The 114,669-nt window shown below is 70.4% G+C and carries 93 protein-coding genes (2 of these 93 cut by a window edge); 59 read left to right on the top strand and 34 right to left on the bottom strand.

Annotated elements, in window-relative coordinates; translation table 11 throughout:
• Positions 1–302, top strand: partial view of a DEAD/DEAH box helicase gene (locus tag EV685_RS04560; RefSeq protein WP_130480751.1) — the final stretch only. The gene continues 4,018 nt to the left of window position 1, outside the view; the window shows 302 of its 4,320 coding nt (coding positions 4,019–4,320); the start codon falls outside the window, past its left edge; it ends in the stop codon at positions 300–302.
• Positions 303–315: 13 nt separating this feature from the next.
• On the opposite strand, the gene ppsR (EV685_RS04555) is transcribed toward EV685_RS04560, so the two are convergent.
• Positions 316–1,137: a posphoenolpyruvate synthetase regulatory kinase/phosphorylase PpsR gene (gene ppsR / locus EV685_RS04555; protein ID WP_130480750.1), complete on the bottom strand. Its 822-nt coding sequence runs from the start codon at positions 1,135–1,137 to the stop codon at positions 316–318.
• Positions 1,138–1,418: 281 nt separating this feature from the next.
• On the opposite strand from ppsR (EV685_RS04555), the gene ppsA reads away from it, so the two are divergent.
• From ppsA to dnaB, 8 genes are all read left to right on the top strand, one after another.
• A complete protein-coding gene (ppsA, locus tag EV685_RS04550) occupies positions 1,419–3,830 on the top strand; it encodes a phosphoenolpyruvate synthase (protein ID WP_130480749.1) in 2,412 nt (803 codons plus the stop codon).
• 128 nt (positions 3,831–3,958) lie between these two features.
• Positions 3,959–4,291, top strand: coding sequence for a DUF4212 domain-containing protein (locus EV685_RS04545; protein WP_130480748.1), 333 nt, complete (start codon positions 3,959–3,961; stop codon positions 4,289–4,291).
• 4 nt (positions 4,292–4,295) lie between these two features.
• Complete coding sequence (locus EV685_RS04540; protein WP_130480747.1) at positions 4,296–6,458, top strand: VC_2705 family sodium/solute symporter; 2,163 nt, start codon at positions 4,296–4,298, stop codon at positions 6,456–6,458.
• A 116-nt stretch (positions 6,459–6,574) separates the two neighbouring features.
• Positions 6,575–6,943: a 30S ribosomal protein S6 gene (gene rpsF / locus EV685_RS04535; RefSeq protein WP_130480746.1), complete on the top strand. Its 369-nt coding sequence runs from the start codon at positions 6,575–6,577 to the stop codon at positions 6,941–6,943.
• Between the two features lie 53 nt (positions 6,944–6,996).
• Entirely contained in the window at positions 6,997–7,305 is a 309-nt protein-coding gene (gene priB / locus EV685_RS04530) for a primosomal replication protein N (RefSeq protein WP_130480745.1), read from the top strand.
• A gap of 10 nt (positions 7,306–7,315) precedes the next feature.
• Entirely contained in the window at positions 7,316–7,600 is a 285-nt protein-coding gene (gene rpsR / locus EV685_RS04525; protein WP_130480744.1) for a 30S ribosomal protein S18, read from the top strand.
• Positions 7,601–7,611: 11 nt separating this feature from the next.
• Complete coding sequence (gene rplI / locus EV685_RS04520) at positions 7,612–8,064, top strand: 50S ribosomal protein L9 (RefSeq protein WP_130480743.1); 453 nt, start codon at positions 7,612–7,614, stop codon at positions 8,062–8,064.
• A 176-nt stretch (positions 8,065–8,240) separates the two neighbouring features.
• On the top strand, positions 8,241–9,662 hold the full coding sequence (gene dnaB / locus EV685_RS04515; RefSeq protein ID WP_130480742.1) for a replicative DNA helicase: 1,422 nt from the start codon (positions 8,241–8,243) through the stop codon (positions 9,660–9,662).
• Between the two features lie 77 nt (positions 9,663–9,739).
• On the opposite strand, the gene EV685_RS04510 is transcribed toward dnaB, so the two are convergent.
• Positions 9,740–10,435 (bottom strand): Bax inhibitor-1/YccA family protein, encoded by a 696-nt coding sequence (locus EV685_RS04510; protein ID WP_130480741.1) that lies wholly within the window; start codon positions 10,433–10,435, stop codon positions 9,740–9,742.
• 169 nt (positions 10,436–10,604) lie between these two features.
• Between EV685_RS04510 and EV685_RS04505 the strand changes: the two genes are divergently transcribed.
• The 5 genes from EV685_RS04505 to EV685_RS04485 all read left to right on the top strand — a co-directional run bounded on the left by EV685_RS04505 (position 10,605) and on the right by EV685_RS04485 (position 16,883).
• The gene (locus EV685_RS04505) at positions 10,605–11,012 is read left to right on the top strand and encodes a GlcG/HbpS family heme-binding protein (protein WP_130480740.1); all 408 of its coding nucleotides are present in this window, start codon (positions 10,605–10,607) and stop codon (positions 11,010–11,012) included.
• 320 nt (positions 11,013–11,332) lie between these two features.
• On the top strand, positions 11,333–12,523 hold the full coding sequence (gene carA, locus EV685_RS04500) for a glutamine-hydrolyzing carbamoyl-phosphate synthase small subunit (protein ID WP_130480739.1): 1,191 nt from the start codon (positions 11,333–11,335) through the stop codon (positions 12,521–12,523).
• Positions 12,516–15,803 (top strand): carbamoyl-phosphate synthase large subunit, encoded by a 3,288-nt coding sequence (carB, locus tag EV685_RS04495; protein ID WP_130480738.1) that lies wholly within the window; start codon positions 12,516–12,518, stop codon positions 15,801–15,803. The genes carA and carB overlap by 8 nt, the downstream gene beginning before the upstream one ends.
• Positions 15,804–15,948: 145 nt before the next feature.
• Positions 15,949–16,425 (top strand): transcription elongation factor GreA, encoded by a 477-nt coding sequence (greA, locus tag EV685_RS04490; RefSeq protein WP_130480737.1) that lies wholly within the window; start codon positions 15,949–15,951, stop codon positions 16,423–16,425.
• Between the two features lie 5 nt (positions 16,426–16,430).
• Positions 16,431–16,883 (top strand): DUF4149 domain-containing protein, encoded by a 453-nt coding sequence (locus tag EV685_RS04485; protein WP_130480736.1) that lies wholly within the window; start codon positions 16,431–16,433, stop codon positions 16,881–16,883.
• A 32-nt stretch (positions 16,884–16,915) separates the two neighbouring features.
• Here the strand turns inward: EV685_RS04485 and EV685_RS04480 are convergent, their stop codons facing one another.
• Positions 16,916–17,398: a YhbY family RNA-binding protein gene (locus EV685_RS04480; protein ID WP_130480735.1), complete on the bottom strand. Its 483-nt coding sequence runs from the start codon at positions 17,396–17,398 to the stop codon at positions 16,916–16,918.
• 20 nt (positions 17,399–17,418) lie between these two features.
• On the opposite strand from EV685_RS04480, the gene EV685_RS04475 reads away from it, so the two are divergent.
• Entirely contained in the window at positions 17,419–18,093 is a 675-nt protein-coding gene (locus tag EV685_RS04475) for an RlmE family RNA methyltransferase (protein ID WP_130480734.1), read from the top strand.
• A 199-nt stretch (positions 18,094–18,292) separates the two neighbouring features.
• Positions 18,293–20,197: an ATP-dependent zinc metalloprotease FtsH gene (ftsH, locus tag EV685_RS04470; protein ID WP_130480733.1), complete on the top strand. Its 1,905-nt coding sequence runs from the start codon at positions 18,293–18,295 to the stop codon at positions 20,195–20,197.
• Positions 20,198–20,298: 101 nt separating this feature from the next.
• On the opposite strand, the gene EV685_RS04465 is transcribed toward ftsH, so the two are convergent.
• A complete protein-coding gene (locus EV685_RS04465) occupies positions 20,299–21,024 on the bottom strand; it encodes an anti-sigma factor (protein ID WP_130480732.1) in 726 nt (241 codons plus the stop codon).
• Between the two features lie 3 nt (positions 21,025–21,027).
• A complete protein-coding gene (locus EV685_RS04460) occupies positions 21,028–21,669 on the bottom strand; it encodes an RNA polymerase sigma factor (protein WP_130480731.1) in 642 nt (213 codons plus the stop codon).
• A gap of 67 nt (positions 21,670–21,736) precedes the next feature.
• On the opposite strand from EV685_RS04460, the gene purU reads away from it, so the two are divergent.
• Genes purU through EV685_RS04440 form a run of 4 tightly spaced genes read left to right on the top strand, consistent with a single transcriptional unit; the run spans position 21,737 to position 24,653 of the window.
• A complete protein-coding gene (purU, locus tag EV685_RS04455; protein ID WP_130480730.1) occupies positions 21,737–22,627 on the top strand; it encodes a formyltetrahydrofolate deformylase in 891 nt (296 codons plus the stop codon).
• A gap of 36 nt (positions 22,628–22,663) precedes the next feature.
• The gene (locus EV685_RS04450) at positions 22,664–23,113 is read left to right on the top strand and encodes a YybH family protein (protein WP_130480729.1); all 450 of its coding nucleotides are present in this window, start codon (positions 22,664–22,666) and stop codon (positions 23,111–23,113) included.
• Positions 23,110–24,102, top strand: a complete 993-nt coding sequence (locus EV685_RS04445) for a YheT family hydrolase (protein WP_130480728.1) — start codon at positions 23,110–23,112, stop codon at positions 24,100–24,102. Before EV685_RS04450 ends, EV685_RS04445 begins: the two co-directional genes overlap by 4 nt.
• Positions 24,103–24,116: 14 nt before the next feature.
• A complete protein-coding gene (locus tag EV685_RS04440; protein ID WP_130480727.1) occupies positions 24,117–24,653 on the top strand; it encodes a DUF2946 family protein in 537 nt (178 codons plus the stop codon).
• Between the two features lie 38 nt (positions 24,654–24,691).
• Here EV685_RS04440 and EV685_RS04435 read toward each other — a convergent pair whose 3' ends face one another.
• The 3 genes from EV685_RS04435 to EV685_RS04425 are packed head-to-tail and all read right to left on the bottom strand — an operon-like array spanning position 24,692 to position 39,144.
• Positions 24,692–27,865, bottom strand: coding sequence for a phospholipase D-like domain-containing protein (locus tag EV685_RS04435; protein WP_130480726.1), 3,174 nt, complete (start codon positions 27,863–27,865; stop codon positions 24,692–24,694).
• 16 nt (positions 27,866–27,881) lie between these two features.
• Positions 27,882–31,679, bottom strand: a complete 3,798-nt coding sequence (locus EV685_RS04430; RefSeq protein WP_130480725.1) for a hypothetical protein — start codon at positions 31,677–31,679, stop codon at positions 27,882–27,884.
• A gap of 4 nt (positions 31,680–31,683) precedes the next feature.
• The gene (locus EV685_RS04425) at positions 31,684–39,144 is read right to left on the bottom strand and encodes a hypothetical protein (protein WP_130480724.1); all 7,461 of its coding nucleotides are present in this window, start codon (positions 39,142–39,144) and stop codon (positions 31,684–31,686) included.
• A 197-nt stretch (positions 39,145–39,341) separates the two neighbouring features.
• Here EV685_RS04425 and EV685_RS04420 point away from each other — a divergent pair, with 197 nt between their 5' ends.
• From EV685_RS04420 to EV685_RS04410, 3 genes are read left to right on the top strand one after another with little or no spacing between them, the layout of a single operon-like run.
• Complete coding sequence (locus EV685_RS04420) at positions 39,342–39,740, top strand: PAS domain-containing protein (protein WP_242615412.1); 399 nt, start codon at positions 39,342–39,344, stop codon at positions 39,738–39,740.
• A gap of 27 nt (positions 39,741–39,767) precedes the next feature.
• A complete protein-coding gene (locus EV685_RS04415) occupies positions 39,768–41,093 on the top strand; it encodes a sensor domain-containing diguanylate cyclase (RefSeq protein ID WP_130480723.1) in 1,326 nt (441 codons plus the stop codon).
• On the top strand, positions 41,090–41,677 hold the full coding sequence (locus EV685_RS04410; protein WP_242615411.1) for an ABC transporter ATP-binding protein: 588 nt from the start codon (positions 41,090–41,092) through the stop codon (positions 41,675–41,677). The genes EV685_RS04415 and EV685_RS04410 overlap by 4 nt, the downstream gene beginning before the upstream one ends.
• A 46-nt stretch (positions 41,678–41,723) precedes the next feature.
• Here the strand turns inward: EV685_RS04410 and EV685_RS20555 are convergent, their stop codons facing one another.
• Positions 41,724–42,818, bottom strand: a complete 1,095-nt coding sequence (locus tag EV685_RS20555; protein ID WP_165396708.1) for a ComEC/Rec2 family competence protein — start codon at positions 42,816–42,818, stop codon at positions 41,724–41,726.
• A gap of 180 nt (positions 42,819–42,998) precedes the next feature.
• On the opposite strand from EV685_RS20555, the gene EV685_RS04400 reads away from it, so the two are divergent.
• From EV685_RS04400 to EV685_RS04390, 3 genes are all read left to right on the top strand, one after another.
• Positions 42,999–44,699, top strand: a complete 1,701-nt coding sequence (locus EV685_RS04400) for a phage tail sheath family protein (RefSeq protein ID WP_130480722.1) — start codon at positions 42,999–43,001, stop codon at positions 44,697–44,699.
• A 125-nt stretch (positions 44,700–44,824) separates the two neighbouring features.
• Positions 44,825–47,890, top strand: coding sequence for an alpha-mannosidase (locus EV685_RS04395; RefSeq protein ID WP_130480721.1), 3,066 nt, complete (start codon positions 44,825–44,827; stop codon positions 47,888–47,890).
• A 67-nt stretch (positions 47,891–47,957) separates the two neighbouring features.
• Positions 47,958–49,103, top strand: a complete 1,146-nt coding sequence (locus EV685_RS04390; RefSeq protein WP_130480720.1) for a hypothetical protein — start codon at positions 47,958–47,960, stop codon at positions 49,101–49,103.
• A gap of 72 nt (positions 49,104–49,175) precedes the next feature.
• Here the strand turns inward: EV685_RS04390 and EV685_RS04385 are convergent, their stop codons facing one another.
• From EV685_RS04385 to EV685_RS04375, 3 genes are read right to left on the bottom strand one after another with little or no spacing between them, the layout of a single operon-like run.
• Positions 49,176–50,087, bottom strand: coding sequence for a GGDEF domain-containing protein (locus tag EV685_RS04385; protein ID WP_130480719.1), 912 nt, complete (start codon positions 50,085–50,087; stop codon positions 49,176–49,178).
• Between the two features lie 45 nt (positions 50,088–50,132).
• The gene (locus EV685_RS04380; RefSeq protein WP_130480718.1) at positions 50,133–51,572 is read right to left on the bottom strand and encodes a glycoside hydrolase family 32 protein; all 1,440 of its coding nucleotides are present in this window, start codon (positions 51,570–51,572) and stop codon (positions 50,133–50,135) included.
• Positions 51,573–51,627: 55 nt separating this feature from the next.
• Complete coding sequence (locus EV685_RS04375) at positions 51,628–52,722, bottom strand: LacI family DNA-binding transcriptional regulator (RefSeq protein WP_130480717.1); 1,095 nt, start codon at positions 52,720–52,722, stop codon at positions 51,628–51,630.
• Positions 52,723–53,016: 294 nt separating this feature from the next.
• Here EV685_RS04375 and EV685_RS04370 point away from each other — a divergent pair, with 294 nt between their 5' ends.
• The 6 genes from EV685_RS04370 (at position 53,017) to EV685_RS04345 (ending at position 58,711) form a co-directional block, all read left to right on the top strand.
• Positions 53,017–54,282, top strand: coding sequence for an ABC transporter substrate-binding protein (locus tag EV685_RS04370; RefSeq protein ID WP_130480716.1), 1,266 nt, complete (start codon positions 53,017–53,019; stop codon positions 54,280–54,282).
• A gap of 52 nt (positions 54,283–54,334) precedes the next feature.
• Complete coding sequence (locus tag EV685_RS04365; RefSeq protein ID WP_130480715.1) at positions 54,335–55,459, top strand: carbohydrate ABC transporter permease; 1,125 nt, start codon at positions 54,335–54,337, stop codon at positions 55,457–55,459.
• A gap of 28 nt (positions 55,460–55,487) precedes the next feature.
• Complete coding sequence (locus tag EV685_RS04360) at positions 55,488–56,363, top strand: carbohydrate ABC transporter permease (protein WP_130480714.1); 876 nt, start codon at positions 55,488–55,490, stop codon at positions 56,361–56,363.
• A gap of 104 nt (positions 56,364–56,467) precedes the next feature.
• A complete protein-coding gene (locus EV685_RS04355) occupies positions 56,468–57,499 on the top strand; it encodes an ABC transporter ATP-binding protein (RefSeq protein ID WP_130480713.1) in 1,032 nt (343 codons plus the stop codon).
• A 120-nt stretch (positions 57,500–57,619) separates the two neighbouring features.
• Positions 57,620–58,141, top strand: a complete 522-nt coding sequence (locus EV685_RS04350; RefSeq protein ID WP_130480712.1) for an RrF2 family transcriptional regulator — start codon at positions 57,620–57,622, stop codon at positions 58,139–58,141.
• A 108-nt stretch (positions 58,142–58,249) separates the two neighbouring features.
• Positions 58,250–58,711 (top strand): H-NS histone family protein, encoded by a 462-nt coding sequence (locus EV685_RS04345; RefSeq protein WP_130480711.1) that lies wholly within the window; start codon positions 58,250–58,252, stop codon positions 58,709–58,711.
• 9 nt (positions 58,712–58,720) lie between these two features.
• On the opposite strand, the gene EV685_RS04340 is transcribed toward EV685_RS04345, so the two are convergent.
• From EV685_RS04340 to EV685_RS04330, 3 genes are read right to left on the bottom strand one after another with little or no spacing between them, the layout of a single operon-like run.
• Positions 58,721–59,740, bottom strand: a complete 1,020-nt coding sequence (locus tag EV685_RS04340) for a Bug family tripartite tricarboxylate transporter substrate binding protein (RefSeq protein ID WP_130480710.1) — start codon at positions 59,738–59,740, stop codon at positions 58,721–58,723.
• The gene (locus EV685_RS04335; protein ID WP_130480709.1) at positions 59,737–61,143 is read right to left on the bottom strand and encodes a sensor histidine kinase; all 1,407 of its coding nucleotides are present in this window, start codon (positions 61,141–61,143) and stop codon (positions 59,737–59,739) included. The genes EV685_RS04340 and EV685_RS04335 overlap by 4 nt, the downstream gene beginning before the upstream one ends.
• Positions 61,109–61,792 (bottom strand): response regulator, encoded by a 684-nt coding sequence (locus EV685_RS04330; protein ID WP_130480708.1) that lies wholly within the window; start codon positions 61,790–61,792, stop codon positions 61,109–61,111. Before EV685_RS04330 ends, EV685_RS04335 begins: the two co-directional genes overlap by 35 nt.
• A gap of 132 nt (positions 61,793–61,924) precedes the next feature.
• Here EV685_RS04330 and EV685_RS04325 point away from each other — a divergent pair, with 132 nt between their 5' ends.
• Complete coding sequence (locus EV685_RS04325; protein ID WP_130480707.1) at positions 61,925–62,926, top strand: Bug family tripartite tricarboxylate transporter substrate binding protein; 1,002 nt, start codon at positions 61,925–61,927, stop codon at positions 62,924–62,926.
• Between the two features lie 18 nt (positions 62,927–62,944).
• On the opposite strand, the gene EV685_RS04320 is transcribed toward EV685_RS04325, so the two are convergent.
• Genes EV685_RS04320 through EV685_RS04305 form a run of 4 tightly spaced genes read right to left on the bottom strand, consistent with a single transcriptional unit; the run spans position 62,945 to position 67,934 of the window.
• A complete protein-coding gene (locus EV685_RS04320) occupies positions 62,945–64,588 on the bottom strand; it encodes a sensor domain-containing protein (protein ID WP_130480706.1) in 1,644 nt (547 codons plus the stop codon).
• Between the two features lie 12 nt (positions 64,589–64,600).
• Positions 64,601–65,953 (bottom strand): NAD(P)H-dependent oxidoreductase, encoded by a 1,353-nt coding sequence (locus EV685_RS04315; protein WP_130480705.1) that lies wholly within the window; start codon positions 65,951–65,953, stop codon positions 64,601–64,603.
• Between the two features lie 35 nt (positions 65,954–65,988).
• Positions 65,989–67,356: a TolB family protein gene (locus tag EV685_RS04310; RefSeq protein ID WP_130480704.1), complete on the bottom strand. Its 1,368-nt coding sequence runs from the start codon at positions 67,354–67,356 to the stop codon at positions 65,989–65,991.
• Positions 67,353–67,934: a DsbA family protein gene (locus EV685_RS04305; RefSeq protein WP_130480703.1), complete on the bottom strand. Its 582-nt coding sequence runs from the start codon at positions 67,932–67,934 to the stop codon at positions 67,353–67,355. The genes EV685_RS04310 and EV685_RS04305 overlap by 4 nt, the downstream gene beginning before the upstream one ends.
• 292 nt (positions 67,935–68,226) lie before the next feature.
• Between EV685_RS04305 and EV685_RS04300 the strand changes: the two genes are divergently transcribed.
• From EV685_RS04300 to EV685_RS04265, 8 genes are all read left to right on the top strand, one after another.
• On the top strand, positions 68,227–69,141 hold the full coding sequence (locus EV685_RS04300; RefSeq protein WP_130480702.1) for a transporter substrate-binding domain-containing protein: 915 nt from the start codon (positions 68,227–68,229) through the stop codon (positions 69,139–69,141).
• A 72-nt stretch (positions 69,142–69,213) separates the two neighbouring features.
• Positions 69,214–70,287 (top strand): type II asparaginase, encoded by a 1,074-nt coding sequence (locus tag EV685_RS04295; RefSeq protein ID WP_130480701.1) that lies wholly within the window; start codon positions 69,214–69,216, stop codon positions 70,285–70,287.
• 105 nt (positions 70,288–70,392) lie between these two features.
• The gene (locus tag EV685_RS04290; RefSeq protein WP_130480700.1) at positions 70,393–71,289 is read left to right on the top strand and encodes an amino acid ABC transporter substrate-binding protein; all 897 of its coding nucleotides are present in this window, start codon (positions 70,393–70,395) and stop codon (positions 71,287–71,289) included.
• Positions 71,290–71,446: 157 nt separating this feature from the next.
• Positions 71,447–72,193, top strand: coding sequence for an amino acid ABC transporter permease (locus tag EV685_RS04285; RefSeq protein ID WP_130480699.1), 747 nt, complete (start codon positions 71,447–71,449; stop codon positions 72,191–72,193).
• Positions 72,190–72,855, top strand: coding sequence for an amino acid ABC transporter permease (locus EV685_RS04280; RefSeq protein WP_130480698.1), 666 nt, complete (start codon positions 72,190–72,192; stop codon positions 72,853–72,855). Before EV685_RS04285 ends, EV685_RS04280 begins: the two co-directional genes overlap by 4 nt.
• Before the next feature lie 97 nt (positions 72,856–72,952).
• On the top strand, positions 72,953–73,687 hold the full coding sequence (locus EV685_RS04275) for an amino acid ABC transporter ATP-binding protein (RefSeq protein ID WP_130480697.1): 735 nt from the start codon (positions 72,953–72,955) through the stop codon (positions 73,685–73,687).
• Positions 73,688–73,849: 162 nt separating this feature from the next.
• Complete coding sequence (locus EV685_RS04270; protein ID WP_207224757.1) at positions 73,850–75,820, top strand: sensor histidine kinase; 1,971 nt, start codon at positions 73,850–73,852, stop codon at positions 75,818–75,820.
• Positions 75,817–77,193, top strand: a complete 1,377-nt coding sequence (locus EV685_RS04265) for a sigma-54-dependent transcriptional regulator (RefSeq protein WP_130480696.1) — start codon at positions 75,817–75,819, stop codon at positions 77,191–77,193. The genes EV685_RS04270 and EV685_RS04265 overlap by 4 nt, the downstream gene beginning before the upstream one ends.
• Before the next feature lie 6 nt (positions 77,194–77,199).
• On the opposite strand, the gene puhE is transcribed toward EV685_RS04265, so the two are convergent.
• The 12 genes from puhE to bchF are packed head-to-tail and all read right to left on the bottom strand — an operon-like array spanning position 77,200 to position 91,506.
• Positions 77,200–77,976 carry a putative photosynthetic complex assembly protein PuhE gene (gene puhE / locus EV685_RS04260; protein WP_130480695.1) on the bottom strand — a complete coding sequence of 259 codons (777 nt, stop codon included), beginning with the start codon at positions 77,974–77,976 and terminating at the stop codon, positions 77,200–77,202.
• A 7-nt stretch (positions 77,977–77,983) separates the two neighbouring features.
• Positions 77,984–79,060 carry a magnesium-protoporphyrin IX monomethyl ester (oxidative) cyclase gene (gene acsF, locus EV685_RS04255; RefSeq protein WP_130480694.1) on the bottom strand — a complete coding sequence of 359 codons (1,077 nt, stop codon included), beginning with the start codon at positions 79,058–79,060 and terminating at the stop codon, positions 77,984–77,986.
• A 21-nt stretch (positions 79,061–79,081) separates the two neighbouring features.
• Positions 79,082–79,531, bottom strand: a complete 450-nt coding sequence (gene puhC / locus EV685_RS04250) for a photosynthetic complex assembly protein PuhC (protein WP_130480693.1) — start codon at positions 79,529–79,531, stop codon at positions 79,082–79,084.
• 34 nt (positions 79,532–79,565) lie between these two features.
• Positions 79,566–80,324, bottom strand: coding sequence for a photosynthetic complex putative assembly protein PuhB (puhB, locus tag EV685_RS04245; protein ID WP_130480692.1), 759 nt, complete (start codon positions 80,322–80,324; stop codon positions 79,566–79,568).
• Positions 80,321–81,076 (bottom strand): photosynthetic reaction center subunit H, encoded by a 756-nt coding sequence (gene puhA / locus EV685_RS04240; RefSeq protein ID WP_130480691.1) that lies wholly within the window; start codon positions 81,074–81,076, stop codon positions 80,321–80,323. The genes puhB and puhA overlap by 4 nt, the downstream gene beginning before the upstream one ends.
• 31 nt (positions 81,077–81,107) lie before the next feature.
• The gene (locus EV685_RS04235; RefSeq protein ID WP_130480690.1) at positions 81,108–82,619 is read right to left on the bottom strand and encodes a BCD family MFS transporter; all 1,512 of its coding nucleotides are present in this window, start codon (positions 82,617–82,619) and stop codon (positions 81,108–81,110) included.
• Positions 82,616–83,344 carry a magnesium protoporphyrin IX methyltransferase gene (bchM, locus tag EV685_RS04230; RefSeq protein WP_130480689.1) on the bottom strand — a complete coding sequence of 243 codons (729 nt, stop codon included), beginning with the start codon at positions 83,342–83,344 and terminating at the stop codon, positions 82,616–82,618. The genes EV685_RS04235 and bchM overlap by 4 nt, the downstream gene beginning before the upstream one ends.
• 1 nt (position 83,345) lies before the next feature.
• On the bottom strand, positions 83,346–84,248 hold the full coding sequence (gene bchL / locus EV685_RS04225; protein ID WP_130480688.1) for a ferredoxin:protochlorophyllide reductase (ATP-dependent) iron-sulfur ATP-binding protein: 903 nt from the start codon (positions 84,246–84,248) through the stop codon (positions 83,346–83,348).
• Positions 84,245–88,021, bottom strand: a complete 3,777-nt coding sequence (locus tag EV685_RS04220) for a magnesium chelatase subunit H (RefSeq protein WP_242615442.1) — start codon at positions 88,019–88,021, stop codon at positions 84,245–84,247. The genes bchL and EV685_RS04220 overlap by 4 nt, the downstream gene beginning before the upstream one ends.
• A gap of 13 nt (positions 88,022–88,034) precedes the next feature.
• Positions 88,035–89,672, bottom strand: a complete 1,638-nt coding sequence (gene bchB, locus EV685_RS04215) for a ferredoxin:protochlorophyllide reductase (ATP-dependent) subunit B (protein WP_130480686.1) — start codon at positions 89,670–89,672, stop codon at positions 88,035–88,037.
• A gap of 14 nt (positions 89,673–89,686) precedes the next feature.
• On the bottom strand, positions 89,687–90,979 hold the full coding sequence (locus tag EV685_RS04210; protein ID WP_130480685.1) for a ferredoxin:protochlorophyllide reductase (ATP-dependent) subunit N: 1,293 nt from the start codon (positions 90,977–90,979) through the stop codon (positions 89,687–89,689).
• The gene (gene bchF / locus EV685_RS04205) at positions 90,976–91,506 is read right to left on the bottom strand and encodes a 2-vinyl bacteriochlorophyllide hydratase (RefSeq protein ID WP_130480684.1); all 531 of its coding nucleotides are present in this window, start codon (positions 91,504–91,506) and stop codon (positions 90,976–90,978) included. Before bchF ends, EV685_RS04210 begins: the two co-directional genes overlap by 4 nt.
• Before the next feature lie 295 nt (positions 91,507–91,801).
• Between bchF and EV685_RS04200 the strand changes: the two genes are divergently transcribed.
• The 10 genes from EV685_RS04200 (at position 91,802) to EV685_RS04155 (ending at position 101,996) form a co-directional block, all read left to right on the top strand.
• Positions 91,802–92,803, top strand: a complete 1,002-nt coding sequence (locus EV685_RS04200) for a cobalamin B12-binding domain-containing protein (protein ID WP_130480683.1) — start codon at positions 91,802–91,804, stop codon at positions 92,801–92,803.
• 106 nt (positions 92,804–92,909) lie between these two features.
• Positions 92,910–94,415, top strand: a complete 1,506-nt coding sequence (gene ppsR, locus EV685_RS04195; RefSeq protein ID WP_130480682.1) for a transcriptional regulator PpsR — start codon at positions 92,910–92,912, stop codon at positions 94,413–94,415.
• A gap of 105 nt (positions 94,416–94,520) precedes the next feature.
• A complete protein-coding gene (gene chlG / locus EV685_RS04190; protein ID WP_130480681.1) occupies positions 94,521–95,411 on the top strand; it encodes a chlorophyll synthase ChlG in 891 nt (296 codons plus the stop codon).
• A complete protein-coding gene (locus tag EV685_RS04185) occupies positions 95,408–96,823 on the top strand; it encodes a BCD family MFS transporter (protein WP_130480680.1) in 1,416 nt (471 codons plus the stop codon). The genes chlG and EV685_RS04185 overlap by 4 nt, the downstream gene beginning before the upstream one ends.
• Positions 96,801–97,991, top strand: a complete 1,191-nt coding sequence (locus EV685_RS04180) for a geranylgeranyl diphosphate reductase (RefSeq protein WP_130480679.1) — start codon at positions 96,801–96,803, stop codon at positions 97,989–97,991. The genes EV685_RS04185 and EV685_RS04180 overlap by 23 nt, the downstream gene beginning before the upstream one ends.
• A gap of 44 nt (positions 97,992–98,035) precedes the next feature.
• On the top strand, positions 98,036–98,476 hold the full coding sequence (locus EV685_RS04175; protein WP_242615410.1) for a TspO/MBR family protein: 441 nt from the start codon (positions 98,036–98,038) through the stop codon (positions 98,474–98,476).
• 7 nt (positions 98,477–98,483) lie between these two features.
• On the top strand, positions 98,484–98,810 hold the full coding sequence (locus tag EV685_RS04170; RefSeq protein ID WP_130480678.1) for a hypothetical protein: 327 nt from the start codon (positions 98,484–98,486) through the stop codon (positions 98,808–98,810).
• Entirely contained in the window at positions 98,807–99,115 is a 309-nt protein-coding gene (locus tag EV685_RS04165; protein WP_130480677.1) for a high-potential iron-sulfur protein, read from the top strand. The genes EV685_RS04170 and EV685_RS04165 overlap by 4 nt, the downstream gene beginning before the upstream one ends.
• An 81-nt stretch (positions 99,116–99,196) precedes the next feature.
• Complete coding sequence (gene bchI, locus EV685_RS04160; protein ID WP_130480676.1) at positions 99,197–100,213, top strand: magnesium chelatase ATPase subunit I; 1,017 nt, start codon at positions 99,197–99,199, stop codon at positions 100,211–100,213.
• A gap of 13 nt (positions 100,214–100,226) precedes the next feature.
• Entirely contained in the window at positions 100,227–101,996 is a 1,770-nt protein-coding gene (locus EV685_RS04155; protein ID WP_130480675.1) for a magnesium chelatase subunit D, read from the top strand.
• Positions 101,997–102,639: 643 nt separating this feature from the next.
• On the opposite strand, the gene bchO is transcribed toward EV685_RS04155, so the two are convergent.
• Entirely contained in the window at positions 102,640–103,488 is an 849-nt protein-coding gene (bchO, locus tag EV685_RS04150) for an alpha/beta fold hydrolase BchO (protein WP_165396706.1), read from the bottom strand.
• 49 nt (positions 103,489–103,537) lie between these two features.
• Between bchO and EV685_RS04145 the strand changes: the two genes are divergently transcribed.
• Genes EV685_RS04145 through EV685_RS21160 form a run of 5 tightly spaced genes read left to right on the top strand, consistent with a single transcriptional unit; the run spans position 103,538 to position 108,819 of the window.
• Complete coding sequence (locus tag EV685_RS04145; RefSeq protein ID WP_130480673.1) at positions 103,538–105,157, top strand: phytoene desaturase; 1,620 nt, start codon at positions 103,538–103,540, stop codon at positions 105,155–105,157.
• Positions 105,129–106,205: a phytoene/squalene synthase family protein gene (locus EV685_RS04140; protein ID WP_130480672.1), complete on the top strand. Its 1,077-nt coding sequence runs from the start codon at positions 105,129–105,131 to the stop codon at positions 106,203–106,205. Before EV685_RS04145 ends, EV685_RS04140 begins: the two co-directional genes overlap by 29 nt.
• A 55-nt stretch (positions 106,206–106,260) precedes the next feature.
• Complete coding sequence (hemA, locus tag EV685_RS04135; RefSeq protein WP_130480671.1) at positions 106,261–107,592, top strand: glutamyl-tRNA reductase; 1,332 nt, start codon at positions 106,261–106,263, stop codon at positions 107,590–107,592.
• A 38-nt stretch (positions 107,593–107,630) separates the two neighbouring features.
• Positions 107,631–108,680: an NAD(P)H-binding protein gene (locus tag EV685_RS04130; protein ID WP_130480670.1), complete on the top strand. Its 1,050-nt coding sequence runs from the start codon at positions 107,631–107,633 to the stop codon at positions 108,678–108,680.
• A 13-nt stretch (positions 108,681–108,693) separates the two neighbouring features.
• Positions 108,694–108,819: a hypothetical protein gene (locus EV685_RS21160; RefSeq protein ID WP_275938336.1), complete on the top strand. Its 126-nt coding sequence runs from the start codon at positions 108,694–108,696 to the stop codon at positions 108,817–108,819.
• A gap of 120 nt (positions 108,820–108,939) precedes the next feature.
• Here the strand turns inward: EV685_RS21160 and EV685_RS04125 are convergent, their stop codons facing one another.
• Both EV685_RS04125 and crtD read right to left on the bottom strand, forming a co-directional pair.
• The gene (locus EV685_RS04125) at positions 108,940–109,638 is read right to left on the bottom strand and encodes a carotenoid 1,2-hydratase (protein WP_207224756.1); all 699 of its coding nucleotides are present in this window, start codon (positions 109,636–109,638) and stop codon (positions 108,940–108,942) included.
• Positions 109,639–109,832: 194 nt separating this feature from the next.
• Positions 109,833–111,368 carry a 1-hydroxycarotenoid 3,4-desaturase CrtD gene (gene crtD / locus EV685_RS04120; RefSeq protein ID WP_242615409.1) on the bottom strand — a complete coding sequence of 512 codons (1,536 nt, stop codon included), beginning with the start codon at positions 111,366–111,368 and terminating at the stop codon, positions 109,833–109,835.
• 179 nt (positions 111,369–111,547) lie between these two features.
• On the opposite strand from crtD, the gene EV685_RS04115 reads away from it, so the two are divergent.
• The 3 genes from EV685_RS04115 to bchC all read left to right on the top strand — a co-directional run.
• Positions 111,548–112,453 (top strand): polyprenyl synthetase family protein, encoded by a 906-nt coding sequence (locus tag EV685_RS04115; RefSeq protein ID WP_130480669.1) that lies wholly within the window; start codon positions 111,548–111,550, stop codon positions 112,451–112,453.
• 13 nt (positions 112,454–112,466) lie between these two features.
• Positions 112,467–113,606, top strand: a complete 1,140-nt coding sequence (locus tag EV685_RS04110) for a methyltransferase (RefSeq protein ID WP_130480668.1) — start codon at positions 112,467–112,469, stop codon at positions 113,604–113,606.
• Positions 113,607–113,757: 151 nt separating this feature from the next.
• A protein-coding gene (gene bchC / locus EV685_RS04105) for a chlorophyll synthesis pathway protein BchC (protein WP_130480667.1) crosses the window boundary here: on the top strand, positions 113,758–114,669 show its 5' portion. Its footprint extends 42 nt past the window's final position; 912 of the gene's 954 nt are visible here — the first part of the coding sequence; the start codon lies at positions 113,758–113,760; the stop codon falls past the right edge of the window.

Here is a 114,669-nt window from a genome sequence, read left to right as displayed (position 1 = left end):
TGGCCGACTACGTCGTCATCGCCGACCCGTGGTGGAACCCGGCCGCCGAAGACCAGGCCAGCGGCCGCGCCCACCGCATCGGCCAGCAGCGGCCGGTGACGGTCTACCGGCTGGTCAACGCCGGCACGCTGGAAGAGACCATCGTCTCGCTGCACGAACGCAAGCGCGAACTGGCCGACAGCGTGCTCGCCGCGCCCGACGAGGCCGAACTCGCGGCGCAGACCGAAGCGGCGCACGGCGCGCCGTTTAAGGTCGACGAGTTGATCGCGTTGATGCGGGCGGAGCCGCAGGGCGAGGACTGAAGGCGGGGCGCGTTCAGTAGATCAGGCGATCGGGGCGGATGTCGCTGAGGATGGTCGTGGCGATCTCCTCGATCGACTTGTGCGTCGACGACAGCCAGTGGATGCCCTCGCGCTTCATCAGCCGCTCGGCCTCGTTGATCTCGTAGCGGCAGTTGGCCAGCGCGGCGTATTTGCTGCCGGGGCGGCGCTCGTTGCGGATCTGGCTCAGGCGGTCGGCGTCGATGGTCAGGCCGAAGCACTTGCGCTTGTAGGGCAGCAGGCTCGACGGCAGCGCATCGCGCTCGAAGTCGTCCGGGATCAGCGGGTAGTTCGCCGCCTTGATGCCGTGCTGCATCGCCAGATACAGCGAGGTCGGCGTCTTGCCGCAGCGGCTGACGCCGACCAGGATCACGTCGGCCTCGGCAAGGTTGCGCGAGGACTGGCCGTCGTCGTGGGCGAGCGAGAAGTTGATCGCCTCGATCCGGTCGTGGTACTCCTGGCTCTTGGCGACGTCCGAGAAGCGGCCCACGCGGTGGTTGCTCTTGATGCCCAGCTCGGCCTCGATGGGCTCGACGAAGGTTCGGAACATGTCCATCACCAGCGCGTTGCAGCGGCTGGCGATGCGGTCGCGCACGGTGTCGTTGACCAGCGTGATGAAGACGATCGGCCGCTTGCCCTCGACCACGGCCGTGCCGTTGATCTCGGCGATCACCTGATCGGACTTCTCGGCCGTGTCGATGAAGGGACGGCGCACATGCCGGTGGCGACTCGAGAACTGCGCCAGGATCGAGTTGCCGAAGGTCTCGGCCGTGATGCCGGTGCCGTCGGAGACGAAGAAGACGGTGCGGTTGGGCATGGTGATGAGCGGCGGGCCGCGAGCGTGCGATCGGTCGGAAAAACGCTCCCGCGAGGCAGGAACAACAGCGTTACATGATAGGGGCGTGACCCTTAGAATCGTCCGCAATTCGCCCCCAAGCGAGGCCGTTGTCGCAGCGTCGCAGGCCTCGCTCCCACGCTGCCCACCATGCACCCCGCCACCCCGTCACGCCAAGAAAAACAGCCAGACATGCGCTGTGGCCGGGTCGCCGCGTGCGCGCCAGCAGGGGCTACCGGTTTCTTACTTCACGGAGCTTTCCCATGTCTTCCACCCATCTGGCGACCGCCCTGGTCGTTCCGTTCGAGCAGCTGAGAATGACCGACGTCGAGACCGTAGGCGGCAAGAACGCCTCGCTCGGCGAAATGATCAGCCAGCTCGCTGCCTCCGGCGTGCGTGTGCCCGGTGGCTTCGCCACCACTGCGGCGGCCTTCCGCGATTTCCTCGAAGCCGGCGGCCTGACCGCCAAGATCAACGCCCGCCTGGCCACGCTCGACACCGAAGACGTGCGTGCGCTGGCCGAGGCCGGCGCCGAGATCCGCCGCTGGGTCGAGGACGCACCGTTCCCGGCTGACCTCGAGGCCGCCATCCGCGCCGAGTTCATCGCGCTCACCGCCGACAACCCCGGCGCGTCGTTTGCCGTGCGGTCGTCGGCCACCGCCGAGGACATGCCCGACGCCTCGTTCGCCGGCCAGCAGGAGACCTTCCTGAACGTCGTCGGCATCGACGAGGTGCTGCACAAGATCAAGGAAGTTTTCGCCTCGCTCTACAACGACCGGGCCATCAGCTACCGCGTCCACAAGGGCTATGCCCACCATGACGTCGCCCTGTCGGCCGGCATCCAGCGCATGGTTCGCTCGGACCTGGGCGCAGCCGGCGTGATGTTCACCATCGACACCGAAAGCGGCTTCCAGGACGTCGTCTTCATCACCTCCAGCTACGGCCTGGGCGAGACGGTGGTGCAGGGCGCCGTCAACCCGGACGAGTTCTACGTGCACAAGCCGGCGCTGAAGAACGGCAAGTTCCCGGTGATCCGTCGCAACCTGGGCTCCAAGCTGATCCGCATGGAGTTCGCGACCGCCGCCGACCAGGTCGAGACGACGTCGTCGGGAGGCCGCAAGCTGGTCAAGACCACCGACACGCCGCCCGAGCTGCGCAACCGCTACTCGCTGGTCGATGAGGACGTGATCGAGCTGGCCCGCTATGCGCTGATCATCGAGCAGCACTACGGTCGCCCGATGGACATCGAGTGGGGCAAGGACGGCCGTGACGGCAAGCTCTACATCCTGCAGGCCCGCCCGGAGACGGTGAAGAGCCAGGCCGCCGGCCAGGTCGAACACCGCTACAAGCTCAAGGGCAGCTCGACCGTGCTGGCCGAGGGCCGCGCGATCGGCCAGAAGATCGGCACCGGCCCGGTCCGGCTGGTTCACTCGATCACCGAGATGGACCGCGTCCAGCCCGGCGACGTGCTGGTCACCGACATGACCGACCCGAACTGGGAGCCGGTGATGAAGCGCGCCAGCGCCATCGTCACCAACCGCGGCGGGCGAACCTGCCACGCGGCCATCATCGCCCGCGAGCTGGGCATCCCGGCGGTGGTGGGCTGCGGCGACGCGACCGAGCTGCTCAAGGACGGTCAGCTCGTCACCGTGGCCTGCTCGGAAGGCGACACCGGCTTCATCTACGACGGCCTGCTCGAGATGGAGGTCAGCGAGGTGCACAGCGGCGAGATGCCGTACTCGCCGGTCAAGATGATGATGAACGTCGGCAACCCGCAGCTGGCCTTCGACTTCGCTCAGATGCCCAACTCGGGCGTTGGCCTGGCGCGCCTCGAATTCATCATCAACAACAACATCGGCGTTCACCCGAAGGCGATCCTCGACTACCCGAACATCGACCCCGACCTGAAGAAGGCGGTCGAATCGGTGGCCCGTGGCCACGCCAGCCCGCGCGCCTTCTACGTCGACAAGCTGACCGAAGGCATCGCGACCATCGCGGCCGCCTTCTGGCCCAAGCCGGTGATCGTGCGGCTGTCGGACTTCAAGAGCAACGAGTACAAGAAGCTCATCGGTGGCTCACGGTATGAGCCCGAAGAAGAGAACCCGATGCTCGGCTTCCGCGGTGCCGCGCGCTACGTCAGCGAGGCCTTCGGCGAAGCCTTCGCGATGGAGTGCGAGGCGCTGCGCCGGGTGCGTCGTGACATGGGCCTCAACAACGTCGAGATCATGGTGCCCTTCGTGCGCACCCTCAAGCAGGCCGAACGCGTGGTCAACATGCTGGCAGACCAGGGCCTCAAGCGCGGTCAGGACGGCCTGCGCGTGATCATGATGTGCGAGATCCCGAGCAACGCGATCCTGGCCGACCAGTACCTCGAGTTCTTCGATGGCATGTCGATCGGCTCGAACGACCTGACGCAGCTGACGCTGGGCCTGGACCGCGACTCCGGCATGGAGCTGCTGGCGGCCGACTTCGACGAGCGTGATCCTGCCGTCAAGGCGCTGATCTCGCGGGCGATTGCAGCCTGCCGGGCACATGGCAAGTACATCGGCATCTGCGGTCAGGGCCCCAGCGATCACCCCGATTTCGCCGACTGGCTGGCGCAGGAGGGCATCGTGTCTATCTCCTTGAATCCCGACTCGGTCATCGCGACCTGGCAGCGCATCGCGAAACGCTGATCGGCCGCTTGGCCTCAGGCTCACGGGCCGGGACGCCGCAAGGGTCCCGGCCCTTGTTGTTTCCCGGCCTGTCGCAGGTCTGAAACTGGGTGACACCCCGATGGTGAGCGCACGCTGCCGAACGCAAAATGTTGCACATGCAGCATGAACCCGGCACCCCACACGACGCGCGCGCCAACCAGCGCCGTTACTGGCGTGGCGTGGTGCGCTGGACCTGGCTGGGACTGGCCGGCTGGCTGCTGGTGACCTGTGCCGTCAGCTGGTTTGCCGGCACCTTCAACCGCTGGACGGTGGCCGGTACGCCGGCCGGGTTCTGGCTGGCCGCCCAGGGCGCGATCGTGGCCTATCTGCTCATCATCGTGCTGCATGGCTGGGTCATGGATCGGCTGGAAGCGCGCCGGCAGGACAGCGAGTCGATCGGTCAGGGCCTGACGTCGCCCTCGACGTCGACGACGCCCTGAACCGATGGCCGGCGGCCTCGGTCTTCCCCCACGGCCCCAGCGGCCGGCCCGGCCATCCGAGGAGACCCGCGTCTTCACCCGGGTGCTGAACCGGCGCTACGCCTGGTACACGCTGGGCCTGTTGTGTTTCATCGCCCTGATGGCCGCGCTCGAACGCATGGGCTGGCCGCGCACCTGGATCGGTGGCACCTTCCTGATCGGCACCGTCGCGGTCTATGCGGCAATCGGGCTGATGTCGCGCACGACCGATGAGGCCGAGTACTACGTCGCCGGGCGGCGCGTGCCGGCGATCTACAACGGCATGGCCACCGCAGCCGACTGGATGTCGGCCGCTTCCTTCATCGGCACCGCCGGTGTGCTCTACCTGCAGGGTTTCGCCGGCCTGGCCTACATCCTCGGCTGGACCGGCGGTTATTGCCTGGTCGCTCTGCTGCTGGCGCCCTACCTGCGCCGGCTGGGCTACTTCACCGTGCCCGAGTTCCTCGGCGCGCGCTACGGCGGCGTGCTGCCCCGCGTGATCGGGGTGCTGGCCGTCGTGCTGGTGTCCTTTGTGTACGTCGTGGTGCAGATCTACGGCGTCGGCCTGATCACCTCGCACCTGACCGGCTTCAGCTTCGAGATCGGCATCTTCGTCGGCCTGGGCGGCGTGCTGGTCTGCTCCTTTCTGGGCGGCATGCGCGCAGTCACCTGGACCCAGGTGGCGCAGTACATCGTGCTGATCGTGGCCTACCTGACCCCCGTCTTCTGGCTGTCGATCAACCAGACCGGCAGCCCTTTCCCGCTGTTCTCCTATGGCCGCCAGCTTGAACAGGTCGCCCTGCGCGAGCAGAAGCTGCTCGACGACCCGCGCGAAGCCCTGGTGCGCCACCAGTTCGCGGTGCGCGCCGAGGACGCGCGGCGCAAGCTGGCCGACGTGCCGCAGGCGATGGTCGACGATGCCGAGACGATGTCGGCACAGGTGCGGGCGCTGCAGGCCGCCGATGCACCGCTGGCCAAGGTTCAGCAGGCCGAGCGGCGCTACCTGGATCGACCCCGGACCGTGGAGGACGCCGAGGTCCGATACCGGCGCGAGGCCGAGCTGTCCGAGGAGCGGGCCCGGCCGCTGGGCGGCATGCCGCGCCAGGCGCAGGCCTATCCACCCAAGCCGGGCGCATCGGCGGCTTCGGGGTCCGAGACGGGCGCGGGCTCGCCACCTCCCGTCGACCATGCCGCCCAACGCAACTTTCTTGCCCTGGTGCTGTGCCTGATGCTGGGCACTGCGGCGATGCCGCATGTGCTGACGCGCTACTACACGACGCCCTCGTCGACCGAGGCGCGCAAGTCGGTCGCCTGGTCGCTGTTCTTCATCGCCTTGCTCTATCTGGCCGCGCCGGCCTTGGCGGTGATGGTCAAGTACGAGGTCTTCACCAACCTGATCGGCACGCCCTTCGACCAGCTGCCGTCGTGGATCCGGCGCTGGTCCAAGCTGGATTCGTCGCTCGTCTCGGTCGAGGACATCAACGGTGACGGCATCCTGCAGCTGGCCGAGCTGAAGCTCGCCGGTGACGTCATCGTGCTGGCCGCGCCTGAGATCGGCGGGCTGCCGCTGGTGGTCACCTATCTGGTCGCCGCCGGAGGTCTCGCCGCCGCGCTGTCGACCGCCGACGGGCTGCTGCTGACGATCTCCAACGCGCTGTCGCACGACCTCTACTTCGGCCTGGTCAACCCGAGGGCGCCTGCCATGCGCCGGGTCATGCTGTCGAAGTTCCTGGTGCTGGTGATCGCGCTGGTGGCGGCCTTCATGGCCTCGATGCGCTTGACGGACATCTTGCAGTTCGTCACGGCGGCGTTCTCGCTGGCGGCGGCCGCCTTCTTCCCGGCCTTGGTCTTCGGCATCTTCTGGGGCCGCGCCAACCGCATCGGCGTGACGCTCGGGATGCTCGCCGGCCTGTCCACCTGCGCCGCCTACATGGTGCTGGCGCACCCGCTGCTGCGCGGCGTCTTCGGTGTCACGCTGCCGCTGGACCAGGCCCGCCTGTTCGACGTCGATGCGGTCGCCGCCGGCGTCTTCGGCGTGCCCGTCGGCGCGCTGGTGCTGGTCGTCGCCAGCCTGCTGACACGCCCGCCCGGGCCCGAGCAGCTGGCGCTGGTCGAACGGGCCCGCAACCCGGCGCTCGAGGGCGACTGACCCGTCCCATCGGGGCGCATTCGGCGTACCTGCTATAATTTTTGGCTTTCCCTTGCCGCACCTGTGTCCTGACGCGACGGGGCGGCTTCCTCAACTGGAATCCCCAAGGAGTACTGATGCGTCACTATGAAATCGTGCTGCTGGTCCATCCGGACCAGAGCGAACAGGTTCCGGCCATGCTGGAGCGCTACAAGACCCTCGTCACCAGCAATGGCGGCAAGGTGCACCGCGTTGAAGACTGGGGCCGCTTCCAGCTGGCCTACATGATCAACAAGCTGGCCAAGGCGCACTACCTGTGCGTCAACATCGAGTGCAGCAAGGAAACCCTGGCTGAAATCGAGACCGGCTTCCGCTTCAACGACGCCGTCCTGCGTCACCTGACGGTGAAGAAGGACAAGGCCGAGACCGCTCCGTCGTCGATGATGAAGCGTGTCGAGAAGGAAGAAGCGCGCAAGTCGCAGCAGCAGCAGGAGACGGCGGCCTGAGTGTCTGAACCCCCGCGTGCGCCCCGGCGCCCGGATGCAGCGACCTTGTTCCGATGAACGACGTCCAGCTCTCCGGCCGCATCGTGGAGCGCGCCGCCCTGCGCTACACCCCTGCCGGCTTGCCGGCACTCGACATCCGCCTGACCCATGCGTGCGAATTGATGCACGCCGGGGCGCCCCGCAAGGTCTCCCTGGAGATGCATGCGACGGCGATCGGCGATCTCGCCCTAGACCTGGCCCGCGTGCCGGTCGGCGACGAGATCGACATCCGCGGATTCCTGGGCAAACAGCGCAATGGCAAGGGGGTGATGCTGCACATCAGCGCCTTCGTCCCTTCGTCCCAGTCACCCAATTCGAATTGAAGAGGTCACTATGGCTCCGCCCCGTGGCAAGTTTTCCAAGGATCGCAAGACCAAGCGCAACCAGCAGTCGCTGCTGTTCAAGCGCAAGCGTTTCTGCCGTTTCACCGTCGCCGGTGTGCAAGAGATCGACTACAAGGATCTCGACGTGCTGCGCGATTTCGTCGGTGAGAACGGCAAGATCACGCCCGCTCGCCTGACCGGCACCCGTGCCTACTTCCAGCGCCAGCTGACCACCGCCATCAAGCGCGCCCGCTTCCTGGCCATGCTGCCGTACAGCGACCAGCACAAGGTCTGAGGAGTAGAAACATGCAAGTGATCCTGCTGGAAAAAGTGGCCAACCTCGGCGCCCTCGGCGACGTGGTCAAGGTCAAGGACGGCTACGCACGCAACTTCCTGATCCCGACCGGCGCTGCCCGTCGTGCGACCGAGAAGGCGATCGCCGAATTCGAAGCGCGTCGCGCTGAACTGGAAAAGGTCCAGGCCCAGAAGCTGGCCGGCGCCCAGGCGCAAGGCGACAAGCTCGGCGGCAAGACCGTCACCATCAGCCAGAAGGCCGGCGTGGATGGCCGCCTGTTCGGTTCGGTGACCAATGCCGACATCGCCGAAGGTCTCAAGGCCCAGGGCGTTGACGTCGCCAAGTCGCAGATCCGTCTGCCCAATGGCCCGCTCAAGCACGTCGGCGAGTTCCCGGTGTCCGTGGCCCTGCACCACGATGTCGTCGTTGACATCACGGTCGCGGTGGTCGGCGAGACCGACTGATCCTGACCTGGCAAACGGCGGCGCGGCCCTTGTGGTCGTGAACGCCTGCACCGCCCGAAGAGGCCGGCTCATGCCGGCCTCTTTTCATTGTGTCGCTCACTTTTCCCCCGTCTTTCAAGCGCTTGTCCCCAGCCCTGTCCACAGGCGCCGTCCGACCCCCGACCTATCATCGATCGATGTCTGCCCTGCTCTCCGGAACCACACCCCTGCCTCGCGGCACCGATGACGAAGTGGCGCGCCTGCGCGTGCCGCCGCACTCCGTCGAGGCCGAGCAGAGCGTGCTGGGCGGGCTCATGCTCGACAACAGCGCTTCGGACCGGGCCGGCGACCTGCTCACCGACAGCGACTTCTACCGCTACGAACACAAGCTCATCTACGCGGCCATCATGGCGCTGATCTCGACCAACAAGCCGGCCGACGTCATCACCGTGTTCGAGCAGCTGACCAGCCTGGGCAAGGCCGAGGAGGTTGGTGGCCTGGCCTACCTGAATGCGCTGGCACAGAGCGTGCCGAGCGCGGCGAACATGCGCCGCTATGCCGAGATCGTTCGCGAGCGGGCCATCCTGCGCAAGCTGGTGGCCGCGAGCGACGAGATCGCCACGAACGCCTTCAACCCGCAGGGGCGGGCTGTCTCCAGCATCCTCGACGAGGCCGAGGGCAAGATCTTCCGCATCGGCGAGGAGGGTTCGCGCAACAAGCAGGGCATGCACTCGATGGAGTCGCTGGTGGTCCAGCTGATCGACCGGGTGCAGGAACTGGCCGAGAACGGCGCCGGCGAGGTCACCGGCGTGCCGTCGGGCTTCGCTGACCTCGATCGCATGACCGCTGGCCTGCAACCGGGCGACCTGATCATCCTGGCGGCCCGTCCGTCCATGGGCAAGACCGCCTTCGCGCTCAACATCGGTGAGCATGTGGCGGTCAAGGAGCAATTGCCTGTCCTGGTGTTCTCGATGGAAATGGGTGCCTCGCAGCTGGCGCTGCGGATGGTGGGCTCGCTAGGCCGCATCGACCAGCAGCACCTGCGCACCGGCGCGCTGCGTGACGAGGAATGGGGGCGGCTGTCCGAGGCGGTCGACCAGCTGCGCAACATCAGCCTGCACATCGACGAGACCCCGGCGCTCAACCCGACCGAGCTGCGGGCCCGCTCGCGGCGCCTGGCGCGCCAATGCGGCAAGCTCGGGCTGATCATCGTGGACTACCTGCAGCTGATGAGCGGCTCGTCGGCCTCCAGCGGTGAGAACCGTGCCACCGAGATCAGCGAGATCTCGCGCGGCCTGAAGGCGCTGGCCAAGGAACTGCAGTGCCCGGTGATCGCGCTGTCGCAGCTCAACCGCTCGGTTGAGACCCGCACCGACAAGCGGCCGATGATGAGCGATCTGCGCGAGTCCGGTGCCATCGAGCAGGACGCCGACGTGATCATGTTCATCTACCGCGACGAGTACTACAACAAGGACTCGAAGGAGCCGGGCGTCGCCGAGATCATCATCGGCAAGCAGCGCAACGGGCCTGTCGGCACGGTCAAGCTGGCCTTCTTGCGTCCGCTGACCAAGTTCGAGAACCTTGCACCCGGCAGCTTTGGCGGGGGTAGCGAGTACTGACTTTTCTGCGGCGCCGTTGGCGTCCAGACATGAAAAAGGCCCGGCATGACCGGGCCTTTTTCTGGGGGGCAGGGTGCTTACTCGCGTTCGCCGCCGGCCAGCCCAAAGATCGCCAGCAGGCTCTGGAACACGTTGTAGATGTCCAGGTAGATCGCCAGCGTGGCGCTGATGTAGTTGGTCTCGCCGCCGTCCAGCACGCGCTTGATGTCGTAGAGCATGAAGGCCGAGAACAGGCCCACGCAGATCACCGACAGCGTCAGCATCAGGGCCGAGGACTGCACGAACACGTTGATCACACCCGCAATCAGCACGACCACCGCGCCGACGAACAGGAACTTGCCCATGCCCGACAGGTCACGCTTGATGACGGTCGCCAGGGTGGCCATGGCGAAGAACACGCCTGCCGTGCCGCCGAAGGCCATCATGATCAGCGAGCTGCCGTTCTTGAAGCCCAGGATCATCGCCAGCATGCGCGAGAGCATCAGGCCCATGAAGAAGGTGAAGGCCAGCAGCACGGCCACGCCGGTGCCCGATTCCTTGGTCTTCTCGATTGCGAACATGAAGCCGAACGCACCGACCAGGAACAGCACCATGGATAGCCCGTTGCCCATGGCCGCCATCACGCCGGTCGTGACGCCCACCCAGGCGCCCAGCACGGTCGGGATCATCGACAGGGCCAGCAGGGCGTAGGTGTTGCGCAGGACGCGTTGTTGCTGCAGGCCCAGCGCACCCGTGCCGGCGTGGGCCGTGTAGGTCGACAGGTCAGGGGTCATGAATCCTCCGGAATGTGGTTGAAGACGGTGCCTGTGACACCTCGAAACTCATTCTAGTTCCCGGCTTTCTTCAGGAAATCCACAGCTTCCCGACCCGCAGTGCGTCACGTGGCTTGCGGGGAGAATGCGCCTCCCGATCCACCGACACGGTCGCCCGACCGCCCTGAGCATGAAGACCCGTTCCGCCCTGACCCACGAAGACCTGCGCCGCATGGCCGCCGCCGCCGAAGCCGAGGCGGTCAAGAACAGTTGGGCCGTCACCTTCGCCATCGTCGACGACGGCGGCCACCTGCTGTGGCTGCAGCGCCTGGACGGCGCCGCTCCGCTGTCGTCGCACATCGCGCCGGCCAAGGCCCGCACAGCAGCGCTGGGGCGCCGCGAAAGCCGCATCTACGAGGAGATGATCAACCAGGGCCGCGTCTCCTTCGTGACCGCGCCCGAGGTCGATGCGCTGCTCGAAGGTGGCGTGCCCATCATCATCGACGGCGACTGCATCGGCGCAATCGGCGTCAGTGGCGTGAAGTCCACTGAGGATGCGCAGATCGCCAAGGCTGGCATCGCCGCCCTGACCGCCTGAGCCGCAGCGGGCCGCATGGCTTGATCGACCTGTCGTCCTGATCGGCACGCACGTTCCAGGGCATGCCGGCACCGCCAACATCCCTTCGACGCACCGGTTTCGGGCGGCGGGAAAACCCGCAGACGTTATACTTTCACGGTTTGTCTGCCAACAACGCCGCCCGGCCTGTCCGGGTCGCCGCGACGCCCTGAAGAAGGGGTGGCGCGGCCGGCCCGGATCGTGTTGCAACCCACCCCCAGTGCAGCCCCGAGACGTCCTTTGCCGGATGGGTCGAGCCGCACCGGCGCGCGTCGGGCGAGCGTCCACCCATCGGAGAACCCGTGCTGCCCGTCCTGCCCCCCGCTCTTCTCGCACTCGCAGACGGCACGGTCTTTCAAGGCACCTCGATCGGCGCTGCCGGTCAGACGGTGGGCGAGGTGGTGTTCAACACCGCGCTCACTGGCTATCAGGAAATCCTCACCGACCCGAGCTATTGCCGGCAGATCGTCACGCTGACGTATCCGCACATCGGCAACTACGGCGTCAACCTGCAGGATGTCGAGGCCTCGAAAGTCCATGCCGCCGGCCTGATCATCAAGGACCTGCCGGTTCGTTCGTCCAACTTCCGCCAGACGCTCACGCTGAGCGAGTACCTCGTCGCCGAAGGCACCGTGGCGATCGCTGACATCGACACCCGTCGACTCACCCGGCTGCTGCGCACCAACGGCGCCCAGAACGGCGCGATCGTCGCCTTCCCGGCCGGCACGGTGATCACCCAGGCCCAGCGCGACGCCGCCGTGGCCGCCGCCCGCTCGGCGCCCAGCATGGCTGGACTCGATCTGGCGCAGGTCGTCAGCCGCAGCGAGCCGGTCGAATGGACCGAGACCGAGTGGCGCCTGTTCGGCGAGGACGGCAAGCCCGGCTTTGGCCAGCAGACCGCGCCGCGCTTCCACGTCGTGGCTTATGACTTCGGCGTCAAGAACAACATCCTGCGCATGCTCGCCGAGCGTGGCTGTCGCGTCACCGTGGTGCCGGCCAAGACCCCGGCAGCTGCCGTGCTGGCGCATCAGCCCGACGGCATCTTCCTGTCCAACGGCCCGGGTGACCCGGAGCCCTGCGACTACGCGATCGAGGCGGCGCGCACGCTGATCGAGTCGGGCATCCCGACCTTCGGCATCTGCCTGGGCCACCAGATCATGGCGCTGGCCTCGGGCGCGAAGACCTTCAAGATGAAGTTCGGCCACCACGGCGCGAACCACCCGGTCAAGGACCTCGACGACGGCCGCGTCTCGATCACCAGCCAGAACCACGGCTTCGCGGTCGACGCGGCCAGCCTGCCGGCCAACCTGCGTCCGACCCACGTCAGCCTGTTCGACGGCACGCTGCAGGGCCTGGCCCGCACCGACCGGCCGGCATTCTGCTTCCAGGGACACCCGGAAGCCTCGCCGGGTCCCCACGACATCGCCTACCTGTTCGACCGCTTCACCGCGCTGATGGCAAAGAACGACAAGAAGGAGCCGAACCATGCCTAAGCGCAGTGACCTGAAGACCATCCTCATCATCGGCGCCGGCCCGATCATCATCGGCCAGGCCTGCGAGTTCGACTACTCCGGCGCCCAGGCCTGCAAGGCGCTGCGGGAAGAGGGCTACAAGGTCGTGCTGGTCAACAGCAACCCGGCGACGATCATGACCGATCCGGCCACGGCCGACGTCACCTACATCGAGCCCATCACCTGGCAGGTGGTCGAGAAGATCATCGCCAAGGAACGCCCTGACGCGATCCTGCCGACCATGGGCGGCCAGACGGCGCTGAACTGCGCGCTCGACCTGCACAAGCATGGCGTGCTTGCGAAGTACGGCGTCGAGATGATCGGTGCCAACGAGCATGCGATCGAGAAGGCCGAGGATCGCCTGAAGTTCAAGGACGCGATGACCAAGATCGGCCTGGGCTCGGCCAAGTCTGGCATCGCTCACTCGATGGACGACGCCTGGGCGGTGCAGAAGGCGATCCAGGCCGACATCGGTGGCAGCGGTTTCCCGATGGTGATCCGCCCGAGCTTCACGCTCGGCGGGACCGGCGGCGGCATCGCCTACAACCCCGAAGAATTCGAGGAGATCTGCAAGCGCGGCCTCGACCTCTCGCCGACCAACGAGCTGCTCATCGAGGAATCGCTGATCGGCTGGAAGGAGTACGAGATGGAAGTGGTCCGCGACAAGGCGGACAACTGCATCATCGTCTGCTCGATCGAGAACCTTGATCCGATGGGCATCCACACCGGCGACTCGATCACCGTCGCGCCGGCCCAGACGCTCACGGACCGCGAGTACCAGCTGCTGCGCAACGCCTCGATCGCGATCCTGCGCGAGATCGGCGTGGACACTGGCGGCTCGAACGTGCAGTTCTCGATCAACCCGAAGGACGGCCGCATGGTCGTCATCGAGATGAACCCGCGTGTCTCGCGCTCGTCGGCGCTGGCCTCCAAGGCGACCGGTTTCCCGATCGCCAAGATCGCCGCCAAGCTGGCGGTCGGCTACACGCTCGACGAACTGCGCAACGACATCACCGGTGGCGCGACGCCGGCGTCGTTCGAGCCGTCGATCGACTACGTCGTCACCAAGATTCCGCGCTTCGCCTTCGAGAAATTCCCGGCTGCCGACTCGCACCTGACCACGCAGATGAAGTCGGTCGGCGAGGTCATGGCGATGGGCCGCACCTTCCAGGAAAGCCTGCAAAAGGCGCTGCGCGGGCTGGAGACCGGCATCGACGGCCTGACCGAACGCACATCATGCAAACCGGCGGACCGCGACGAGATCATTGAGGAGATCGGCGAGGCCGGCCCCGAGCGCATCCTGTACGTGGGCGACGCCTTCCGCATCGGACTGACGCTTGACGAGATCTTCGAGGAGACCGCGATCGACCCGTGGTTCCTGGCCCAGATCGAGCAGATCGTCGCCACCGAAGGCCAGCTCAAGGGCCGCAGCGTCGAAAGCCTGTCGGCCGACGAGCTGCGCTACCTGAAGAAGAAGGGCTTCTCGGACCGCCGGCTCGCCAAGCTGATGGGCACGAACCAGCATGCCGTGCGCCAGGCCCGCCATGCGCTGGGCGTGCGTCCGGTCTACAAGCGTGTCGACACCTGCGCGGCCGAGTTCGCCACGCAGACCGCCTACATGTACTCGTGCTACGAGAACGTCGACGGCGAGTGCGAGGCAGCGCCGACTGGCCGCCGCAAGATCATGGTGCTGGGCGGTGGCCCGAACCGCATCGGCCAGGGCATCGAGTTCGACTACTGCTGCGTGCACGCCGCGCTCGCCATGCGCGAGGACGGCTACGAGACCATCATGGTCAACTGCAACCCCGAGACGGTCTCGACCGACTACGACACCAGCGACCGCCTCTACTTCGAGCCGGTGACGCTGGAGGACGTGCTCGAGATCGTCGCCAAGGAGCAGCCGGTCGGCGTGATCGTGCAGTACGGCGGCCAGACGCCGCTGAAGCTGGCGCTGGACCTCGAAGCCAACGGCGTGCCCATCATCGGCACGACGCCCGATTCCATCGACATTGCCGAGGATCGTGAGCGCTTCCAGCAACTGCTGCACACCCTCGGCCTGCGCCAGCCGCCCAACCGAACCGCCCGCACCGAGGATGCCGCGATCGCGCTGGCCAACGAGATCGGCTACCCGCTGGTGGTGCGCCCGAGCTATGTGCTCGGCGGCCGCGCGATGGAGATCGTGCACGGCGACAAGGACCTCGAGCGCTACATGCGCGAGGCCGTGCGCGTGTCCGAGAAGTCGCCGGTGCTGCTCGACCGCTTCCTCGATGACGCCGTGGAAGTCGACGTCGACTGCATCAGCGACGGCACCGACGTCATGATCGGCGGGATCATGGAACACATTGAGCAGGCCGGCGTGCATTCCGGTGACTCGGCCTGTTCGCTGCCGCCCTACACGCTGTCGGCCGCGCTGCAAGACGAGCTGCGTCGCCAGACCGCGCTGATGGCCAAGGCCCTCCAGGTGGTCGGCCTGATGAACGTGCAGTTCGCCATCCAGGGCGACGTGACCGCCGGGCTCGACGCCTGCACCGTCTATGTGCTGGAGGTCAACCCGCGCGCCTCGCGCACCGTGCCCTACGTCTCCAAGGCGACCGGCCAGCCGCTGGCCAAGATCGCCGCGCGCTGCATGGCCGGTCAACGTCTGGCTGACCAGAAGGGCCCGGACGGCCGCACCCCGCGCGAGGTGGTGCCGCCTTACTTCAGCGTCAAGGAAGCCGTTTTCCCGTTCAACAAGTTCCCAGGCGTGGACCCCATCCTCGGCCCGGAAATGCGTTCGACCGGCGAGGTCATGGGCGTGGGCACCACCTTTGGCGAGGCGATGCTCAAGAGCCAGCTCGGCGCCGGTTCGCGCCTGCCGACCAAGGGCACCGTGGTGATCTCGGTCAAGGCCAGCGAACACGCCCGTGCCGTCGGCGTGGCGCGTGACCTGCATGCGCTCGGCTACGCCATCGTCGCGACCAAGGGCACGGCCGCTGCGATCAGCGCCGGCGGCATCCCCGTCAAGGTGGTCAACAAGGTCAAGGACGGCCGGCCCCACATTGCGGACATGATCAAGGCCGGCGAGATCCAGCTGGTGTTCACGACCGTCGACGAGACCCGCACGGCGATCGCCGACTCGCGCTACATCCGCACCGCCGCGCTGGCCAACCGCGTGACCTACTACACCACGATGGCCGGCTGCGAAGCCGCCACCGAGGCACTCAAGCACCAGTCCGGCCTGAGCGTCATCTCGGTGCAGGAGATGCACGCCCAGCTGGCCTGAAGCCAACCGGAGCGGCGGCTGGACTAAACTGCCGCTCCACACGCCGCCGCGGCGCGTTCCCCTCGGGGACAGGTCGCGGCGGCGCGCTTTTTGGCCCTCCGAAAAACCGCAACGATCGACCTCGATCGCACCCGACCGACTCACCATGGCCACCATTCCCCTGACCAAGCGCGGCGCCGAACTGCTCAAGCAGGAACTGCATCGCCTGAAGACCATCGAGCGTCCGGCCGTCGTCAATGCCATCGCCGAAGCCCGCGCCCAGGGCGACCTGTCCGAGAACGCGGAATACGACGCGGCCAAGGACAAGCAAGGCTTCATCGAAGGCCGCATCCTCGAGATCGAGAGCAAGCTCGCGCAGGCGCAGATCATCGATCCGGCCGCGTTGAACGCCGGTGGCAAGGTGGTGTTCGGGTCGACCGTCGAGCTGGAGGAAGAGGACAGCGGCGATGCCGTCACCTACCAGATCGTGGGCGAGGACGAGGCCGACCTGAAGCAGGGTCGCATCTCGGTCGGCTCGCCGATCGCTCGCGCGCTGATCGGCAAGGAAGCCGGTGACGTCGCCGAGGTCCAGGCACCGGGCGGCCTGCGCCGCTACGAGGTCGTCGACGTGCGCTACATCTGAGCGCCATGCCGATCCGACTCGCAAAGCTGCTGGCCGCCCTCTGGCTCGGCCTGGTCCTGACGCTCGGCGGTGTTGCCGCGCCGATGGCGTTCCAGATCATGGACCGCACACTGGCCGGCCAGTTCGCCGGCGCCTGCTTCAGGCTCGAGGCCCAGCTTTCCCTGGGCGCGGCGATGTTGTTGTTCCTGTTGCACCGCAAGGTCGCGCAGCAGCAGGCCGAGGCCGGCCAGGGCTCGCGCGTGTCCACCGAGCTGCTGCTGGTGCTGGGCGCGCTGTTCTGCACGGTGCTGGGTTATTTCGCGCTGCAGCCCATGATGGAAGCGGCGCGTGCCGGCCAGGGCATGTACAGCTTCGGCACGCTGCACGGCGCCTCGAGCCTGTTGTTCCTGCTCAAGGGCGTGCTGCTGCTGGTGCTGGTCTGGCGCGGCACAGCGGGTTCGCCGCGGCGCGGCGGCTGAACCCGTTCTCGTCCGGTCTTCGGTGCGGCGGATCAGCCGCCGAGCGAACGCTTCTTGCTGCTCGTCGCGCGCTTCTTCGCGCGCTTGACCAGGCCACCGGCGGAGATGCGCTCGTTGCCCATCACGGTCAGCTTCTTGACCTGGGCGCGTTGCGTGCCGCTCTTGGAGAACTTCAGGATCTTGACGACGCGCGGGCCGGGGCGACGGCTCTCGTCGACGACAACCGGCGCGGCCTTGCCTTCGATCGGCTTCCAAAGCACCAGCAGCTTGCCGATGTGCTGGATCGGCGCGGCGTCGAGCTGGTCGGCCAGCGTGGCCAGCAAGGCCTCGCGGGCGACACGGTCGTCGCTGAAGACCCGGATCTTGATCAGGCCATGGGCCTTGAGGGCACCCTCGGCCTCCTTGAGGACGGCGGGCGTGAGACCCTCGCCACCGATCATGACGACCGGGTCGAGGTGGTGGGCCGCAGCGCGGTGTTCCTTGCGCTGGGCGGGAGTCAGTTGAATCGCGGGCATCTCTCTATTATCGGTGCGACATGAAGATCAACACGAAAAGCAAGAAGGTCAACAAGGCGTGGCTCAATGACCACGTCAACGATCCCTGGGTCCGGCTGGCGCAGAAGGAGGGCTATCGGGCCCGCGCAGCCTACAAACTCAAGGAGATCGACGAGACCCTTGGCCTCATCAAGCCCGGCCAGGTCGTGGTCGACCTCGGCTCGACACCGGGGGCCTGGAGCCAGTACGTGCGGCGCCGCTTCGCGCCCAAGGAAGTCGGTGCGGGCGGTGCGGCGGTCGGCTCGCTCAACGGCACCATCGTCGCGCTGGACCTGCTGCCGATGGATCCGATCGAGGGCGTGATCTTCCTGCAGGGCGACTTCCGCGAGGACGCCGTGCTGCAGCAACTGGTCGACCAGCTGGCCGGCCGGCCGGTCGACGTGGTGGTCTCGGACATGGCGCCCAACCTGTCGGGCATCGAGGTCTCGGACGCCGCGCGCATCGCCCACCTGGTCGAACTGGCGATCGAGTTCGCGCTGGCGCACCTGCGGCCTCAGGGCGCGCTGGTCTGCAAGGTCTTCCACGGCAGCGGCTACAGCCAGCTGGTCGACGCCTTCCGGCAGTCCTTCCGGGTGGTCAAGGCGATCAAGCCCAAGGCGTCGCGCGACAAGTCTTCTGAAACCTTTCTGGTGGGCATTGGTCTGAAGGCGGCTTGATGTGGTCGCACCCGAACATTCATGGTCGGTGCGACAGTGCACGAACCTTGAATTTGCCGGGTCTGCGCCAAGGTGTTTCGAGCCGGTTCACGTGTAGGGGCTGCACTAGAATCGTTTGAGCTACCGCGTCATACGCAGTCCGAGTCGGCCCCGGCCGCATGACCCAACTGGGTCTTCATGAACGTTAGAAGGAGCCGCGGTGAACAATCAATGGTTCTCCAAAGTCGCTGTGTGGTTGGTGATCGCCCTGGTGCTGTTCACCGTGTTCAAGCAGTTCGACCGCACGTCGACCGCGGGCAACCAGATCGGGTATTCGGAGTTCCTCGAAGAGGTTCGCGCCAAGCGGATCCGCGAGGTCGTGCTCCAGGAGAACCCCGGCGGTGCCGACATCGAGGCCCTGACCACCGACGACAAGCGCATCCGTACCACCGCGACCTACCTGGATCGTGGACTGGTCGGTGACCTGATCAACAACGGCGTCAAGTTCCGCGTCAAGCCGCGCGATGAACCGTCGCTGCTGACCAGCCTGCTGATCTCGTGGGGCCCGATGCTCCTGCTGATCGGCGTGTGGGTCTACTTCATGCGCCAGATGCAGGGCGGCGGCAAGGGCGGCGCCTTCAGCTTCGGCAAGAGCCGCGCCCGCATGCTCGACGAGAGCAACAACTCGGTCACCTTCGCCGATGTGGCTGGCTGCGACGAGGCCAAGGAAGAGGTCAAGGAACTGGTCGACTTCCTCAAGGACCCGCAGAAGTTCCAGAAGCTCGGCGGTCGCATCCCGCGCGGCGTGCTGATGGTTGGCCCTCCGGGCACCGGCAAGACGCTGCTGGCCAAGTCCATCGCGGGTGAGGCCAAGGTGCCTTTCTTCTCGATCTCGGGCTCGGACTTCGTCGAGATGTTCGTCGGCGTCGGTGCGGCCCGTGTGCGCGACATGTTCGAGCAGGCCAAGAAGAACTCGCCCTGCATCATCTTCGTCGACGAGATCGACGCGGTCGGCCGCCACCGCGGTGCCGGCCTGGGCGGTGGCAACGACGAGCGCGAGCAGACCCTCAACCAGATGCTGGTGGAGATGGACGGCTTCGAGACCAACCTCGGCGTCATCGTCGTGGCGGCCACCAACCGGCCTGACATCCTCGACCCCGCGCTGCTGCGCCCCGGCCGCTTCGACCGTCAGGTCTACGTGACCCTGCCCGACGTGCGGGGCCGCGAGCAGATCCTCAACGTGCACATGCGCAAGGTGCCGATCGGTCAGGACATCCGTGCCGACATCCTCGCGCGTGGCACGCCGGGCTTCTCCGGTGCCGATCTGGCCAACCTGGTCAACGAGGCCGCCCTGTTCGCCGCCCGCCGCAACGGTCGGGTCGTCGAGATGGTCGACTTCGAGAAGGCCAAGGACAAGATCATGATGGGCCCCGAGCGCAAGTCGATGATCATGCCGGAGGAGGAACGCAAGAACACCGCGTACCACGAGGCGGGTCATGCGCTGGTGGCTCGCCTGCTGCCCAAGACCGATCCGGTCCACAAGGTCACCATCATCCCGCGTGGTCGTGCGCTGGGCGTGACGATGCAGCTGCCCGAGGGTGATCGCTACAGCATGGACAAGGATCGCATGCTGTCGACGATCTCGGTGCTCTTCGGTGGCCGGATCGCCGAGGAGGTCTTCATGAACCAGATGACCACCGGCGCCAGCAACGACTTCGAGCGCGCAACCCAGATCGCCCGCGACATGGTCACCCGCTATGGCATGACCGAGGAGCTCGGTCCGATGGTCTACGCCGAGAACGAGGGCGAGGTCTTCCTGGGTCGTTCGATCACCAAGCAGGTCAACGTCTCGGAAGAGACGATGCAGAAGGTCGACAAGGAGATCCGCAAGATCATCGACACGCAGTACCAGATGGCGCGTCGGCTGATCGAGGATCATCAGGACAAGATGCACACGATGGCCCGCGCGCTGCTCGACTGGGAAACCATCGATGCCGACCAGATCGAGGACATCATGAACGGCCGCGACCCGCGTCCGCCCAAGGACTGGGTGCCGCCGGCCTCGCGTCCGCCGGGTGGCCCGAGCAACCCGACGGTGACGCCGAACGCCACCGCGACGGTCTGATCGCCGCCCACAGCGCGACGATCTGCCAGATGAACGAAAGGGCCCGCAAGGGCCCTTTCTGCTTTCTGGCTGGCGAGTTGGACGTGTCTGTGGCCGCGACCTCAGCTGTCGATCTTGCCGACCGACACCACCGGCCCGGTCGGGGCGCCCGTCGGCGAGCCACCCGGCGGTTCGATGCTGACGGCGAAGGCGGCGGTGTCCTTGAGCAGTTGGGCTCGCTGGACGGTCGTGCCGCCCTTGGCGGAGACCAGACCCAGCGAACGCGGCGCGCCACTCGGGGGCAGGGCCCACAGCTGGTAGGTCTGACTGGCGGTCAGCGTCACGCCGTCGATCGGCTTGAGGACAAGGCTGCGGCCGTCGGCGCTGACACTGGCCACGAAGCGTGTTTCGCTCTGGTTGGGCGACAGCACCACGACGATCGGCGGCTGGATCGGCTCGGGCAAGGTCAACATCACGCCAAGTCCGATGGCGGCCACGCTGGCCGCCGCGCTCAGGCCTTGCCACAAGCCCAGCCGTTCCCACCAGCGATGCACCGCCTGTGTCAGGTCGCTGGCCGGATGGGCGGCGCCAGGCATGACCGTGGCACTGCGGCGGGCGGCGCCGAACAGGTGCTGGTCGATCGACACCCAGACCCGCTGGGGCGGCGTGACCGGCGGCAGGGCCTGGGTCAGCGGCATCAGCCGTGTCTGCCAGGACCGGACCGCGCTGCGCAGCACCGGATGGGCCGGCAGCAGCGATTCGAAGCGGCGGCGGGCGCCTCCACGCAGCGTGCCGACGACATAGTCGGCGGCCAGGCGATCGGCGAGTTCCGGACGGCTGTAGTCCATCGATCAGCCCTCCACCGTCGCGCCGGAGCGCACGCCCAGCTTGTCCAGACAGCCCTTGAGCGCCTGCAGACCGCGCCGCAGCCAGCTCTTGACGGTGCCCAGCGGCTGGCTGAGGTGGTCGGCCACCTCGGCATGGCTCAGGCCCTGATAGAAGGCCAGCGCCAGGCTCTGCTGCTGCTCGGCACTGAGTTGGCCCATGCAGCCCTGGATGGACTGCGCCTGGGCGGCTTGCACCAGCAGTTGTTCGGGACCGGGCATGTCGCTCGGCATTCGTTCCAGCATGTCGTCGTTGTCCGGATCACCATCACCATGCCAGGTCTGGCTCGACACCGTGTCGGGCTCGGTCTGGCGCCGCCGCAAGCTGTCTATGGCCCGGTTGCGGGCCACGCTGGTCAGCCAGGTCATGGCCTGGGACCGATGTGTGTCGTAGCTGGAAGCACTGCGCCAGATGTTGACGTAGACCTCCTGGAGCACATCCTCGGCCAGCGCGCGGTTCCTCTGGATACGCAGGACGACCGCGAACAGATGCGGGCTGCTGCGCTCGTACAGGTCCTGGAAGGCGCGCCGGTCGCGCAGGGCGACCCGTGAGAGCAGGGCGGCGAGTTCCTCGGCGCGTGCGGTGGGATCGGTGGAGGTCTGCGGCATGTCTTTGCGGGGTGTCGGCCCATTCTAGGAGGGGGTCCCCGCAGGGGCGCTGCGTAGAATCTCGCGCATGTTGTCACCCGCGTCCTCCCAGTTCGTCCTCACCCTTTCCTGCCCCGACACCAAGGGCATCGTGCACGCGGTCTCGGGCCTGCTCTACCAGGTCGGCTGCAACATCATCGACTCGCAGCAGTTCGGCGACGTGCTCGGCGAAGATGCCACCGGCCTGTTCTTCATGCGGGTCCATGTCGAGGCCCCCGAACACCTCGCCGATGCGCTGACGCTCGAAAAGCTGTTTGGCCCGATGCGCGCGCAGTTCCGGATGGAGGCCCGCGTGCACAGCCTGGCACGCCGACCGCGTGTGCTGCTGATGGTCAGCCAGCACGGCCACTGCCTCAACGACCTGCTGTTTCGCTGGAAGAGCGGGCAACTGGCCATCGACATCCCGGCCATCGTCTCCAACCACCCGGACTTCGCCGCGCTGGCCGACAGCTACGGCGTGCCCTTCCACCACCTGCCGCTCAAGGCGGGCTCCAGTGCCGAGGTCAAGCGCGCCCAGGAACTGCAGGTCGAGGCCCTGTGTGAACGTGAGCAGGTCGACCTGCTCGTGCTGGCCCGCTACATGCAGATCCTCAGCGAGGACTTCTGCCGCTTCCTGGCGGGCCGGGCGATCAACATCCACCACAGCTTCCTGCCCAGCTTCAAGGGCGCCCGGCCGTATTTCCAGGCCCACCAGCGTGGCGTCAAGCTGATCGGTGCGACTGCGCACTACGTCACCGCCGATCTGGACGAAGGGCCCATCATTGAGCAGGACGTCGAACGTGTGGACCACACGCTCAGTCCCGAGGACTACACCGCCGTGGGCCGCGACGTCGAATGTGTCGTGCTGGCCCGCGCCGTGCGCTGGCATGTCGAGCACCGCGTGCTGCTCAACGGCCGCAAGACCGTCGTGTTCCGCTGAACCACATCCCTTCATCCACCGACCGACGAGGCCGCCATGAGCCAGACCAAGCCCCTGCAGGCCGCGTTGATGGCCACGCCCGATGACCTCGAGGTCTCGTTCTACGAGAGCTTGCAGCAGGGCGACCTCGAACGCCTGATGTCGCTCTGGTCGGACGAGGAGGACGTCGCCTGCGTGCACCCGGGCGGCCCGCGCCTGATCGGTGCGCCGGCCATCCGCGCCAGCTTCGAGGAGCTGTTCTCGCAGGGCGGCATCGATGCCCGGCCGGCCCAGGTCCGGCGCATCACCTTGGGCGGCACCGCCGTCCATCACGTGCTCGAAGAGGTCCGCGTGCAGACCGCCGAAGGCCCGCGCAGCGGCTATGCGCTGTGCACCAACGTCTACGTCAAGACGCCGCAGGGCTGGCGCATGCTGGTGCACCACGCCAGCCCGGGCACGCCGGTCGAGCTGCAGGAATACGTCGATTCGTCGACGACGCTGCATTGAGGCCTGCGCCCGTCTACCGCGCGCCGCGCTGGTTGCCCGGCGGCCACCTGCAGACCATCTGGTCGGCCCGCGTCGCCCGCCACCATGTCGACCCGGCGGTGCCGCCGCGTTTCCGGCGCGAGCGCTGGACCACGCCCGACGGTGACTTCGTCGATGCCGACTGGCGCGAGGACGCCACGCCGCTGCCGGGCGATGCGCCGCTGCTGGTGCTGTTCCATGGCCTCGAAGGCAACCGCGACAGCCAATATGTCCAGTCCTTTGCCGATCTGGCGCGGCGGCGTGGCTGGGGCTTTGTGTTGCCGCACTTCCGGGGTTGTTCGGGTGAGCTGAACCTCGCGCCGCGGGCCTATCACTCGGGCGATCACGCCGAGATCGGCTGGATGCTCGACCAGGTGCGCGCGCGTCATGCCGGTCCGCTGCATGCGGTGGGCGTCTCGCTGGGCGGCAATGCGCTGCTGCGCTGGGCCGAGGAACAGGGCGACGCGGCCGGCGCGGTGCTGCGCTCGCTGGCGGCGGTCTGTTCGCCGATCGACCTGGCGGCCGGCGGTCATGCACTTGGGCGCGGGCTGGCCCGGCGGATCTACACGCCGATGTTCCTGCGCACCATGAAGCCCAAGGCGCTGGCCAAGCTGGCCCAGCACCCGGGCCTGTTCGACCGCGAGCGGCTGCTGGCCGCCCAGACCCTGCATGCCTTCGACGACGTCTTCACCGCGCCGCTGCACGGTTTTCGCGATGCCGACGACTACTGGGCCCGCGCCTCGGCCAAGCCGGCGCTGGCCGACATCCGCCTGCCCAGCCTGCTGGTGCACGCCCTGAACGACCCCTTCGTGCCGGCCGCCAGCCTGCCGCGCACGCCACCGCCGGGCGGCCATGTCCGGCTTTGGCAGGCCGGCACCGGCGGCCATGTCGGCTTTGCCGATGGCGCCTTTCCCGGCCATGTGCTGACCCTGCCGGCGCAGGTGCTGGACTGGCTCGCGGCACCGGCCTGAGGCAGCATCGCGGCATGGATGACATCGTCAAGGCAGCGCTGCGCAAGTGGCCCGATGTGCCGGCCTGCCGGGGCTGGCTGGCGCTCGATGCGCGCGGCGACTGGTACATGCGCGACGACCGCACCCAGGCCGCCGGCCCCTTCCCGCAGGCCAAGGGCAGCCGGGTTGTGCACGACAAGCTGCGCGAATTCATCGGCCGCAACTACGAGGCCGATGCCGACGGCTGCTGGTACTTCCAGAACGGCCCGCAGCGGGTCTATGTCGAGCTGGAACGCACGCCGCTGGTGCTCGGCGTGCAGCGGCTCGACGGTGGCGTCTTTGCGGTGACTGAACACACCGGCGCGCCGGTCGAACGGGTCGACGCGGCCTGGCTGGACGAACATGGCCGGCTCTACCTGCAGACCCCGCGCGGCCTCGGCCTGATCCGCTCGGCCGACATGGATGCCGCCGCCGACGCGGTCCTGTCCGGCCTCTGGCAACCCGCCGAGATCGACAGCGCCAGCCTGCCGGCGCGCTTCGGCTACCGGCTCAGCCCGCAAGCCCAGGGCTGATCGAAGGCTTGAGCCCCGGCCTGAACGCATGCCTGCGTTCAGGCCGACCCCAGCAAGCCGACCAGGTCGCTGAACAGGCGGGTGCCGTCCGCGTCGACGCCGTCCGGATCTGCCCGGGCATCGGTCTGCGCGATCACGCGGGTGTCGCTCGGGCCGGCCCAGACGGGGCTGCAGCGTCCCAGACCGCCTTGCGCCAACAGGTCGGCCAGCAGGTCGAAGGCGGCTTCCGGTTCGGCCAGCCGGGTCCACAGCGCCGTGCTGTCGGCCGGACCGGCCGGCAGCGCGATGCCCAGCTTGGCGGCCATCAGCTCCTGGCGGAAGCGCACGATGCCGGTCGAGCGGCCGCGCGCGTCCAGTTGCCGGTCGATGCTGGCGATGTCGCAGCCGCCGTCGAAGGTCAGGCCACGGCGACGCCAGTGGCTGGTGCCGACCAGGGCGTAGACGTCGTCGACGATGACCACGGTCGAACGCAGCACGGCCGGCCGGCCCGGGAAGCCGATCGGGTGGAAGGCGGCGACCCGCTGGCGGTCCTGCGAGGTCAGCGTCTCGATGGCGGACTTGCGGTGGGCCAGCGCGGTGCGCACCCACGGCGCCAAGGCCGGGTCGACATCCGGCCAGCGCGGCACGCAGACCATCACCTTCAGGCGCGGATTGGCGGCCAGGCGAGCACGCAGCCGCTCGACCAGATCGACCTCATGGGCCAGCGGCGTGCCGCTCGGGCGGGCGGTGCGGGCGAAGGCCGGGCCTTCGAGGTAGACGAACTCGCGCGCCTGTTCGACCGCGCGCAGCAGCGACCACAGCGCATCGCGCTGGCCACGCCGGGCGGTGACCATCTCGCGCTGCAAGGCGCGCTTCAGGCGGGCCTCGTTGGCCAGGTTGAGCGTGGGGGCGCTCACGCCCAGCAGGCCGGCGAGCGCGTTGACCGCGCCCTGGATCGAGTCGGCCGGCTGCGGGATCGGAATGGCCGACAGGCCCAGCTCCGGGCTGTCGCAGAAGGCGGCGATGGTCTCCAGCATCACCGCCGAGACCGTGCCGCTGGCGTCGGCCGGTGCGTCGTTCCAGGTGGCGCCACCCATCGCGACCAGCCAGCCCGGCGTCGTCGCGCCCAGCGGGATGACCGGCTGGGCGCGCTTGAGCGCATGCAGGGCGAGGTCCTGCGCCAGCTGGCCGTCGACCCGCACGCCGGCCGCATGCAGATCCGGACCGGGCGGGTTGCCGGGGTCGGCCCGTTCGGGCCGGGCGCTGCGGCTTTCCTCGGTCCAGCGCGCACCGGTCAGCACCGCCTGCCAGGCCAGGGGCTGGCCGGCCGCCGGTGCCGCGCCGAGCGCCAGCACGGTGTCGAAACGGCCCTGGGTCGGCAGGTGCGGGCCGATGCGCGGCGCGCTGGTCTCGTTGGCCAGGCGCCGGATCAGGTCCAGGAAGTTGCCCGGCGCGCCACCGATTGGCGGCGTCGGCGGCGCGATGCCAAACAGCGAGGCCGGTGCGACGGCCGTGCTGCCGAAGGCCGCCAACAGCGCGGCAACCGCCGGCCGCTGCAACAGCGCCTCGCCGCCAAAGGCGGCCGGGTCGGGCGTGAACGAGGTGGTCGTGGCCGACACCGTCAGCTCGATGCCCGAATGCAGCCGGCGCTGGCCGTCGCGGCCCACCGCCACCACGTCGACCAGCAGCAGCGCGGGCGACGGCAGTGGCGCGGCGCTGGCCAGCGTGTAGGGGTTGCGCAGCAGCATGCGGCTGGGCTGGCCAGCCTGGGCGATGGCCGCGCCGCCGTCGGCCCGGATGAAGGACGGCTGCTCGCCGTCGATCGCGTCGATCTGCACGAAGCGGCGCGGGTAGACGCGCAGGTGCGTGCCGGCCGGCACCGCGTCGGCGGCGATGTCGACGACCACGTCCAGCCGGGCGTCGGGGGCGTCGCCCGGCGCTCGGAAGGCCGCTGCCAAGCCGGTGGTGGCATCGGCCGAGGCTGGTAGGCCAGCACCCGGGTTGGGCGCGGGGAAGGCCGGCCAACTGCCCGCCGCGCCCGGTCCGGGCGGCAAGGCCAGGGCCGGGTCGATGGCCGGCGAACACAACAGCGCCAACACATCAACACCAGCCGGCGGGAAGGCGGTGGCGGCCTGTGCGAAGGCGCCCAGCACGTCCATGCCGTCGCTCAGGTAGTCGAAGTTCGGCACCGCGTTGCGCACCACCGGCAGCGCGAAGTCGGGCACCGCGCCGTCGTCGCCAGGCACGTTGGCGATGACGCTGTCGCCCCGGTTGCCACGCAGGTGCCAGGCCAGGTCGACGGCGACCACGCGCAGGAACTGGCGCGGCAGGTTGACGCCGGCCGGCAAGGCGGGTGGGCTCAAGGCCGTGCGCGCCAGCGTGCTGTGGTGGCCCCAGCCCCAGTGCAGCGGGTGGGCGGCGGCGGTGTCGGCCGCCGCGTCCGCCGTCGCCCGACCCAGGCTCAGGCCGGTGGCCAGCGTGAGCAGGCCGCCGTCCGGCACCGGCTGGACCTCGACGCCGGTGCTGGCCACGACCTTCAGGCGCGCCTCCGGCCGGGTCGGCACGAAGACGCGGCCGTGCGGGTCGACCACATGCAGGCGCACCGCGGCCGGTGACGACGCGACGATGCCGTCGATCCCGCCTGACGCGCCGCGCGCCGGCATCGTGGCGTCGCCGTGGCCCAGCGCCGGGAAGGCGCTCAGCAGGTCGGCAAACAGGGCCGCCACCGCCAGCGGGCAGATCGGCAGGCCGCGGGCATCGTGGAAGCTGATCGCCAGCGAACCCGGCAGGCCCAGCGGCGCACCGGCCTCGAACAGGTCGACCGGTTGTGGCGCGGCCGGCGGGGCTGGCACGCCATGCACCAGCATGGCCACGGGCACTGGCCGGATCAGCGGTGCGCCCAACCGTTGCTCGACCAGCCGGGCCAGCCGCCTGGCCGATTCCGGATGCAGACGCAGTTCGCGCACCGGGCCGGCCAGTGGCGCGCCGCTGGCGTCGGCATAGAGCGGGGCAGCGGCCAGCGTGCGGCCGAGCGCGTTGAAGGGCGCGCGCGGGCCGTTCAGGGTCAGGCGCAGCGCGTCGGCGTCCAGGTCGGCGCCGGCCGGCGTGCTGGTGGCCCAGCCGGTTGCCAGCGCCGGTGCGACCAGGCCCAGCGCGTCCAGGCCGCGCGACTGCAACTGGCTGGCGGCATCGCCCGGGGTCAGCACGGTCTGGGGGGACATCAGGTCGGGCATGGCGGTCTCCGGCAACTCAACGCAGAGTGCGCGACAAGGTGGCGACGCGGCCGTCCGGCCCGCGCAGCGTCAGCGACAGCCGGCCGCCGTGGCGACCCCGCAGCGCCAGGCCGATGGCACCTTCGGCATCGCCTGCGTCGGCCAGGCGGCGCACCGGGATGGCGGCCGGATCGAGCATCAGATCCTCGCCCGGCGCGAGCCGGCGCAGGTCCGGCAAGGCGATGCTGAGGTGTGCGACGGGCCCGGTGCGGATCGGCCGGAACGGCGTCGGCCGAGGGGTCGGGAAGGGTGGCGGGAACGCTGGCAACAGCGGCAGCAACGTGGACAGCGGCGACAGCGACGGCACCCAGCGGATCGTCAGCACGAAGGGTCCGGCGCTGGTCGGCTCGAACAGCGCCGAGGTCAGGAACTGCGCCAGGATGCCCAGCGCGGGCCGGTGCCGGATCGAGAAGGCCAGGATGTCCGGCGCCGGCAGTGGCAGGCCGGCGGCGATCAGCAGCTCGCGTTCGCGGGCGCGGCCGAGCGGGTCGACCAGCAGGAAGCGCACGCGCAAGGCGCTGTCGGCGTCCGGACGCTGGCATTGCAGCCGCAGCCGGGTGGTCTTCGGCGCGCCGGCCGGTGCCTGCCAGACACCCGGCGTGCCGGGCGGCGGCGCCACGTCGGGGACGTGATCGAGCCGGTCGGCCCGGCCATCCGGGCCGGGCTCGACCGGGTGGCGGAACAGCACCCGGCTGCTGCCATCAGCCGCCTCGGCCAGCAGTTCGACACGCATGCGGTGCGGGCCCAGTGGCGTCTCGGCCACCGGGGCCAGCGTGGTGGCATCGACCTGCAGGGCCAGCAGGTCGGCACCGCCGGGCCAGCCGCCGGACAGGGTCGACAGGTCGGGCGGGCCGGCCGGCGGCACCACGACTTCGCGCAGCGCGCTGGGGCCGGATCGGCCGCCGAGCAGGCCGCGCGGCGGGTCGTCGGCACTCCAGGCCACGGCCCGGTACCAGACCTTTTTCCACGAGCCCTCGACCGCGTCGCGGCCGCTGATGCGGGCCAACGGCTGGTCCATGCCGGGTTCGGTCGACAGCTGCGGCGTGGCCACCCATGCGCCGGCCGAGCCGGTCAGCGTCACCGCTGGCGGACCCATCATGTCCAGCTCCAGCGTGGCGGTGGCCACCCGCACCCGGTGCAGGTCGATGCGGGTCACGCGTGGACCGGGCTTGCCGCGCACCGTCACGGCGGCATGGAAGGTGGGCGGGTCGGTGCTGTCGTCGCGGCCGCGCGAGACCTCCAGGTCCGGCGGCATCGGCACCACCACCTGCGGCGCGGCATAGGCGATCGGCCGCTGGCGCAGCAGCGGGTCGGCCAGCGTCGGCCAGGCCGATTCGACGTTGCCCGCGCTGCTGCCGATCACGAGGTAGAGGTGGATCTCCTTGCTGCCACGCGGCAGCGACACCTGGGTCGACAGGCCGGTGATCGGCGTGCTGTTGACCCGCGTGAAGGAGCGCCGGTCCGGGTCGGCCGCAAAGGCGTTGCGCAAGGCGGTCAGCCGCTCGGACAACGTCAGCGACTTGGCCGGTGATGCCAGACCTCGGTCCGCGCGCAGCTTTTCCTCGGTGCAGGTGTAGACGAAGTAGCCGGCTGCGCCCGCTGCCGCCGGCCAGCTCAGGCGGGCGTGGTGCAGGCCGCTGGCGTCGGCCAGGCTGGCGAGCAGCACGTCCTCGTGCGCGACGGCGATGACCGGCGGTCGCGGGTCGGCCGTGGACGCCACCGCCGGTTGGGCGCTCCAGTCGCCGACCCGCTGCGGCCAGCGGTGTTCGACGCCCCGGCCCCACAGCGCCAGGCCGATGCGCGGCGCGGCGTCGAAGTCCAGCCGCAGGCCCGACACGCTGAGGCGATAACGCCGCGGCCCGGCGCTGGCCGGCGGGGCGGCCACCAGCGTGCGGCCATCGAAGGCGACGTATTCGAGCGCCACCGTGGCCCCCGGCGGCACGGCGCCCACCAGCGCCGGTGCGCCGGACGCGCCACCGCCGAACTGCACACGCAACACGGGCCCGACGCCGCCGCCGGCCGCCATCGCCAGGCCGGCCGGCACGCTGGTGTCGGCCGGCGCATCGCCCAGGCGGGTCTGGGCATAGAGCCGGCCGACCAGCTCCAGCCGCTCCGGGCTGCGCGAGGACCAGTCCCAGCTGACCTCGATCTCCAGCGTGGCCGGGCAGGGGCCGCTGGCGCTGGGCGTCACCTCCAGCCGGGCCGACAGGATGGACAAGAGCCGCACCGGCGGTTCGGCCAGCGTCAGGCCGGCGGTCGACCAGTCACTCCACAGCCCCAGCAGATCCTGGTGGGCCAGACCGTAGAGCACACGGTTCGGATCGGGCGCGGTGGCGACCGCGCAGCGCTCGTCCAGCGCCGCCCAGCGGCTTGGCTCGGGCGACGAATCCGGCGCGCCGGAGGCCCCGATCGGCTGCAGCGCGACGTCGTTTGGGCGCTTGTCCATCAGCGCGACCAGCGGCGCAGCGGGTGCGATGCCCGCGCGCACGAAGGCGTAGCTGCCCACGCGCAGCGGCAGCAGGCCGGACGGCCGGTCCCAGTTGACCCGCACGACGCCGTGGTAGTCGGCGTCGATGCTTGCCGGCGTGCGCAGGCCGTCGAGCTGCGCGGCGACATTGGCCGGCGTCGGCGGTGGCACGGCGAACTTCGGCGCCATCAGCAGGGCGGCCAGCTCCAGGGGTTCGGACGCATGGTCCAGCCCGCGTGACCAGCGTGCGGTGACCATGTAGTCCCAGTCGCTGCGGCTGGCGTCGCCGAAGAACTGCCGGTCCGAGAAGCTGATCGGCGGCAGGTCGATGTCCTCCAGCGCCGTGCCATAGCCGGTCATCAGCGAGGCCAGCGGGTCGGTGCCGGCGCCGAACAGCAGCGTGCTCAGCGGCTTGAAGCGGGCCGTGGCGGACGGCCCACCGCTGGCCGAGGCGAGGCTTCGCACCAGCTCATGCGTGCGGTGCTGGGGCGGCAACAGGGTGGTCACCATGTCGCGGATGGGTTCGAGCATCTCGGCGCGGATCAGCTTGAGCATCGCCACCGGATCGGCCAGCTGCCACGGCGGCGCGGCCAGCGTGGGCGTGACCTGTGGCCACCAGCCATAGAAGGGCGCGCCGCGCCGGAAGCGGTCCAGCGCGGCGGCCATCGGGTCGCCCAGCGCGCCGGCCAGGCCTTGCGGCGCGGCCAGGTCGAAGACGCCGGAAAAGCGCTTGTCCACGGGCAGGCCCACCACCTCGACGAGCTGCCAGTGGCCGTCGTCCTGGATGCCGTCGGCGACACCCGCCAGGCCGCTGACCGTCACGCCGGGGCTGCACAGCAGACAGCTGATCTGCGGCGCGGCCAGGCGCGCGGTCGCCGAACCCGCCGCGTTCAGCACCTGCGAGCCGACGATGCCCGAGCCCAGCGGCGCGCCCGAGAAGGCGATCACGCTGCCGCCGGCCGGGTTGGTGGTGCTCATCTGGAAGCGCACCGTCAGGCGCGGCGCATCGAACACCCGCAGCGTCATGCCGAAAAAGGTGGTCGACGGCGGGTCGAAGGGCTTCTCGCCCTCGAAGGGCAAGGACGGCCGACGCCAGACCTGGAAGGGCTCGGTGGGCAGGCCCACGCCTTCGGCCGTCAGCCAGCGCAGCTGGACCAGCCGGGTGCCCTTGAGCTGGCGCTCGGCGGCGATGTCTTTCGGGCTGCGGGCCTTGAGCTTGTTGGCGGCCTGACGGCGGAACACGGCGGTCCAGTCGATCAGGCCGCCGGTCAGCAGCAGCCGGGTGGGGTCGACGATGCGGTGGGCCATGGTGTCAGTCCTCCTCCCACGGGGCGCGGGCCAGCCGCAGGTCGAGCACGGTGGTGCGCTGTTCGGCCGCGCCCAGGAAGGGCAGGCCTGGGAAGCCGATCGCCACCAGGTCCAGCCGCAACTGCCGGCCGCGACCGTGCGGTGCCAGCACGACCAGCGCGCGCTGCAGGCCCGGTGCCTTGACGATGCCGTCGACCGCCAGCACGCCGGCCGCGCTGGCGTCTTGCAGCTGCAGCCATTCGGTGTCCTGCAGGACCCAGCGGCTTGCGTCGACCGGGCCGCTGCTGTCGGTCACCTTGGCCGGGTAGGGGCGTGTGCGCCAGAGCGGCTCGGTGGCGTCGATCAGCACCGCCTCGGGCTGCGGCGGGCTGCTGCCGGCCTGCGACCAGAACACGACGATGCGCGGCTGCGTCGGCAGGCCCAGCGGCTCGATGCCCTTGGCGCGCAGTTGCTCGTCGATCTCGGCACCTTCGGGCACCCGGCCGGCAAACAGCGCCGGCAGTCCGGCGAAGGCCCCCACCGCGCAAGCGCGCGCGGTGGGCTGCACGCCCTGGATCGAGCCGGCCAGGCCGGCGCGGGTGGCGTAGCCGCCGGTCGAGAAGTGGCGGCGGTAGATGCTCGGCCCGCGCGCATCGGCCGCCGCGCCGGTCGGCAGCAGTTCGACATCGAGGATGTAGTCGGTGTAGGGCTCCAGCGGGATCGGGATGTCGATGACGCTGTGGCGGATGCGGTCCTCGTCGACCGGCACGCACGGCGCATCGCTGGCCAGCACCTCGGTGGCGGCCTCTTCCCAGGGCGACAGGATGGTGGCCTTGACCGGCGCCAGGAAGGGCGCGGTGATCGGCAGCGGATGCGGCACACCCGGCCGCGCGACCGGGTGGCGCGAGCTGGCGGCCTGGAAGCGCACCCGCAGCTCATGGCCGTAGGCCGCGAACAGGCGGTCGACGTCGTGGGTGTTGAAGACCAGCCGTGGCGCTTCCTCGTAGAAGGCCTGCGCCTCCTGGTCGGCCGGCAGCGTCACCAGCATCCACGGATCGAGCCGCACCGGCAGCGGCTCGGTCTGCTCGAACACGGGCTTGAGCGGATCGCCGTCGGCCCGGCCGATGCGGTCGGTGCGGAACCAGAAGTCCTGCGTGGCCGCCGCCGTCTTGGCATCGCTCGGGCGCACGCCTTCCCAGACCACCCGCAGCCGGTAGGTCGCGTCGGCGAACAGCAGGGCGCAGTCGCTGCTGGCCGGGCCAACCGCCTGGGTGATGACCGCCTGGTCGTGCGTGATCTGGCGGTCGTCCCAGTCCTGCCGGCCGACCTCGCCACCGCGCAAGGCCGAGAACGCGCCGACGAAGTAGGCCGGTTCCAGGTTCTTGGGCAGGTCTTGAGGCGGGTTCTGGCCCTCGCGCCGCAGGGTGCCGATCTCGATGCGGTCGGCGCGCTCGCTGCGGTTGTCCTTGCCGAGGTTGAGCAGCACCGCCATCAGCTTGCGCTGCATGCCCCAGCGCAGCAGCTCGGCGATGTCGTCGATCCACGGCCCGTCGGCCTGGGTCCAGCGCGCCGGCAACAGCTTGGGCGGCACGCGGTCGTTGGGGTCGACCACCTCGCGCGACAGCTCCACGCCCTGGGCGTCGAGCAGCCGCACGATCAGCGTCTGGTCGGTCGTGCGTTCGCGGTCGGCGAACAGCAGCAAATGGCCACGCACGAAGGCACCGCTGTGGACCACCACCACGTCATCGAGCTGGCCGTGTGTCACGCCGCGCTGCTTCAGTTGGCGGGCGATGGTCTCGGCCAGCGCCGGGTTGCCGATCGCCACCGGCCGGCCGTCGTCCAGCATCGGTGCCTGCAGCACGCGGACCTCGCAGCGCGCGCCGGTCGATCCGGTGGTGGCCGCGCGGCTGTTGCCGTCCTGCGCCGGGGCGGGCGCTGGCGGGTCGGTGCGTCCGGCATCGCCGGAAACGTTCCCCAGCGTGCGGGCCAGCGCGATCAGGCGGGCGGCGTCCAGGCCGTCGGCGCGGTCGAGCAGGTTCGTGACCGGATCGACCCGGGCCGCCTGCTCGAGCGCCAGCGTTGCCGCCACCTTGGCATGCAGCGCCGGGCTGATGCGCAGCGGCAGGGCCTCGGGCCGGCGCATGAAACGGGTCGCCACCGGATCGTCGGCCGCCAGCACCTGACCCCCTCCGGCGGTCGGCTCGGTCGTGACCGGGCCGAGGCCGCCCACCAGCAGGCGCGGGGCGTCCTGCTCCTGCGGGCGGATCAGCGGTCGGACCAGCTGACGCACACCGGTCGACAGGGTCGGGCCGACGGTGGCGCCCACGCCGGTCCCCGGCACCGTCGTGCCGCCGCCGTCCGCCGGCCCATGCCAGCACGCCACCAGGCCACCGATGACCAGGGCCGGGACGATGCCGCGCTGCATGTCCAGCGTCGCATCCCCGGAACGCCAGCGTTCGCTGACGTGCAGACCGGTGTCGGGCCGGCCGCTGCGGCGCGTGCCGGGCGGGTCGGGCCAGGCCACGCCTTCGAGGTCCCAGCCGCTGGCCGACGGGCCATACGGTTCCCAGCGGAAGGTCCACAGCACCTCGGCCGCCGGGGCGGCGGGCTCGCAGACGCGGCCCCAGCGCTCGCGGATGGTCTCGGTCAGGCGCTCGGTTTTTTCGATCGCCTTGGTGGCCGGCGTGGGCTCCCAGGTCAGCAGCGCGAGCTGGGCGTTGGCATTGGCCTCGGTGGCGTCGCGCAGCGTCCACCACAGCGCCGGGGCGCTGCTGCCGTCCACCGCCGGGCTGAGCACGCCACCGCTGACCGGGTCGATGCGTTCGAGGGCGACCGCCGTGATGCGGTACTGGTACTTCTCGCCACCGCGTTCGGACAGGCCGCTGCCACCGCCCGGGTCGGGCAAGAGGCCGGCCGGCGCGTTCAGGCTGGTGCCCAGGCCGGTGATGGCGAGGCCCGGCGCGACGTCCGGTGTCAGCGTCATCGAGACCACCGGCACCGCATCGATCGGCACGACGATGCCGGCGAGTTCCTCGCGCGTGGGCAGGCTGGCACGTGCCAGCGCGTCGCCCAGGCTGACGTCCAGGCCGCGGTCCACGCCGGTGCCCGCCAGCAGGGCCGGCGAGCGGCTCTTGAGCGACAGCTTCTCGACCAGCGTGGGCATCGGCGAGGACTTCTCCGGCCCCGACAGCGTGATCTCGACGCAGCCTTCGATGTCGAAGAACAGGAAGCTGACCTTGCCGCAGGCCTCGCCATGGACCCACAGCGCGAGGTGGCCGTCGTCCTCCTCGTTGACCTTGGCGGTCAGCTGCGCATAGGCGCCGATCGAGACGATGAACAGGCGCAGCTCGCCGCTGACGTAGACCGTGCCGGCGAGGATGAAGGGGTCGAAGCCGATCACCGCGTCCATGCCCCCGCCGATGCGCAGGTAGAGCCCGGCGTCGACGTCGCCCCAGGTGAAGGACGCCGCCACGCCCAGGCCGATGCCGAAGCCCTTGATGGCCGGCAGCGTCGCGCCCAGCACCGTGTAGGCGGGCAGGCCGTCGCCCTTGAACATCAGGTAGCCGGTGCCACGCACGATGCCCAGCACGTCGACCTCGACCGGCCGGGCGATGTCGGGCCGGGCGCCGAGGTAGATGTGCCACTTGTGCAGATGGGGCGAGAAGGGGAAGACCGCCTCGACCGGGATGACGATCTTGATCAGGTCCTCGACCTCCCATGAGATCAGAATGCCGATCAGGAAGTGTTCCGGCGTGATCTCGATGACCGCCAGGATGCCGCCGCTCATGCCCAGGCCGTCCATCGACGGCGGCGGCGAGACGATGCGCGCGTTCATCATGATCAGCACGCGCGGGCCGGGCAGTTCCAGGATCAGCGTGCCGTCCAGGTTCATCAGGACGCCGCCCTCCATCGTGCCGATCAGCATGCCCAGGCCGAAGGACCAGCGGTCGATGCGCGGCTTCCACAGGTCGACGCCGCCGTGGGTCAGCAGATGGGGCTGGCCGCCGGCCGCCTGCAGCCAGGCCAGCGCCGGCACGCCGGTGCCCGCGCCGATGCTGCTGTTGCGCTCGAAGTGCATGCCGAAGATGCCGCGGAAGCCGAAGATGCCGAGCCCCGAACTGCCCAGCGGCAGTCCGACCGGCAGCACCACGTTCAGGCCGACATAGACGCCGGTGGCCACCCGCGTCCCTTCGGTGATGGTTGCCACCGCGACGGCGGCGGCCACCCGCACCGACAGCGGACGCAGCGTCAGGTCCAGCTGGCCGGCAATGATCGACACCGGGTTGCCGCCCGCATCGGTGCCCGAGCGGATCTCCAGGTAGCCGGTGCCCACCAGCGCGCCGGGGATGTCGACGCCGGCCTGCAGCGCCGTCAGCTCGGGTGGCCGTGGCTCGTCCAGATAGGCCCGCACGCTGGCGCGTTCGACCGAGATCACGCCCAGGTCGACGCCCAGGCCGATGTCGATCTCGAAGGTCAGCGGGTTGCTGCGCGACAGCCGCGCACCGAGCACCCGCAGGATCTGGCCCAGCGGCTCGCCGATGCGCAGTGCGCCGCCGCTGGCGATGTCGATCGAATAGCCGCGGGCGCTGTCGAAGATCGGCTTGAAGACGAACTGCGGCGCGCCGCTCTCGGCGGTGTTGCCCAGGCGCAGGCCGATGGCCTTGTAGCGGATCGCCAGCGGGTGGTCGCGCGGCACCACGATCAGGCCGTCGAGGATGTTGACCGACCAGTCGATGCCGATGTCGAACAGCAGCTGGCCCTCGAATTCCTCGCCCCGGTTCTTCTGCTGGTACTCGGCGCCGTAGACGATCACACGCTCGACCTGGAACCACGGCAGCGCCGCGATCACGCCCGGCACCACCAGGGCGGCCACGCCCAGGGTCGCGTCGACCGTCTCGCCCCGACCGCCGTTGGCCGCCTCGACCAGCAGCGGCCAGAAGCTCAGGTAGGACCCCAGCAGCGTCAGCGGCAGGTCCTTGCTGGCGGGCATGGGCTGGCCGGGGATCCAGCCGGCGTAGAACAGGCCGTCCTTGTCGGCCGGGTCGGCGCCGACCGACAGCAGCGTCGTGACCCGGCCGGTGCCCGGGTCGGACTGGCACAGCACGCGCAGCCGGGTGATGCCATCGGCCGGGTTGTCGGCCCCGACCGGCGTGCCGTTCTCCAGCGTGTGCACGTCCGGCGGCGGGTTGCCGCCGAGCTGGCCGCTGCGCGAGAGCTGGCTCTCGGTGGCTGTCTGGATGTCGACCTCGGCCTCGATCTCGCCGGCGATCAGCTGGCTGCGCACCACCCGCAGCTTGAGCTTGGCCGAGCGGAACCAGTCGGGCGTCTGCGGCTCGGCCACCGGCGGGTCGACCACCTCGGGCTCGGTGGGCGGTGGCGGCGGCGCGGCCGGCCGCTGCACCGTGCCGCTGGCGTCGTCGGCGGCGCTGGACAGGCCAGGCGGCAGGATCACCTCGGCCTTCCACCAGCCCTCGCGGTCACTGCCGTGGCTGGCCCAGCCGGAGTCGGCCACCCAGGTGCTGACCTGCGTGGCCGTCGCGGCGGCGTCGGCCGGCTTGAGGTCCGAGAAGTTGAAGTGGCGGCTCGGGAAGGCCGCAGCGATGGCCTCGCGCGTGGCGATGGCGCGACGCCGCGCCAGCCGGTAGTTGTAGGTCGAGCGGCCCGGGTCGCTCTCGTAGCTGGCATGGCCGCGGATGCCGATGGCCGCGCCGTTGCCGGCCAGGTCGAACCAGCGGGCATGGGCCGTGGTCGGCGACTGGTGGCCGGGCCGGCGGCGGCGTTCGGTCTCGCTGACCGCGCGCACCGTCGAGAGGTTGTCGCCCACGCCGGCATGGCCGCGCAGCGCGCCGGTCTCGCCGGCATCCGGCACCGGTTCGGGCTCGTCGTAATAGAAGAAGACATCGAGCGTGCCCGGCGCCGTCGTGCCCGGCCGACGTGCCTGCACCTGACGGGTCTGGCCGGGCCCGAGCGTGACCGTCAGCGCCGGTTGCGCGGCGCTCCAGGCGCCGCCGTCGACGGCCCACAGCAGCGTGGGATCACGTGGCTCGGTGGCCAGCACCACCTCGGTGTCGGTCTGGCTGACCAGCACGATGACCGGCGTGTCGGCCGGTGCGCTCAGGGTGGCGACCAGCGACGGCGCGGGTGTGTCGCCCGGTGCCGGCAAGGTCGGCGTGGCGCTGCGGCGTTCGGCCTGGATCACCAGCGTGGCCGTCAGCGGCGTGCCGGCGGTGCCGTCGCTGACGCTCACCCGGATCTCCTGCTGCGGCGTCGTCGACAGGTCGACCACAAAGGCCATGCCAGCCGCCTCGGCGGCGCTGCCGATGCGGGCCCGGCGGGTGTAGGGCGCCCGTCCGCCGCGCACGTCGATGACCATGCGGGTGCGGGCCGGCAGGCGGGCGCGGGCCAAGGTGGTCGAGGCCTGCGGTGTGCCGCTGCTGCCGGTGCGCTCGATGCCGTGGGCGCGGCCCTGCTCGTCGACGAAGCGCACCGTCACCGCCAGCTCGCCCGAGCCCTGGTTGACCAGCATGGCCTCGAAGTCGCCCCAGAAGCCGTCCTGTTCGCCAAAGCCGATCAGCAGTTCCCGTGCGCCGGCCTCGAAGGCGAAGTCGCGCGCGCCGTTGGGCGAGAAGAACACACGCACCTCGGGCAGGTAAAGCCCGGTCCAGTCCTCGCCGACGCCGGCCTTGGCCAGGATGGCCGGCGGGGTCGATTCCGACGACAGGTCCAGCGTCGCGCTGCGAAAGCCGATGCCGAAGACCCGGTCACGTTCGCCACCGACGAATGCGTAGGGCGGGTTCATGGCGATCAGCTCGGCCACGCCGATGTCGGCCGGATCGTCCAGCGTCGTCGCGCCGGCCGAGACCAGCTCGAAGCGCAGCTGCGCGCCGACCGCGTTGCCGTGGCTGAGCCGAAAGCGCAGCTTGGGCAGCGTCAGGGCGACATCCTGGAAGGCGCTGTCGGGCTCCAGCAGGCCCAGGGCGTTGAGCTTGGCCGGGTGCAGGAAGGGCGGGCGCAGCGTGGGCGCAGCCAGGATCAGGTCCAGCGTCCAGCCGGTCGACGGGTAGTCGCTCGGCGCCGGGTCCAGCGGCAGCGTGTCCCACGCGTCCAGCACCGCGCGGGTGGGCACGAAGCCGCTGGCGGTGACCGTGCCGGCACCCTGCGCGATCAGGGCCGAGCCGGCGCGTGGCACGAACAGCTCGAAGTCGACCCGGGTTTCGCGGATGTCGAAAACCGGCGTGCGCCGGCTCGGGTCGTGGGCCGGCGCGGCCTCGTCGACGCCCGCCTGGATGCGCAGGCCACCGGCGCTCGGGTCGATGCTCAGGCGGCCGTTGAACTCGCAGCGCCCACGCAGCACGGCGCCGAAGTCGTCATCGGCACACGTGACGCTGACCACCCGCAACACCGACAGGGCGGCATGCTGCGCCCCCAGGTTCTCGCCCCGCAACAAATAGGGACGAACCAAGTCCAGCAGTGCGAGATTGGCCATGGGACACCTCTAACCCAAGCACGAAAAACCATCCTATGCCTGTCGACGGCGGTGGCGTGCATGTCCTTGCATCCGGACACAACCCCGATCAGCGGGGCTTTTCGGTCCAAGTCAGAGGCTTCGCTCGGGTTTCCTGCGTAGAGAATCCGCGCTGGCCTTGTCTGAACACCATGACCCAGCGACCTGACCCTGTTTCCGTGTCCATCCCCGACATGGGCTTCGACGCCGACGGCCTGCATGCCCGGCTGGAAGCGCTCGACGAAGCCGCCCTTGACCAGCTCGGTTTTGGGGTCATCGGCTTCGACGCCGACGGCGTGATCCGTCGCTACAACGCCTGGGAGAGCCGCGCCACCGGTCTGGACCCGGCGCGGGTGCTGGGCCAGCCGCTGTTCACCGTGGTGGCGCAATGCATGAACAACTACCTGGTGGCCCAGCGCTTCGAGGACACCGTCCAAGGTGACACGCCGTTGGACGTGGTGATGGACTATGTGCTGACCTGGAAGGTCCGCCCGGTGCCGGTCCAGTTGCGCTTGCTGGCACCCGTTGGCGCGCCGGGCCCGGCCTGTCGCTACGTGGTCATCCGACGCCTGGCCTGAGGCGGCCGCAGCGCCGGTCTTGCCACGATGAACCCATTGCCCGAGCCTGGCGACGCCGCCCTGCTGGAACTGCTCTATGCCGTGCCGGTCGGTCTGGTCCAGTTCGACGAGGACGGCCGCATCGCGCTGATCAACTCGATGGCTGCGCAGCTGCTGCTGCCCTTGTCCGACGGCGCCCGGCTGGACAATTTCTATGCCCTGCTCGACGGCCTGTTGCCCAGCCTGCGTGCCCAGGCGCTGACCCGCCAGTCGCCCGACGGCATGGTCTGCGACGGCCTGCGCATCGAGATCGAGGCCGACCCGCCGCGCCGTCCGCAGTCCCAGATCCTGACGCTGGCGATCAAGAAGATCAGCCAAGGCAGGCTGGTCGCGACGCTCAAGGACATCAGCGCCCAGGTCCGCCGCGAGCGCCAGCTGCAGCGCAACGAGGCCTGGTCCCACGCCATCCACCCGGGCACACGCGGCCGGGCGCTCGGTGGCATCGACGAGCGTGGTGTGGTGGTCGACTGGGACGGCGAACCGACGACGGGCAAGGGCCTGGGCCATGGCCGGGACACCGTGATCGGCCGTCCGCTGGCGCTGCTCTATGCCGACGGCGCGATCACCGAGGAGCGGGTGCTCGACCGCCTGCGCGAGGCCGACCTGAACGGCTGGAGCCTGGACGAAGGCTGGCTGCAGCGCGATGACGGCTCGCGGTACTGGGGCAGCGTGCTCCTGGTCCCGCTGCGGCTGCACGGGGCCGATGCCGAGGCCGATGCCGATCCAGTGCCCGGCGGTGACCCCGCCCCGGTGGCGCGCTACACCCTGGTGATCCGCGACATCAGCGATCAGCGCGCATCCCTGGAGGCCCACCGGCGCGAGAGCGCCTGCGACCACCTGACCGGCATCGCCAACCGCCGCACCTTCTTCGACGCCGCCGAGCTGGAACTGCTGCGCTGGCGCCGCGCGCCCCGGCCGCTGTCGCTGTTGATGATCGATGCCGACCGCTTCAAGCGCATCAATGACCGCCACGGCCATGCCGCCGGGGACGCCGTGCTGCGCCACCTCGCCGTCTTGCTGAGCCTGACCTTTCGCCAGGTCGACGTGGCCGCGCGCATCGGCGGCGAGGAATTCGCCGTGCTCCTGCCGTCGACCGCGCTGGGCCCGGCGCTGGGCGTGGCCGAACGCCTGCGCCAGGCCGTCGCCGATGCCGAGGTGGCCGTCGACGGCCTGCCGCTGCGCTACACGGTCAGCATCGGCGTGGCGACCATGGATGACACGATCGAGGACATCGGCGACCTGCTCAAGCGCGCCGACAAGGCCCTCTACGCCGCCAAGGCCGCCGGCCGCAACCTCGTCATGGGGCCGCTGTGATCCAGGCCCGCGCACTGGGCTGGGCCCATCCGGATGCGCCGTCCCGGCCTGTGTTCTCTGGCCTGGGTTTCACGCTGCGGCCCGGCCTGACGCTGGTTCGCGGCGGCGAAGGCCGGGGCAAGACCACGCTGCTGCGCCTGCTGGCTGGCGAGCTGCAGCCGAGCACCGGCACGCTGGTCCGCCCGGCCGGACGTGTCTGCCTGCCGCAACCGTCCGACCAGGCCTGCGACGCCCAGGTGGCGCGCGACTGGCTCGCGGCGCAGCTGGCCGGTGTCGACCTGCGGCAGGCCGCCCCGCTGATCGACGCCTTCGGCCTCGCCCCTCACATCGACAAGCCGATGTTCATGCTCTCCACCGGCAGCCGCCGCAAGGTTGGCCTGGTTGCCGCAGCCCTGGCCGGCGCCCCGCTGACCCTGCTGGACCAGCCCTATGCGGCGCTGGACGCCCGCTCCTGCCGCATCGTCTCGGAACTGCTGGCCGAAGCCGCCGAATCCCGCGAGCGCTGCTGGGTCGTGGCCGACCATGAGCGGCCGTCGTGGCTGGAGGGCGTCGCGCTGGCGGGGTTGGTGGATCTGGGGGATTGAGCGGGGGCGCGTCGCTCAGGCACGCCTTGTCTTTGCCCAGCCTGTCTCACCGGCCCGCCAGGCTCACGGTCACGCCCACCCCCGGCCCCGCCGGATAGACCGTCCGGTGCCCGTGCGCCGCCTTCAGGTCTGCGGCGTCCCAGCGGCGGTTGCGCGGCGTGTCGTGGTTGAACCAGAGCGTCAGCGGCTGGCCGCTGCGGGCGGTGATGACACGGGCCAGCGCTTCGTCGTCGGGGTGGCGGAACTGCTTGTTGTCGGTGCTGACGATGGCGTTCGGGCTGTCGAGCATCGCCAGCAGCGCGGCCGTCACGTTGGCGCGGCTGGCGTGGTGGCTGAGCTTGACGGCATCGACCGCCAGACGCGCCACGCCGCGCCGATCCAGCAAGGCCCGCAGCGCGGGCTCGAGCGTGCCCGGCACGGCGTCGGCGGCCAGCAGTACCGAGGCGCCGCGGTGTTCGAGCAGGAAGGCGATGCTCGACCCGTTGGGCAGCGAGGCGTCGTTGGCGCTGCGGCGCGCGGCCAGCGTCGCCAGGTCTTGCGGCAGGGCGGCGTCCGGCGCGGGCGGACCTGCTTTTGCGGCGGCCTCGGCCTCGCGTCGGGCGACCTTGGCCAGTTCGGTCGCCCAGGCCGGCCACAGGCGCGTCAGGCGGTCCGGTGACGGTGACAGCACGGTCAGCGTCGGCAAGCCCTTGCCGCCCATCTGCACGCCGCCGCCGATGGCCGGCGTCACCACCGGCTGGCCGGACCAGGCCCGGTTCCACGGCAGTCCCGGTCGCCCTGAACCCAGCAGCCTGGCCAGCGCAGCACCTTCGACGGCGCTGCGCGGCCGGGGCAGGTTGGGCGGGGCGTTGAACCAGACGTCGCCGAAGGTGAGCGCCAGCTCACGGTCGTCCAGCATCTTCGCGACGCTGCCGATGTGGTCGTGGTCGATGTGGCTGATCACCAGCAGGTCGATCCAGCGCGTGCCGTCGCGCCGCTTCGGCAACAGCAGCAAGCGCCGCCGCAAGGCCGGCCAGGTCTCGTCCGGCCCGGTGTCCATCAGCATCGTCCAGGTGCCCCGCCCGACCGGGCAGCGCAGCAGCAGCGCGTCGCCATAGCTGGCGGGGAGGACGTCGAGGGTGATGGCGGGGCGGGTACGCATCCGCTGATCGTATAAACCCAAGCGACAAAATCGTCCGGATCCTCGTGCAAGCACCGTCAAGACGGCGGCGAACGTGACGGTGTGCAGCTTGTGGACGACGTCAAGACCGCTCGCGGGCGACCTGCGGGCCGACGCGGGCAAGATCGCCACGCGCCTGTCCCGGCGCCCAGGAGATCGCCCATGCCCACCCGCGTTCCCGTTGCCGCCGGCAAGCCCGGCACGTCCTTCCTCGCCCCCGGCGTCTTCATCGAGGAGATCGCGAACCGGACGCCGGCCATCGTGGGCGTGCCCAGCACGGTCGCTGGCTTTGTCGGTCCGACACATGGCGGTCCGACACATGGCGGTCCGCTCGGCGGGGTGCCGGTGGCGCTGACCAGTCTGGGCGAGTTCGAGCGCCTGCACGGCGACGGCCGGCCGCTGGACTTCGGCGGGCAGGTGATGCCCCATCACCTCTGGCACGCGGCGCGAGCGTTCTTCGCCGACGGTGGCCGGCGCCTGCACATCGCCCGGGTCTTCCGGCCTGACCCGGCGGCCACGGCGGCCGGTGCCTCGCCCGATGGCATCGCCCGACAGGTCTGGGGCGGCGTGACCTGGCGCGCCCAACATCCCGGCCGCAGCGGCAACCTCGGCGTGCGCTTGACGCTGCGCAACGGCCTGCGCCAGCCCGACGGCCAGGTCCTGCCCGCAGCGTGGGCGCAGACCCGCGCCGACCTGCTCGTGACCGCTGCGGACGGTCAGGTCCTGGGCCACTGGACCGACCTGGGCGTGGACCCCGCCGCCGCGCCGGCCGATGGCAGGCGCTGGCTGTTCGAGCCCGCCGGTGCGCGGCCGGCGGCCGATGCCCTGCCGGTCGTCATCGGCTGGCATGGCCGTCCCGATGCCCAGGCGCTGCTGCGGGAGCTGGCGGCGCCGCTGGGCGTTGATCTGGCGGATGCCGCCCACTGGGCCAGTGGCGTGGTGGTGGACCTCGCGTTGACCGGCGGCCACGACGGCCTGCGCCCGGGACTGGCCGAATTCGCCGGCCCGGCCGGCATCGCCAGCCTGGACGCGATCGAGGACCTCACGCTGGTGGCCGCGCCCGGCTGCACCGCGCCGGTCTCGGGCGAGCCGTCTGCGCCGATGCCCGCCGACGCGCCGGCCGTGCTCGACCTGCTGGTGGCGCATGCCCAGCGGCACCGCTTCCGCGTCGCGCTGCTGGACGCCGCGCCGGCTGCGTCGACGGCCGAGGTGCAGGCACTGCGGGCCCGCTTCGATGCCCGCTGTGCGGCGCTCTACCACCCCTGGGTGCAGGTGGCCGACCCCAGGACCGGCCAGGCACTGCGCCTGCCGCCGTCCGGATTTGTTGCCGGCCTGATCGCCCGGGTCGACGCAGCCAGCGGCGTCTGGAAATCCCCGGCCGGCGCGCTGCCCGGCAGCGTCACGGGTCTGGCGCTGACCTTGTCCAAGGCCGAGCTGGAGCGGCTCAACGCCGCCGGCGTCAACACCTTGCGCGACCTGGGCATACGCGGCCGCCAGGTCTGGGGCGCCCGCACGCTCGCCTCAGACCCGCAGGACCGCTATCTCAGCGTCGTGCGCAGCATCGGCTGGCTGCAGCGCTCGATCGAGGCCAGCATCGGCTGGACCGTGTTCGAGACCCACGGCGACGCGCTCTGGTCCAGGGTCCGCGGAGCGCTGGAAGACTTCCTGCTGACCGTCTGGCGCCAGGGCATGTTGCAGGGCCTGCAGGCCGAGCAAGCCTTCTTTGTGCGCTGCGACCGCAGCACGATGACCCAGGCCGACCTCGACGCGGGTCGGCTGGTCTGCCTGATCGGGGTGGCGCCGATCCGGCCGGCGGAGTTCATGGTCTTCCAGGTCAGTGCCCGGACGGCAGGGACGGCTTGATCGGGCGGCCACGTCCTGTTCACCTCCCCACGTTGCCAAGCCCTCGGGTCTTCCCGGCCCTTGCGGCAGCGGGCGCTCGTGTCAACTGCGGACCATTCTTGGCTCCACCTCCGCAGGTCCGTCCGATGCTCCCGTCTTCCCCGCTGCTGCAACTGGTCCCCGCCCGTGCCCACGCCGTCCTCGCACGCCTGAGGGATCGCATCTGGCGGCCAGCTGGCACGGTGACGATCGAGGCCAGCCAGGCGCAAGCCGAACACCGGCCGTGGGCGCAGGCCCGGCATGAGGCGCTGGCGCCGGTCACCACCCTGCCCGAACACTGGGGTCGCCTGTGGGACCAGCGCTGGTTCCGCCTGACGCTGGACGCGGCCGCGCAGGCCCGTGATGACCTCTACCTGGCCTGGGACGACCAGGCCGAGGCAACGCTCTACGTGGACGGTCTGCCCTACTACGGCTTCGACCCGGTGCATCACCACGCGCCCTTGCCGGCCGGGCCGCACGAGGTCTGGATCGAGGCCGTGGCCTGCCAGACCGGCATCTGGATCGAGGGTGCGACCGGACTGGACGCGGCCGGCTCCAGGCTCGCGGGCGCGCGCCTGCTGCAACGCGACGACGCGACCTGGGCGCTGTTCCACGACCTGGCCGCCCTCGACGACCTGATGCGCCTGCTGCTGCGGCGTGAATACGGCGCCGACGGCGCGCAGAACTTCCAGGGCTTCGGCACCCGGCCGGTGCTGGGCCCGATCGACCCGCTGCTGCGCCGCCTGCTGCGCGAGATCGACGCCGTCATCGACGCCTATCAGGCCGACGGCGTCGACGCCGGCCGGGCGCGGGCCGCGCAGGCCTATGCCGGCCTGAAGGCCGGTCCGACCGCCCTGAACGCGGTGCTGACCGGCCATGCCCACCTGGATCTGGTCTGGCTCTGGCCGGAGGTGGTGGGCGAGTTCAAGGCGGTGCGCACCTTCGCCATCGCCAACCGGCTGATGGCGCGCTACCCCGAGTTCCGCTTCGGCTACAGCCAGCCGGCCAGCTACGAGGCGGTCGAACGCCGCTCGCCCGAGATCATGGCCGCCGTGCGCGAGCGCCTGGCCAGCGGCCAGTGGGATGCCACCGGCGCGACCGAGGTCGAGTCCGACACCGTGCTGGCCTGCGGCGAGGCGCTGGCGCGCAGCTTCCTGATCGGCCAACGCCGCTTCGAGGCCCTGCGCGGCAGCCCGGCGCGGGTGCTCTGGCTGCCCGACGTGTTCGGCTACACGCCCTGCCTGCCGCAGATCATGAAGCAGTGCGGCGTCGACTACTTCTACACGACCAAGCTGTCCTGGAGCGCCATCTCGGCCTTCCCGCACACCAGCTTCGTCTGGCGCGGCCACGACGGCTCGGAGGTCGTCACCCACCTGGGCTGCAAGCTCGGATACAACCAGACCGCCGAGGCGACCCACCTCGACACCAACGCCCGCGAGCACCGCCAGAGCGATGTGCACGACGAGTTCCTCGCGCCCACCGGCTACGGCGACGGCGGCGGCGGCACCACCGAGGCGATGCTCGAACGGGCCCGCCGCTACGCCGATCTGGCCGGCCTGCCGCGCGCCCGCTGGGGCAACATCGAACCGTTCTTCGACCGCCTCCAGGCACGCCGCGCCCAGCTGCCGACCTACCAGGGCGAGCTCTACCTCGAATACCACCGCGGCACCTACACGACCCATGCCGCCGTCAAGCTGGGTCTGCGCCAGGCCGAACGTGCGCTGCAGGTCCACGAGGCGGTGCGCTGCGCGACGGGCGCCGGCCCGATCGACGAGGCGGTCTGGCGGCGCGTCGTGTTCGCCCAGTTCCATGACTACATCCCGGGCAGCTCGATCCACGAGGTCTATGTCGAGGCGCGGGCCGAACTCGCCGCGATCACGCAACAGGCCGGCGTGGCGGCGCAGACCGAGCTGGCTGGCTCATCGCATGAGCCTGTCGGCGCCGACCGGGCCGCTGCGCTGTTCAACCCCTTGCCGCGCGCACGCCAGCATCGGATCGGCACAGACGCCGTCACCTTGCCGCCCTTGGCCGCCGCGACGCTGGCCGACCTGCCGCGCACGCCGCTGGCACCGGTCGTCGCCCGTCTGGATGCCATGGCCACGCTCGACAACGGCCGCGTCATCGCCCGCTTCGACCGCGCCGGCCGCATCGCCGCGCTGCGCGTCGACGGCGTCGATCTGGCCTTGCGCGCGCCGCTGTGCGAGCTGATCGCCTACCCCGACCAGCCCCATCTGTTCGAGGCCTGGGACATCGACCGCCAGACCCTGTCGCTGGGCGAGGCGGTGACCGGCGATGCCCGCATCACGCTGACCCAAGACAACGCCGGCGCGGCCACGCTGAGCTGCGCTCGCTCGCTCGGCGAGGACGGCGAGGCGACGCTGCACTACACGCTCGAGGCCGGCGCCAGCGCGCTGCGCCTGCGCATCGAACTGGACTGGCGCCGGCCCGAGCGCCTGCTCAAGCTGGTCTTCCCGACCGCCTACGCCGGCCGCCAGGCCCGCTATGCCGCGCCCTTCGGCAGCGTGCTGCGCAGCCAGGTGCCAGGCGAACAGGCCGACGAGGCCAAGTGGGAAGTGCCCGCCAGCCGCTGGGCGGCGGTGGCCGACGAGACCGAACACGAAGGCCTGTTCGTCGTCAGCCAGGCCAAGTTCGGCTGGACCTGCCGCGACGGCACGCTGGGCCTGAGCCTGGTGCGCAGCGCGGCCGTGACCTGCAGCGACGCGGTGATGGGCGGCACGCCGATCTCGCATCCGCAGGCCATGCGGCGCGACCCCGGCGCGTCGTATTCGGACCTGGGCGCACACGAGATCGAACTCGCCATCGGCCTGCACCGCGCCGACGCCCCGCGCAACGACCAGGCCGCCGCCTGGGCCGACCTGATCGACACGCCGCCCCTGCCGGTGGCCAACGGCAGCACGGCAGCCGCCGGTCTGCTCGGCCTCGACGGTGGCGAGACCTTGCAACCGGTCTGGGCCCAACCGCTGTCCCCCGGCCGCTGGGTCCTGCGCCTGAACGAAACGCTCGGCCGCCGTGGCAGCACCCGCCTGCAACTGGCCGAAGGCTGGCGCGCCAGCCTGGTCGACCTGCGCGGCCTGCCGGTGGACGGCGGGCAGGCAATCGATGCGGTGGCGTATGGGCCGTATGGGCTGGTGAGCGTGTTGATCGAGCGGTGAGCCTGTTCGTGGATCGGTGGCCACTCGGGGCCAGCCTGCGGACACCGCGGGTTCGGCCGATCGGTCATTGGATGTTGTTATCGTTTTTTTTGCGCCAGGCGCAAGCACTTCCAACGACCTACCCGGAGACCCCATGAATCGATGCCATTGGCAAGCCATTGCGACGACGTTCGCCGCCCTGACCCTCAGCGCCTGCGGGGGCGGGGGCGACAGCGGTGCGTCGACGCAGACGCCTGCTCCGACACCGACACCGACAACCCTCAGTGCGGACCAGTCGGTTTTCGAATCGCTGGTCCTCTCATCGACGCAACGCAGCTACCAGATGCGCTGGAACCTCAACCTGACGGGCGCGCAGGTTTCCGGCACGAACTACCTGGCGTCAGACCATTTCCTGCTGGCGGCATCGCCCTTGTCGAATGGTGCTCAGACCGCTCAGCAAAGTGCGTCGACGGACGTCACAAGCAACTTGGTCAATGTGTTGCCCACGCCGACGCGGGTGCTCAAGAACGGCCAGATCCTCGTGGTGCCAGGTCAATTGGGTTCTCTGCGCGTGAGCTATGTCGGCAACGACGTCCAGGTGGACACCTTGGCAGACGACGCCGTGACGGTCGCCTACAGCCAGCGTCGCCAGGGCTACAGCCGCGTCAACCTGACGGGAACGGTGGTGACATCGCCCACCGATCTGGCGCAATGGCACAACTCCTTGTTCGCGAACCCCGCTGTGCTCTCCGGGACGGCGACCTATCTGTCTGGCGCGGCGTACATCAAGTTCAGCGCCAGCAACGTGGGTGATCGCTACAACGCCTTCGATTGCACGACGGCGACCACCGGCGCCAGCATCACGCCCTGTCGCACCGCCACGACGCTCAATGCCGCCTTGACGACCGGACTGGTCTCCAACAGCGATGGTCGGACCTACCTGCTCGCGGATGGCGCGATCAGCACGGTTGGCGGGGTTCCGATCTGGGTCGCCACGGCGCCCCGGCCGGTGTCTGCCACGCTGAGTTCAACGCTGCAATACCGCATCTATTTCGAACTCAGCGGCAATGTCTACACGGGTGCACTGATTCGTGACGGTCAGGCCATCGGTGGGAGCTACCACGTGTCGAATCCGGCGGGTGCCACGGTGGCCGATCGGATCACCACCTTGCCGTTCCACATCCGGATGAACAAGGCCGCGCACGACAGCCTGGTCAACGCGCTGGCGATCTGACCACGGGCACGGGCGGATCCCTTCGCAGGCGTTCCGTTCGAGCGCTTGCGACGGGTCTTGCTTGCCCCCCGCTCACCCCCCACTCACGCACCGATCCCGACCCGCCCGCTTGGCGGCGTAGAGCGCCTCGTCGGCGCGTTGCAGGGCCTCGTCCAGGGTTTCGCCGGGACGTGCCTGGGTGATGCCGCAGGAGAAGGTGACGCCGCGGATGGGCTCGCGGGCGTCGTCCCAGCTGCGGGCCAGGTCGCGGCGCAGGCGTTGCATGACGGCGTAGCCGCGGGCGGCGCTCAGGCCACGCATGACGAGCAGGAATTCCTCGCCGCCCATGCGGCCGAAGGCATCGTCCGGGCGCAGCTTGTGGCGGCAGACCTCGGCGAACGCCCTGAGCACGCGGTCGCCTTCGAGGTGGCCGTGCTGGTCGTTGACCGACTTGAAGTGGTCGAGGTCGATGAGCGCCAGGCTGACCGGGGTGGTGGTGGCCGTGGCGTGGTCCAGCGCGGCCTGAGCGAGTTGCAGCACCCGGTTGCGGTTGCTCAGGCCCGTCAGGCCATCGGTCTGCGACGCCAGCACGGCCTGCTGGTGGCGGCGCGAGATGTCGGCCTCGGTCTGCTTGAGGGTGGAGATGTCGGTGCCGACGGTGAGCATCCAGCCGTCGTCCCGCAGGGTTTCGGTGAACATGATCCAGCGGCCGTCGACCAGATCGGTGGTGACCGAACGGATCGGCAGGCTGCGGCGGCGGCTCAGGATGTCGCTCAGGAAGGCCTCGACGTCGCCGCTGCTGATGCGCACCCCGATGCCGTGGCGGTGACCGTGGCGCAGCACGTCGCCGAAGGCCAGCGGCAGCGCCACGTCCGGCAGGAAGGTGGCGCGGTAGGTGGCGTTGGCGTGACGCAGCACGTCGTCCGGGTCGAACAGCGCGACCAGCAGGCCGCAGCCGTCGAGGGCGTCGAGCAGTCGGGTCCGCAGGTCGTCAGGCAGGTTCATCGTCCCAGGCTGGCCAGGCACCCGACCGGGTGCGAGGCGGGAGTGTCACCCGAGAGGCGCCTCCGGGATCGACGGGACAGCGGGAGATTCACCCCGCATCAGTTCGCGACGCTCGCCCTCAAAGATGCTGCCCATCGTCCACGCCTGCAGCGCCAGCGTGGCCGGGCCGTCGCTGAAGGCGCTGGCCGACACGCTGTCGGGCAGGGTCGGGTAGACGCGGGTGCTCAGGCAGATCCTGTCGTTGGCGTAGACCTCCAGCACGCTGTGGTCGAGCAGCACGCGCAGGTCCAGCGCCTCGTCCGGCGCGAGCGCCAGGTGGGCATGCACGTTCTGGCGCCGCACCGCGTGGCTGAGCGAGCTGCGCTCGCGCTCGATGCTCAAGCGCCGCGCGTCCTGCCAGTAGACGATGCGGGTGGTTTCGCGGCCGTCGGCCGAGGTCAGCAGGTTCAGGCCGACCTTGCCGCGGTCGCGCCCGGTCCAGCGGGCCTCGATGTCCAGCGTTGAGCCGCTGAAGCTGGCGTGCGTGCCGGTCTGGCGCTCGGTCGCGATGCGGGCGACAGCGTCGCGGCGCAGCTGGGAGATCTCGGCCACCGGGCGCAGGTTCAGGCGGCCATGGGCGTCGATGGACAGCTCACGCGGCACGGTCATAGCGCCGGCCCAGCCGTCGGCGTCGATGTCGGCCTGGTCGCGCTGCTCGTTCATCCAGGCCCATTGCAGGGCGCGGCCGTCCGGTGCGTGCATCGTCAGGTGGGCAAAGGCACCGGCGTCGACATCGAGCGGGCCGTCCCACTCGGGCACGAAACGTTCATGCTCGAAGCGTCCGACGAAGGCGTGCACGCCCAGGCCGAGCCAGAGCGAGACCGTCAGCACCCACCGGTCGCCGATGGGGAAGAAGTTCGGGCATTCCCACATGCGGCCGTAGCGGTCGCTGGGCGAGGTGAACAGCGCGCCACGGTGTTCCCAGGTGACGCCGTCGTCGCTGCGGTAGAGCAGGGCCTGGCCGTGTTCATGGTCCAGCGAGGCGCCGACCACCATGTACCAGCGGCCGTCGTGGCGGAACACGTAAGGGTCGCGGAAGTCGTGCGCCTCGACGCCGGCCGGCGGCGTGACGATGGTGCGCCCGGGCTGCTGGGTCCAGCGCTGCAGGTCGGGGCTGGTGGCCACGCACTGGACCTGCCGCTCGGCCGTGTAGCCGGTGTAGTAGATCGTCGGCTGGCCGTCGACCAGCGCGTAGCTGCCGGAGAAGCAGCCGCCCGCGTCATGGCCGGGCACGGGTGCCAGGCTGATCGGTTCGTCGCGCCAGGTCACCAGATCGGCGCTGCTGGCATGGCCCCAGTGGATGTCGCCCCACTTCGACGCGTTCGGGTTGTACTGGTAGTTCAGGTGGTAGCGGCCAGCGTGGAAGGCCAGGCCGTTGGGGTCGTTGATCCAGTTCGACGGGGCGGTGAAGTGGTAGGCAGGGCGGTGGTCGGGGACGGCTGGCATGGGCGTGGGGAGTGAGGGGGGGCGCATCAGGCCGAGGGGCGGCGGTCTGCTGCGGTCAGGCCGCCTGTCGGCGGGCGGCGGAAATCGGGGCAAGGCGCTGGGCGGAATCACGCATCACCACGTCGCCCGCGACGCGGTGCCAGGCGTCGGCAGCGGTGGCGCAGGTGGGGGTCTCGCCGGCCATCAGGGCCAGCAGGCGCTGGACCGCGATCTGGCCCATCTCGAAATAGGGCAGCACGACGGTGCTCAGACGCGGATGGGTGACCTCGCAGATGACCTCGTCGTTGTCATAGCCCATGACGGCCATGTCCTGCGGCACGCGGATGCCCTGCGCTTCGAGTTCGCGCATGCCGTGCAGCGCCATCACGTCGTTGCCAAAGCACAAGGCGGTCGGGCGCAAGGGCCGGCCCAGCACCTGCTGCAAGGCCGCCCGCAAGGGGATGAAGGGGTCCGTGTCCTGCAAGGCCGAGCCGACCGCCGTGGGGCAGTCCTGCGGGTCCAGGCCGTGGCGGGCGCAGGCCTCGACAAAGGCCGACTTGCGCAGCCGGCCGGCGACCATGTTCTCGTCGATGCCGATGTAGCCGATGCGGCGGTGGCCCAGGCCGACCAGGTGGTCGACCACGCGGGCCTGGCCCAGGCTGTCGTCGGGCACGACGGCGGGCGTGCGGTCCAGGTCGTAGCAGTTCACCAGCATCAGCGGCGTGTCGCTGGGCGGCGGCAGCAGCACCTGCTGGTGGTAGGGCGCGGCGTAGATCACGCCCTCGACGCGGTGCGAGGCAAAGGTCTTCAGCAGCCGGGCGACACCTTCCGGGTCTCGCGCCCGGCCGGTGCCCATGTCGGCGGCCAGCAGCGTCTTGCCGGCCGCGCTGCAGGCCATCTGGGCGCCCCGCAAGATGTTCAGGTCGGACAGGCCGGCGCGGGTCTTGGCGATCTCGATGTCGCTGAACAGGCCGGTGATGAAGCCAATCAGCCCGGACTTGCCCGAACGCATCAACCGGGCGCCGCGGTGCGGCTCGTAGGCCAGCAGGGTGATGGCGCGCTGGACCTTCTCGAAGGTCTCCGGGCTGATGCGGGGCTCGCGGTTGACGACCCGCGAGACGGTCTTGATCGAGACCCCGGCCAGTTGCGCGACGTCGTGGATGGTGGCCATGGAAGGTGCTGCTCGGGATGGATGACAACGTAAGACATGTTCATCGTCCGGGAAGCGGTCGGGCCTGTCAAGTGCCCGAGGTGGTCTGACGCGGCGGGTGGCGGGTTTTAGCTGGCGGATGGGCGGGAATGCCCATCAACAAAGGAAAAACCACATGTTGAAGCGCGCGCGCGACCCCCGGGTTTGCCCGAATTTCGATGCCAAGGTCAGCGGTCCTACATTCCGATCCGCCATGACAACATTGTCATTCGCGTCCTGACCGATCGACCCCCATCCTCTTCCATGGAGCTCCCCATGACCTTGACCTCCCCCCTGCGCCGCAGCCTCATCGTCCTTGGCCTGGCCGCCCTCGGCGCCACGACCGCGCATGCCCAGACCACGCTGTCGATGTGGTACCACGGCGCCGGCAACCCGAAGGAGAAGGAGCTGATCACCGGGATCATCAACGACTTCAACGGCAGCCAGAAGGAATGGAAGGTCGAGCTGCAGCAGTTCCCGCAGGAGGCCTACAACACCTCGGTGGTCGCCGCTGCGGTCGCCGGCAAGCTGCCCGACATCCTGGACGTCGACGGCCCGGTCATGCCCAACTGGGCCTGGTCCAAGTACATGCAGCCGCTGTCCCTGCCGGCTGGCGCGATCGACAAGTTCCTGCCCGGCACGATCGGCAAGTGGAACGGCAAGGTTTACTCGGTCGGCCTGTGGGACGCGGCCTGCGCGATCTTTGCCCGCAAGTCGGTCCTGCAAGCGCACAACATTCGCATCCCGACGCTGGACAAGCCGTGGACCAAGGCCGAGTTCGACGCCGCGCTGGTGACGCTGCAGAAGGGCGGCAAGTTCCAGTACCCGATCGACATGGGCATGGCCTGGAAGGGCGAGTGGTACTCCTACGCCTTCGGCCCCTTCCTGCAGAGCAGCGGTGGTGACCTGCTGAACTCGGCCACGCCCAAGTCCAACGGCACGCTCAACGGCAAGGCCGGTGTCGAGTTCGGCAACTGGTGGCAAAGCCTGTTCACCCGCAAGCTGACCCCGGGCACCTCGCAGGACGGCGCCGAGCGCGAGACCGGCTTCCTGGACGGCAAGTACGCGATGCAGTGGAACGGCAACTGGGCCGCGCTGCCGGCGCTGAAGAAGTTCGGCGACGACCTGGTCTTCCTGCCGGCGCCTGACTTCGGCAAGGGCTCGAAGATCGGTGCCGCGTCCTGGCAGTTCGGCGTCTCGGCCACCACCAAGAACGCCAAGGGTGCCAACGCCTTCATCGCCTTCGCGCTCAAGGACAAGTACCTGGCCGCGTTCTCCGACGGCATCGGCCTGATCCCGTCGACCCCGGCCGCTGCTGCGCTGACCCAGAACTACAAGAAGGGCGGCCCGCTGGAGGTGTTCTTCGCGCTGTCGGCCAAGCAGGCCACGCTGCGCGCGTCGACCCCGGGCTATGCCGGCGCGTCCGGCGAGTTCGAGAAGGCGCTGGCCGACATCGCCAACGGCGGCAAGGTCGCCGATGCGCTGGACACCGCCGCCGACGCGATCGACGCCGACCTGAAGAAGAACAACAACTACCGCTGAGCCACCGACGGGCACAGGACGCAACACCCTCCGCAGCATCCAGGCGCAGACCATGACCCAGACCCCGAACACCCCCTCGACGACGAGCGCACCCGGCGCGGCCCGCGCGCGCCGATCGGGTCTGCTCATGGTCTCGCCCGCGATGCTGCTGATGGGCCTCTTCCTGATCGTGCCCTTCGTGCTCGCGTTTGCGATGTCCTTCACCAACCAGCGACTGGTGTCGCCCAACCCGACGCAGTTCGTCGGGCTGGAGAACTACCGCCAGATGCTGGGCCTGGGCGTGCTGGTGCTCGAACCCGAGCGCGACGCCCAGGGCGCCATGGTCCGCGAGGCCGATGGCAGCCCGACCTACCCGAGCCTGCGCCAGTTCACCCGCGACAACCCCGACTACCCGCAGCTCGACCGCAAGCGCGAGTGGTTCCACCTCGACTGGCGTGGCGACAGCCGGCTCTATGTGCTCGCCAGCGACGTCATCTTCATGAAGGCGCTGGTCAACACGGTGCTGTTCGTGGTGGTGGTCGCCCCTGTGCAGGCCTTGCTGGCGCTGCTGCTGGCCATGCTGATCAACCAGCCGCTGCGCGGCATCAACGTCTTTCGCACCATCTATTTCATGCCGGTCGTGATCTCGATGGTGGTGGTCGCCTTCCTCTGGCGCTTCATCTATTCGGGCGACAGCGGCCTGCTCAATTCGCTGCTCCAGCAACTCACCTTCGGTGCCTTCGAGCCGGTCGACTGGCTGGGCCAGCCCGGCACCGCGCTGTGGGCCATCATGGCCATGTCGGTCTGGCAGGGCGTGGGCTTCCACATGATCGTCTGGCTGTCGGGACTGCAGACCATCTCGGCCTCGCTGTACGAAGCCGCTGCGCTCGAAGGCGCGTCGAAGTGGCAGGTCTTCCGCTACGTCACCTGGCCCGGCCTGCGCAACACCGCCATCTTGGTGATGGTGGTGATCACGATGCAGGCCTTCACGCTGTACCCGCAGATCGACGTGATGACCCGGGGCGGCCCGCTCGACTCGACCCAGTCGCTGGTCTTCCAGGCGGTCCAGCGCGGCTACGGCAAGCAGGACATTGCCGGCGGCTCGGCCATCAGCGTCTTCCTCTTCCTGTTCGTGCTGGCGATCTCGCTCGGCCAGCGCTGGCTGACCCGCGAACGCAAGCCGGCCCAGGGCCACTGAACGCGTCGCCCCCCAGGAGTCTCACGACATGAGCCACCCCATGCTGCCCTCGCTGGCCCGCCGCGCGCTGAACTACGTGCTGCTGAGCTGGATCGCGCTGGTCTTCATCTTCCCGATCGTCTTCATGATCGTGTCCTCGCTCAAGCCGGACCTGCAGCTGCTGCGCGACGCCGGTTCGCTGCGCGCCTTCCTGCCGGTCGGCGACATCTCGCTGGACAACTACCGCGCGGCCTTCGAACGGGTGCCGATCGGCCAGTTCATCCTCAACTCGGTGATGGTCACCGGCATCACGATGGTGCTGTCGCTGGCGGTCTGCTCGATGGCGGCCTTCGCCTTCGTCTTTCTCGAATTCCCCGGCCGCAACCTGCTGATGGCGGTGGTGCTGGCCACCTTCATCGTGCCCTTCGAGTCGATCGCGATCCCGCTGCTGCTGGTCGTCAACAGCCTGCCGTGGATCGGCAGCGAGGGCCTGGTGTTCGGCTGGCTCAACTCGTACCACGTGCAGATCATCCCGTTCATCTCGGATGCGCTGACCATCTACCTCTTCGTCCAGTACTTCCGCGACCTGCCGCGCGACCTGGTCGAGGCCGCCCGCGTCGACGGTGCGAGCTACTTCCAGATCTACCGCCGCGTGATCGTGCCGCTGGCCGGGCCGGTGTTCGCGACCGCTGCGATCCTGAAGTTCCTGGCCATGTACAACCAGTACCTCTGGCCGGTCATGTCGGCCCAGTCGGAGGACTACCGCCCGATCATGGTCGGCCTGCAGTACTTCTTCCAGCTCAACATCGCCTGGGGCGAAATGATGGCCTACCTCACCGTCATCACCGTGCCGGTGCTGCTGTTCTACCTGAGCCTGCAGCGGGCGTTCATCGCCTCCATCGCGTCCACCGGGGTGAAAGGTTGACCCCCGGCCACGGCCGTGCGCTGGCCGGCCTGATCCGCTGATCGTCACTGAGCCGCAGGCCTGGATCCCGTGGCTCATCTCGCTACCCAGACTGGACATCCAACATGCATGACGTCCGCCTCTCCGGCATCCGCAAGTCGTACACCTCCGGCACCACCGTGATCCCGGGCCTCGACCTGGAGATCCCCGCCGGTTCCTTCACCGTGCTGGTCGGCCCATCGGGCTGCGGCAAGTCGACGCTGCTGCGCATGGTGGCCGGGCTGGAGTCGGTCAGCGGCGGCCAGATCCTGATCGGCGGACGCGACGTGACCCATCTGGAGCCGGCCGAGCGCGGCATCGCGATGGTGTTCCAGTCCTATGCGCTCTACCCGCACATGACGGTGGCCGAGAACATCGGCTTTCCGCTGACCATCGCCCGCCGGCCCAAGGCCGAGATCGCCGCCGCCGTGCAGAAGGCCGCCGACGTGCTGCAGCTGGGCCACCTGCTGGAGCGCACGCCCAAGGCCCTGTCGGGCGGCCAGCGCCAGCGCGTGGCCATCGGCCGCGCCATCGTGCGCAACCCATCGGTCTTCCTGTTCGACGAGCCGCTGTCCAACCTCGATGCGTCGCTGCGTGGGCAGATGCGCGTCGAGCTGGCCGACCTGCACCGCCAGATCGGCGCGACCATGATCTACGTGACCCACGACCAGGTCGAAGCCATGACCATGGCCGACCAGATCGTCGTGCTCAACAAGGGCCACATCGAACAGGCCGGCTCGCCGATGGACCTCTACCGCGCGCCCGCCACGCCCTTCGTGGCCGGCTTCCTTGGCGCCCCCAGCATGAACCTGTTCGAAGGCACGCTGGCCCGCGAGATGGGCTGCGAGACCTATGGCGTGCGGCCCGAACACATCGACATCCACGCCGAGGGCGACGCGTCCGGCGAGGGCGTCTCCGGCGGCCGCTGGCCCGCCACCATCCGCCACATCGAGCACCTGGGCGCCGACGCCATCGTCTACGCCGACGTGCGCGAGGTCGGCACCTTCACCGTGCGGGCCGAGGGCGAGCGGGCGCTGCAGATCGGCCAGGCCGTGCGCCTGTCGCCGCGTGCCGGCTACGAGCACCGCTACCAGGGCGGACGGCGCTTGCCGGCGTGATGCCGTTCTGACGTGCCGGCGTGCTGCCGGGCTGGCGTGACGGCGTGCTGCCGGGCTGGCGTGACGGCGTGACGGTACTTCCTGAATGCGCCACGCAAACGGTTGTGCCACATTGCGCGCATGCGCCTGACCGCCTTCACCGACTACAGCCTGCGTGTGCTCATCTACCTGGGCACCAACCCACAGCGTCGGGCCACGATCGCGGCGGTGGCGGCGACCTTTGCCATCTCGGAGAGCCACCTGACCAAGGTGGTGCACTTCCTCGGCCTGCAAGGCTGGCTGGTCAATGTGCGGGGCAAGGGCGGCGGCATGGAACTCGCCATGGATGCCCGCCACGTCGTCATCGGCCGGGTCGTGCGTGCGACCGAAGGCGAGGCGCTGCCGGCCGCGTGTTTCGGCACGGGTGCGCAGGACTGCTGCCTGCTGCAGGGATGCCGGCTGCGTGGCGTGTTGCGTGAGGCGGTCGACGCCTTCTATGCCGTGCTGGACCGCTACACGCTGGAAGACCTGGTGCGCAACCGCGAGATGCTCGCGCAGCTGCTGAACCTGCCGGAACCGACGCCGGTGGCCACCGTGAAGGTCGTGGCCGCCGCGACGCGCGGCCCGCGCAAGCCGCGTGTGGCGGAGCCCGATCGCCCTTGAGCAGCGGCATCCGGGCGGGAATCAGGCCGTATGCTTCGGTTTCCTGGTGACTGTTCCGATCCTTGCTGACCGAGTCACTGATCCCCGCTCATCCAAAGGCCGTCGCCCATGACCAAGAAGACCCTCGCCCAGATCCAGTCCCAGATCGACAAGCTCCAGAAGGAGGCCGAGGCCATCCGGGCGCGCGAGGTGGCCGATGTGGTCGGCCGCATCAAGGAGGCCATCGCCCATTACGGCCTGACGGCCGGCGATCTGGGCCTGGACGGCAAGGTCAGCCGCGCGCCGGCGAAGAAGTCGGGCGCCAAGGCGGCCAAGACCGAGGCGACACCGGCACCGAAGGGCCGTCGCCGTGCGGCGGTGACGAACGCCGTCACGGCTGAGAAGCCAGCCAAGGCGGCCAAAGCGGGGAAAGCGGGGAAGGCGGCCAAGCCCGCCCGCCCGTCCGTCATCAAGTTCGCCGACGACCAGGGCCACAGCTGGACCGGCGTGGGCAAGCGTCCGAACTGGTTCCTCGCCGCCATCGCGTCCGGCAAGACCGCCGACGATCTGCGCGTGCCGACGGCCGGCTGAGTCCTGCGTTCAGGGCGGCGTGGCGGCGACCAGCCCGAAGCCGCGCGCCAGATCCCGCCAGCGCACGATCTCGTCTTCGACCCGCTGGGCCAGTGCGGGGCCGTCCAGCGCCAGCGGCGCGAGCCCCAGTTGCCGCATCGCCAGGAGCGTGTCCTCGCGCGCCGCATGGGCGCGCAGCGTGCGGCCCCAGTCGGCGGCGGTCGCGGCCGGTGTGAGCGGGCCGGCATAGACGCCGCGCAGGATCGGCCAGGACACGTCCACGCCCTGTTCCCGCGCGGTCGGCACGCCCGCCAGCGGGCCGCTCAGGCGGTGGTCCGACAGGACCGCCAGCACCCGCAGCGGCAGGCCGTCGCGCAGCTGGCGTGTCAACTCGGCGGCATCGCCGCAGAGCACCTGCACATGGCGGCCCTGCAGGGCCTTGACCGCATCGCCACCGCCTTCGAAGGCGACCACGCGCATGGCCTTGTGGCTGACGCCCGCCGCGCGGGCCAGCAGGGCCGCTTTCATCCAGTCCTGGCTGCCGATGGTGCCGCCGGCCGCGAAGCTGACCGCCGACGGGTTGGCCTTGAGCGCGGCCAGCAGCGCCGGCAGATCACGCCATGGCGCGTCGCGGTGCACGGCGACCACGCCATGGTCCAACGCCAGCGCGGCGACCCAGTGCAGCGTGCCGGGGTGATAGCGGCCGAAACGGCCTTGTGCCAGGTTCAACAGCGTGCCACTGGACCAGGCGACCAGGGCCGGACCTCCGGCTGCGGCGCTGGGGCGTTCGGCGGCAGGGGCCGAGGCCGGCCGCGTCAGCTCCCGGTAGACCAGCGCCCCGATGCCGCCGGGCTGGTAGGCCATGGCCAGTTCGGGCCCGGCCGGTTGCCAGGCCCCGCGAGCGAGCTGGCAGGTCAGGTCGAAGCCGCCACCGGCCTTGGCCGGCACGATGCAGCGTGTGGGTGGCGACACCTGGGCGCTGGCCAAGGGCGCATGCCCTGCCAAGGCCAGGCACAGCCAGGCCGCCATGCGCTTGCACACGGTGTTCATGTCGATCCCCACTGAAGCTGGATGCGCAGGCCTCGCCCGCCATCGCCGGCTTGGGCGACGAGTTGGCCGCCATGTCGCTCGATCACCGAGCGGGCCATCGCCAGACCCAGCCCGGCACCCCGGCTGCCCCGGCCTTTTGCAAACCGTTCGCCGAGCCGTCCCGCCACGTCAGGGTCCAGTCCGACGCCATCGTCGACCACGCCCAGTTGCCAGCCCGTGGCGGTGTGTCCGGCTTCGAGCGTGACCCTGCCGCCGGCGCCCGCATGGCAGCCGTGCACCAGCGCGTTGTGGGCCAGGTTGAGCCAGGCCTCGCGCAGCTGGAGGCGGTCGCCGCGGGCGATCAGCGCGGGCTCGGCCGACTCGTCCAGCGCGATCCCGAAGTCGACCCCGAGCGCGCGGGCCTGTTGCAAGAGCTGCAGCGCGACTTCTCGGGCCAGCTCGGCGAGGTCGACGGGCTGGCGCTGCAGCGGCGCCGCATCCGCGCGGGCCAGCAGCAGCAGCTGGTTGGTCGAACGGCTGGCCAGGTCCAGCTCGGTCGACAGCGCATCGAGCGCCTCGCGCAGGCGCGCCGGATCGGCCTCGCGGCGGGCGTAGTCCAGCTGGGCCCGCAAGGTGGTCAGCGGCGTGCGCAGCTGGTGTGACGCATCGTCGAGGAACTGGCGCCGTTGCTCGACCAGCGCCTGGGTGCGTGCCAGTTGCTGGTTGATCGCCTCGACCAGCGGCTGCAGGTCCTCGGGCAGGCCGTCGGCCTGCAGGGGCCGCAGGTCGTCGGTCTGGCGCGAGCGTGTGACCGCCGCCAGCCGCTGCACCGGTCGCAGCGCCCAGCCCGCGACGGCGGCCACCGCCAGCGCCATCAGGCCCAGCATGGAGGCATCGCGCCAGAGCGCCTGCCGCACAAAGGTCTGTGCGAAGCGTTCGCGCGAGGCGGTGCCCTCGGCCACCTGGATCAGCACCTGCCGGGCATCACCCACGGGCGGATCGAGTTCGCGCCGCAGCGCGCCCACGCGCACCGGCTCGCCGAAGTAGACCGCGTCGTAGAAGCGCGGCTCGCCGCTGCGCAGGCGCACGTCCGGCGGGGGCAGCGGCAGGTCGGGCGAGCCGATCTCGACCAGGCCGTCGTCGGTGGCGACGCGGTAGTGAACCTCGCCGCCGGACGAGAGCTGGAAGAACTCGAACAGTCGGTAGGGCTGCTCGACCGCCAGCCCGCCCGAGGCGGTCGTGACGTTCAGGTCCAGGCCCTTGAGGGCGCCGAGCAGCGAACGGTCAAAGGCCGCGTCGGCGGCGCTGATCGCGTCATGCCGGGTGTTCCACAGGCTGGCCGCCAGCAGCAGCACCATGCCCGGCAGCAGCAGGCCCAGCAGCCGGCTCCTAAGCGTGCGGCGGGGCAACGGGTTCCAGCGCATAGCCGAGTCCGCGGTAGGTCTGAATTTGGACGCCACTGCCGTCCAGGCGCTTGCGCAGCCGGTGCATGACGACATCCAGCGCGCCGGGTTGTACGTCCTCCTCGTCGCCGAAGACCCGGTCGGTGAGCTGCTGGCGCGACATCGGCTCGCCGCTGCGCACGATCAGGGCGCGCAGCAGCACGTGTTCGCGCGGCGACAGCTGCATCAGCTCGTCGCCGCAGGTGAACTGGCGCAGCACGGTGTCGAACTGCAGCGGCCCGCAGGCCAGGCGGGGGCGCTCGATGCCGCGCGAGCGGCGGATCAGCGCGGTCAGGCGCGCCTCCAGTTCGGCCAGTGCGAAGGGCTTGGGCAGGAAGTCATCGGCACCCTCGTTGAGCGTGTTGACGCGCTCGGCGAGCGAGTCGCGCGCTGTCAGCACCAGCACCGGCACGCCGCAGGCACGGTCGCGCAGTCCCTTGAGCAGTGCATGGCCGCTGCGGCCGGGCAGGCCCAGGTCCAGCACCAGCGCGTCGTAGTCCGAGGTGTCGGCCAGCGCCCGCTCGGCCAGCCGGCCGTCGTCGACCCAGTCGACCCGGAAGCCGGACTGTGCGAGGGCCTTGCTGAGCCACTCGCCCAGGCCGTGTTCGTCTTCGGCAAGCAAGATGCGCATGGCCGCCATTGTGGTGGCGGCGCCTGACCCGCTTGAAAGGTGTTTGAGAGGTGGTGCGCGGCACGATGGCGCGGCCTGATGAATGCCGAAGACCGGACCCCCGGTCCGGATCGACCCACCTGGAGACAAGACATGCACAACCCCCAAGAGCCAACCTTCGACCGTCGGCGCCTGCTGCAACTGGGCCTCGGCGCTGCCGCCGCAGGTGCCGCACCGGGCCTGCTGGCGCAGACCGCCGCCTGGCCGTCCAAGCCGATCCGTTTCGTCGTGCCCTTTGCGCCCGGCGGCAGCAGCGAGATCGTCGCCCGCACCACGGCGGTCGAACTGGCCAAGCAGCTGGGCCAGTCGGTCTATGTCGAGAACAAGCCCGGTGGCGCCGGCAATGTCGCGATGCAGGAGGTGGCCCGCGCCGACGACCAGCACACGCTGATCCTCGGCCACATCGGCACGTTGGCGGTCAACCCCTACATCTTCGACAAGCTGCCCTACGACCCGAACACGGACTTCCGGCCGGTCTCGCTGCTGGCCAAGGTGCCCAGCCTCTACCTGGTGCGGCCTGACCTGCCGTTCAACAGCCTCAAGGACCTGATCGCCTACGCGAAGAAGAACCCGGGCAAGCTCAACTACGGCTCGGCCGGCAACGGCAGCGCCGGCCATCTGGCGATGGAATACCTGAAGATGGCCAGCGAGACCTTCATGCTGCACGTGCCCTACCGCGGCACCGGTCCGCAGCTGACCGACCTGCTGGCCGGCCGCCTGGATGTCGCCTCGGTGGGCGCCCCGGCGGTGCTGCAGTTCATCAAGGCCGGCAAGCTGCGTTGCCTGGCCACCGGCACGACCCAGCGCATCGCCCAGCTGCCCGATGTGCCGACGGTTGCCGAGCAAGGCTACCCAGGCTTCGAGATGACCCAGTGGTACGGCCTGCTGGCGCCGGCGACGCTGCCGCAGCCGGCCATCGACCGGCTGGCCAAGGCCAGCGCGGCGGCCATCCGCGAGCCCTCGGCCCACGAGAAGCTGGCGGCGGATGCGGCCATCGGCGTGGGTGGCACGCCGGCCGAGTTCGCGACCTACATCGCCCAGGAGCAGAAGCGCTGGAAGGCGGTCGTGGCGCGCGCCCGGATCAAGCCGGACTGAGCCCAGACCGCGCCGCCGTCAGCTGGCGTGCCGTCCGCGTCCCTCGGCCTTGGCGCGGTAGAGCTGGGCATCGGCGCGCCGGATCAGGTCTTCGGCGCCGCCCTGCGCCTGGGCGCCGTGGGCCACGCCGACGCTGGCGCCGATGGTCAGCGTCAGGCCGTCGACCTCAAAAGCCTGGGCCAGCGCGGCGACGACCTTGGCGGCGACCGCCTCGGCGTGCGCCAGCCGCGCCAGGTCGACCAGCACGATGGCGAACTCGTCGCCGCCCAGCCGCGCCACCGCGTCGACCGGCCGGACCAGCTGGCTCAAGCGTTGAGCCACCTGTTCGAGCAGTCGGTCTCCGACCAGGTGGCCGTGCTGGTCGTTGACCGGCTTGAAGCGGTCCAGGTCGATGTAGAGCAGCGCCAGCGCCGCACCCTGGCCGCTGCGGATGTTGCGCTCGATCGCCAGCTCGAAGCCATTGCGGTTGAGCAGGCCGGTCAGCGGATCGCGCTGCGACAGCTCGGTCAGCCGTTCCTGCTCGCGGCGCTGCGCGGTGATGTCCTGCGAGATGCCGACAAAGCCGTCGACCTCGCCGCCGCTGAGCCGCAGCGGGATGCTGTTCAGGCGCGTCCACCGCGTGCCGTCCGGGCCTTCATGGTCCAGTTCGAAGGTGACCGCCTCGCCAGCCAAGGCGCGGGCGATCCAGGGCTTGCGGCGTTCGGCCTCGGCCGCGCCGATGATGTCGGCCGGCGAGCGGCCGATGATCTGCTCACGCGGCAGGCCGACCAGCTGCTCGAAGGCCCGGTTGACGAAGCGGTAGCGCAGCTCGGCGCTGACCACCACCACGGTGGCCGGAATGGCGTCGGCCACCAGCCGCAGGATGTCGCTCTGGCGCTGTGCGTCCAAGGTCATCGTGCGCATCAGGCGCTCGGCGCGGGACCGCTCGGTGATGTCCATGCCGATGTAGAAGTAGCCGTGGACCTGTCCGTCCTCCTGCACATCGGGCATCAGCCGGACCTCGAAGCGGCGCAGCTCGCCGCTGAAGGGTTCGTCGTATTCGAAGTGCTGCGGCTGGCCGGCCATGACGGCCTGGATGTGGGCGTCGATCGGCGTTGGCGTCGCATGGCCCAGCAGCTCGTCGCGGGTGCGGCCCAGCACCTGCACCCGGGCGACGTCAAAGCGCTGGCAATGGGCCAGGTTGACGAAGCGGTAGCGCCGCTCGCGGTCGACGTAGGCGATGCGCACCGGCAGGTTGTCGGTCACCTTGCGCACGAAGGCGGCGCTCTCGCGCACCTCCTGTTCGAGCCGGCGCCGCTCGGTGACGTCGCGGCCGACCGAGTGCAGCAGCGGCTCGCCGTCCTCGACCTGCACGCCGTTGGTCCAGGAGATCAGCCGCGTGGTGCCGCCGGCCGTCAGGAGGCGGTTCTCGGAGGCGACGGACTGGCCGGTTGTGATGACCCGCTCGACCAGGCGGCGCACCGCCTCGCGGTCGGCCTCGGGCACCTGCTCATAGAGGCTGCGGCCGATCAGCGCCTGCGGCGTCGTGCCGACCTGACGGGCATAGGACGGGTTGACATAGACCAGCGTGCCATCGGGCCGGGCCAGCGAGATCAGCTCGACCTGCGCCTCGACGATCGCGCGGTAACGCCCCTCGGGGATCGCCCCGTCAAGCTCGGCCATCGCGGCGCACCGTCAGAGTCCCAGCTCTCGCCGGAACAGCGCTTCTTGTTCGCGCCGCACCTGCACCGCCTGCCGGCTGGGGTCGTGGCGCACGTCGTTCCAGCTGACCACCTCGCCAGCGGCGATGTCGCGCAGCAGGACCATGTCGTGCGCCAGGCCGATCGGCAGGGCCTGGCGGCGCAGCGAGTCTGCGGTCGGCATCAGCTTGCCGTAGACGGTGTAGCCGCCCTCGCCATCGAGCTTCTCGCCGGCCTTGAGCGCGCGCTTGGCGGTCGCAGCGACATCGCCGCGCCAGTCGCCGGTCGCGCCGGTGGCTTCCTGCCGCACGGCGATGCTGGCTACCGAGATGCCCAGCTCCAGGCCGATCAGGTGATAGGGCTTGTACATGGCGGCGTAGCGGCCGCTGGCGTCGGTCTTCAGGCCGTACTGGGCGAAGCAGTCGCGCACATAGTCGCTGGAGGCCTCGAAGACCGCGTAGACGCCCCAGCGCAGGTCACGGGAGACCGGCCGGCCGTCGCGCTCGATCGACGACACCACCTCGACCATGCCCTTGCGCGCCAGCGTGCCGCCGTCGGCCACCGGCCGCAGGATGTGCGGCAGGTCGTCGACGCCGCAGGGCGGGAAGGCCAGGCCGTCGGCCGGCGGATCCAGCTCGCAGCCGTTGGCCACCGCCGCCATTTCCAGCGCCGACTTGGTGCCGTCCAGGAAGCTGTTGAACATCTGCGCGTTGAAGTCGCCGCCCGCCACCTGGGCCTCGCTGAAGCCGTAGTGGCCCCAGACCGTGTCGGGCGTGCTCTGGTGGTAGATCGGCAGGTACTTGGTGCCCTTGCCGGCGCAGACCACGTCCAGGCCGATGGTGCGGGCCCAGTCGACCAGTTCGGCGATCAGCGCGGGCTGGTCGCCCGAGGCCATCGAATACAGGATGCCCGCCTCGGCGGCGCGGCGCGCCAGCAGCGGGCCGGCCAGCACGTCGGCTTCGACGTTGACCATGATGATGTGCTTGCGGTGCTCGCAGCACAGCAGCGCATGGCGGATGCCGGCGGCCGGGCTGCCGGTTGCGTCGATGACGATGTCGACATGCTCGCTGGCGATCACCGCCGCTGCGTCGTCGGTGATGCAGGTGCTGCCGTCACGCGCCGCCTCGGCCATCGTGCGGGCGGCGTGGCGTTGCGCCTCCCAGCCGACCCGGGCCAGCGCGGCGCGGGCCCGGTCGGGCGACAGGTCGGCCACGGCGATCAGGTGGATGCCCGGCGTGCGGGGGGCCTGCGACAGGTACATCGAGCCGAACTTGCCGGCGCCGATGACGGCCACGCGGACCGGACGACCCGCCGCAGCGCGGGCCTTGAGCTTCTGGATCAGCGACATCGGCGTGTCTCCTGTCGTGCGGGTGAGGTGTGGCTTCAGTCCAGCGGCAAGGTGTGGCTGACGAAGGCCACGCGGCGGCCGTCGGGCGACCATGAGTGCACGTTCAGGCTGCCTTGACCACCGTGCAGGTAGGCGACCACGCGCGGCGCGCCGCCGCTGACCGGCATCGTGCGCAGCACGACATGGCGACCGCCGGGGTGCTCTTGCGGGTCGACCTCGCCGGGCAGGTAGCTCAGGAAGATCACCCGGCTGCCGTCGGGCGAGACATGCGGGAACCAGTCGTCGTGGCCGTCGTCGGTCAGGCGCTGCGGGTCTTCGCCCTCCGGGCCCATGCGCCAGATCTGCATGTGGCCGTCGCGGGCCGAGCAGAACCAGATCGCCGAGCCGTCGGGCGCGTACTCCGGTCCGTCGTCCAGGCGCGGCGAGGTGCCGAGCCGGATCTCGTGGCGGCCGTCCAGGTCGATGCGGTAGATGTCGTAAGCGTCGTTGCCAGGCCGCTGCGCGGTGTAGACCAGGTACTGGCCGTCGGGCGACCAGCCGTGCAGGTAGGACGGGCCCTGGCGCGTCACCCGGCGCGGTCGACCGCCGTCGATCGGCAGCACATGGATGCGCGACTCGCCGTCGCCCGGGTCCTGGCTGCTGATGGCGATCTGGCGACCGTCGAAGGACAGCACGTGGTCGTTGTTGTTGCGCACGATGTCGCCGGTGTCGATCAGCGTCAGCAGCCGGTCGACCAGGTCCACCCGCTGCAGCCGGCCGGCTTGGTTGATGACCAGGAAGCGGCCGTCGCGGCTCCAGTTGGGCGCCTCGAACAGTTGCGTGTCCTCATGGATGACGCTGCGCACGCCGGTGTCGACGTCCAGCAGTTCCAGCCGGCTGCAGATCGGGCGCTGCAGGTAGAGCCCCGGCAGGCGCGGCAGCGGACGCACCACGCGCACGTTGTCGAAGGTGGCCGACCCCGCAGCCACGAACAGGCCGACATGCAGCGAGTCGGCCAGTTCCAGGTCCTCGCAGGAGCGCTGCTGCAGCGCCTCGCCGTGGCGGGCGACCGAGACGGTCCAGGTGTGAGCGCGGCGCTCCAGCTGGATCACATCGACCTCGACCAGGCCGATGGCGTCGAGGCTGGCGCTGAACTGGGCGGCACCGGGCTGCAGGCCTTCGCGGGCGGTCCAGCCCAGGCGCAGCGGACCGTTCGCGCTGCTGGCCGCGACCCGCGCGGTGACGATGAAGTCGCCGCTCAGCACCCGGCCGGCGAAGTGCCCGGCCTCGTCGGCGGAGGTCAGCGTGTGGCGCAGCGACGCGCCCTCGCAGCGGGTCGATCCCGGCGTGGCCGGCGTGCCGAGGTCGGCGTGCAGGGTCAGCGGCGAACCGGGGACCTGCGTGGGCTTGTCGATGCGGCTCATGCCAGCCCCAGCTTGTCGAGCCAGGCGTCAACGCTGTCGCCGCTGCCGATGTCAGGGGCGACCAGGCCGTCGACCATGAAGGTCGGCGTGGCGTGGATGCCGTTCTGCCGCGCATAGCGGGCCTGCCACTTCAGGTCACGGTCCAGGCCCGGCGCGGCAAAGGCATCGGCCAGCGCAAGGCCGCTCAGCGCCTCGATGCGGCCGATCACCTCGCGCAGCGTCAGGTCCAGGTTGGGACCGCTGGCGTGGTCGACGTGGTCGAACTGCTCGCGGTGCGCGAACACGGCGGCCAGCACCGCCCGGGCGGCGGTGCGGCCGTCCGGCAGCGTCGCCGCCGCCAGGACCGCGCGACAGACCACCGGCGAGAACAGGTGCCAGGGCTGGGACTGCAGCCGGATGCGCACCGTCAACCGATCCTCGCCGGCCCGCGCCAGCAAGGCATCGAGCTTGCCAAAGGCCCGGCCCGAGAACGGGCAGGTGGGCTCCAGGAAGACCTCGAGGACGCGGGGGCCGTGCCCCCAGGCCAGGGTGTCGGCCAGGCTGGCAGCCGGTCTGGGGGCGGGGGCGGAGACGCTCATGTTGGGGTCCTGGTGAGGATCGAGGTCGGAAGGAGGGCTGCTGCCAGCGGCCCGCCGAAACGGTGCGCGCGGGGCGAGCGGGGCATGGGCCGATTCTGGCCGGGTCTGGCGATCACGGGGCATCCGCGCGTGGTCGGAAATCCGCATGGCTGCATCGGTCCCGACGCCGCGCAGGTTCGGAAATCCGTTCGCGGACCCGAGGCGCGCTGGCGACTCACCCAGCCAAATCAAGCACTTGCCGGCGTGGCCGCGCAGGAGTGCCGCTGGCACGCGGCGTGCAATGTGTCTGGGCATGAAGCGCCCGACCGTGTCCATCCTGACGAGCCTGAGCCTGCTGGCCACCCTGGCCGGGCTGGCGCTGCCGGTTCGGGCGCAAGGCGACGTCGACCGCACGCTGGATCGCATCGCCCAAACCGGCACGATCAGCCTGGGGCACCGCGAGGCCTCGGTGCCGTTTTCCTACTACGACGCGCGGCGTCAGGTGGTGGGCTATTCGCATGAGCTGATGCTGCGCGTGCTCGACACGGTCAAGGCCGAGCTGAAGCTGCCGGCGCTGACGATCAAGCTGGTGCCGGTGACGGCGCAGAACCGCATCCCCCTGCTGCAGAACGGCACCGTCGACCTGGAATGTGGCTCGACCACCCACAACGTCGCCCGCGAGCGCGAGGTGGCGTTCTCGCACTCGATCTTCGTCATCGGCACGCGCCTGATGGTGCCGCGCGGCAGCCGCGTGCGCGACTTCGCCGACCTGGGCGGCAAGCGCGTGGTCGTCACCGCCGGCACGACCTCCGAGCGCCTGCTGCGCACCTATGCCGAACAGCGCGGCCTGGCGCTGACCATCGAGGCCACCAAGGACCACGACGCCTCGTTCCGCCGCCTGGAAGCCGGCGCGGCCGATGCCTACATGATGGACGACGCCCTGCTGCACGGCGTGCGCGCCCGGGCGCTGCGACCGGATGACTGGGAGGTCGTCGGCCAGCCCATGTCGACCGAGGTCTACGCCTGCGCGATGCGCCGTGGCGATGCCGAGTTCAAGCGCGTCGTTGACGCCGGCCTGGCCCGCCTGATGTTGACCGGCGAGGCGCTGCGGATCTACCAGCGCTGGTTCCAGCGGCCGATCCCGCCGCGCGGCCTGAACCTCGCCTGGCCACCGTCGGACGCGCTGCTGGCGCTTTATCGATCCCCCAATGACCGGCCGCGTGACTAGCGCGCGTGACCAGCGCGCGTGACCCTGCCTGCATTCCTTGTTTCCTTCCCTCGTTCCCCGGAGTTCCTTTCCATGTCCTTGAAGTCCCTTCTGATCCAGCTCTCGACCGGTCTGGTCGCGCTGACCCTGGCCGCCACCGTGTCGGCCCAGACCGCCAAGCCGCAGGTCGTCCTGCTGGCCACCGGCGGCACCATCGCCGGTGCCGGCGCCAGTGCCGCCAACAGCGCGACCTACCAGGCCGCAAAAGTGCCGGTCGACAAGCTGATCGCCGGCGTGCCCGAGCTGTCGGCGGTCGCCCAGGTGCGCGGCGAGCAGGTCTTCCAGATCGCCTCCGAGAGCTTCACCAACGAGCACCTGCTGACGCTGGGCAAGCGCGTCGCGGCGCTCGCCAAGCAGGCCGATGTCGACGGCATCGTCATCACCCACGGCACCGACACGCTGGAGGAGACGGCCTATTTCCTGACGCTGACCGTGCGCACCGACAAGCCCATCGTGGTGGTCGGCTCGATGCGCCCGAGCACGGCGCTGTCGGCCGACGGCACGCTCAACCTGCTCAACGCGGTGACGACGGCGGCCGACAAATCCAGCCGCGGCAAGGGCGTGCTGGTGGTGATGAACGACGAGATCCACACCGGCCGCGACGTCAGCAAGTCCATCAACATCCGCACCGAGGCCTTCAAGAGCCCGTGGGGGCCGCTGGGCATGGTCGTGGAGGGCAAGACCTACTGGTTCCGCGCCCCGGCCAAGCGCCACACGACCGAGTCGGAGTTCGACATCGAACAGATCGGCGCGCTGCCGCAGGTCGACATCGTCTACGGCTCGGGCAACGCCAGCGACACGGCCTACCGCGCCTTTGCCGCCAAGGGTGCCAAGGCGATCGTGCACGCCGGCACCGGCAACGGCTCGGTGTCCGGCCAGGTCGTGCCCGCGCTGCGTGAACTGCGCGCCCAGGGCCTGCAGATCGTGCGTTCGGCCCGCGTGGTCGGCGGCGGCTTCGTGCTGCGCAACGCCGAGCAGCCCGACGACCAGTACGACTGGGTGGTGGCTCACGACCTGAACCCGCAGAAGGCCCGCATCCTGACCATGGTCGCGCTGGCCAAGGGCGCTGACAGCAAGACGCTGCAACGCATCTTCATGGCGTACTGAACGGCACACGGGGCGCTGCCCCGCCTGTCGCCTGCGCCCCGCATTCCGCGTGTCCCGTTCCCTGTTCCGTGTTCCGTGTTCCCTGTTCCACAACCTGGAGACATCATGAAGAAGACCCTGATCCTCACCGCCGCGCTGCTGGCCGTCGGTGCCGCCCAAGCCCAGTCCGACACGCTCAAGAAGATCAAGGACAGCGCCAGCGTGACGATGGGCGTGCGCGAGTCTTCGGGCGCCCTGTCCTACACGCTGGGCGATGGCAAGTTCACCGGCTTCCATGTCGAGCTGTGCCAGCAGGTGCTGGGCGACGTGCAGAAGCAGCTGGGCCTGGCCAAGCTGGACGTCAAGTACCAGCCAGTGACCTCGCAGAACCGCATCCCGCTGGTGCAGAACGGCACCGTCGACATCGAGTGCGGCTCGACCACCAACAACGCCGCGCGCCAGAAGGACGTGTCCTTCGCGGTCACCACCTTCGTCGAAGAGGTGCGCATCGCGGTCAAGGCGAACTCGGGCATCACCGGCATCGAGCAGCTGACCGGCAAGAACGTGGCGACCACCACCGGCACGACCTCGGTGCAGACGCTGCGCAAGCATGAGCGCGCCAATGGCGTGAACTTCAACGAGGTCTACGGCAAGGACCACGCCGACAGCTTCCTGCTGCTCGAATCGGGCCGTGCCGATGCCTTCGTGATGGACGGCGCCATCCTGGCCGGCAACATCGCCAAGGCCAAGAACCCGGCGGACTTCAAGCTGGTCGGCGAGGTGCTGTCGGTCGAGCCGATCGCCATCATGATCCGCAAGGATGACCCGGCCTTCAAGAAGGCGGTCGACGACGCGCTGAAGTCGCGCATGAAGTCCGGCGAGGTCGCTCGCCTGTGGACCAAGTGGTTCGAACAGCCGATCCCGCCGACCAACACCAAGGTCGGCATGGCGGCCAACGAGAACACCAAGGCTGCGTGGGCCAATCCCAACGACAAGCCGATGGAAGACTACGCGAAGAAGTGACCCACCCCCGACGCGCTGACGCGCGTCCCCCTCAAGGGGGCCATCCCAGTGGACCGGCGAAGCCGGATCCACGGGATGCGCTGGGTTTGACCGAGTTCCGTGCTGCCGGTGCCCTGGTCGGACCGCTGGCCTACATCTGATTCTTTGGGAGCCACCGGTGTCCAACTGGGACTGGCAAGTCTTCTGCAAGAGCACGCTCGAGGGCGAGGTCATTGCCGGCTGCTTTGGCCGTGACGGTGATGTCACCTACCTCGACTGGCTGCTGAGCGCCTGGGGCTGGACCCTGTCGGTGGCCGTGCTGGCGCTGCTGGTGGCGCTGGTCGTGGGCTCGTTGATCGGCATCCTGCGCACGCTGCCGCACCGGGGCTGGGCCTTCTTCGGCAATGCCTGGACGGAGCTGTTTCGCAACATCCCGCTGCTGGTCCAGATCTTCCTCTGGTATCACGTGCTGCCGCAGATTTTCCCCGTGCTGAAGGGCGTTCCGAGCTTTGTGCTGGTCGTCGTCGGCCTGGGCTTCTTCACCTCCGCGCGCATCGCCGAGCAGGTCAAGGCCGGCATCCAGACCTTGCCGCGCGGCCAGCGCTATGCCGGTCTGGCGATGGGCCTGACGCTGGGCCAGACCTATCGCTACGTGATCCTGCCGATGGCCTTTCGCATCGTCATCCCGCCGCTGACGAGCGAGAGCATGAACATCATCAAGAACTCCTCGGTGGCCTTCGCGGTCAGCATCGCCGAGCTGACGATGTTTGCGATGCAGGCGCAGGAAGAGACCTCGCGCGGCATCGAGATCTACCTCGCGGTGACGGGCCTGTACTTCATCTCGGCCTTCACGATCAACCGCATCGCGCAGTTCATCGAACAGCGTGTGCGCGTGCCGGGCATGGTCGGCGGAGGTGGCAAGTGAACCTCGACTTCGCATTCTTCACGTCCGACGTCATCGGCAGCTTTGTCCTCAAGGGCCTGATCTTCTCGATCCAGCTCACGCTGGTCGCGATGGTCGGTGGCATCGTGCTGGGCACGCTGCTCGCGCTGATGCGCCTGTCGGGCAAGCCCTGGCTGGTGGTGCCGGCGGCGGCCTATGTCAACACCATGCGCAGCGTGCCGCTGGTGATGGTCATCCTGTGGTTCTTCCTGCTGATCCCGCTCTTGATCGGACGGCCGATGGGCGCGGAGCTGTCGGCCATCGTGACCTTCACGCTGTTCGAGGCGGCCTACTACTCGGAGATCATGCGGGCGGGCATCCAGAGCGTCTCGCGCGGCCAGGTCCATGCGGGTTATGCGGTGGGCATGACCTACCGCCAGACCATGCAGACCATCGTGCTGCCGCAGGCCTTCCGCAACATGCTGCCGGTACTGCTGACGCAGACCATCATCCTGTTCCAGGACACCTCGCTGGTCTACGCCATCGGTGCCTACGACCTGCTCAAGGGCTTCGAGGTGGCGGGCAAGAACTTCAACCGCCCGGTCGAAACCTACCTGGTCGCCGCCGGGGTGTATTTCGTCATCTGCTTCAGCCTCTCCATGTTGGTCAAGCGTCTGCAGGCCAAGATCCAAATCATTCGGTAAATGAAGCCCCCGGCCGGGGTACCGACCGCCCCCCAGGGGGGCCTCGGCCCGCTTGGGGCGGCCCGGCGCAGGCCGAGCGCGCTAACAGGAGTTCAACGTGATCAAGATCGACAACGTCAGCAAGTGGTACGGCAGCTTCCAGGTCCTGACCGACTGCACGACCCAGATCAGCAAGGGTGAGGTGGTGGTGGTCTGTGGCCCGTCGGGCTCGGGCAAGTCCACGCTGATCAAGACCGTCAATGCGCTGGAGCCGATCCAGAAGGGCGACATCGTCGTCGACGGCATCAGCATCAGCGCGCCGACCACCGACCTGCCCAAGCTGCGGTCGCGTGTGGGCATGGTGTTCCAGCACTTCGAGCTGTTTCCGCACCTGTCGGTGACCGAGAACCTGACGCTCGCGCAGATCAAGGTGCTGGGCCGCAGCAAGGACGATGCGCTCGCGCGTGGCCTGAAGATGCTCGACCGCGTCGGCCTGTCGGCCCACAAAGACAAGTTCCCCGGCCAGCTCTCGGGCGGCCAGCAGCAGCGCGTGGCGATCGCCCGGGCGCTGAGCATGGACCCGATCGTGATGCTCTTCGACGAGCCCACGTCCGCGCTCGACCCGGAGATGGTCGGCGAGGTGCTCGATGTCATGGTGCAACTCGCCCACGAGGGCATGACCATGATGTGCGTGACCCACGAGATGGGCTTCGCCAAGAAGGTCAGCCACCGCGTCATCTTCATGGACGCGGGCAAGATCATCGAGGACTGCAAGAAGGACGAGTTCTTCGGCAACCCGGAAGCCCGTTCGCCGCGGGCGAAGGACTTCCTGTCGAAGATCCTCAGCCATTGACCCGCCCCAGGAGCGCCTGCGTCGCGTGCCCTGCAGGGGGCGCGACGGCCGGGCTGGCGCATCCACCTCCCGCGTCCCTTCCCGCGCCACCTCCCGCGTCGCTGCTGGATCGTCGCGGTGCGCGTGGCAAGGTCGCGTCCGATCCGCAAGGACAATCCGGCCATGCCTGAATCGTCCGCCCTGTTCGGCCCGCCGCGCCCGTGGTGGCGGCCGGTGCTGCGGATGCTGCTGGTGCTGGCAGCGGTGGGCACCATCGTGCTGGGCGCCTGGCTGGGTGACGTGCTCAGCGAGCGTCAGGGCATGGCGGCGTTGCGGCAGGAGTCCAACCACCGGCTGGACCTGTTCGCGGCGGTGGTCGAAGGCCGCATCCGTCGCCTTGAACACGTGCCGGCCACGGTGCAGCTCAGTGCCGACGTGCTGGCGCTGTTGCGTGCCCCTGCCGAGCCACGCCGGGTGGCCGATGCCAGCGGCTACCTGCGCCGGCTGAACGCGCACCTGGGCAGCGTCGCGGTGTTCGTGCTGGACGAGCGTGGCACCGTGCTCGCATCGAGCAACAACGACCAGAACGACGACAGCCTGGTCGGCTCGGACATGGCCTACCGGCCGTATTTCCTGGAGGCGCTGGCCGGCCGGGTCGGGCGCCATTTCGCGATCGGCGCGCGGCGTGGCGAGCCGGGCTACTTCGTCTCGCACCCGATCCGCGACGGTGCCCGCGTGGTGGGCGTTGCGGCGATCAAGATCAGCCTGTCGCCGATCGAGCAGATCTGGGAGATGCTGGGCGCCCCGGCGCTGCTGGCCGATGCCAACCAGGTCGTCATCCTGTCCTCGCAAGCCGAGTGGCGCTACACCGCGCTGGCCGAACTGCCGCTGGAGCGCAGGGTCGACCTGCAGATCAACCGGCTTTACGACGACCTGCGCATCGCCCGTTTCCCCTTGCCGGTGCAGCTGTCGGTCGACGAGGAAAGCCAGGTCGTCGAAGGCGTGCTGCCGGCTGGCAATGCCGGGCTGGCGCGCGGCAGCGCGGAGATGCTGGTGCTGGGCCGTGCGCTCGACGGCATGGACTGGCGCGTGCTGATCTTCTCGGACCTGCGCGGCGTGCGCCTGCAGGCCATGCGCTTCGGGATGCTGTGCGGCGTCGCCGTGGCCTTTGTGCAGCTGCTGGCGCTCTACCTGCTGCAGCGGCGCCGGCTGCTGCGCCAGAAGCTGGAGGCCAAGCAGATGCTCGAACGGGTCAACACCGAGCTGGAACACAAGGTCGCCAAGCGCACCCGCGCACTCAGCGAGACCAACACGCGCTTGCGCAAGGAGGTCGCCGAACGCGAGCAGGCCGAGTTGACGCTGCGCGCGGCCCAGGACGAGCTGGTGCACGCCGGCAAGATGGCCGTGCTGGGCCAGCTCGCCACCGGCATCACCCATGAGCTGACGCAACCGCTGGGCGCCATTCGCACGCTGTCGGGCAATGCCCGTGAGTTCCTGCGCCGGGGCGACCTGGATGCGGTCGGCGGCAACCTCGACATCGTCGCCCGGCTGGCCGACCAGATGGGCGGGATCATCCATCCGCTCAAGAGCTTTGCCCGCAAGTCGGCCGCCCAGCCGTCGGCCACCGACGTGGCCGTGGCGGTGCGCCATGCGCTGTTTCTCTATGACCAGCGGCTGCGCAAGGAAGGCGTCACGCTGGACAACCGCTGCCCGCCCGAGGCCGGCCTGCCGCGTGTCTGGTGCGACCCGAACCGGCTGGAGCAGGTGCTGATCAACCTGATCGGCAACGCCGTCGACGCGATGCAGCAGCGCCCCGACCGGCGCCTGTGCATCGAGGCCGAGCTGGTGGGGTCCGAGCTGCTGCTCAAGGTCATCGACAACGGCCCCGGCTTCGACGCCGCCACCCGCGAGCACCTGTTCGAGCCCTTCTTCACGACCAAGCCAGCCGGTGCCGGCCTGGGCCTGGGGCTGGCCATCTCGCGCGACATCGTGCGAGAGTGTGGTGGCGACCTGGAGGCGCACAGCCCCGCCAGTCCGGCCCATCTTGCCGATCCGGCCGATCCCGGCGGCCCGGGCGCCTGCTTCGTCCTGCGCTTGCCGCTCGCGCCTGAGGCGCCGCTTCCTTCAACATCCGCCACCGATCCCACGCCATGAGTTCCGAGTTGACCGTCCTGCTCGTCGAGGATGACCCGCATGTGCAGCTGGGCTGCGTGCAGGCCCTGCAGCTGGCCGGCCTGCGTGTGCAGGCGGTCGCCAGCGCCGAGGCGGCGCGACCGCGCATCGGCGCGGACCTCGCCGGCATCGTCGTCACCGACATGCGCCTGCCCGGCGCCGACGGCCTGAGCCTGGTGCGCGACTGTCACGCGCTCGATGCCGAGCTGCCGGTCATCATGATCACCGGCCATGGCGACGTCAGCCTGGCGGTCGAGGCCATGCGCAGCGGTGCCTACGACTTCATCCCCAAGCCCTTTTCGCCCGAGGTCTTCGTCGAGGTCGTCAAGCGGGCGCTGGACAAGCGCCGGCTGACGCTGGAGGTGGCTGCGCTGCGCCGTGCGCTCGGTGTGCGAGAAGGGCTGGCGGGCCAGCTGGTCGGCCGCTCGCCGCAGATCCTGCGGGTGCGGCAGATGGTGCTGGAAGTGGCCGACACGCCGGTCGATGTGCTGATCCGTGGCGAGACCGGCACCGGCAAGGAGGTTGTCGCCCGCGCGCTGCACGAGCACTCACGCCGCAAAGCGGCGGCACATGTCGCGCTCAACTGCGGCGGCCTGCCCGACAACCTGATCGACAGCGAGCTGTTCGGCCACGAGGCCGGCGCCTTCACCGGCGCGCAGAAGCGCCGCATCGGCAAGATCGAACACGCCCACGGCGGCACGCTGTTCCTCGACGAGTTGGAGAGCATGCCGCTGGCCGTGCAGGTCAAGCTGCTGCGGGTGCTGCAGGACCGGGTGGTCGAGCGCCTGGGCTCCAACCAGGGCCAGCCGGTCGATGTGCGGGTGGTCGCAGCCACCAAGGACGACCTGTTGCAGCGGGCCCGCGAGGGCAGCTTCCGCGCCGACCTCTACTACCGCCTCAACGTCGTCACCATCGACCTGCCGCCGCTGCGCGAGCGGCGCGAGGACATCCCGCTGCTGCTGGAGCATTTCATGCTGCTGGCGGCCAGCCGCTACGGCCGGCCCCAGCCGGTGCCGACCACCGCGCAGATGCACCGCCTGATGGCGCACGACTGGCCGGGCAATGTGCGCGAGCTGCGCAACGTCGCCGAATGCCTGGTGCTGGGCGTCATCAAGGAGCCGCTGCTGAGCGCCGAGCCAGCGGGCATGGTGGAGCCGGTCGACGCGGACACGCCCGGCTCCGTGGCCGAAGGCGCTTCACTGGCTGAGCGCGTCGATGCCTTCGAGCGTGGCCTGATCGCTGATGAGCTCAAGCGCCAGGACCAGAACGTCAGCCGCACCGCCAAGGCGCTGCGCATGGCCAAGACGACGCTGGTCGACAAGGTGCGCAAGCACGGGCTGATCGGCGGCGAGTGAGGCCGTTCAGGCCGAGGGCGTCTGCCCTTCGCGCGAGCGCAGGCCCCAGCGCCACAGCCATTCGCTGGGCATGGGCAGGACCATGAACCAGTGCTCCAGCACCGCCAGGCTCAGCAGCGTGGCGACCAGCGCGGCTGCGCAGGCCTGGTAGGGCGTGGCGGTCGGCGCGACGGCGACGTCCCAGACCGCCACGGCGGCGGCGGTCGAGGCGATCACGCTGCTGGCGAACAGCGCGTTGCCGGGCCGCTGGCGGAAGTAGCTGTGCAGGTAGCGCAGGTGGGCCGGCAGGAAGCTCTCCGACAGGTTGCGCACGCCCAGGTAGACGTTGAGCTTGGCGGAGGTCCGCATCACCCACAGCACCACGAAGGTCCACAGCGCGACCGTGTTGGGCTGCTGCCAGGTCAGCGCCAGCACCGTCGCACCCAGCAGCAGCAGGGCCAGCTCGTGGTACAGGATGGCGGCCAGCGCATGGCGCAGGCGGCGCCAGCCGCGCGCCTCGGGTGGACAGGCGATGCGGCGCGGGCCGGTCACGTAGCCGAGCAGGAAACCCAGTTCCTGCCAGCCCCAGACGGCGATGGTGGCGCTGAAGGCCAGGTAGGCATCGGCCACGCCGGTGTCGCCGGCCGAGGCCGAGATGCCCGCCAGCGCGACGCCCAGCAGCAGCGTGGCGACGGCCATCAGCGCCGGGTGGTGCGCCCTTGGCAGACCGTTGAGGTAGAGGATGACGCCGGTGCTCAACCACCACACCAGCACGGTGTAGAGCACGGCGGCAAGCAGCGTCATCGCCGTCTCACCAGGCCGGCGCGACGCGGATCTCGGCCGGCAGCTCGTGGCGCTGGACCGGGTGCAGGTAGAGCTTCAGGAAGGTCCAGGCCGCACCCGCCGCGCAGACACCCTGCTGCAGCTTGCCGATGACGCCGCCGCGGGCCTTGGCCGCATCGGCCTTGAGCGACCAGTGCAGCAGACGGTCCAGACCGGTGCGGAAGCCCGGCGAGGCGGTGTCCAGGCTGATCGGGAAGACCTGCTTCGAGATGGCGGTGGTGATCTCGAACACGCGGTGGTCATAGGCGGTGGCGTCCATGCCCAGCGCCTCGCACAGCCAGGGGCGGGTGTGGTCGCGCACGTACATCGTGGCGTAGACGGCCAGCAGGAAGAAGCGCACCCACAGCAGGTTGGCGCCGCGCAGCAGATGGGGCTGGGCCCGCATGATCAGCGCGAAGGATTCGCCGTGCCGGAACTCGTCGTTGCACCAGCGTTCGAACCACCGAAAGATCGGGTGGAAGCGCAGTTCCGGGTGCTTCTCAAGCTGCCGGAAGATGGTGATGTAGCGGGCGTAGCCGATCTTCTCGGACAGGTAGGTCGCGTAGAAGATGTATTTGGGCTTGAAGTAGGTGTAGGCCTTGGTCCGCTTGAGCGCCAGCAGGTCCACGCCCAGGCCGAAGTCCTTGAGCGACTGGTTGATGAAGTTGGCGTGGCGTGACTCGTCGCGCGTCATGTAGCGCATCAGCGCGCGGATGTCCGGGTTCTGGACGTTCTTCTGGATCTCGTTGTAGAGCACGCAGCCGGAGTATTCGCTGGTCAGCGAGCTGACGAGGAAGTCCTGGAAGTCACGCCGCAGCTGCGGCGACCACTGGGCCGACAGGGCGGCCACCTCGGCGGCGAACTCGGGCGTGCGCTGGAAGTGGTCCTGGTTGTTGTCGCCTTCGTATTCGGCCAGCATGGCGTCCCATTCGCGGCGCAGCGGTGACATGTCCAGCGCGTCCATCGCGGCATGGTCGGTCGTGTAGAAGCGCGGCGTCAGCAAGCTGCTGCGCTTGGCCAGCGCAGCGGCGTCATCGGGGGTGTTGAGGTCGAGGGTGTGGTCCATCGTCGTCTCCCGGGTCACGTCTCAGGGGGTGATGAGCTGGGCGAACACGGCCGCATGGGTCGGTCCGAAGGATTCAAGGTCGATGCGCCGGCCCGTGCCCGGATCGAACAGCGTCAGCCGCCCGTCGGCCCGGCCCAGCAGCTGGAAGGGTGTGGCAGGGCCCAGCCCTTGGCGACGCCGCTCGCGCACGAGGCCGCGCATGGTGCTGCGCAGGAAGCCCTGCGTGCCCGGCGCGACCGTGCCGCGCACGGCCCCGCTGTCGGCATCGCGGATCAGGATGGCGCCGTCGTCGCGGTCCTCGAAGTGCAGGTTGACCGTACGGACAGTGGCCGCGTCGGCCCGCTGGACCGGGCTGACGCCCGCGCCGCGCACGAGCGCTGTGCCCAGCACGGCGCTCAGCAGCAGCACGCCGATGGCGAGCAAGGGCAGCCGGGGCGCGCGACTCAGGGGGTGCGATTCGACGGTCGACATGGCGGGGCGTTCTCGGCTGGTGATCGGGGCGCGGTCAGGTGGTCAACAGGCCGTGCCGGTCCGGTGCCCGATCCGGCACGGCGCTCGGCACATCGCTCGGCACATCGCTCGGCACAGGGATCAGGACCGGTGCCGGGGTCTGAGTCTTGGTCGGTGTCTGGGTCTTGCTCTGGCGGCTCATCGCCTGACCCTGCACCGCCTGCCATGCGTGCGTCAGCCGCTCGGCGGCGAGCGCCGCGTCGGGCAGGGCGCGCAACATCGGCTCGGTCGACTTCAGGTGCCAGGGGCGCACATGCGGCCACAGGTGCAGGTAGGCGATGCGGTCGCCATCGCTCAGCACCAGCGCCAGGTCGCCGCTGCCGTCACGGTGCGGCTTCAGGCGGGCGGTGGCGATGCGCGTCAGCGGCAGGTTGTAGGTGATGCCCAGCACGACGCCGATGCGCATCACCACGCGCCGGCTGGTGACCGTGTAGAGCGTGCTGCGCGCCATCAGCCAGCCCAGGCCCAGCAGCAGGCCGCCGGCCACCGCCATCGGCATCAGCATGCGGGCCAGCGCCAGCGCGGTGGTCGTGGCGTCCTCGCCGTCGAGCTGGCCGGCCACCAGACGCCAGACCAGCAGCGCCACAAAGTAGATGCCGATGCGGTCGAGCCAGAGCGCCTGCCGGGCCAGCGACAGGCCCTGCGGCCGGCCCTGCCACAGCACGGTCTCGCCCGGCGGCAGCGGCTCGGGCAGGCCGGGCAGGGCCTCGAACTCGTGTTCGTGCTCGGGCGCCAGCCGGTCGACCGCCTTCACAGCAGCGGCTCCTGGCGCTGCGGCGTCGCATACAGCGTGCCGGCGCCGTAGCAGGCCATGATCTTTTCCTCTTCCAGCAAGGTCACCTGCTCGGGGTGGCGCGTGTTCGGCACCTCGCGCAGCTGGTGGCCCAGCAGGGACTGCACCCGCACCGCCCGCGACTGGATGCGGGCGAAGTTCATCGGCAGCAGCACATGTGCGCCGCCGTCGACGCGGACCTCAAGGTAGCGCAGCAGCATCTCGGCGCGGTCAACCCACAGGTCGACGACCCGGCCGCCTTCGACGCCGTCATCGCCCAGCACGGGCAGGCCGCGCGGATCGGTGTCCTTGGACGAGATGCCGAAGCCCGGCGCCACCCGCAGCGGCACGATGCGTGGCGTGCCGTCGACCTGGGTGTCGGGCACGTCGGCCCGGTTGGCCCAGCTGCCCGGACCGACACCGGCGTGCAACGGGTTGCCGGTGGGCGTCAGCGGCATGCCGCGCCAGACGCCTTCGTGCAGCGGCGGCTGGTTGTCGCGCCGGTTGCTGGGTGCGTGCACCGTGCGGCCGTCGGCCAGCCGGTAGCTGACCGGATCGGGCACCGCCGGGTAGCCCTGGACCTGGATCGAGCCGGAGCGGTCCGATTCGAGCGGATAGCCCTCGCGCTTGTTCTCGCGGTGCAGGTAAATGATCAGACCGGCGAAAAACAGCCAGAAGGCATAGAGCGCGAGTTGCGCCACGTCGATGTAGCCCGTGATGGCACCTGTTTGCATGGAAGTCTCCAGAGGGTTGGGCGTGGAGGGTTCAGCCCGGGAACTCGGCCAGCCCGAGGCGCTGGTTCGGGAGGGACGACAGGTCCACGGCACGCGGCTCGCGCCGCACCAGGGGACCGATGGCCACGAGCGTGGCGAACAGCAGCGCCAGCTCGGTGTGATAGACGACGCTGTAGGCGACCTGCGGCTCGGACATCGCCTCGCCCAGCCAGCCCGCCGTGCCCAGCAGGTGCACCGCGTCGCGCAGCGTGCCGCCCAGCGCGACGGCCACGCCGGCCGCCGTGGCCTGCACGGCACCCCAGGCGCCCAGCGCCAGGCCGGCGCCGTCGTCGCGGGCCATGCCCATGGCGATGACCAGCGTGCAGACCGAGAACAGGCCGCTGCCCAGGCCGATCAGCAGGTTGCCGGCGCGGAACAGTCCGCCCGAGCCCAGCGGCGCGGCGAACACCACGGCCGAGAAGGCGACGATGCCGATCAGCAGGCCCAGCGCCGCGAGGCGGTGCGGGTCGACGCCGCGTGGCAGCCAGCGGGTGGCGAGCACGAAGGCGCCGACCGAGCCCAGCGCCATCATGGCCGTCAGCAGGCTGGTGGCCGACACGCTCAGGTGCAGGATCTCGCCGCCATAGGGCTCCAGCACGATGTCCTGCATGCTGAAGGCTGCGGTGCCAAGCGCCAGCGTGACGAGGAAGCGCAGCGTGTGCGGGCGCCCCGCATAGCGTTGCCAGACCTGCCGGAAGGGCTCGCGCGGCGTGGCGATGGCGGATGCATCGGCCGCTGCGTCTGTGTTGTGTTGGGCGGTCCGCGGCTCCTGCTTCCACAGGGCGACAAGGTTGAGCAGCAGCGTGACGCTGGCCGCGCCCTGCACCACGCCCACCAGCCGGGTTGGGGTGTAGCTGGCGAGCACCAGGCTGAAGACCGCGCTGGCGCCGACCATGCCCAGCAGCAGCATCACGTACATCAGCGCGACCACGCGCGGGCGGGTTTCGGGCGTGGCCTGATCGGTGGCCAGCGCGAGGCCGGCGGTCTGGGTCGTCTGCATGCCTGCGCCGACCATCAGGAAGGCGGCCAGCGCGGCCACCAGGCCGGTCCAGCGGGCGGCGTCCGCCACACCGGCATGGCTCGACAGCAGGATCAGGCTGAAGGGCAGGATGGCCAGGCCGCCGAACTGCAGCAGCGTGCCCATCCACAGGTAGGGCACGCGGCGCCAGCCCAGCAGCGAGCGGTGGGTGTCGGACCGGTGCCCGACGACGGCGCGGAAGGGCGCGGCCAGCAGCGGCAGCGCCACCATCAGCGCGACCAGCCAGGCCGGCACACCCAGCTCCAGGATCATCACCCGGTTGAGCGTGCCCACCAGCAGCGCAGCAGCCATGCCCACGCTGACCTGGAACAGCGCCAGCCGCAGCAAGCGCGCCAGCGGCAGGCCAGGGCTGACGGCATCGGCAAAGGGCAGGAACTCCGGCGTCAGGCGCGACCATTGCCGCGCCAGACGGGCGTTCAGGCGAACGGCCGACGGGGCGTTGGCGGGCGTGCCGGCGGTGTTCATGGCCGGACCAGCTCCAGCGCCTGCGAGGTGTAGAAGCCGCTGGCGATGCGGCGGGTGCGGGCGGCGGGCAGCTCACGCAGGACCGCATCGGCGGCCAGGCTGCGGTGCAGGCGCTCGCCGGCCACCGGCACGATGGCCGGCGAGCGGTTGCCACGCGGGAACAGCTTGCCGACCGCCTTGAACAGCACCAGCGCGGGCGAGCTGGGCGCATAAGTGAACAGCACCGAGCCGCGGCAGCGCGGCGCCAGCCGGGCCAGCGCGGCCAGCGCGTCGCGCGACTCGTAGTGGATCAGCGAGTCCATGCAGACGATGTGATCGAAGCGGCCATGGCCGGCATCGAGCATGTCGCCCGCACGGAACTCGATGCGGCCCGAGCCTTCGATGACCGGCTGACGGGCGCGCGCCAGCTCGATCAGCGCGGGCGACAGGTCGATGGCCAAGACCTCGGCACCCCGGCGCGCCGCCTCGACCGCCAGCGCGCCGGTGCCGCAACCGGCATCGAGCACGCGCCGGCCGCGCAGGTCGGCCGGCAACCAGGACAGCAGCGTCGCGCGCATCTGGTCCCGGCCGGCCCGCACGCTGGCGCGGATGCGGCCGACCGGCGCATCCGAGGTCAGGCGCTCCCAGGCCTGCACCGCCGTGCGGTCGAAGTAGGTCTCGACCTCATCGCGGCGGCGCTCGTAGCGGCGGGCGGTGTCGCCCGAACGGGGGGTGGTGGCGTCCATCTCAGTCGTACCCGAGCAGGTCGAACAGGTCGCGGTCCTTCATCGGCACCGCGCTGCAGGGCTCGCCGCCCAGCCACATCGAGGCGGCCAGGCGCAGGTATTCCTGCTGCACCCGCTCCAGCTCGGGCGAAGGCTCCATCTCGAACAGCGTGGACTTCTTCAGCCGGCTGCGGCGGATCACGTCCAGGTCGGGGAAGTGGGCTGACAGCTTCAGGCCGATGCGCTCGTTGTAGCGGTCGATCTGGTCGGTCGCGGCGCTGCGGTTGGCGATCACGCCGCCGAGCCTGACCTTGTAGTTCTTGGCCTTCGCGCCGATCGCCTGGACGATGCGGTTCATCGCAAAGATCGAGTCGAAGTCGTTGGCCGTGACGATCATGGCCCGCTCGGCATGCTGCAGCGGCGCGGCGAAACCGCCGCAGACCACATCGCCCAGCACGTCGAAGATCACCACGTCGGTGTCTTCGAGCAGGTGGTGTTCCTTGAGCAGCTTGACGGTCTGGCCGACCACGTAGCCGCCGCAGCCGGTGCCGGCGGGCGGACCACCGGCCTCGACGCACATCACGCCGTTGTAGCCCTCGAACATGAAGTCCTCGGGCCGCAGCGCCTCGGCGTGGAAGTCGACCGTCTCCAGCACGTCGATGACGGTGGGCAGCATCTTCTTGGTCAAGGTGAAGGTGGAGTCGTGCTTCGGGTCGCAGCCGATCTGCAGCACCCGCTTGCCCAGCCGCGAGAAGGCGGCCGACAGGTTGCTGGAGGTCGTGCTCTTGCCGATGCCGCCCTTGCCGTAGATCGCGAACACCTTGGCGGTGTCGATGCGGTCGGAGGGGTCGAGCCCGACCTGCACACTGCCTTCGCCATCGAGGCGGCGACGCATGCTGGCGGGAAGATCGATGACGCTGTTCATGCGGCTGCCTTTTCGGTCGGGACGCCTTCAAGGCGGTCTTCCAGCTCATCGCTGGCGTGTTGCAGCGCGGCGAGGGTGGCCTCGTCGGGCTGCCAGAAATCGCGCTCGCTGGCCTCCAGCAACCGCTGCGCCATGCGCGCCGAGGCGGTCGGGTTGAGGCGGGCCAATCGCTCGCGCATGGCCGGGTCGAGCACGAAGGTCTCGCTGAGCTGGCGGTAGACCCAGGGGGCCACCTGACCGGTCGTGGCCGACCAGCCCAGCGTGTGGGTGAGGTGAGCCTCGATCTGGCGCACGCCCTCGTAGCCGTGTTCGAGCATGCCCTCGTACCAGGTCGGGTTGAGCATGCGGGTGCGGGTCTCCAGCGCCACCTGCTCGCCCAGCGTGCGCACGACCGCGTGCTGGCCGTCGGTCTGGTCGCCGATGTAGACCGGCGCGACCGCGCTGCGCGGGCCCTTGGCGCGCTGCACCGCGCGGCTGACGCCGCCGAGCGTGTCGAAGTAGGTGTCGACCGTGGTCACGCCCAGCTCGACCGAATCGAGGTTCTGGTAGGCCAGCTCAACCTGCTGCAGCACGCTGGCCAGCAGCGCGGCCTTCTGCACCGGCCGGCCGCTGCGGCCATAGGCAAAGCCCTTGCGGCGCACGAAGGTCTCGGCCAGCTCGTCGGTCTCGGCCCAGGCGCCGTTGTCGATCAGGCTGCCGAGGTTGGCGCCGTAGGCGCTTTCGGCATTGCCGAAGACCCGCAGCGCGGCGGTTTCCAGATCGCCACCATGTTCGCGCTGGTGGGCCAGCGCATGCTTGCGCACGAAGTTCAGGTGCTCGGGCTCGTCGGCGCTGGCGGCCAGAAAGGCGGCCTCGGCCAGCAGCCGGATCTGCATCGGCAGCAGGTCGCGGAAGATGCCCGAGAGCGTGACCATCACGTCGATGCGCGGGCGGCCGAGTTCGGTCAGCGTCAACAGCTCGGCACCGGCCAGCCGGCCGTAGCCGTCAAAGCGCGGCTTGGCGCCCAGCAGGGCCAACGCCTGCGCGATCGGCGCGCCTTCGCTCTTGAGGTTGTCGGTGCCCCACAGCACCAGCGCGATCGACTCTGGCAGGCGGTAGCCCTCGGCTTGGTGACGCGCCAGCAGCCGTTCGGCCTGACGGGCACCGTCCTGCACCGCATAGGCGCTCGGCAGGCGCGACGGGTCGAAGCCGTGCAGGTTGCGGCCAGTGGGCAGGATGTCGGGGTTGCGCAGCAGGTCGCCACCGGGCGCCGGTGCCAGGTAGCCGCCGTCCAGCGCATGCACGATGGCCTGCAGCTCGGGGTTGTGGCCCAGCAGGCGGACGGTGCGTGCCAGCGCCTCCAGCGGGGCCAGGCGGTCACGTTCGGCCGAGCGGCCCTCGACCAGCAGCGCCTCGGTGGCGCTGCGGCCTTCGGCCAGCGCCTGCAGCGCCGCGGCGCTCGGCGCCTGACCGGCGGGGAACTGCGCGGCAGCGGCGGCCTCCAGCAGGCTCAGGCGCTGAGCCTGCGTGTGGACGCGGCCAAGCACATGCAGGCCGTTGGGGATCAGCGTCTGCTCCAGCTCCAGCAGATCGCCGTGCAGCCGTTCGATCGCCGCTGGCGCATCGGCGGCAGACCAGGCGGGCGCGTCGGCCGGCATCAGTTCCAGCACCTGGGCCTGGGCCTGCACCAGCGTGGCCAGGCCGGCGCGTTCGAGCGACTGGCCGGGCGGCAGGCTGCGCCAGCGGTTGAGCGTGTCCTTGAGCTCGACCAGACCCTTGTAGAGACCGGCCTGCGACAGCGGCGGTGTCAGGTAGCTGATCAGCGTGGCGGCGCTGCGGCGCTTGGCCAGCAGGCCTTCGGACGGGTTGTTGGCGGCGTAGAGGTAGAGGTTGGGCAGGTCGCCGATCAGCCGGTCGGGCCAGCAGGCACCGGACAGGCCGGCCTGCTTGCCGGGCATGAACTCCAGCGCGCCGTGGGTGCCGAAGTGCAGCACCGCATGGGCGCCGAAGTCCTCGCGCAGCCAGCGGTAGAAGGCCGAGAAGGCATGTGTCGGCGCGAAGCCGCGTTCGAACAGCAGCTTCATCGGATCGCCCTCGTGCCCGAAGGCCGGTTGGATGCCGACGAAGACATTGCCGAAGCGTTCGCCCAGCACGTGCAGGGTCTGGCCGTCGCTCAGCTGGCGGCCCGGCGCCGGACCCCAGTGGGCCTCGATCTCGCGCAGCCAGCGCTCGCGCCGGACGTGCTCGCCCACGGGGATGCGCACATGCACATTGGCGCAGGCGCCCAGCCGGGCCGAGTTGCCCACCAGCAGCCGGTCGCGCAAGGCGTCGACGCTGGCCGGCAGCTCGACCTGGTAGCCCTCGCGCTGCAGCGTCGCCAGGGTCTGGTAGAGCGACTCGAACACGCTCAGGTGTGCGGCGGTGCCGGTGTTGCCGGCGTTGGGCGGGAAGTTGAACAGCACCAGGCCGACACGCCGTTCGGCGCGCTGGCTGCGGCGCAGCTGCACCAGCCGGTCGACCCGGCCGGCCAGCATCTCGGCCCGGTCCGGGCAGCCGTGCATGTCGTGGGCGCTGGCACCGGCGGCGAAGGTGCAGCCGCGCGCGCAGCCGCCGCAGGCCTTGCCGGCGCCGTCGCTGCGGCCGCCAAAGACCATCGGGCTGGTCGCACCGTCCAGCTCAGGCAGGGCGACCATCATGGTGGCCTCCAGCGGCAGCAGGCCGCGGTCCGAGCCGCCCCACTGTTCGAGGGTCTGGAACTCGACGGGCAGCACCGACAGATAGGGCACGTCCAGCTTGGCCAGCAGCGTCTCGGCCGCGTGGGCGTCGTTGTAGGCCGGCCCGCCCACCAGCGAGAAGCCGGTCAGCGAGACCACCGCATCGACCCGGGCACGGCCGTCGCGCAGGAAGAAGGCCTCGACCGCCGGCCGGGCGTCCAGCCCCGTCGCGAAGGCCGGCAGCACGCGCAGGCCGCGCGCTTCCAGGGCAGCGATCACGCCGTCGTAGTGGGCCGTGTTGCCCGCCAGCAGGTAGGACCGCATCAGCAGCAGGCCGACGGTGGCCGGGCCACCCCGTGCGGGCAGGTCGGCCACATCGGTGGTGATGCGCGAGGCCAGCAGCGGGTGGTAGAGACCCAGCTCCGGGTAGTCGACCGGTGCGGCCGGCGTCGAACGTCCGCGCAGCGCGGCACGCGGACCGGCGGCGTAGCGGTCCACCAGCAGGTGGACCATGCCGGCGAGGTTCTCTTGCGAGCCGGCCAGCCAGTACTGCAAGACCAGCAGGTAGATGCGCACGTCCTGCGCGGTGCCGGGGATGAAGCGCAGGATCTTGGGCAGCCGGCGCAGCATCTTCATTTGCTGCGCACCGGCGCCGGCCTTGGACTTCTCGCTGTCGGCGTCCTTGCCGTCCTTGCCGGCATCGCCCTTGCCGCGCAGGCGGCGCAGCATGGCCATCGGGCCGCTGGTCTTGCCGTCCATCGAGAAGCGGCCCATGCGGGTCAGCTTCATGACCGGGGCGGCGCACATGGCGCAGACCATCGCGTCGCAGGCCTCGCGGCGGGCCTGCAAGGCGTCGATGACGGGCAGGAAGTGCTCTTCCATGAAGAGCATCGTGGCGATCACCAGGTCGCCGGTGGCGATGTCGGCGCGGCAGCGGGCCAGCGCCTCGGGCTGGCTGTCCCAGTCGGCGGCGGCATGCACCACCAGACGCACGCCTGGCAGCAGTCGGGTCAGCTGCTGCTGCGCGCGGGCGGCGGCCGAGCTCAGGTGCGCATCCATCGTGACCAGCACGACGCGCATGGGCACGCCGGGGTCAGCGGCTGAAGTGGGCCTTGGCATCGTAGAGGGTCTCCACGGTGATCGCGCCGAGGCCGTGGTCCAGCGCATAACGTTCGGTGTTGCGGCGCGCCTTGCCCCGCACGAAGAAGGGCACCTTGCCGAGCTCGCGCTCGGCATCGGCGGTCCAGGTGGTTGCCGCAGGCGGGGTCGTCTGAGTGGTGGTCTGAGTGGTGGTCTGCGCGATCGGCAGCGTGATCGGGTCGCTCGGCAGGGGGGCGACCGCCGCAGCGGCAGCGGCAGCCGGTACCGGTGTCGCCACGGTCCCCGGCTGGCTGCGGCCGAGGTGCGAGGGCGCAGCGTCCTCATGGAACTCGAAGTCGCCGCGGAACATGCCCAGCAGGTGTTCTTCCAGACCCATCATCAGCGGCTGCACCCAGGTGTCAAACAGCACGTTGGCGCCTTCGAAACCCATCTGCGGCGAGGTCCGGGCCGGGAAGTCCTGCACATGCACCGGCGCGGAGATCACCGCGCAGGGCAGGCCCAGGCGCTTGGCGACGTGGCGTTCCATCTGCGTGCCCAGCACCAGCTCGGGCGTCGCGGCGGCGATGGCGGCCTCGACCTCCAGGTAGTCGTCGCAGATCAGGGCGCTCAGGCCCAGCGCCTTGGCTGCGTCCTGCAGCTCGCGGCTGAATTCGCGGCTGTAGCTGCCCAGGCCGACCACCTCGAAGCCCAGTTCGCGGGAGGCGATGCGGGCGGCGGCGATGGCGTGGGTTGCGTCGCCAAAGATGAAGACGCGCTTGCCGGTCAGGTAGTTGCTGTCGACCGAGCGGGCATACCAGGGCCCGCGCGAGTCCTGCTCGGCGGCGGCCAGGGCCTGATCGGCGTCCAGACCGGCCAGCGCAGCGACCTCGCGGATGAAGTCGCGTGTCGCGCCCACGCCGATCGGCACGGTGCGGGTGCAGGGCAGGCCGAGCTGGCGGCTCATCCAGCTGGCGGCGGTCTGGGCCACTTCGGGGTAGAGCATGACGTTGAAGTCGGCCTCGGCCAGCCGGGCCAGGTCGGCCGGTGTGGCGCCCATCGGCGCGACCAGGGCGACGTCCACGCCGAGGCGGTCCAGCAGCCGGGTGATCTCCTGCACGTCGTCGCGGTGGCGAAAGCCCAGCGCGGTCGGGCCTAGCAGGTTGCAACGGGCGCGGCGGCTGCCGTCCAGCGCCGCGCGTGGCCCGGTCGGCCGCACGGCCAGCCGACGGACCAGCTGGTAGAAGGTTTCGGCTGCGCCCCAGTTTTCCTTGCGCTGGTAGGCCGGCAGCTCCAGCGGGATCACCGGGATCGGCAGGTCCAGCGCCTGCGCCAGGCCGCCCGGGTCGTCCTGGATCAGCTCGGCGGTGCAGGACGCGCCAACGATCATGGCCTGCGGGCGGAAGCGCTCGTGTGCCTCGGCCACCGACTGCTTGAAGCGCTCGGCGGTGTCGCCACCCAGGTCGCGGGCCTGGAAGGTGGTGTAGGTGACCGGCGGGCGCTCGCCGCGCCGCTCGATCATCGTGAACAGCAGATCGGCGTAGGTGTCGCCCTGAGGTGCGTGCAGCACATAGTGCAGCGAGCGCATCCCCGTGGCCACGCGCATCGCGCCGACGTGTGGCGGGCCTTCGTAGGTCCAGAGCGTGAGCTGCATGGTGCGTCGCTCCTTCAGGCCGCCAGGCGCGCGCGGCGCTGCAGCGGACGGTCGAACAGGGCGGCCAGGTCGGCGGCTTGCTCGAAACCCTGGATGGGGGTGAAGACCAGCTCGATCGACCACTTGGTCGCGTAGCCCTCGGCCTCCAGCGGGTTGGCCAGGCCGAGGCCGCAGACCACCAGATCGGGCGCGGCGGCGCGGCAGCGGTCAAGCTGGCGTTCGACGTCCTGCCCTTCACTGAGCTGCGTGCCCGGCGGCAGCAGCGCCCGCTCCTCGTCCAGGTGGGTGGCGTGCAGGTAGGGGCTGCCGACCTCGGTCAGCACCATGCCCAGCTCGCGGGCGACGAAGCGCGCCAGCGGCACCTCCAGCTGCGAGTCGGGGAAGAAGAAGATGCGCTTGCCGGCCAGCCGGGCGCGGCTGGCGGCCAAGGCCTGGGTGGCGCGCTGGCGGGCCGGTGCAAGGGCCGTGTCGGCGCGGATCGGGTCGACGCCCATCGCCTCGGCGGCGGCCATCAGCCAGGCCTGTGTGCCCTCGACGCCGAGCGGGTAGGGGGCCGGGATGCGGCGCGCGCCACGGTCTTCCAGCGCCTTGGCGGTCGTGGCCAGGAAGGGCTGGGCCAGCAGCAGGCGGGTGTGGGGACCGACCGCCGGCAGGTCGGCGGCGCGGCGCGAGGGCAGGAAGCCGCAGCGGGTGATGCCCATGGCGGTGAGCAGGCGCCGGAACTGGTCCTCGACCACGTCGGCCAGGCTGCCGACGACCAGCAGCTCGGCCTCCGACCCGGTCGTCGCGGGCATCTGAGGCACCAGCGCGGCCAGGCAGGCGTCCTCGCCCTCGGTGAAGGTGGTCTCGATGCCGCTGCCGGAGTAGTTCAGCACCCGCACCTGGGGCGCGTGCAGGTGGCTCAGGCGTTCGGCGGCGCGCGACAGGTCCAGCTTGATGACCTCGGACGGGCAGGAGCCGACCAGGAACAGCACCCGGATGTCCGGCCGCCGCGCCAGCAGGCGCTGCACGACCTGGTCGAGTTCCTCGTGCACGTCGGCCAGGCCCGCCAGGTCACGCTCGTCGATGATGGCCGTGGCAAAACGCGGCTCGGCAAAGATCATCACCCCGGCGGCCGACTGCAGCAGGTGGGCGCAGGTGCGCGAGCCGACCACGAGGAAGAAGGCGTCCTGCATCTTGCGGTGCAGCCAGACGATGCCGGTGAGGCCGCAGAAGACCTCGCGCTGGCCGCGTTCGCGCAGCACCGGGGGTTCGGCGCAGCCGGCGTCGCTGGTCGCCAGGGCGTGGATGGGGATGCGTGCGTTCATGCGTGGACTCCAACGCCACTGGCGTCGAGCCGGGCCGCGCGCAGCTTCAACAGGAATTGCGCGGCATTGACCGCGTAGGTCAGGTAGGCGGCCAGGGCCAGCAGCATCTGCTGGCGCACGTCCAGCCAGCCGTTCCACCAGGCCGCCAGGTAAGCGGTGTGCAGGGCCAGCACGGCCATGCTGACCATGTCTTCCCAGTAGAAGGCCGGGGCGAACAGGTAGCGGCCGAACACCGCCTTCTCCCACAGGCAGCCGGTGAGCATGATGGTGTAGAGCAGGGCGGTCTTGATGAGCACCGACACGACCGCAGCCGTTTCGCCTTCGCCACTGGCCAGGAAGCGCAGCACGAGAAGCGTGCTGACCACGAAGGCCAGGAATTGCAGCGGCGCCAGCAGGCCCTGCACCCAGGTCCAGCGCGTCGTGTCACGGCGAGTCCGCTGCTCCGGCGTGTACAGCGGCGCACGGCGCCGGAGCAGGATTCCGGGGGCGGACGCGGCGGAGGTCGCGGAGGGTTGGGCGCTCGACATGGCACGAATCTAGGTCGCACCTCCGAAAGTGTCAATCGAGGTTGACGTCATCTTTTTCAAACATTCGCTGTGCCTCGGGGTTTACGAGCAACAGTGTTTGCTTGACGTACCGCAGGGTGCGGCCGACATTCGCTCATCTGGCGCTGACCCATGACAAGAACGAAGCACCGGATCAAGTTGACAACCTGATAAGCAGCGGCTTCGGCCGACGCGTGACGGGCGTGGCGACCAGGGGCCTGTGACCCTCGACGTCAAGACTGCCGCCGCTGTGTATCTGCCCCCGAGGAGCAACGTGGTGGCAGGCTGGAACCTACATCGACTTCAAGGCAACACCCGATTTCGGAACCTGCCTGTGAACGAGCATTGCGCCGAACTCGATCCCGCCATCCTGCGGGAAGTTGCCCCGACGCTGGGAGACATGATGGCCCGTGTCGGAAGAGACCTCTTGCGCCAGCGCTGGCGCACCACGCCGGATCCGGCGCGTCCCATCGGCGGCGTGCCGCACCTGGTGGCGGGCAATGGATCGCCGGAGCTGCAGCTCTCGCGCATCGTCGAGTTCGAGATCATTCCCCGGCTGATGCTGCTGCATGGCGACGTGGCCGCGCCGCGCGCGCCGTCGCGCCAGGACTTCTCGATCACGGCGGCGCATGTGGAGACGCTGGCGCATGTCGCCGTCGTCGGTGATCCGGAGCGCACGGCTCAGTTCGTCCAGGCCCTGATCGCTGCGGGTGCGCCACTGGAGCAGGTCTTTCTGCAACTGCTGTCGCCGGCCGCCAAGCTGATGGGCGAGTTCTGGATCGATGACGTCTACAGCTTCTCCGAGGTCACGATCGGCCTGTGGCGGCTGCAGCAGGTCCTGCACGAGCACAGCAGCGGCTTCCGGCTGGGGGCGGCGTCCATGCAAGGCCGGCGAGCCCTGCTGGCCGCCGAACCGGGTTCTCAGCACACGTTTGGCGTGGCGATGCTCAGCGAGTTCTTCGCCCGCGACGGATGGTTTGTCCAGTACGAACCGAAGTCCGACTGGGCCGATCTGCAAGATGCCGTGTCGTCAGACTGGTATGACATGTTTGGCATGTCCGTCGGCGTAGACATGTCGGTCCCGACTTTGGCCTCTGCTATTCTCGAATTGCGTCGCGCCAGCCGGAACCCGAAGCTGTTTGTCATGGTCGGAGGGCCGGCGATGGCCCTGATACCCGACTTGTCCGAGCGTTGCGGCGCGGACGCGATGGCCACCGATGCCACCTCGGCCGTGGCGACCGCGAACCAGTGGCTCGGGTCCATGCGGCAAGAACGATGAAGACCTCCAGCAGTCCTTGACCTCAAGTCCACTGGTCGTCTCGCTCCCCTCCAACCCAGGGACGTGGCCAAGCCGGCGCGTCAGCGAAGCACACACAGGGCGCTCGATGCACAACGTCGGCACATCGATCGAACACTGGACAGAGAACCCCCAGCTGTACTTCGCAGACCTGGAAGCGGACGTCACGGCTTCCCTGGTCGCCGCATCGGCCGATCTGGCGCTGGTGATTGACGGCCTGGGCGTGATCCGGGATCTGACGGTGCGCAGCGCCCAGCAGGCCGAACTCGCGGAACTCCGTTCATGGATCGGTCGACGCTGGATTGAGACCGTCTCGGTCGAGAGCCGCAGCAAGATCACCGCGATGGTCGATGCCGCCAGCTCTGCTGCCCGGGACGAAGCCGCCGGTGACAGCTCGCCCGCGCCGCTCGAGCGCCAGGTCAACCACCCGCTGTCGGGCGCTCATGAACTGCCGGTCAGCTACACGGTGGTGCCGCTGGGGCGCCAGGGCCGCATGCTGGCGCTGGGCCGCAACCTCGGCGCCATCGCGGCGGTGCAGCAGCGCCTGGTCGACGCGCAACAGTCGATGGAGCGCGACTACCTGCGCCTGCGCCACACCGAGGCCCGCTACCGCCTGCTGTTCGAGGCGGTCGACGAGGCCCTGCTGGTCGTGGATGCCGTCACCCTCAACGTCTTCGAGCACAACGCCGCCGCCGCCCGACTGCTGGGCGAGAGCAGCCGCCGCATCATCGGCCGGCCGGTGATCGACTTCCTGGCCGTGCCCAGCCAGGCCGGCGCCCAGGCGCTGCTGGCGATGGCGCGCAGCGCCGGTCGTGGCGAGACCGACGAGTTGCGGCTCGCCGGCAAGGCCTCGCCGATGCGTCTGGTGGTCTCGCTGTTCCGGCAGGACAACGCCTCGCTGCTGCTGCTGCGCCTGATCCCGCTCGACCCCAACGCGACCGTCGACGATCGCACCGCCAGCGGCGACAGCCCGACGCTGGCGCAGGTCGTCAACGCCATGCCCGACGCCTTCGTGCTGACCGACATGCAGGGCCGCGTGCTGGCTGCCAACCCGGCCTTCTCGAACATGCTGCAGCTGCCCGCCGGTGAGAGCCTGATCGGCCAGCCGCTGGACCGCTGGCTGGGCCGTTCCTCGGTCGACCTCAACGTGCTGATCAGCAACCTGCGCCAGCACGGCGTGCTGCGGCTGTTCCCGACCACGCTGCGCAGTGCCTACGGCGAGCCCGGCCAGATCGAGATCTCTGCCGTCGCGGTGGCCGACGCGCAGCCGCCCTGCCTGGGCTTCTCGATCCGCGATGTCTCGCGCCGCCTGCCGGCCGATGGCCGCAGCAACCGGCAGCTGCCGCGTTCGGCCGACCAGCTCACCAACCTGGTGGGGCGCATGCCGCTCAAGGACATCGTCGGCGAGACCGCCGAGCTGATCGAGCGCCTGTGCATCGAGGCCGCCCTCGAACTGACGCGCGACAACCGCGCCTCGGCCGCCGAGATGCTGGGCCTGTCCCGACAGAGCCTCTACGTCAAGCTGCGCCGCTACGGCATCCAGGAGATGGGTCCGGGCGGCGGCGCGGGTGCCGGTCCGGAGTCTGACGCCTGATCTGTCTCCCTGATCTGTCTCCCTGATCTGTCCCCGAATTTTTGGTTGACAGTTGGTGGTGTAAATTTTGATTGACAAGGCGAGGGCGAGGACCAGAATGGTTCCATGCAGCGCCCCGCCTTCTCGGCCATCGCCGAACTGCTCAAGCCCATCACCTGGTTCCCGCCGATGTGGGCCTTTGCCTGCGGGGTCGTGGCCTCCGGGCTCCCGGCGCAAGGTCGCTGGCCGCTGATCGTCGCGGGCGTGCTGCTGGCCGGCCCTTTCGTCTGCGCCACCAGCCAGGCCGTCAACGACTGGTTCGACCGCCACGTCGATGCCATCAACGAGCCGCAACGGCCGATCCCCTCGGGCCGCCTGCCGGGCCGCTGGGGTCTGGGCATCGCTATCTTGTGGACGCTGCTGTCGCTGCTGCTGGCGACCTCGCTGGGCCCGGTCGCCTTGGCGGCCGCCGGTGTCGGCCTGCTGCTGGCCTGGGCCTACAGCGCGCCGCCGGTGCGGCTCAAGCGCAATGGCTGGTGGGGCAACAGCGCCTGTGCGCTCTGCTACGAGGGTCTGGCGTGGCTGACCGGCGCGGCCGTCATGAGCCTGGGTGACTGGCCCGAAGGCCGCTCGATCGCGCTGGCGCTGCTCTACAGCGCCGGGGCCCACGGGATCATGACCCTCAATGACTTCAAGTCCATCGAAGGCGATCGCCGCATGGGCATCGGGTCCCTGCCGGTTCGCCTGGGCGTCACCGGCGCGGCCCGTGTGGCTTGTCTGGCGATGGCGGCGCCGCAACTGGTCGTCGTCGGTCTGCTGCTGCAGTGGCAAGCGCCCGGTCATGCCGCCGCCGTGGCGGGCCTGCTGATGGTGCAACTGGTGCTGATGCGCCGCTTCCTGGCCGATCCGCTGGCCCGCGCGACCTGGTACAGCGCCACCGGCGTGCTGCCCTTCGTGCTCGGCATGTTGACCAGTGCGCTGGCCCTGCGTGCGCTGGCCCAGGGGCTTGCGTCATGAGCGGCAGCGGCACCGGCAACGGCAGCCACACGGCCGCGTCGACCTTCGGCTGGGCCGCCATCGCCCGGCTGGGCCTGGTGCAGGCGGCGATCGGCGCGATCGTGGTGCTGACCACGTCCACGCTGAACCGCGTCATGGTGGTCGAACTGGCCTTGCCTGCGCTCCTGCCCGGCCTGCTGCTCGCGCTGCACCACGTCGTGCAGATCAGTCGGCCGCGCATGGGCCATGGCTCGGACACCAGTCCGCGTCGAACCCCCTGGATCTTGGGCGGCATGTCGATGCTGTCCAGCGGCGGTGTGCTGGCCGCGCTGGCCACCGTCTGGATGGCCACCGAGCGCAGCGCCGGCATCGCGCTGGCGGTGCTTGCGTTTGTGCTGATCGGCCTGGGCGTGGCGGCGGCGGGCACCTCGCTGCTGGCCTTGCTGGCCCAGCGGGTGGCGGCCGGACGGCGCGCGGCCGCAGCCACCACGGTCTGGATCATGATGATTGCGGGCTTCGTCGTGACGGCCGGCACCGCTGGCCACTTCCTCGACCCCTACTCGCCGCAGCGCCTGCTGGAAGTTGCGGCCGTCGTCTGCATCGCCGCGCTGGCGCTGGCGGTGATCGCGCTGGCGGGGCTCGAAGGACGCCGGGGTTTGGCCGCCCGCGCAGCGCCGCGCACCGAGCCTGGCGCGGACCCGGCCGGCGAGAACTTCCGCAGCGCCTTGCGCCAGCTCTGGGCCGAACCGGTGGCGAGGCGCTTCACCGTCTTCGTCTTCGTGTCCATGCTGGCCTACAGCGCGCAGGACCTGATCCTCGAACCCTTTGTCGGACTGATCTTTGGCCTGACGCCCGGCGGCTCCACCCAGCTGTCCGGCGTCCAGCATGGCGGCACGCTGGTGGGCATGTTGCTGGCCGCTGCGGCTGGCAGCCGTTTCGGTGGCCGCAACTGGGGCAGCCTGCGACGCTGGGCCCAGGGCGGCTGTCTGGCCAGCGCACTGACCTTGTCCGGTCTGGCCATGGCGGCCTGGGTCGGACCGGGCTGGCCGCTCAAGGCCAATGTCTTCCTGCTGGGACTGGCCACGGGTGCGTTCTCGATCGCCGCCATCGGCTCGATGATGCGGCTGGCCGGTGCCAGCGGCCCGGGCCGCGAGGGCTTGCGCATGGGCCTGTGGGGCGCCGCCCAGTCGATCGCCTTTGCACTCGGCGGTGTCGTGGGCACAGGCCTGAGCGACCTCGCGCGCTGGGGCCTCGGCAGTCCTGCCTGGGCCTATGCCTGCGTCTTCCTGCTGGAAGCGGTGATGTTCGTCTGGGCCGCCCGGTTGGTGCAGACCGGCGAGACCGCGTCCTCGCCGTCCAGCTCGCCGCCCAGCGCCGTGCGCGCCCATGCCATCCCAACGAGGTCCGTCCATGACGTTGCCGTCCTGTCCTGACTGCGTCGTCGTCGGCGGCGGCCCCGCCGGCGCGACCGCTGCCCACGAGCTTGCCCTTGCCGGTCGCCAGGTGGTGCTGCTGGACCGGGCCGGGCGCATCAAGCCTTGCGGCGGTGCCATCCCGCCCCGCCTGATCCGCGACTTCGACATCCCGTCCGAGCAGATCGTCGCTCGCGCCACGTCCGCCCGCATGGTCTCGCCGGCCGGTGCGCGGGTCGACATCCCGATCGAGCAGGGTCATGTTGGCATGGTCGACCGCGAGCATTTCGATGCCTGGCTGCGCCAGCGGGCGGTCGAGGCCGGTGCCGTGCGGATCGAGGGCCGCTTCATCCGCCTGGAGCGTGATCCGGACGGCGTCAGCGTCGTCGTCTGGCGCCGCGAGACCGACAGCACCGAACAACGCCAGCGCACCCGCAGCGTCGTCGGCGCCGATGGGGCCCGCTCGCAGGTTGCGGCGCAAGCGGTTCGCGGTGCCGACCAGGGCCGCTGCGTCTACGCCTACCACGAGGTTGTCGCGGTGCCCGAGCAGCGCCCGGCCGGCTACCTCGGCAGCCGCTGCGAGATCCACTACGACGGCCGTCTGTCGCCCGACTTCTACGGCTGGGTCTTTCCGCACGGCGGCACGGCCAGCATCGGCACCGGCAGCGCCGACAAGGGCTTCTCGCTGCGCCGGGCCACCGACGAGCTGCGCCAGCGCGCCGGCCTGGCCGATGCGACGACGCTGCGCCGCGAGGGCGCGCCGATCCCGATGAAGCCACTGCCGCGCTGGGACAACGGCCGTGACGTGGTGCTGGCCGGTGACGCCGCCGGGGTCGTGGCACCCGCGTCCGGCGAGGGCATCTACTACGCCATGCTCGGCGGCCGCCTGGCCGCACAGTCAGTCGACGAACTGATCGCCACCGGCGACGTGCGGGCGCTGGCCCGGGCACGCCGCCGCTTCATGCGCGAGCACGGCAGGGTCTTCTGGGTGCTGGGTCTGATGCAGCGCGTCTGGTATGCCAACGACGGCCGGCGCGAGCGCTTCGTCAGCATCTGCCGTGACCGCGACGTGCAGCAGCTCACCTTCGACGCCTACATGAACAAGCGCCTGGTGCGCAGCCGGCCCATGGCCCATGTGCGGATCTTCTTCAAGGACCTGGCCCACTGGCTCGGTCTCGTGCGGGCGTGAGGCCGTCGTGGCGAGCTTGGCTGCCGACAGATCGCCGCGCCTGCGTGCTGGCGGGACTGGGTGCCGTCGCGCTGGCGGGTCTGGGTGGTCTGGCGACCGATCTGGGGCCCTGGTATGCCGCCTTGCGCCAGCCGGCCTGGAAACCGCCCGACCTGTGGTTCGGCCCGGCCTGGACGCTGATCTTCACGCTCGCCGCCTGGTCGGCCGTGCTCGGCTGGCAAGCGGCCGCCCCCGGTGCGCCGCGCCGTCGCTGGCTGCTGGCCCTGGGTCTGAATGCCGCGCTGAACCTGGGCTGGAGCCTGCTGTTCTTCACGCTGAAACGACCGGACTGGGCGCTGGCCGAGGTCGCGCTGCTGGCGCTGTCGGTGGCTGGACTGATCCGTGCCGCGCCGACCTGGCGCGCCGGTGTGCTGCTGGCACCGTATCTGGCCTGGGTGCTGTACGCGTCGAGCATCAATGCCGGCGTGGTGTGGCTCAACCGATGAGCCTGCCATGATCGATGTGCCGACCCTGCGCCTGCTGGTCGACCTGGCCCTGGCCATCAGCCTGGGCGAACTGCTCTGGTCCGCCTGGCGCACGCCGCCCGGACGTGCGCGCCTGGCCGTGCTGGCGCACCTGGGAGCTGGTCTGGGCCTGATGCTGGCCTTGCGCTTCAGCCTGGCCCGGGAGCCGGGGGACGCCACCACCGCCGCCGTGCTCGTCTGCCTGACGCTGGCCGGCCTGTCCCATCTGATCGATGTCCGCCTGCGCCTGTCCGCAGGCACCGCTGCGTGCCCGGCCGGCGCGAACCCTGTCGCCTTGAAAGGCCGATCACCATGAACAACCGCCGCCACTTCATCCGCCTCGTGCCCTGGCTGGGCAGCGCCGTGCTGGCCGCACCGGGCCTTGCTCAGGCCCAGGCCATGGTCGACGAGAAGGACGCCACCGCCGCCGCGCTGGGGTATGCGGCCGACGGCAGCAAGGTCGACAAGGCCAAGCAGCCCAAGTACGTCGCCGGCTCGGTCTGCAGCGGCTGCCAGCTCTACCAGGGCAAGGCCGGCGCGGCATCGGGCGCCTGCCCCTTGTTCGCCGGCAAGCAGGTGGCGGCCAAGGGCTGGTGCAACGCCTACGTCAAGAAGGCCTGACCGGGCCCATGCATCGCCCTGACGGTCAGATTCCGTTCACGCCACGCTCACGTCCAACGACCCGGCCCGAGGCCCCCCACCATGTCCGTGCCCTATCCGTTTTCTGCCATCGTCGGCCAGCAGGAGATGAAGCTGGCGATCCTGATCGCCGCGATCGAGCCGGCCATCGGCGGCGTGCTGGTGCTGGGTGACCGCGGCACCGGCAAGTCGACGGCGGTGCGCGGCCTAGCCGCCCTGCTGCCGACCATGCGTGCGGTGCGGGGCTGCGCCTACCACTGCGATCCGGCCGGCCGGATGATCTGCTCGGACTGCGCCCGCCTGCGTCCGGCCCGGGTCGAGCGGGTGCCCGTGCCGGTGGTCGACCTGCCGCTGGGCGCCAGCGAAGACCGCGTGGTCGGCGCGCTGGACCTTGAACGGGCGCTGGGTCAGGGCATCAAGGCTTTCGAGCCCGGCCTGCTGGCCCGCGCCAACCGGGGCTTTCTCTACATCGACGAGGTCAACCTGCTGGAAGACCACCTGGTCGACCTGCTGATCGACGTCGCCGCATCCGGCGAGAACGTGGTCGAGCGTGAAGGCCTGAGCGTGCGCCACCCCGCCCGCTTCGTGCTGGTCGGCAGCGGCAACCCGGAAGAGGGCGAGTTGCGGCCCCAGCTGCTGGACCGCTTCGGCCTGTCGGTGGAGGTCCGCACGCCCACGGCCATTGCCGAGCGGGTCGAGATCGTCAAGCGCCGCGACGCCTATGAGCGCGACCCCGAAGCGTTTGCCTCGCGCTTCGCCCGCGAGGATGCGGCGGTGCGCCGCCGCATCGAACGGGGTCGCACCCGGCTGGCCGAGCTGGCCGTGCCCGACGCGGTGCTCGAGAGGGCCGCCCGGCTCTGCCAGGCGGTCGGCAGCGACGGCCTGCGCGGCGAGCTGACCCTGATGCGCGCGGCCCGTGCCGCAGCGGCGCTCGACGGCGCCGAGCATGTCACCGATGCCCACCTGCGTCAGGTCGCCGCACCCGCGCTGCGCCACCGGCTGCGCCGCAACCCCTTGGACGAGACCGGCTCGGCCGACCGCATCGAGCGGGCGATCGGCGAGCTGTTCGAGCCGGCCTGACGCGCCGGCTGCCATGACAGCGCCGCCCGTGCCGCCTGACGACCCCACTCGAGACGTCACCCGCGTCGCCCGCCTGCTCGCGCTCGACCCGGCCGGGCTGGGCGGTGTCTGGCTGCGAGGCCCGGCGGGCGAGGCCCGGGACGCCGTGCTGGCCCGGCTGCGCGCCGCTTGGCCGGCCGACACGCCGTGGCGGCGCCTGCCGCTGCAGATCGATGACGAACGCCTGCAAGGCGGCCTCGACCTCGCTGCCAGCCTGGCCGCCGGGAGACCGGTGCACAGCACCGGCCTGATCGAACAGGCCCGGGGTGGCGTCCTGCTGCTGCCCATGGCCGAACGCGCGAGTGCCGGCCTGGTGGCGCGGCTGGCCGCTGCGGTCGACACCGGCGCGCTGCTGCTGGCGCTCGACGAAGGCGTCGACGCCGACGAGAGCCTGGCTGCACCGCTGGCCGAACGGCTGGCGCTGGTCTTGCGCGGCGACGTGATGCCCGCCGAGCCGGGCCCATCGCCTGAACGGACCTTCGACCCGGCAGCAGCCCGCGCCACGCTGGCCACCATCCCCTTCGACGCGGATGCGGTCGAAGCGCTGTGCGCCGCCGCTCAGGCCCTGGGGCTCGATTCCATGCGCCCGGCCTGGCAGGCCTGGCGACTCGCCTGCTTGTCCGCCGCCTGCGAGGGCCGCGACCGGGTCACTCAGGACGATGCCGAGTTCGCCGCCCGGCTGGTGCTCGCACCTCGCGCCCGCGCCTTGCCGCAGGCGCCGGCCGAGCCTGAGCAGGAGCCCGATCAGGCACCGGCGCCCAACGCCGCCGAGACCCCACCGCCGCCGGCCGATGCGGCTGCGTCGCCCCCCACCGACCCCGCGCCGGAACCGCCGGCCGAGCCTGGCGAGTCGGCCATCCAGACCGATCAGCTCGTCGCCGCCGCCCTGGCCGCCTTGCCGCCCGACCTGCTGGCGCGGCTGGCCGCTGGCAAGGCCCGGCGCAGCAGCGCGGGCGCGGGCCGCATGGGCACGTCCGTGGCCAGTCGCAGCGGCGGTCGGCCGGTGGGCGCGCGCCGGGGCTTGCCGCGCGACGGCGCCCGGCTGGATCTGCTCGCCACCTTGCGCGCAGCCGTGCCTTGGCAACGGCTGCGCCGCGAGGCCCGCGAAGCCGCCGACCTGCCGCCGGCATCGACCCGCCTGCTGCTGCGCCGCGACGACCTGCATGTGCGGCGCCTGCGGCGGCCGCAGCCGACCACCACCGTCTTCGTCGTCGACGCCTCCGGCTCGCAAGCCCTGCACCGGCTGGCCGAGGCCAAGGGTGCCGTCGAACTGCTGCTGGCCGACTGCTATGTGCGGCGCGACCAGGTTGCGCTGATCGCCTTCCGGGGCAAACGCGCCGAGACCCTGCTGGCGCCGACCCGTTCGCTGGTGCGGGCGCGCCGGGCGTTGTCGGCCCTGCCGGGCGGCGGTGGCACGCCGCTGTCGCAAGGCATCGCGGCGGCGACCGAACTGGCGCTGCGCCTGCAGGCCAGCGAGTCCGGCCGGGCCCAGCTGGTCTTCCTGACCGACGCCCGCGCCAACATCGACCACGCCGGTCAACCCGGCCGTGAACGCGCCATGCAGGACGCCCTGGGTGCCGCGCGTCGCCTGGCGTCGACGGGGGTGCGCAGCCTCCTGATCGACACCTCGCCCCGCCCGCAAGCCCCGGCCCGCGCGCTGGCGCAGGCCATGGCCGGCCACTACCTCGCCTTGCCGCTGGGCCAGGCCAGGGCGCTGTCAGCGGCGGTGCAGTCGCTGACCTAGCCCACGGTCGTCTCCGGTGCCTTGGTCACCGGTTCGGTCCGGAGGCCCATCGGTACCACCCCGTCGGACACGGGGTGTCCGACCTACCGGTTGGCCGAGGCATTCGTGTTTTCACACACCGGGCATGCCGACGCGCGCGTCGATCCAAAACCGCGTTCAACGTCCCCGGCGCTCGGCCACGGTCGTCTCCGGTGCCTTGGTCGCCGGTTCGGTCCGGAGGCCCATCGGTACCACCCCGTCGGACACGGGGTGTCCGACCTACCGGTTGGACAAGGCATTCGTGTTTTCACACACCGGGCATGCCGTTGCGCGCCGATGCAAAACCGCGTTGGATGCACCCGGCGCTTGACCACGGTCGTCTCCGGCGCCTCGGTCGCCGATTCGGTCTGGAGGCCCATCGGCACCACCCCGTCGGACACGGGGTGTCCGACCTACCGGTTGGACAAGGCATTCGTGTTTTCACACACCGGCCATGCTGGTGCGCGCCGATTCAATACCGCGTTCAACGTCCCCGGCGCTTGGCCACGGTCGTCTTCGGCGCCTTGGTTGCCGATCCTGTCCGGCCCGGTAGGTCGGACACCCCGTGTCCGACGGGCTGGTGCCGGCGCGCGCCGATCCAAAACCGCGTCTAACGCGCCCGGCGCTAGGGCCGGGCGGGCGAAGGGAGCACCGCCCGGTGCAGCTCGGTGATCAGGGCCGCGATGCGGTCCGGCGCTTCCTCGTGCGCCAGGTGGCCGAGGCCGTCGAGGGGCAGGTAGCGCGCTTGTGGGATGCGTGGTGCGAGCCGGGCTGACTGGCTGCAGGGGACCGTGCCGTCGCGCGTGCCGGCTGCGAGCCACAGGGGCACGGGCAGGCGCGGCAGGCCGGCCAGCAGTGCGTCGAGCTGCCAGGCGCCCATCATGTCCAGGGCGCCGCGCACATGGCTGTGCTGGGTCAGCAGGGCGCGGTAGCGCGCGACATCGGCCTCGCCCAGCCGTGAGCCGGTGGACGCGATCAGCCGCGCCAGCGCCGTCGGCCGGGCTGCCTGACGCGCCGCCAGCCGGGGTAGCCAGTCGCTCGCACCGATCAGCCGGGCCAGCGGCGGGAAGACGGCCGCTGCCAGCCCCGGCAGTGGCGCCAGCGCGCCATTGACCGCCAGCAGGCCACGGGGGGCGATGCGGCGGTCCAGCACCATCTGCAGCATCACCGCCGCGCCGGCCGAATGGGCGGCGACTAGGTCGGGTGCGCCGTCGTGTGCACTCAGCAGGGCGGCCAACGAGTCGGCCATGCGTGGCAAGCTGGCATGGCGGTCGGCATAGGCCTCGCTGCGGCCGTGGCCGGGCAGGTCGGGCAGCCAGACCTCATGGTGGGACGCCAGCCGCTGCGCCACCGCCAGCCAGGAATCGCCCGATGAGCCGGTGCCGTGCAGCAGCAGCAGGCGCGGGCCGCGACCGAGCCGCCGCAGACCCCAGCGCAGGCCGGCGGCGCGCACGGTCTCGGTGGGTGGGGGCAAGGGTCGATCCGGCATTGTCAACTTGACTTTACATTCATATGATCAAGTCATGTTGACAGTTGCAGCCGACCCACGAAGCCCGCATGTCCCGGCGAGCGCCAGCGACCGCCGCCCGCACGCGGTCGTCATCGGCAGCGGCTTTGGCGGACTGGCGGCCGCCGTGCGGCTGGGCGCCCGGGGCTATCGCGTCACCGTGCTGGAGCAGCTCGACGCGCCTGGCGGCCGGGCCTATGTGCACCAGCAGGACGGCTACACCTTCGACGCCGGCCCGACCGTCATCACCGCGCCCTTCCTGTTCGAGGAGCTGTGGACGCTGTGCGGGCGCAGGCTGGCCGATGACGTCGACCTGCGGCCGATCACGCCCTTCTACCGCATCCGTTTCGACGACGGCACCGTGTTCGACCACTGCGGCGACGCCGAGGCGATGCGCCGCGAGGTCGCCCGCATCGCGCCCGATGACGTCGAAGGCTACGAGGCCTTTGTGCGTGCCAGCGAGGCGATCTACAAGGTCGGCTTCGAACAGCTGGGTGACGTGCCCTTCGACCGCTGGACCGACATGGCCCGCGTGCTGCCCGACCTGCTCAAGCTCGAAGGCTGGCGCACCGTGCACGGCCTGGCCGCGCGCCACGTCCGCAACGAGAAGCTGCGCGTCATCCTGACCTTCCAGTCGCTGCTGGTGGGCGGCAATCCCTACAGCACCACGGCGGTCTATTGCCTGATCGCCTACCTGGAGCGGCGCTGGGGCGTGCATTTCGCGATGGGCGGCACCGGCTCGCTGGTGCGTGGCCTGGTCGGCCTGATCGAAGGGCAGGGCGGGGCGCTGCGTTGCAACGAGGGCGTGCGCGAGATCCTGGTCGAAAACGGTGCCGCCTGTGGCGTGCGGCTGGCCAGCGGCGAACGGCTGGCGGCCGATGTCGTGGTCTCCAACGCCGACGCCGCCGCGACCTACCGCGACCTGTTGCCGGCCCAGCACCGACGCCGCTGGACCGACCGGCGCCTGCGCCGCGCGCGTTATTCGATGAGCCTGTTCGTCTGGTACTTCGGCACCCGCTGCCAGTACCCGGACGTGGCGCATCACTCGATCGTGCTCGGGCCGCGTTACCGGCCGCTGCTGGACGACATCTTCCGCCGCAAGCACCTGGCCGACGACTTCAGCCTCTACCTGCACCGCCCGACCGCCACCGACCCCAGCCTGGCGCCTGCCGGCTGCGACGCCTTCTACGTGCTGGCCCCCGTGCCGCACCTGGGCGCCAAGGTCGACTGGCGTGTGCGGGCCGAGCCCTACCGCCAGCTGATCCAGCAAAGGCTGGAAGAGACGCTGCTGCCGGGCCTGGGGGCGCAGCTCGCGACCTCGCGCCTGATGACGCCGCAGGACTTCCAGGACCGCCTGGGCAGCGTCCACGGCGCGGCCTTCTCCTTCGAGCCGGTGCTGACGCAGAGCGCCTGGTTCCGCCCGCACAACCGCAGCGAAGAAGTCGACCGGCTCTACCTCGTGGGCGCTGGCACCCATCCCGGTGCGGGCGTGCCGGGTGTGCTCAGCTCGGCCAAGGTGCTCGACCGCATCGTGCCGCACGCCGATGCGCTGCGCCGCCCCGACGCCGCCACGGACGACGACCGCCACGACCGCCACGAAAGTCCGCATGCCCACGCCGCCCATCGCCTCGCTTGAGCCGGCGCTGGCCCAGCACTGGTGGTCCGATGTGGCCGCCTGCCGCACGCTGCTGCGGCACAACAGCCGCACCTTCCACGCCGCCTCGCTGCTCTTGCCGGTCAGGGTCCGGGCACCCGCCAGCGCGCTCTATGGCTTCTGCCGGCTGGCCGATGACGCGGTCGACGACAGCCCGGCACCCGCTGGCCCCCATGAAGCCGTGCGCCGGCTGCAGCGCCGGCTCGACCGTCTCTATGCCGGCCAGCCCGAGCCGGTGGCGGCCGACCGTGCCCTGGCCGGCGTGGTCGTCGCCTATGCCATCCCCAAGGCCTTGCCCGAGTTCCTGCTCGACGGCCTGGCATGGGATGCCGAGGGCCGCGAGTACGAGACCCTGGCCGAGCTGCAGGCCTACGCCGCCCGGGTGGCTGGATCGGTCGGCGCGATGATGAGTCTGCTGATGGAGACCCGTGCACCCGACGCCCTGGCGCGGGCCTGCGACCTGGGCGTGGCGATGCAACTGTCCAACATCGCCCGCGATGTGGGCGACGACCTGCGGCTGGGTCGGCTCTACCTGCCCAAGGCCTGGCTGCGCGAGGCCGGCATGGACGATGCCGCCATCGCCGCCTGGCGCGCCACACGGCAACGTGACGCCCGCGTCGAAGCCGTCGTGCTGCAGCTGCTGGACGAGGCCGATCGCTTGTACGCGCGCGCCGCCGCCGGGGTGGCGAGCCTGCCGCTGGCCTGCCGGCCCGGCATCAACGCCGCCCGCCTGATGTACGCCGCCATCGGTCACCGCGTGCGTGCCGCTGGCGGCGACGGCATCAGCCGGCGGGCCCGTGTGAGCGGCCGTCACAAGCTCGCGCTGGTGCTGCGCGGCAGCCTGCTGCTGCGGCCGTCCACGGCTGCGCTGGGCGCCGCACCGTTGCCAGCCAACCAGCCCTTGCTGGACGCCGTGGCGCAGCAGCCCGGACCGGCGCCGCAGGGCGCTGCGGAGTTCGTGCTGACCTTGTTCGATCGACTCGCCAGCGGACCGAGAACGGACCGCCGGACGGAACGGAGAACGGCATGACTTCGTCGGACCAAACCGGGACGACGATCAACGGGCAGCGCCCGAAGGTTCACCCATGACCGCCCTGGCTTTGGCTGCGAGCAGCCCTTCGACGCCGTCTTGCCTGCTGGCGGTGGGTCTCAACCACGCCAGCGCACCGCTGGACCTGCGCGGCCGCTACGCCGTGCCGGTCGACCGGCTGGCGTCGACGCTGCAGGGGCTGCGTGAGCACCTGCTGGCGCGTGGTGCGCCGGCCACCGGCCTGACGCTGCTGTCGACCTGCAACCGCACCGAGCTCTACCTCGGCGGCTCCGATGCGGCCGATCTGCTGGCGCCGGTCGAAACCTGGTTTGCCGCCCAGGGCGGTGCCGGCCCGGACGACCTGCGCCCGCACCGCTATGTGCACCAGGACGCCGACGTCGCCCGCCACGCCTTCCGCGTCGCCGCTGGGCTGGATTCGGCCGTGCTGGGCGAGCCGCAGATCCTCGGACAGCTCAAGACGGCGGTGCGCACCGCCGATGCCGCCGGCATGCTGGGCGGCACCTTGCAGCAGCTGTTCCAGCGCAGCTTCGCGGTCGCCAAGGCCGTGCGCAGCGGCACCGAGATCGGCGCGCACCCGGTCTCGCTGGCGGCTGCTGCCGTGCGCATCGCCCTGCAGCTTTTCGGCGACTTGAGCCAGCAGCGGGTGCTCTTCATCGGCGCGGGCGAGATGATCGATCTCGTGGCCACCCACCTGGCCGCCCGCGCGCCCGCCGCCATCGCGGTGGCCAACCGCAGCCTGGAGCGGGCCGAGGCCCTGGCCGGACGGCTCGGCGGCACGGCGCTGCCGCTGGTCGGGCTGGATCGCCGCCTGCACGAGTTCGACCTGATCGTCAGCTGCACCGCCAGCAGCCTGCCGCTGGTCGGCCTGGGCGCCGTGCAGCGGGCCCTCCGGGCGCGCCGTCGCCGACCGATGCTGATGTTCGACCTGGCCGTGCCACGCGACATCGAGGCCGAGGTCGGTGGGCTCGATGACGTCTACCTCTACACCGTCGACGACCTGGCCAGCCGGGCCGCCGAGGGGGGTGAACGCCGGCTGGCGGCCGTCCAGGCCGCCGAGTCGCTGGTCGACGCCGGCGTCGACCATTTCCGCCTCTGGCTGGCCCGCCGTGCCAGCGTGCCGCTGGTGCAGGCGGTGTTGGCACAGGGCGAGTCCTGGCGCGAACAGGAGCTGCAACGCGCCCGCCGCGCATTGACCCGGGGCGCGCCGGTCGACGAGGTGCTGCAGCTGCTGTCGGCCACCTTGACGCGCAAGCTGCTGCACGGCGCGCTGGCCGGCCTGCACCACAGCAAAGGCGAGGAACACGCGGCCTGGACCGACGCGGCGCAACGCTGTTTCCTGCGCAGCGATGCCCACGGTGCCGGGTGATGGTGCCGGGTGATGGTGCCGAGTGATGGTGACCGGTGATGGTGCCGACTGAGCCGGTCCACGGATCGGGTGCGGGCCGGGTTCTGCTGCTGGGCGCCACCGGCACCATCGGCCGGGCCACCGCGCGGGCGCTGCGAGCCGCAGGCCACGAGGTGCTGGTGTTGGTGCGCCGTCAGGCCGGCCGCTCGCCGGCCGAGGTCGCGGCGGCCTTGCCGGGCGTCACGCTGGTCTGGGGCGACGTGGCCGAAGCGGGCGCCGTGGCCGAAGCCCTCGCCCATGCCGGCCCGGTGCGTGCCATCGTCAGCTGCCTGGCCTCACGCACCGGTGTCGCCGAAGAGGCCTGGGCCATCGACCACCTTGCCCATCGCCAGGCGCTGCAGGCGGCGCAGGCGGCCGGCGTGTCCCAGTTCGTGCTGCTGTCGGCGATCTGCCTGCAACGGCCCCGTCTGGCCTTCCAGCAGGCCAAGCTGGCCTTCGAGGCCGAGCTGCAAGCCAGCCCGCTGGCCTGGGTGATCGTGCGGCCGACGGCCTACTTCAAGTCGCTGTCCGGCCAGGTCGACCGGGTCCGGCGTGGCGGCGCCTTCCACGTCTTCGGCGCGGGCACCGGCACCGCCTGCCGACCCATCAGCGACGATGACCTCGCGGCCTATCTGGTCGCCTGCCTCGATGACCCGGCCCGGCAGCGCCACATCCTGCCCATCGGCGGACCCGGCCCGGCGCTGACCCCGCTGGACCAGGCCCGCCTGCTGGCCGACCTGACCGGCCAGCCGCTGCGCCTGCGCTCGGTGCCGCTCGCGCTGCTGGAGCACATCGCCGCGCTGCTCGACGGCCTTGCCCGCCTGACGCCACGCCGCTGGCGCGCCCCCATCGCCCAGCGGGCCGAATACGCCCGCATCGGCCGCTACTACGCCAGCGAGTCCATGCTGGTCTGGGACGCGGCCAGCAGCCGCTACCGCGACGACCTCACCCCGTCGACCGGCCGCGACACGCTGGCCGATCACTACCGCCGCCTGCTCGACGCTGCCCCTCGGTCGACGCAGGCCACCCCTGCCACCCAGGCCGACCCGGCCCGGCCGGCGGCGCGCTGAACCGGAGAAGCCGATGTCGTCCGACCTGGCCGCCTTGCTCGAACTGCTGCTGGTCTTCGGCGTGGTGCTGGTCTGGGCGCTGCGCGAGTGGTGGGTGAACCGGAAGTGGTTGAAGGAGCGCCGCAAGTCGGATCGTTAGGTCGGATACCGGCGCTGTCTGACGTGCTGTCAGACGGGCTGTTGACGATGGGTCAACGCGTCAAGACCGGCCCCGAGGCGCCCGATGGCGTCGTGGGTCCTTGAGCGAACGCTTCCCGGCTCACCCCCACCTCGGCATCCTGAACGGCAACAGGCCCTGCACCCAGCGCTGCTGGAAGCGGTCCAGCGACAGGCTTTCGTGCACCGCCAGGCGGCCGTCGGCGTCCTGCAGCAGCGTTCGGGCGTAGAAGGGGCCGCTTTCGAGCGTGCCCGCCACGGCCAGCGGCGGCGGGCCGTGACCGGTGCGGTCGATGCCCCAGGCGGTGGACGACAAGGTGTGCGTCGCGGGCGGGTCCAGCGTCTGCAGGCGGCCGTCGCGGCCGATCGACAGGTGCAGCGCGCGGGCCGGGCCTTGCCGGGGCTGGGTGACGTAGTCGATCCGGCTGCCCAGGCCGTCGCTGGCCTGCTGGCGTTGCCATTGCCAGTGGGCGAAGTCCCGTTCCAGCGGTCGATCGCCGCGGTTGTGGTCGAGGTAGGCGTCGCCCTGCCAACGCCAGCCGGGCGAAGAGAGGTCGACCGCGATGCGCGCACGCGGTGCCACCGGTTGCCAGCGGTGGTGGCCGGCGGCGTCGAGGTCGAATTCGGTGGCCGGGCCGACCGCCGGCATCAGGCACAGCTCGCCACGCAGCTTGCGCGGCCAGGGCACGGCCCATTCGTCCAGCGTGACCAGCAGGTCCTGACCCTGCCAGCGCAGGCGGCTGGGGCCGATCGAGAGGCTGCGGGCATCGCGCTGCAAGGTCTGGTCGCTGCGCTCGGTCATGCACCAGAGCTTGCGGACACGACCCGGCGCCGGCATCAGCCGGTAGAGCGACAGGTTGACGGCGCAGTGCGCCTCGGCCGGCGCCCCGTCGTCACCCAGCCGGCGGCGCCGGGCCGCGTACCAGGGCGAGAAGACGCTGCCGATGAAGGCGATCAGCGCCAGACCGAGCCGGCTGCCGTCGGGCTGCGGCTCGCTCAGGGCGTCGACATACCACCAGGCGTAGCCACCGGGTGGAACCGGAAGGTCGAAGCCAGGTCCGCGAGCATCTGCTGCGCGGCAAGTCGACCGGACAGCGCCGCCATGGGCACGCCCGGTCCCGGGTGGACCGTGCCACCCGCCAAGTAGAGCCCCGCCAGCCGGGTCTTGTGGGCTGGACGCTGGAAGCTGGCCTGCCAGCCCCGGCTCGCCGGGCCGTAGAGCGCCCCCCCGCTGCCCGGGTAGCGGCGCGCGTGATCGGCCGGTCGGGTGATCCGAGGCGGTTCGCCGGTCGACATCAGGCTCACGCCGGCCCTCGCCAGCTGTTGCCACATCGCCTGTTCGCATGCGGAGATCTCCAGTTCGTCCAGGGTCCGGCCCGTGCTTTCGGCGGGCGCGTTGACCAGGCACATCAGCCGTTCGGGGCCGTCGGGCATGGGGCCGTCGTCATGGGCCCGGCGGTCCTGGGCGCAGACGTAGACCGTCGGGCTGGCCGGCAGCCGGCCGGCGGCCAGGTCGTCGAACTCGCGCCGGTAGCCGTCGTGTTCGGGCGGGCTGAAAAAGACGTTGTGGTGCGACAGCGGACCGCCGTCGACGCGGCCCTCGAAGTGCCAGGTCAGCGCCGACAGCGACCGGGGCAGCGGCTTGCCGCCGCCCATCGCCGCACGCGCGGACTCGCCCAGCAAGCCGGCCTGCAGCGCGGCGGCGTCGCCGTTGAACAACACCGCGTCGGCGTCGATGCACTCGCCGCTGGCCAGCCGCACGCCGCAGACGCGGCCGCGTTCGACGCGGATCTCGGCGACCGGCTGGTTGCAGTCGACCTGCACGCCTTGCGACTGCGCCGCCTGCAGCAGCGCCCGGCCGAGCGAGCGCATGCCGCCGTCGAGCTGCCAGACGGCCTCGCGCTCGACGTGGGCGACCAGCATCAGCGTGGCCGGGGCGTCGAACGGCGAACTGCCGCAGTACGTCGCGTAGCGGCCGAACAGCTGGCGCAGGCGCGGGTCGTGGAAGTGGCGGCCGAGTTCGTCCCACAGGCTGCGGAACGGCGCGATGGCCAGCATGTCGGGCAGGCGCCGCCAACCGACCCGCGCGGTCAGCGACAGCGGGTTGGGCCGGCTGGCCTGCAGGAATGGGCGGTCCAGGGTCCGGAAGACGGCCTGTGCGCGCTGGCAGAAGACCCGGTAGCGGGCCGCCTCGGCCGGGCCGGACAGCAGGGCGATGGCGTCGACGCTGGCGTCCAGGTCGGCATGCAGGTCCAGCCACTGATCGCCCCAGGCGTGGCGGGCCAGCACCTCGCAGCGTTGCAGCGTCACGCAGCGTTCGAAGGACAGGCCCAGCGCATCGAACAGGGCGTCAAAGACCCAGCGCATCGTCAGCACCGTCGGGCCGGCATCCAGGCGGTGCGGGCCGACCGCGATCTGGCCGAGCTTGCCGCCGGGCGCATCCGCCTGTTCCAAGACCCGCACCTGCAGCCCCTGTCGGGCCAGCAGCGCCGCAGCGGTCAGCCCGCCCACGCCCGCGCCGATCACCAGCACCTGTGGGGATCGGTTCGTTCGTGGCGGCCCGGGGCGGTACGTACCCCCTGGGCTAGGCTGCATTGACGGGTTCATGACCTGTGTCTATTCTTGGTGTCAGAAACCAATGTAAAGCAAAGCTGACACTTTGTCTGGTGCCCGTGGTGGGTGCCGGGGAGCGCCGGCCCTGAAAGGTCACCATGCCGAATCTGGACCGGATCGAGCGTGCCCTGCACGCCGCCTTGCAGGCCATCGACGGCCCCGGCCGGCCGCCGCGTCTGGCCGGTGCGATGCAGCATGCGGTGTTTCCAAGCGGGGCCCGCATCCGGCCGCAGCTGGTGCTGGCGGTGGCCCATGCCTGCGGCGAGGACGACCCGGCGCTGACCGACGCGGCGGCGGTCGCCATCGAGTTGCTGCACTGCGCCTCGCTGGTCCATGACGACCTGCCCTGTTTCGATGACGCGGCGACGCGGCGCGGCCGGCCTTCGGTCCAGAAGGCCTGGGGCGAACGCCTGGCCGTGCTGGCCGGTGATGCGCTGATCGTGGCCGCCTACGAGGCCCTTGGCCGTGCCGCCGGCCGCCATGTCAGCCGCCTGCCGGGCCTGCTGGCCACCGTCAGCCGGGGTGTGGGGATGCCGCTGGGCATCGTCGCCGGGCAGGCCTGGGAGTGCGAACCGCAGGTCACGCTGCGTGACTACCAGCAGGCCAAGACCGGCGCGCTGTTCGCGGCGGCGACCATGGCGGGTGCCCAATCGGCCGGATCGACGCCGGAGCCGTGGCGGGGCCTGGGCGAGCGGCTGGGTCAGGCCTACCAGGTCGCCGATGACATCCGCGATGTCGTGGGCGACGCCCAGGCGCTGGGCAAGCCGGTGCACCGCGACATCGAGCTGGACCGGCCCAGCATGACCCGTGAACTGGGGCTGGACGGCGCGCTGGCCGAGTTCCGCCGCCTGATGGACGAGACCGAGGCCGCTGTGCCCGACTGCCCCGGTGCGGCCGGCTTCCGGGCCCTGATCCGCCACGAGGCCCGCCGGCTGGTGCCCACCGGACTGGAAGACATCCGCCCGCGCACGCCGGAAGCCGCCTGGCGCGTCCAGGCTGCCTGAGTCGGCGCGTCCAATGTCCGCCCTGCCGTGGCCGCCGTGGCGCGACGCCTGGCCGCGTTGGCGTGACCGACTGCTGGCGCGCGAGGACGTGCGGCGCTGGGCCGAAGCCCTGCCGCTGACGCGCTGGATCGCCCGCCGCCGCGCCCGCCAGGTCTTCGACCTGATGGCGGGCTTCGTCTACTCGCAGGTGCTGCTGGCCTGCGTCCGGCTGGGCGTGTTCGAACGCCTGCTGACCGAAGGACCGCAGACCAGCGCCTGGCTGGCCCAGGCGCTGAACCTGCCGTCCGACGCTTGTGAGCGCCTGCTTCGCGCCGCCGGCTCGCTGGGTCTGCTGGAACGCCGCTCCGGCGACCGCCATGGGCTGGGACCGCTCGGCCTGCCGCTGGCGACCGACGCCGGCTTGCGCGCGTTGGTGCTGCACCACGCCGCCTTCTACCGCGACCTCGACGATCCCGTGGCCCTCCTGCGTGGCACCTCGCCGCCGGGCGAACTGGCGCGCTTCTGGCCCTATGCCGGCCAGCCCGGACGCGACGGCGGGGCCGAGACGGCCGGCGCCTATTCGGCGCTGATGGCGGCCACGCAGCCGATGGTGGCGGCCCAGGTGCTGCAGGCCGTGCCGCTCGGGCGCCATCGCCGCCTGCTGGACGTGGGCGGCGGCGAGGGCGCCTTTGCCGAACAGGCGGCGGCGGCCGCGCCGTCGTTGCAGGTGGAGGTGTTTGATCTGCCGGACGTCGCCGCGCGAGCCCGTCTGCGGCTGGAAGGCGCCGGCCTGGCCGGGCGCAGCCGCGTCTGGGCCGGCAGCTTCCTTCAGGACCGCCTGCCGGCGGGCGCGGATGTGGTGACGCTGTTGCGCGTTGTCCACGATCACGACGACGCGGCGGTGGCGACGCTGCTGCGCGCGGTCTGGCAGGCACTGGCACCCGGCGGGCGCCTGCTGCTGGCCGAGCCCATGGCCGGCACGCCCGGTGCGCATGCGATGGGCGACGCTTATTTCGGCTTCTACCTGCTGGCGATGGGGCAGGGCCGGCCACGCCCGGTCGAGCGCCTGGAGGCACTGCTGCGCGAGGCCGGTTTCCAGCGCGTGCGGCGCGTCGCCACCCGGCAGCCGCTGCTGGTGCAGGTGCTGGTCGCCGACAAGACCGGGTCGTCCTGACCTGAATGAACGAATCGCCTGGGGGCATACCCCGGGAAAACCAAGTGTAAATTTAACTTGACGTTGCGTTACGTCAGCCTAGGATGACATCCATGGACAAGACGCCGATCAACCCCACGCCGACGGGCATGCACCGCCGAGGAGCGCGGACATGAACACCCAGGCCGTCGTGATCGAGCGTCCGGAACACCTGCAGCTGGCGCGCCTGCACCTGCCGCCGGCTGAACCGGAAGACGTCGTCGTCGAGGTCGAATGGAGTGGCATCTCCACCGGCACCGAACGCCTGATCTGGACCGGCCGCATGCCGATGTTTCCGGGCATGGGCTACCCGCTGGTGCCGGGCTACGAGGCGGTTGGCCGCGTGATCGAGGTCGGTTCGGCCAGCGACGTGCGGCTGGGCCAACGGGTGTTCGTGCCGGGTGCGCGCTGCTTCGGCGAGGTCCGCGGCCTGTTCGGCGCCTCCGCCTCGCGCCTGGTTGTGCCCGGTCAGCGGGTTGTGCCGGTGGCCGATGCGCTGGGTGCCGACGCGGTGCTGATCGCGCTGGCCGCGACGGCTTATCACAGCGTCTCGGGCGGTGGCACGGGCGTGGCCCACACGCCGCCGGACCTGATCGTTGGCCATGGCGTGCTGGGCCGCCTGCTGGCGCGCTTGAACGTGGCCGCCGGCTACACCGATTTCACGGTCTGGGAGACCCAGGCCGCGCGCCAGTCCGGCGCCGAGGGCTACCGCGTCATCGCGCCGGAAGACGACCCGCGGCGCGACTACCGCGCGATCTACGACGTCAGCGGTGACGCCGGCCTGCTCGACACCCTGGTGGCCCGCCTGTCGCCCGGTGGCGAGGTGGTGCTGGCCGGCTTCTATGCCGCGCCGCTGACGCTGAGTTTCCCGCCCGCCTTCATGCGCGAAGCGCGCATCCGCGTGGCCGCCGAATGGAAGCGCCCCGATCTTCTGGCGGTGCAGCAGTTGCTGCAGGACGGCCGGTTGGATCTGCGCGGCCTGATCACCCACCAGGAGCGTGCCGAGCACGCCGGGTCGGCCTACCAGCAGGCGTTTGCGGACGCC

It is taken from the genome of Sphaerotilus mobilis (assembly GCF_004216565.1).
GTDB lineage: Bacteria > Pseudomonadota > Gammaproteobacteria > Burkholderiales > Burkholderiaceae_C > Sphaerotilus > Sphaerotilus mobilis.
Note: the sequence above shows the minus strand (reverse complement) of the source record. Positions and strands in the feature narration are given on the sequence as shown.

Excerpts from the sequence above, each read along its gene's own strand:
- ppsR (WP_130480750.1), bottom strand. The coding sequence starts at position 1,137 with ATGCCCAACCGCACCGTCTTCTTCGTCTCCGACGGCACCGGCATCACG.
- ppsA (WP_130480749.1), top strand. The coding sequence starts at position 1,419 with ATGTCTTCCACCCATCTGGCGACCGCCCTGGTCGTTCCGTTCGAGCAG.
- EV685_RS04545 (WP_130480748.1), top strand. The coding sequence starts at position 3,959 with ATGTTGCACATGCAGCATGAACCCGGCACCCCACACGACGCGCGCGCC.
- EV685_RS04540 (WP_130480747.1), top strand. The coding sequence starts at position 4,296 with ATGGCCGGCGGCCTCGGTCTTCCCCCACGGCCCCAGCGGCCGGCCCGG.
- rpsF (WP_130480746.1), top strand. The coding sequence starts at position 6,575 with ATGCGTCACTATGAAATCGTGCTGCTGGTCCATCCGGACCAGAGCGAA.
- priB (WP_130480745.1), top strand. The coding sequence starts at position 6,997 with ATGAACGACGTCCAGCTCTCCGGCCGCATCGTGGAGCGCGCCGCCCTG.
- rpsR (WP_130480744.1), top strand. The coding sequence starts at position 7,316 with ATGGCTCCGCCCCGTGGCAAGTTTTCCAAGGATCGCAAGACCAAGCGC.
- rplI (WP_130480743.1), top strand. The coding sequence starts at position 7,612 with ATGCAAGTGATCCTGCTGGAAAAAGTGGCCAACCTCGGCGCCCTCGGC.
- dnaB (WP_130480742.1), top strand. The coding sequence starts at position 8,241 with ATGTCTGCCCTGCTCTCCGGAACCACACCCCTGCCTCGCGGCACCGAT.
- EV685_RS04510 (WP_130480741.1), bottom strand. The coding sequence starts at position 10,435 with ATGACCCCTGACCTGTCGACCTACACGGCCCACGCCGGCACGGGTGCG.
- EV685_RS04505 (WP_130480740.1), top strand. The coding sequence starts at position 10,605 with ATGAAGACCCGTTCCGCCCTGACCCACGAAGACCTGCGCCGCATGGCC.
- carB (WP_130480738.1), top strand. The coding sequence starts at position 12,516 with ATGCCTAAGCGCAGTGACCTGAAGACCATCCTCATCATCGGCGCCGGC.
- greA (WP_130480737.1), top strand. The coding sequence starts at position 15,949 with ATGGCCACCATTCCCCTGACCAAGCGCGGCGCCGAACTGCTCAAGCAG.
- EV685_RS04485 (WP_130480736.1), top strand. The coding sequence starts at position 16,431 with ATGCCGATCCGACTCGCAAAGCTGCTGGCCGCCCTCTGGCTCGGCCTG.
- EV685_RS04480 (WP_130480735.1), bottom strand. The coding sequence starts at position 17,398 with ATGCCCGCGATTCAACTGACTCCCGCCCAGCGCAAGGAACACCGCGCT.
- EV685_RS04475 (WP_130480734.1), top strand. The coding sequence starts at position 17,419 with ATGAAGATCAACACGAAAAGCAAGAAGGTCAACAAGGCGTGGCTCAAT.
- EV685_RS04465 (WP_130480732.1), bottom strand. The coding sequence starts at position 21,024 with ATGGACTACAGCCGTCCGGAACTCGCCGATCGCCTGGCCGCCGACTAT.
- EV685_RS04460 (WP_130480731.1), bottom strand. The coding sequence starts at position 21,669 with ATGCCGCAGACCTCCACCGATCCCACCGCACGCGCCGAGGAACTCGCC.
- purU (WP_130480730.1), top strand. The coding sequence starts at position 21,737 with ATGTTGTCACCCGCGTCCTCCCAGTTCGTCCTCACCCTTTCCTGCCCC.
- EV685_RS04450 (WP_130480729.1), top strand. The coding sequence starts at position 22,664 with ATGAGCCAGACCAAGCCCCTGCAGGCCGCGTTGATGGCCACGCCCGAT.
- EV685_RS04440 (WP_130480727.1), top strand. The coding sequence starts at position 24,117 with ATGGATGACATCGTCAAGGCAGCGCTGCGCAAGTGGCCCGATGTGCCG.
- EV685_RS04435 (WP_130480726.1), bottom strand. The coding sequence starts at position 27,865 with ATGCCCGACCTGATGTCCCCCCAGACCGTGCTGACCCCGGGCGATGCC.
- EV685_RS04430 (WP_130480725.1), bottom strand. The coding sequence starts at position 31,679 with ATGGCCCACCGCATCGTCGACCCCACCCGGCTGCTGCTGACCGGCGGC.
- EV685_RS04425 (WP_130480724.1), bottom strand. The coding sequence starts at position 39,144 with ATGGCCAATCTCGCACTGCTGGACTTGGTTCGTCCCTATTTGTTGCGG.
- EV685_RS04415 (WP_130480723.1), top strand. The coding sequence starts at position 39,768 with ATGAACCCATTGCCCGAGCCTGGCGACGCCGCCCTGCTGGAACTGCTC.
- EV685_RS20555 (WP_165396708.1), bottom strand. The coding sequence starts at position 42,818 with ATGCGTACCCGCCCCGCCATCACCCTCGACGTCCTCCCCGCCAGCTAT.
- EV685_RS04400 (WP_130480722.1), top strand. The coding sequence starts at position 42,999 with ATGCCCACCCGCGTTCCCGTTGCCGCCGGCAAGCCCGGCACGTCCTTC.
- EV685_RS04395 (WP_130480721.1), top strand. The coding sequence starts at position 44,825 with ATGCTCCCGTCTTCCCCGCTGCTGCAACTGGTCCCCGCCCGTGCCCAC.
- EV685_RS04385 (WP_130480719.1), bottom strand. The coding sequence starts at position 50,087 with ATGAACCTGCCTGACGACCTGCGGACCCGACTGCTCGACGCCCTCGAC.
- EV685_RS04380 (WP_130480718.1), bottom strand. The coding sequence starts at position 51,572 with ATGCCAGCCGTCCCCGACCACCGCCCTGCCTACCACTTCACCGCCCCG.
- EV685_RS04375 (WP_130480717.1), bottom strand. The coding sequence starts at position 52,722 with ATGGCCACCATCCACGACGTCGCGCAACTGGCCGGGGTCTCGATCAAG.
- EV685_RS04370 (WP_130480716.1), top strand. The coding sequence starts at position 53,017 with ATGACCTTGACCTCCCCCCTGCGCCGCAGCCTCATCGTCCTTGGCCTG.
- EV685_RS04365 (WP_130480715.1), top strand. The coding sequence starts at position 54,335 with ATGACCCAGACCCCGAACACCCCCTCGACGACGAGCGCACCCGGCGCG.
- EV685_RS04360 (WP_130480714.1), top strand. The coding sequence starts at position 55,488 with ATGAGCCACCCCATGCTGCCCTCGCTGGCCCGCCGCGCGCTGAACTAC.
- EV685_RS04355 (WP_130480713.1), top strand. The coding sequence starts at position 56,468 with ATGCATGACGTCCGCCTCTCCGGCATCCGCAAGTCGTACACCTCCGGC.
- EV685_RS04350 (WP_130480712.1), top strand. The coding sequence starts at position 57,620 with ATGCGCCTGACCGCCTTCACCGACTACAGCCTGCGTGTGCTCATCTAC.
- EV685_RS04345 (WP_130480711.1), top strand. The coding sequence starts at position 58,250 with ATGACCAAGAAGACCCTCGCCCAGATCCAGTCCCAGATCGACAAGCTC.
- EV685_RS04340 (WP_130480710.1), bottom strand. The coding sequence starts at position 59,740 with ATGAACACCGTGTGCAAGCGCATGGCGGCCTGGCTGTGCCTGGCCTTG.
- EV685_RS04335 (WP_130480709.1), bottom strand. The coding sequence starts at position 61,143 with ATGCGCTGGAACCCGTTGCCCCGCCGCACGCTTAGGAGCCGGCTGCTG.
- EV685_RS04330 (WP_130480708.1), bottom strand. The coding sequence starts at position 61,792 with ATGCGCATCTTGCTTGCCGAAGACGAACACGGCCTGGGCGAGTGGCTC.
- EV685_RS04325 (WP_130480707.1), top strand. The coding sequence starts at position 61,925 with ATGCACAACCCCCAAGAGCCAACCTTCGACCGTCGGCGCCTGCTGCAA.
- EV685_RS04320 (WP_130480706.1), bottom strand. The coding sequence starts at position 64,588 with ATGGCCGAGCTTGACGGGGCGATCCCCGAGGGGCGTTACCGCGCGATC.
- EV685_RS04315 (WP_130480705.1), bottom strand. The coding sequence starts at position 65,953 with ATGTCGCTGATCCAGAAGCTCAAGGCCCGCGCTGCGGCGGGTCGTCCG.
- EV685_RS04310 (WP_130480704.1), bottom strand. The coding sequence starts at position 67,356 with ATGAGCCGCATCGACAAGCCCACGCAGGTCCCCGGTTCGCCGCTGACC.
- EV685_RS04305 (WP_130480703.1), bottom strand. The coding sequence starts at position 67,934 with ATGAGCGTCTCCGCCCCCGCCCCCAGACCGGCTGCCAGCCTGGCCGAC.
- EV685_RS04300 (WP_130480702.1), top strand. The coding sequence starts at position 68,227 with ATGAAGCGCCCGACCGTGTCCATCCTGACGAGCCTGAGCCTGCTGGCC.
- EV685_RS04295 (WP_130480701.1), top strand. The coding sequence starts at position 69,214 with ATGTCCTTGAAGTCCCTTCTGATCCAGCTCTCGACCGGTCTGGTCGCG.
- EV685_RS04290 (WP_130480700.1), top strand. The coding sequence starts at position 70,393 with ATGAAGAAGACCCTGATCCTCACCGCCGCGCTGCTGGCCGTCGGTGCC.
- EV685_RS04270 (WP_207224757.1), top strand. The coding sequence starts at position 73,850 with ATGCCTGAATCGTCCGCCCTGTTCGGCCCGCCGCGCCCGTGGTGGCGG.
- EV685_RS04265 (WP_130480696.1), top strand. The coding sequence starts at position 75,817 with ATGAGTTCCGAGTTGACCGTCCTGCTCGTCGAGGATGACCCGCATGTG.
- puhE (WP_130480695.1), bottom strand. The coding sequence starts at position 77,976 with ATGACGCTGCTTGCCGCCGTGCTCTACACCGTGCTGGTGTGGTGGTTG.
- acsF (WP_130480694.1), bottom strand. The coding sequence starts at position 79,060 with ATGGACCACACCCTCGACCTCAACACCCCCGATGACGCCGCTGCGCTG.
- puhC (WP_130480693.1), bottom strand. The coding sequence starts at position 79,531 with ATGTCGACCGTCGAATCGCACCCCCTGAGTCGCGCGCCCCGGCTGCCC.
- puhA (WP_130480691.1), bottom strand. The coding sequence starts at position 81,076 with ATGCAAACAGGTGCCATCACGGGCTACATCGACGTGGCGCAACTCGCG.
- EV685_RS04235 (WP_130480690.1), bottom strand. The coding sequence starts at position 82,619 with ATGAACACCGCCGGCACGCCCGCCAACGCCCCGTCGGCCGTTCGCCTG.
- bchM (WP_130480689.1), bottom strand. The coding sequence starts at position 83,344 with ATGGACGCCACCACCCCCCGTTCGGGCGACACCGCCCGCCGCTACGAG.
- bchL (WP_130480688.1), bottom strand. The coding sequence starts at position 84,248 with ATGAACAGCGTCATCGATCTTCCCGCCAGCATGCGTCGCCGCCTCGAT.
- EV685_RS04220 (WP_242615442.1), bottom strand. The coding sequence starts at position 88,021 with ATGCGCGTCGTGCTGGTCACGATGGATGCGCACCTGAGCTCGGCCGCC.
- bchB (WP_130480686.1), bottom strand. The coding sequence starts at position 89,672 with ATGCAGCTCACGCTCTGGACCTACGAAGGCCCGCCACACGTCGGCGCG.
- EV685_RS04210 (WP_130480685.1), bottom strand. The coding sequence starts at position 90,979 with ATGAACGCACGCATCCCCATCCACGCCCTGGCGACCAGCGACGCCGGC.
- bchF (WP_130480684.1), bottom strand. The coding sequence starts at position 91,506 with ATGTCGAGCGCCCAACCCTCCGCGACCTCCGCCGCGTCCGCCCCCGGA.
- ppsR (WP_130480682.1), top strand. The coding sequence starts at position 92,910 with ATGCACAACGTCGGCACATCGATCGAACACTGGACAGAGAACCCCCAG.
- chlG (WP_130480681.1), top strand. The coding sequence starts at position 94,521 with ATGCAGCGCCCCGCCTTCTCGGCCATCGCCGAACTGCTCAAGCCCATC.
- EV685_RS04185 (WP_130480680.1), top strand. The coding sequence starts at position 95,408 with ATGAGCGGCAGCGGCACCGGCAACGGCAGCCACACGGCCGCGTCGACC.
- EV685_RS04180 (WP_130480679.1), top strand. The coding sequence starts at position 96,801 with ATGACGTTGCCGTCCTGTCCTGACTGCGTCGTCGTCGGCGGCGGCCCC.
- EV685_RS04170 (WP_130480678.1), top strand. The coding sequence starts at position 98,484 with ATGATCGATGTGCCGACCCTGCGCCTGCTGGTCGACCTGGCCCTGGCC.
- EV685_RS04165 (WP_130480677.1), top strand. The coding sequence starts at position 98,807 with ATGAACAACCGCCGCCACTTCATCCGCCTCGTGCCCTGGCTGGGCAGC.
- bchI (WP_130480676.1), top strand. The coding sequence starts at position 99,197 with ATGTCCGTGCCCTATCCGTTTTCTGCCATCGTCGGCCAGCAGGAGATG.
- EV685_RS04155 (WP_130480675.1), top strand. The coding sequence starts at position 100,227 with ATGACAGCGCCGCCCGTGCCGCCTGACGACCCCACTCGAGACGTCACC.
- EV685_RS04145 (WP_130480673.1), top strand. The coding sequence starts at position 103,538 with ATGTTGACAGTTGCAGCCGACCCACGAAGCCCGCATGTCCCGGCGAGC.
- EV685_RS04140 (WP_130480672.1), top strand. The coding sequence starts at position 105,129 with ATGCCCACGCCGCCCATCGCCTCGCTTGAGCCGGCGCTGGCCCAGCAC.
- hemA (WP_130480671.1), top strand. The coding sequence starts at position 106,261 with ATGACCGCCCTGGCTTTGGCTGCGAGCAGCCCTTCGACGCCGTCTTGC.
- EV685_RS04130 (WP_130480670.1), top strand. The coding sequence starts at position 107,631 with ATGGTGCCGACTGAGCCGGTCCACGGATCGGGTGCGGGCCGGGTTCTG.
- EV685_RS21160 (WP_275938336.1), top strand. The coding sequence starts at position 108,694 with ATGTCGTCCGACCTGGCCGCCTTGCTCGAACTGCTGCTGGTCTTCGGC.
- EV685_RS04125 (WP_207224756.1), bottom strand. The coding sequence starts at position 109,638 with ATGACCGAGCGCAGCGACCAGACCTTGCAGCGCGATGCCCGCAGCCTC.
- EV685_RS04115 (WP_130480669.1), top strand. The coding sequence starts at position 111,548 with ATGCCGAATCTGGACCGGATCGAGCGTGCCCTGCACGCCGCCTTGCAG.
- EV685_RS04110 (WP_130480668.1), top strand. The coding sequence starts at position 112,467 with ATGTCCGCCCTGCCGTGGCCGCCGTGGCGCGACGCCTGGCCGCGTTGG.